Annotated in this window: 120 protein-coding genes, 1 tRNA gene and 7 pseudogenes (2 of these 128 cut by a window edge); 103 read left to right on the top strand and 25 right to left on the bottom strand. The window is 47.2% G+C overall.

Annotated features, from left to right (window positions below):
• The 7 genes from O3276_RS04670 to O3276_RS04640 all read left to right on the top strand — a co-directional run.
• Window positions 1–441, top strand: the 3' portion of a protein-coding gene (locus tag O3276_RS04670; protein ID WP_269674590.1) for a hypothetical protein. The gene continues 273 nt to the left of window position 1, outside the view; the window shows 441 of its 714 coding nt (coding positions 274–714); its start codon lies off the left edge, out of view; the stop codon is at window positions 439–441.
• Between the two features lie 250 nt (window positions 442–691).
• Window positions 692–1,195 (top strand): hypothetical protein, encoded by a 504-nt coding sequence (locus tag O3276_RS04665; RefSeq protein WP_269674589.1) that lies wholly within the window; start codon window positions 692–694, stop codon window positions 1,193–1,195.
• Between the two features lie 175 nt (window positions 1,196–1,370).
• Window positions 1,371–1,985, top strand: a complete 615-nt coding sequence (locus O3276_RS04660) for a hypothetical protein (protein WP_269674588.1) — start codon at window positions 1,371–1,373, stop codon at window positions 1,983–1,985.
• A gap of 275 nt (window positions 1,986–2,260) precedes the next feature.
• On the top strand, window positions 2,261–2,530 hold the full coding sequence (locus tag O3276_RS04655) for a hypothetical protein (RefSeq protein ID WP_269674587.1): 270 nt from the start codon (window positions 2,261–2,263) through the stop codon (window positions 2,528–2,530).
• Window positions 2,531–2,789: 259 nt separating this feature from the next.
• Window positions 2,790–4,151 (top strand): ISNCY family transposase, encoded by a 1,362-nt coding sequence (locus O3276_RS04650; protein ID WP_269673722.1) that lies wholly within the window; start codon window positions 2,790–2,792, stop codon window positions 4,149–4,151.
• 317 nt (window positions 4,152–4,468) lie between these two features.
• Complete coding sequence (locus O3276_RS04645; RefSeq protein WP_269674586.1) at window positions 4,469–5,032, top strand: hypothetical protein; 564 nt, start codon at window positions 4,469–4,471, stop codon at window positions 5,030–5,032.
• A gap of 131 nt (window positions 5,033–5,163) precedes the next feature.
• The gene (locus tag O3276_RS04640; RefSeq protein ID WP_269674585.1) at window positions 5,164–6,906 is read left to right on the top strand and encodes an IS66 family transposase; all 1,743 of its coding nucleotides are present in this window, start codon (window positions 5,164–5,166) and stop codon (window positions 6,904–6,906) included.
• A gap of 85 nt (window positions 6,907–6,991) precedes the next feature.
• Here the strand turns inward: O3276_RS04640 and O3276_RS04635 are convergent, their stop codons facing one another.
• Together O3276_RS04635 and O3276_RS04630 are read right to left on the bottom strand one after the other, a co-directional pair.
• Window positions 6,992–7,159 carry a hypothetical protein gene (locus O3276_RS04635; RefSeq protein ID WP_269674584.1) on the bottom strand — a complete coding sequence of 56 codons (168 nt, stop codon included), beginning with the start codon at window positions 7,157–7,159 and terminating at the stop codon, window positions 6,992–6,994.
• Window positions 7,160–7,299: 140 nt separating this feature from the next.
• The gene (locus O3276_RS04630; protein WP_269674583.1) at window positions 7,300–7,506 is read right to left on the bottom strand and encodes a hypothetical protein; all 207 of its coding nucleotides are present in this window, start codon (window positions 7,504–7,506) and stop codon (window positions 7,300–7,302) included.
• A gap of 751 nt (window positions 7,507–8,257) precedes the next feature.
• Here O3276_RS04630 and O3276_RS04625 point away from each other — a divergent pair.
• The 5 genes from O3276_RS04625 (at window position 8,258) to O3276_RS04605 (ending at window position 15,529) form a co-directional block, all read left to right on the top strand.
• Entirely contained in the window at window positions 8,258–9,097 is an 840-nt protein-coding gene (locus tag O3276_RS04625) for a hypothetical protein (protein ID WP_269674582.1), read from the top strand.
• A gap of 69 nt (window positions 9,098–9,166) precedes the next feature.
• Entirely contained in the window at window positions 9,167–10,261 is a 1,095-nt protein-coding gene (locus O3276_RS04620) for a hypothetical protein (protein ID WP_269674581.1), read from the top strand.
• A 227-nt stretch (window positions 10,262–10,488) separates the two neighbouring features.
• Window positions 10,489–12,123: an IS1634 family transposase gene (locus O3276_RS04615; protein WP_269674580.1), complete on the top strand. Its 1,635-nt coding sequence runs from the start codon at window positions 10,489–10,491 to the stop codon at window positions 12,121–12,123.
• A gap of 222 nt (window positions 12,124–12,345) precedes the next feature.
• Entirely contained in the window at window positions 12,346–13,374 is a 1,029-nt protein-coding gene (locus tag O3276_RS04610; protein WP_269674579.1) for a splicing factor U2AF large subunit, read from the top strand.
• Between the two features lie 1,804 nt (window positions 13,375–15,178).
• Window positions 15,179–15,529 carry a hypothetical protein gene (locus tag O3276_RS04605; protein ID WP_269674578.1) on the top strand — a complete coding sequence of 117 codons (351 nt, stop codon included), beginning with the start codon at window positions 15,179–15,181 and terminating at the stop codon, window positions 15,527–15,529.
• 560 nt (window positions 15,530–16,089) lie between these two features.
• Here the strand turns inward: O3276_RS04605 and O3276_RS04600 are convergent.
• Window positions 16,090–16,242: a hypothetical protein gene (locus tag O3276_RS04600; protein ID WP_269674577.1), complete on the bottom strand. Its 153-nt coding sequence runs from the start codon at window positions 16,240–16,242 to the stop codon at window positions 16,090–16,092.
• Window positions 16,243–16,425: 183 nt separating this feature from the next.
• Entirely contained in the window at window positions 16,426–17,739 is a 1,314-nt protein-coding gene (locus O3276_RS04595) for an IS701 family transposase (protein WP_442876587.1), read from the bottom strand.
• 159 nt (window positions 17,740–17,898) lie between these two features.
• Between O3276_RS04595 and O3276_RS04590 the strand changes: the two genes are divergently transcribed.
• Window positions 17,899–18,108 (top strand): hypothetical protein, encoded by a 210-nt coding sequence (locus O3276_RS04590; RefSeq protein ID WP_269674575.1) that lies wholly within the window; start codon window positions 17,899–17,901, stop codon window positions 18,106–18,108.
• 193 nt (window positions 18,109–18,301) lie between these two features.
• On the opposite strand, the gene O3276_RS04585 is transcribed toward O3276_RS04590, so the two are convergent.
• The 6 genes from O3276_RS04585 to O3276_RS04560 form a co-directional block, all read right to left on the bottom strand.
• The gene (locus tag O3276_RS04585) at window positions 18,302–19,705 is read right to left on the bottom strand and encodes a hypothetical protein (RefSeq protein WP_269672872.1); all 1,404 of its coding nucleotides are present in this window, start codon (window positions 19,703–19,705) and stop codon (window positions 18,302–18,304) included.
• Window positions 19,706–19,882: 177 nt separating this feature from the next.
• Entirely contained in the window at window positions 19,883–20,185 is a 303-nt protein-coding gene (locus tag O3276_RS04580) for a GIY-YIG nuclease family protein (protein WP_269674574.1), read from the bottom strand.
• A 311-nt stretch (window positions 20,186–20,496) separates the two neighbouring features.
• A complete protein-coding gene (locus O3276_RS04575; RefSeq protein WP_269674573.1) occupies window positions 20,497–20,937 on the bottom strand; it encodes a hypothetical protein in 441 nt (146 codons plus the stop codon).
• A gap of 261 nt (window positions 20,938–21,198) precedes the next feature.
• Window positions 21,199–21,780, bottom strand: a complete 582-nt coding sequence (locus O3276_RS04570) for a hypothetical protein (RefSeq protein ID WP_269674572.1) — start codon at window positions 21,778–21,780, stop codon at window positions 21,199–21,201.
• 123 nt (window positions 21,781–21,903) lie between these two features.
• Window positions 21,904–22,059 (bottom strand): hypothetical protein, encoded by a 156-nt coding sequence (locus tag O3276_RS04565; RefSeq protein ID WP_269674571.1) that lies wholly within the window; start codon window positions 22,057–22,059, stop codon window positions 21,904–21,906.
• Window positions 22,049–22,642 (bottom strand): hypothetical protein, encoded by a 594-nt coding sequence (locus O3276_RS04560; RefSeq protein WP_269674570.1) that lies wholly within the window; start codon window positions 22,640–22,642, stop codon window positions 22,049–22,051. The genes O3276_RS04565 and O3276_RS04560 overlap by 11 nt, the downstream gene beginning before the upstream one ends.
• A gap of 260 nt (window positions 22,643–22,902) precedes the next feature.
• On the opposite strand from O3276_RS04560, the pseudogene O3276_RS04555 reads away from it, so the two are divergent.
• Window positions 22,903–23,415 (top strand): annotated as a pseudogene (locus O3276_RS04555) (IS1634 family transposase); the annotation flags it as partial.
• A 48-nt stretch (window positions 23,416–23,463) separates the two neighbouring features.
• On the opposite strand, the gene tnpC reads toward O3276_RS04555, so the two are convergent.
• Complete coding sequence (gene tnpC / locus O3276_RS04550) at window positions 23,464–24,537, bottom strand: IS66 family transposase (RefSeq protein WP_269675935.1); 1,074 nt, start codon at window positions 24,535–24,537, stop codon at window positions 23,464–23,466.
• A gap of 87 nt (window positions 24,538–24,624) precedes the next feature.
• Window positions 24,625–24,978, bottom strand: coding sequence for an IS66 family insertion sequence element accessory protein TnpA (gene tnpA, locus O3276_RS04545; RefSeq protein WP_269674568.1), 354 nt, complete (start codon window positions 24,976–24,978; stop codon window positions 24,625–24,627).
• Window positions 24,979–25,144: 166 nt separating this feature from the next.
• On the opposite strand from tnpA (O3276_RS04545), the gene O3276_RS04540 reads away from it, so the two are divergent.
• Entirely contained in the window at window positions 25,145–25,423 is a 279-nt protein-coding gene (locus O3276_RS04540) for a helix-loop-helix domain-containing protein (protein ID WP_269674567.1), read from the top strand.
• Here O3276_RS04540 and O3276_RS04535 read toward each other — a convergent pair.
• Window positions 25,420–25,722 (bottom strand): DUF6506 family protein, encoded by a 303-nt coding sequence (locus O3276_RS04535; RefSeq protein ID WP_269674566.1) that lies wholly within the window; start codon window positions 25,720–25,722, stop codon window positions 25,420–25,422. The two genes, O3276_RS04540 and O3276_RS04535, sit on opposite strands and share 4 nt — an antisense overlap.
• 130 nt (window positions 25,723–25,852) lie before the next feature.
• On the opposite strand from O3276_RS04535, the gene O3276_RS04530 reads away from it, so the two are divergent.
• Both O3276_RS04530 and O3276_RS04525 read left to right on the top strand, forming a co-directional pair.
• Entirely contained in the window at window positions 25,853–26,437 is a 585-nt protein-coding gene (locus O3276_RS04530) for a hypothetical protein (protein ID WP_269674565.1), read from the top strand.
• A gap of 274 nt (window positions 26,438–26,711) precedes the next feature.
• Window positions 26,712–27,200: a hypothetical protein gene (locus tag O3276_RS04525; protein ID WP_269674564.1), complete on the top strand. Its 489-nt coding sequence runs from the start codon at window positions 26,712–26,714 to the stop codon at window positions 27,198–27,200.
• A gap of 104 nt (window positions 27,201–27,304) precedes the next feature.
• Here the strand turns inward: O3276_RS04525 and O3276_RS04520 are convergent, their stop codons facing one another.
• Window positions 27,305–28,795, bottom strand: a complete 1,491-nt coding sequence (locus O3276_RS04520) for a hypothetical protein (RefSeq protein WP_269674563.1) — start codon at window positions 28,793–28,795, stop codon at window positions 27,305–27,307.
• A 255-nt stretch (window positions 28,796–29,050) separates the two neighbouring features.
• Here O3276_RS04520 and O3276_RS04515 point away from each other — a divergent pair, with 255 nt between their 5' ends.
• Complete coding sequence (locus tag O3276_RS04515) at window positions 29,051–29,335, top strand: DUF406 family protein (protein ID WP_269674562.1); 285 nt, start codon at window positions 29,051–29,053, stop codon at window positions 29,333–29,335.
• A gap of 272 nt (window positions 29,336–29,607) precedes the next feature.
• On the top strand, window positions 29,608–30,900 hold the full coding sequence (gene eno / locus O3276_RS04510) for a phosphopyruvate hydratase (protein WP_209275708.1): 1,293 nt from the start codon (window positions 29,608–29,610) through the stop codon (window positions 30,898–30,900).
• Between the two features lie 134 nt (window positions 30,901–31,034).
• Here the strand turns inward: eno and O3276_RS04505 are convergent, their stop codons facing one another.
• Both O3276_RS04505 and O3276_RS04500 read right to left on the bottom strand, forming a co-directional pair.
• On the bottom strand, window positions 31,035–32,111 hold the full coding sequence (locus O3276_RS04505; protein WP_269674561.1) for a WD40 repeat domain-containing protein: 1,077 nt from the start codon (window positions 32,109–32,111) through the stop codon (window positions 31,035–31,037).
• A gap of 35 nt (window positions 32,112–32,146) precedes the next feature.
• Entirely contained in the window at window positions 32,147–33,001 is an 855-nt protein-coding gene (locus O3276_RS04500; protein WP_269674560.1) for an F-box protein, read from the bottom strand.
• A gap of 292 nt (window positions 33,002–33,293) precedes the next feature.
• Here O3276_RS04500 and O3276_RS04495 point away from each other — a divergent pair, with 292 nt between their 5' ends.
• The 10 genes from O3276_RS04495 (at window position 33,294) to rpoS (ending at window position 40,623) form a co-directional block, all read left to right on the top strand.
• Window positions 33,294–33,569 (top strand): septum formation initiator family protein, encoded by a 276-nt coding sequence (locus tag O3276_RS04495; protein ID WP_269674559.1) that lies wholly within the window; start codon window positions 33,294–33,296, stop codon window positions 33,567–33,569.
• A gap of 64 nt (window positions 33,570–33,633) precedes the next feature.
• Window positions 33,634–33,927: a 2-C-methyl-D-erythritol 4-phosphate cytidylyltransferase gene (locus O3276_RS04490; RefSeq protein ID WP_269674558.1), complete on the top strand. Its 294-nt coding sequence runs from the start codon at window positions 33,634–33,636 to the stop codon at window positions 33,925–33,927.
• Window positions 33,928–33,935: 8 nt separating this feature from the next.
• Complete coding sequence (locus tag O3276_RS04485) at window positions 33,936–34,370, top strand: IspD/TarI family cytidylyltransferase (RefSeq protein ID WP_269674557.1); 435 nt, start codon at window positions 33,936–33,938, stop codon at window positions 34,368–34,370.
• Entirely contained in the window at window positions 34,370–34,849 is a 480-nt protein-coding gene (gene ispF, locus O3276_RS04480; RefSeq protein ID WP_269674556.1) for a 2-C-methyl-D-erythritol 2,4-cyclodiphosphate synthase, read from the top strand. Before O3276_RS04485 ends, ispF begins: the two co-directional genes overlap by 1 nt.
• 122 nt (window positions 34,850–34,971) lie before the next feature.
• A complete protein-coding gene (gene truD / locus O3276_RS04475) occupies window positions 34,972–36,036 on the top strand; it encodes a tRNA pseudouridine(13) synthase TruD (RefSeq protein ID WP_269674555.1) in 1,065 nt (354 codons plus the stop codon).
• A gap of 79 nt (window positions 36,037–36,115) precedes the next feature.
• On the top strand, window positions 36,116–36,865 hold the full coding sequence (surE, locus tag O3276_RS04470; protein WP_269674554.1) for a 5'/3'-nucleotidase SurE: 750 nt from the start codon (window positions 36,116–36,118) through the stop codon (window positions 36,863–36,865).
• The gene (locus O3276_RS04465; RefSeq protein WP_269674553.1) at window positions 36,862–37,530 is read left to right on the top strand and encodes a protein-L-isoaspartate(D-aspartate) O-methyltransferase; all 669 of its coding nucleotides are present in this window, start codon (window positions 36,862–36,864) and stop codon (window positions 37,528–37,530) included. The genes surE and O3276_RS04465 overlap by 4 nt, the downstream gene beginning before the upstream one ends.
• 107 nt (window positions 37,531–37,637) lie before the next feature.
• On the top strand, window positions 37,638–38,567 hold the full coding sequence (locus O3276_RS04460; RefSeq protein ID WP_269674552.1) for a polyprenyl-phosphate transporter: 930 nt from the start codon (window positions 37,638–37,640) through the stop codon (window positions 38,565–38,567).
• Between the two features lie 445 nt (window positions 38,568–39,012).
• A complete protein-coding gene (locus O3276_RS04455) occupies window positions 39,013–39,486 on the top strand; it encodes a peptidoglycan DD-metalloendopeptidase family protein (RefSeq protein WP_269674551.1) in 474 nt (157 codons plus the stop codon).
• 105 nt (window positions 39,487–39,591) lie between these two features.
• Window positions 39,592–40,623: an RNA polymerase sigma factor RpoS gene (rpoS, locus tag O3276_RS04450; protein ID WP_101747077.1), complete on the top strand. Its 1,032-nt coding sequence runs from the start codon at window positions 39,592–39,594 to the stop codon at window positions 40,621–40,623.
• A 65-nt stretch (window positions 40,624–40,688) separates the two neighbouring features.
• Here the strand turns inward: rpoS and fdxA are convergent, their stop codons facing one another.
• Both fdxA and mutS read right to left on the bottom strand, forming a co-directional pair.
• The gene (fdxA, locus tag O3276_RS04445; protein ID WP_101747078.1) at window positions 40,689–41,012 is read right to left on the bottom strand and encodes a ferredoxin FdxA; all 324 of its coding nucleotides are present in this window, start codon (window positions 41,010–41,012) and stop codon (window positions 40,689–40,691) included.
• A gap of 215 nt (window positions 41,013–41,227) precedes the next feature.
• Complete coding sequence (gene mutS, locus O3276_RS04440; protein ID WP_269674550.1) at window positions 41,228–43,810, bottom strand: DNA mismatch repair protein MutS; 2,583 nt, start codon at window positions 43,808–43,810, stop codon at window positions 41,228–41,230.
• A 419-nt stretch (window positions 43,811–44,229) separates the two neighbouring features.
• Between mutS and O3276_RS04435 the strand changes: the two genes are divergently transcribed.
• On the top strand, window positions 44,230–44,598 hold the full coding sequence (locus O3276_RS04435) for a type II toxin-antitoxin system RelB family anti-toxin (protein ID WP_269674549.1): 369 nt from the start codon (window positions 44,230–44,232) through the stop codon (window positions 44,596–44,598).
• 252 nt (window positions 44,599–44,850) lie between these two features.
• Here the strand turns inward: O3276_RS04435 and O3276_RS04430 are convergent, their stop codons facing one another.
• Complete coding sequence (locus tag O3276_RS04430; protein WP_269674548.1) at window positions 44,851–45,195, bottom strand: hypothetical protein; 345 nt, start codon at window positions 45,193–45,195, stop codon at window positions 44,851–44,853.
• Window positions 45,196–45,416: 221 nt separating this feature from the next.
• On the opposite strand from O3276_RS04430, the gene O3276_RS04425 reads away from it, so the two are divergent.
• From O3276_RS04425 to O3276_RS04410, 4 genes are all read left to right on the top strand, one after another.
• Window positions 45,417–46,319, top strand: coding sequence for a hypothetical protein (locus tag O3276_RS04425; RefSeq protein ID WP_269674547.1), 903 nt, complete (start codon window positions 45,417–45,419; stop codon window positions 46,317–46,319).
• A gap of 332 nt (window positions 46,320–46,651) precedes the next feature.
• Window positions 46,652–46,849 (top strand): hypothetical protein, encoded by a 198-nt coding sequence (locus O3276_RS04420; protein WP_269674546.1) that lies wholly within the window; start codon window positions 46,652–46,654, stop codon window positions 46,847–46,849.
• A 404-nt stretch (window positions 46,850–47,253) separates the two neighbouring features.
• Window positions 47,254–47,634: a cystatin family protein gene (locus tag O3276_RS04415; protein WP_269674545.1), complete on the top strand. Its 381-nt coding sequence runs from the start codon at window positions 47,254–47,256 to the stop codon at window positions 47,632–47,634.
• A gap of 105 nt (window positions 47,635–47,739) precedes the next feature.
• Entirely contained in the window at window positions 47,740–48,552 is an 813-nt protein-coding gene (locus O3276_RS04410) for a crotonase/enoyl-CoA hydratase family protein (protein ID WP_269674544.1), read from the top strand.
• A 182-nt stretch (window positions 48,553–48,734) separates the two neighbouring features.
• Here the strand turns inward: O3276_RS04410 and O3276_RS04405 are convergent, their stop codons facing one another.
• On the bottom strand, window positions 48,735–50,081 hold the full coding sequence (locus O3276_RS04405; RefSeq protein ID WP_269674543.1) for a hypothetical protein: 1,347 nt from the start codon (window positions 50,079–50,081) through the stop codon (window positions 48,735–48,737).
• A gap of 380 nt (window positions 50,082–50,461) precedes the next feature.
• Between O3276_RS04405 and O3276_RS04400 the strand changes: the two genes are divergently transcribed.
• From O3276_RS04400 to csrA, 13 genes and pseudogenes are all read left to right on the top strand, one after another.
• Window positions 50,462–50,845: a hypothetical protein gene (locus O3276_RS04400; RefSeq protein ID WP_269674542.1), complete on the top strand. Its 384-nt coding sequence runs from the start codon at window positions 50,462–50,464 to the stop codon at window positions 50,843–50,845.
• Window positions 50,846–50,886: 41 nt separating this feature from the next.
• The gene (locus O3276_RS04395) at window positions 50,887–51,519 is read left to right on the top strand and encodes a ZrgA family zinc uptake protein (protein ID WP_269674541.1); all 633 of its coding nucleotides are present in this window, start codon (window positions 50,887–50,889) and stop codon (window positions 51,517–51,519) included.
• 1 nt (window position 51,520) lies between these two features.
• Complete coding sequence (locus O3276_RS04390; protein ID WP_269674540.1) at window positions 51,521–52,258, top strand: ATP-binding cassette domain-containing protein; 738 nt, start codon at window positions 51,521–51,523, stop codon at window positions 52,256–52,258.
• The gene (locus O3276_RS04385; RefSeq protein ID WP_269674539.1) at window positions 52,258–53,520 is read left to right on the top strand and encodes an ABC transporter permease; all 1,263 of its coding nucleotides are present in this window, start codon (window positions 52,258–52,260) and stop codon (window positions 53,518–53,520) included. The genes O3276_RS04390 and O3276_RS04385 overlap by 1 nt, the downstream gene beginning before the upstream one ends.
• A gap of 11 nt (window positions 53,521–53,531) precedes the next feature.
• Window positions 53,532–54,059 (top strand): DUF3299 domain-containing protein, encoded by a 528-nt coding sequence (locus O3276_RS04380; protein WP_269674538.1) that lies wholly within the window; start codon window positions 53,532–53,534, stop codon window positions 54,057–54,059.
• Between the two features lie 383 nt (window positions 54,060–54,442).
• The gene (locus O3276_RS04375; RefSeq protein ID WP_269674537.1) at window positions 54,443–54,865 is read left to right on the top strand and encodes a CinA family protein; all 423 of its coding nucleotides are present in this window, start codon (window positions 54,443–54,445) and stop codon (window positions 54,863–54,865) included.
• Window positions 54,801–54,938: a CinA family protein gene (locus O3276_RS04370; protein ID WP_269674536.1), complete on the top strand. Its 138-nt coding sequence runs from the start codon at window positions 54,801–54,803 to the stop codon at window positions 54,936–54,938. Before O3276_RS04375 ends, O3276_RS04370 begins: the two co-directional genes overlap by 65 nt.
• Window positions 54,939–55,078: 140 nt before the next feature.
• Window positions 55,079–56,179 (top strand): recombinase RecA, encoded by a 1,101-nt coding sequence (recA, locus tag O3276_RS04365; RefSeq protein WP_269674535.1) that lies wholly within the window; start codon window positions 55,079–55,081, stop codon window positions 56,177–56,179.
• 4 nt (window positions 56,180–56,183) lie between these two features.
• Window positions 56,184–56,639: a regulatory protein RecX gene (locus tag O3276_RS04360; protein WP_269674534.1), complete on the top strand. Its 456-nt coding sequence runs from the start codon at window positions 56,184–56,186 to the stop codon at window positions 56,637–56,639.
• A 33-nt stretch (window positions 56,640–56,672) separates the two neighbouring features.
• Window positions 56,673–57,338, top strand: a complete 666-nt coding sequence (locus O3276_RS04355; protein ID WP_269674533.1) for a tRNA-uridine aminocarboxypropyltransferase — start codon at window positions 56,673–56,675, stop codon at window positions 57,336–57,338.
• A 210-nt stretch (window positions 57,339–57,548) separates the two neighbouring features.
• Window positions 57,549–60,182 (top strand): alanine--tRNA ligase, encoded by a 2,634-nt coding sequence (gene alaS / locus O3276_RS04350; RefSeq protein ID WP_347710289.1) that lies wholly within the window; start codon window positions 57,549–57,551, stop codon window positions 60,180–60,182.
• A 330-nt stretch (window positions 60,183–60,512) separates the two neighbouring features.
• A complete protein-coding gene (locus O3276_RS04345) occupies window positions 60,513–61,754 on the top strand; it encodes an aspartate kinase (protein ID WP_269674532.1) in 1,242 nt (413 codons plus the stop codon).
• Between the two features lie 438 nt (window positions 61,755–62,192).
• A pseudogene (gene csrA / locus O3276_RS04340) lies at window positions 62,193–62,357 on the top strand (carbon storage regulator CsrA); the annotation flags it as partial.
• A 219-nt stretch (window positions 62,358–62,576) separates the two neighbouring features.
• Here the strand turns inward: csrA and O3276_RS25630 are convergent.
• Complete coding sequence (locus tag O3276_RS25630) at window positions 62,577–62,765, bottom strand: IS3 family transposase (RefSeq protein WP_442876559.1); 189 nt, start codon at window positions 62,763–62,765, stop codon at window positions 62,577–62,579.
• A 146-nt stretch (window positions 62,766–62,911) separates the two neighbouring features.
• Between O3276_RS25630 and O3276_RS04335 the strand changes: the two genes are divergently transcribed.
• The 4 genes from O3276_RS04335 (at window position 62,912) to O3276_RS04320 (ending at window position 65,485) form a co-directional block, all read left to right on the top strand.
• Window positions 62,912–63,109, top strand: a complete 198-nt coding sequence (locus tag O3276_RS04335; RefSeq protein WP_269674531.1) for a hypothetical protein — start codon at window positions 62,912–62,914, stop codon at window positions 63,107–63,109.
• Window positions 63,110–63,144: 35 nt separating this feature from the next.
• Complete coding sequence (locus tag O3276_RS04330; protein WP_269674530.1) at window positions 63,145–63,981, top strand: hypothetical protein; 837 nt, start codon at window positions 63,145–63,147, stop codon at window positions 63,979–63,981.
• Window positions 63,982–64,186: 205 nt separating this feature from the next.
• The gene (locus O3276_RS04325; RefSeq protein WP_269674529.1) at window positions 64,187–65,308 is read left to right on the top strand and encodes a WD40 repeat domain-containing protein; all 1,122 of its coding nucleotides are present in this window, start codon (window positions 64,187–64,189) and stop codon (window positions 65,306–65,308) included.
• Window positions 65,309–65,392: 84 nt separating this feature from the next.
• A tRNA-Ser gene (locus O3276_RS04320) sits at window positions 65,393–65,485 on the top strand.
• 31 nt (window positions 65,486–65,516) lie between these two features.
• Here O3276_RS04320 and O3276_RS04315 read toward each other — a convergent pair.
• Window positions 65,517–67,424, bottom strand: a complete 1,908-nt coding sequence (locus O3276_RS04315) for a hypothetical protein (protein ID WP_269674528.1) — start codon at window positions 67,422–67,424, stop codon at window positions 65,517–65,519.
• Between the two features lie 204 nt (window positions 67,425–67,628).
• Between O3276_RS04315 and O3276_RS04310 the strand changes: the two genes are divergently transcribed.
• On the top strand, window positions 67,629–68,870 hold the full coding sequence (locus O3276_RS04310) for a saccharopine dehydrogenase family protein (protein ID WP_269674527.1): 1,242 nt from the start codon (window positions 67,629–67,631) through the stop codon (window positions 68,868–68,870).
• 327 nt (window positions 68,871–69,197) lie between these two features.
• On the opposite strand, the gene O3276_RS04305 is transcribed toward O3276_RS04310, so the two are convergent.
• Entirely contained in the window at window positions 69,198–69,662 is a 465-nt protein-coding gene (locus tag O3276_RS04305; protein WP_269674526.1) for an AraC family transcriptional regulator ligand-binding domain-containing protein, read from the bottom strand.
• Between the two features lie 351 nt (window positions 69,663–70,013).
• Here O3276_RS04305 and O3276_RS04300 point away from each other — a divergent pair, with 351 nt between their 5' ends.
• The 20 genes and pseudogenes from O3276_RS04300 (at window position 70,014) to folC (ending at window position 88,457) form a co-directional block, all read left to right on the top strand.
• The gene (locus O3276_RS04300; protein ID WP_269674525.1) at window positions 70,014–71,054 is read left to right on the top strand and encodes a TonB-dependent receptor plug domain-containing protein; all 1,041 of its coding nucleotides are present in this window, start codon (window positions 70,014–70,016) and stop codon (window positions 71,052–71,054) included.
• Window positions 71,032–71,298 (top strand): hypothetical protein, encoded by a 267-nt coding sequence (locus tag O3276_RS04295; RefSeq protein WP_269674524.1) that lies wholly within the window; start codon window positions 71,032–71,034, stop codon window positions 71,296–71,298. The genes O3276_RS04300 and O3276_RS04295 overlap by 23 nt, the downstream gene beginning before the upstream one ends.
• A gap of 42 nt (window positions 71,299–71,340) precedes the next feature.
• The gene (locus tag O3276_RS04290) at window positions 71,341–72,663 is read left to right on the top strand and encodes a TonB-dependent receptor domain-containing protein (RefSeq protein WP_269675933.1); all 1,323 of its coding nucleotides are present in this window, start codon (window positions 71,341–71,343) and stop codon (window positions 72,661–72,663) included.
• Window positions 72,664–72,757: 94 nt separating this feature from the next.
• Window positions 72,758–73,753 (top strand): phytase, encoded by a 996-nt coding sequence (locus O3276_RS04285; protein ID WP_269674523.1) that lies wholly within the window; start codon window positions 72,758–72,760, stop codon window positions 73,751–73,753.
• Window positions 73,689–74,378 carry a phytase gene (locus O3276_RS04280; protein ID WP_269674522.1) on the top strand — a complete coding sequence of 230 codons (690 nt, stop codon included), beginning with the start codon at window positions 73,689–73,691 and terminating at the stop codon, window positions 74,376–74,378. Before O3276_RS04285 ends, O3276_RS04280 begins: the two co-directional genes overlap by 65 nt.
• A gap of 3 nt (window positions 74,379–74,381) precedes the next feature.
• On the top strand, window positions 74,382–75,164 hold the full coding sequence (locus O3276_RS04275; protein ID WP_269674521.1) for a DUF3450 domain-containing protein: 783 nt from the start codon (window positions 74,382–74,384) through the stop codon (window positions 75,162–75,164).
• A 17-nt stretch (window positions 75,165–75,181) separates the two neighbouring features.
• A pseudogene (locus O3276_RS04270) lies at window positions 75,182–75,628 on the top strand (MotA/TolQ/ExbB proton channel family protein).
• Entirely contained in the window at window positions 75,625–76,038 is a 414-nt protein-coding gene (locus O3276_RS04265) for an ExbD/TolR family protein (protein ID WP_101747106.1), read from the top strand. The pseudogene O3276_RS04270 and the gene O3276_RS04265 overlap by 4 nt, the downstream one beginning before the upstream one ends.
• On the top strand, window positions 76,013–76,702 hold the full coding sequence (locus O3276_RS04260) for an energy transducer TonB (protein ID WP_269674520.1): 690 nt from the start codon (window positions 76,013–76,015) through the stop codon (window positions 76,700–76,702). The genes O3276_RS04265 and O3276_RS04260 overlap by 26 nt, the downstream gene beginning before the upstream one ends.
• Before the next feature lie 10 nt (window positions 76,703–76,712).
• Entirely contained in the window at window positions 76,713–77,702 is a 990-nt protein-coding gene (locus tag O3276_RS04255) for a tetratricopeptide repeat protein (protein WP_269674519.1), read from the top strand.
• A gap of 130 nt (window positions 77,703–77,832) precedes the next feature.
• A complete protein-coding gene (locus O3276_RS04250) occupies window positions 77,833–78,189 on the top strand; it encodes a twin-arginine translocation signal domain-containing protein (RefSeq protein WP_269674518.1) in 357 nt (118 codons plus the stop codon).
• 35 nt (window positions 78,190–78,224) lie between these two features.
• Window positions 78,225–79,862: pseudogene (locus O3276_RS04245) on the top strand (PhoX family protein); the annotation flags it as partial.
• A 175-nt stretch (window positions 79,863–80,037) separates the two neighbouring features.
• Window positions 80,038–81,003, top strand: coding sequence for a hypothetical protein (locus O3276_RS04240; RefSeq protein ID WP_269674517.1), 966 nt, complete (start codon window positions 80,038–80,040; stop codon window positions 81,001–81,003).
• Between the two features lie 169 nt (window positions 81,004–81,172).
• On the top strand, window positions 81,173–81,802 hold the full coding sequence (locus O3276_RS04235; RefSeq protein ID WP_269674516.1) for a hypothetical protein: 630 nt from the start codon (window positions 81,173–81,175) through the stop codon (window positions 81,800–81,802).
• 293 nt (window positions 81,803–82,095) lie between these two features.
• Window positions 82,096–82,899, top strand: a complete 804-nt coding sequence (gene truA / locus O3276_RS04230; protein WP_269674515.1) for a tRNA pseudouridine(38-40) synthase TruA — start codon at window positions 82,096–82,098, stop codon at window positions 82,897–82,899.
• 329 nt (window positions 82,900–83,228) lie between these two features.
• The gene (locus O3276_RS04225) at window positions 83,229–83,939 is read left to right on the top strand and encodes a phosphoribosylanthranilate isomerase (protein WP_332328183.1); all 711 of its coding nucleotides are present in this window, start codon (window positions 83,229–83,231) and stop codon (window positions 83,937–83,939) included.
• A gap of 71 nt (window positions 83,940–84,010) precedes the next feature.
• The gene (trpB, locus tag O3276_RS04220) at window positions 84,011–85,183 is read left to right on the top strand and encodes a tryptophan synthase subunit beta (RefSeq protein WP_442876586.1); all 1,173 of its coding nucleotides are present in this window, start codon (window positions 84,011–84,013) and stop codon (window positions 85,181–85,183) included.
• A gap of 24 nt (window positions 85,184–85,207) precedes the next feature.
• A pseudogene (trpA, locus tag O3276_RS04215) lies at window positions 85,208–86,024 on the top strand (tryptophan synthase subunit alpha).
• A complete protein-coding gene (gene accD / locus O3276_RS04210) occupies window positions 86,021–86,923 on the top strand; it encodes an acetyl-CoA carboxylase, carboxyltransferase subunit beta (protein WP_269674513.1) in 903 nt (300 codons plus the stop codon). The pseudogene trpA and the gene accD overlap by 4 nt, the downstream one beginning before the upstream one ends.
• Before the next feature lie 256 nt (window positions 86,924–87,179).
• Window positions 87,180–88,457, top strand: coding sequence for a bifunctional tetrahydrofolate synthase/dihydrofolate synthase (folC, locus tag O3276_RS04205; protein ID WP_269674512.1), 1,278 nt, complete (start codon window positions 87,180–87,182; stop codon window positions 88,455–88,457).
• A 23-nt stretch (window positions 88,458–88,480) separates the two neighbouring features.
• On the opposite strand, the gene O3276_RS04200 is transcribed toward folC, so the two are convergent.
• Entirely contained in the window at window positions 88,481–88,918 is a 438-nt protein-coding gene (locus O3276_RS04200) for a DUF29 domain-containing protein (RefSeq protein WP_269674511.1), read from the bottom strand.
• 154 nt (window positions 88,919–89,072) lie between these two features.
• On the opposite strand from O3276_RS04200, the gene O3276_RS04195 reads away from it, so the two are divergent.
• The 30 genes and pseudogenes from O3276_RS04195 to O3276_RS04050 all read left to right on the top strand — a co-directional run bounded on the left by O3276_RS04195 (window position 89,073) and on the right by O3276_RS04050 (window position 113,253).
• Window positions 89,073–89,600 (top strand): SPOR domain-containing protein, encoded by a 528-nt coding sequence (locus O3276_RS04195; protein WP_269674510.1) that lies wholly within the window; start codon window positions 89,073–89,075, stop codon window positions 89,598–89,600.
• A gap of 65 nt (window positions 89,601–89,665) precedes the next feature.
• Window positions 89,666–90,100 (top strand): nucleotidyltransferase substrate binding protein, encoded by a 435-nt coding sequence (locus O3276_RS04190; protein WP_269674509.1) that lies wholly within the window; start codon window positions 89,666–89,668, stop codon window positions 90,098–90,100.
• On the top strand, window positions 90,093–90,410 hold the full coding sequence (locus tag O3276_RS04185; RefSeq protein WP_269674508.1) for a nucleotidyltransferase family protein: 318 nt from the start codon (window positions 90,093–90,095) through the stop codon (window positions 90,408–90,410). Before O3276_RS04190 ends, O3276_RS04185 begins: the two co-directional genes overlap by 8 nt.
• Window positions 90,411–91,081: 671 nt before the next feature.
• Complete coding sequence (locus O3276_RS04180; RefSeq protein WP_269674507.1) at window positions 91,082–91,339, top strand: Fic family protein; 258 nt, start codon at window positions 91,082–91,084, stop codon at window positions 91,337–91,339.
• Window positions 91,340–91,371: 32 nt separating this feature from the next.
• The gene (locus tag O3276_RS04175) at window positions 91,372–91,683 is read left to right on the top strand and encodes a hypothetical protein (RefSeq protein ID WP_269674506.1); all 312 of its coding nucleotides are present in this window, start codon (window positions 91,372–91,374) and stop codon (window positions 91,681–91,683) included.
• Window positions 91,684–91,753: 70 nt separating this feature from the next.
• Window positions 91,754–91,876 carry a hypothetical protein gene (locus O3276_RS04170; protein ID WP_269674505.1) on the top strand — a complete coding sequence of 41 codons (123 nt, stop codon included), beginning with the start codon at window positions 91,754–91,756 and terminating at the stop codon, window positions 91,874–91,876.
• On the top strand, window positions 91,863–92,159 hold the full coding sequence (locus tag O3276_RS04165; protein WP_269674504.1) for a nucleotidyltransferase family protein: 297 nt from the start codon (window positions 91,863–91,865) through the stop codon (window positions 92,157–92,159). Before O3276_RS04170 ends, O3276_RS04165 begins: the two co-directional genes overlap by 14 nt.
• An 87-nt stretch (window positions 92,160–92,246) precedes the next feature.
• Window positions 92,247–92,528 carry a nucleotidyltransferase family protein gene (locus O3276_RS04160; RefSeq protein ID WP_269674503.1) on the top strand — a complete coding sequence of 94 codons (282 nt, stop codon included), beginning with the start codon at window positions 92,247–92,249 and terminating at the stop codon, window positions 92,526–92,528.
• Entirely contained in the window at window positions 92,525–93,016 is a 492-nt protein-coding gene (locus O3276_RS04155) for a hypothetical protein (RefSeq protein ID WP_269674502.1), read from the top strand. Before O3276_RS04160 ends, O3276_RS04155 begins: the two co-directional genes overlap by 4 nt.
• Window positions 93,017–93,097: 81 nt before the next feature.
• Window positions 93,098–93,625: a hypothetical protein gene (locus O3276_RS04150; protein WP_269674501.1), complete on the top strand. Its 528-nt coding sequence runs from the start codon at window positions 93,098–93,100 to the stop codon at window positions 93,623–93,625.
• A 295-nt stretch (window positions 93,626–93,920) separates the two neighbouring features.
• The gene (locus O3276_RS04145; protein ID WP_269674500.1) at window positions 93,921–94,172 is read left to right on the top strand and encodes a nucleotidyltransferase substrate binding protein; all 252 of its coding nucleotides are present in this window, start codon (window positions 93,921–93,923) and stop codon (window positions 94,170–94,172) included.
• A gap of 114 nt (window positions 94,173–94,286) precedes the next feature.
• Window positions 94,287–95,690 (top strand): hypothetical protein, encoded by a 1,404-nt coding sequence (locus O3276_RS04140; RefSeq protein WP_269673235.1) that lies wholly within the window; start codon window positions 94,287–94,289, stop codon window positions 95,688–95,690.
• A gap of 139 nt (window positions 95,691–95,829) precedes the next feature.
• Entirely contained in the window at window positions 95,830–96,015 is a 186-nt protein-coding gene (locus tag O3276_RS04135; protein WP_269674499.1) for a hypothetical protein, read from the top strand.
• Entirely contained in the window at window positions 96,012–96,332 is a 321-nt protein-coding gene (locus tag O3276_RS04130; protein WP_269674498.1) for a nucleotidyltransferase family protein, read from the top strand. Before O3276_RS04135 ends, O3276_RS04130 begins: the two co-directional genes overlap by 4 nt.
• 134 nt (window positions 96,333–96,466) lie before the next feature.
• Window positions 96,467–97,600, top strand: a complete 1,134-nt coding sequence (locus O3276_RS04125; RefSeq protein ID WP_269674497.1) for an ISAs1 family transposase — start codon at window positions 96,467–96,469, stop codon at window positions 97,598–97,600.
• 21 nt (window positions 97,601–97,621) lie between these two features.
• Window positions 97,622–97,828 (top strand): annotated as a pseudogene (locus O3276_RS04120) (nucleotidyltransferase family protein); the annotation flags it as partial.
• A gap of 165 nt (window positions 97,829–97,993) precedes the next feature.
• Window positions 97,994–99,125 (top strand): annotated as a pseudogene (locus O3276_RS04115) (ISAs1 family transposase).
• Window positions 99,088–99,495 carry an IS200/IS605 family transposase gene (gene tnpA / locus O3276_RS04110; protein ID WP_332328243.1) on the top strand — a complete coding sequence of 136 codons (408 nt, stop codon included), beginning with the start codon at window positions 99,088–99,090 and terminating at the stop codon, window positions 99,493–99,495. The pseudogene O3276_RS04115 and the gene tnpA (O3276_RS04110) overlap by 38 nt, the downstream one beginning before the upstream one ends.
• Window positions 99,496–99,715: 220 nt before the next feature.
• Window positions 99,716–101,014: a flippase gene (locus tag O3276_RS04105; protein ID WP_269674496.1), complete on the top strand. Its 1,299-nt coding sequence runs from the start codon at window positions 99,716–99,718 to the stop codon at window positions 101,012–101,014.
• Window positions 101,004–102,020 carry a nitroreductase family protein gene (locus O3276_RS04100; protein ID WP_269674495.1) on the top strand — a complete coding sequence of 339 codons (1,017 nt, stop codon included), beginning with the start codon at window positions 101,004–101,006 and terminating at the stop codon, window positions 102,018–102,020. Before O3276_RS04105 ends, O3276_RS04100 begins: the two co-directional genes overlap by 11 nt.
• A gap of 104 nt (window positions 102,021–102,124) precedes the next feature.
• Window positions 102,125–103,348 carry a polysaccharide pyruvyl transferase family protein gene (locus O3276_RS04095; RefSeq protein WP_269674494.1) on the top strand — a complete coding sequence of 408 codons (1,224 nt, stop codon included), beginning with the start codon at window positions 102,125–102,127 and terminating at the stop codon, window positions 103,346–103,348.
• A gap of 151 nt (window positions 103,349–103,499) precedes the next feature.
• Window positions 103,500–103,652 (top strand): hypothetical protein, encoded by a 153-nt coding sequence (locus O3276_RS04090; RefSeq protein ID WP_269674493.1) that lies wholly within the window; start codon window positions 103,500–103,502, stop codon window positions 103,650–103,652.
• Window positions 103,653–104,120: 468 nt separating this feature from the next.
• Window positions 104,121–105,227, top strand: a complete 1,107-nt coding sequence (locus tag O3276_RS04085) for a glycosyltransferase (protein ID WP_269675930.1) — start codon at window positions 104,121–104,123, stop codon at window positions 105,225–105,227.
• A 10-nt stretch (window positions 105,228–105,237) separates the two neighbouring features.
• The gene (locus tag O3276_RS04080; RefSeq protein WP_269674492.1) at window positions 105,238–106,269 is read left to right on the top strand and encodes a polysaccharide biosynthesis protein; all 1,032 of its coding nucleotides are present in this window, start codon (window positions 105,238–105,240) and stop codon (window positions 106,267–106,269) included.
• Complete coding sequence (locus tag O3276_RS04075) at window positions 106,262–107,146, top strand: dTDP-4-dehydrorhamnose reductase family protein (protein ID WP_269674491.1); 885 nt, start codon at window positions 106,262–106,264, stop codon at window positions 107,144–107,146. Before O3276_RS04080 ends, O3276_RS04075 begins: the two co-directional genes overlap by 8 nt.
• Window positions 107,139–108,269 carry a non-hydrolyzing UDP-N-acetylglucosamine 2-epimerase gene (gene wecB, locus O3276_RS04070; RefSeq protein WP_269674490.1) on the top strand — a complete coding sequence of 377 codons (1,131 nt, stop codon included), beginning with the start codon at window positions 107,139–107,141 and terminating at the stop codon, window positions 108,267–108,269. The genes O3276_RS04075 and wecB overlap by 8 nt, the downstream gene beginning before the upstream one ends.
• Window positions 108,270–109,469: a glycosyltransferase family 4 protein gene (locus tag O3276_RS04065; RefSeq protein ID WP_269674489.1), complete on the top strand. Its 1,200-nt coding sequence runs from the start codon at window positions 108,270–108,272 to the stop codon at window positions 109,467–109,469.
• A gap of 61 nt (window positions 109,470–109,530) precedes the next feature.
• Window positions 109,531–110,481 carry a UDP-glucose 4-epimerase family protein gene (locus O3276_RS04060; RefSeq protein WP_269674488.1) on the top strand — a complete coding sequence of 317 codons (951 nt, stop codon included), beginning with the start codon at window positions 109,531–109,533 and terminating at the stop codon, window positions 110,479–110,481.
• Between the two features lies 1 nt (window position 110,482).
• Window positions 110,483–111,031 carry a sugar transferase gene (locus O3276_RS04055; RefSeq protein WP_269674487.1) on the top strand — a complete coding sequence of 183 codons (549 nt, stop codon included), beginning with the start codon at window positions 110,483–110,485 and terminating at the stop codon, window positions 111,029–111,031.
• 194 nt (window positions 111,032–111,225) lie between these two features.
• Entirely contained in the window at window positions 111,226–113,253 is a 2,028-nt protein-coding gene (locus O3276_RS04050) for a polysaccharide biosynthesis protein (protein WP_269674486.1), read from the top strand.
• 77 nt (window positions 113,254–113,330) lie between these two features.
• Here O3276_RS04050 and O3276_RS04045 read toward each other — a convergent pair whose 3' ends face one another.
• On the bottom strand, window positions 113,331–113,792 hold the full coding sequence (locus O3276_RS04045; protein WP_269674485.1) for a helix-turn-helix domain-containing protein: 462 nt from the start codon (window positions 113,790–113,792) through the stop codon (window positions 113,331–113,333).
• Between the two features lie 617 nt (window positions 113,793–114,409).
• Between O3276_RS04045 and O3276_RS04040 the strand changes: the two genes are divergently transcribed.
• Window positions 114,410–115,343, top strand: partial view of a glycosyltransferase family protein gene (locus O3276_RS04040; protein WP_269674484.1) — the 5' portion only. 557 nt of this gene lie beyond the right edge of the window; the window shows 934 of its 1,491 coding nt (coding positions 1–934); it begins with the start codon at window positions 114,410–114,412; the stop codon falls past the right edge of the window.

Raw genomic sequence — 115,343 nt, 5'->3', positions numbered from 1 at the left:
CTCTACCAGACAGATTCCGCTTACGCCGAGCGCCAAAGGGAGCGCCTAAGGGAGCTTCGCAAATATCCCGCTTACGCCAAGCGCGAAAGGGAGCGTTACCATACAGATCCCGCTTATGCCAAGCGAAAAAGTGAGCGCCAAAAGGAGCTTCGCAAAGATCCCGCTTACGTCGAGGGACAAAAGATCTATAAAAAGACTTTCCGAAGAATCAAAATGCAAACCTCTAACAAGAAAGAAGCTAAAAAGCAAGCTGTGATCGCAAGAGAGCGGTATCTTCAGTCAGTCAATTCAGCTAAAAACACAGGTGATTTACCATTGACTTCTAATTTAGCTAAAGCGACCCAGAGTTCCAGTAAAAATTCAAAAGGTTCTGCTCACCCGCTTTTCTGCCGTCAAGCTGAAGGAATATTTACCGTCCCGATCGATCCCTCTCAGCCTTAGTGAACGGACAGCAATCGAAGAAAGAGATTATTGATGTTTCCAATGACCTCGCTACCTGTAAACCGCCCGCCACTGTCTTGCACACCGGTGAGGCGCTGGCTTTCGAAGAGTTTTACGTCACTATTAGTAATCGCCGTAGCAAATTTTATACTTGGTTGATATAAATAAAAAAGGTAAATGAGTGGCGTTAGGGAGGAACTTTTATAAGAAAGCGTGGTCTTAAGCTGTAATTCAATAACTCGATAATTCAATGGATAGACTAACTTCTTCTCACTTAAGTCCAGCCCCTAATGGCCTTTTTAATATTCAAGACATATCTTTAGCTGAATCTGGTGCAACAGGTCAGGTTTTTTCCTGGACGGTTACTGAAGTTGGAAAACCTGTAACTAACCATGACATGTCTGATCAATCTACGCGTTCAGATAATCAAGGGTATTTAAATCATAAGAAAAAATTATTGAAAGATTTCACTGTACAAAATCAAAACAGCTATAACGATTCTCCTGCAATTTCAGTAGCTATACCACTGGAAAATTGTCAGATTGCAGAATATGACCCTGAAAATAAAACTTTTTCGATATACTCCTTAACAAAGGGTATTCAATCAATCTCGCAAACATCGACAGATGTTGATACCAAACTTAATCCACCTATTCAAATTCCTAAACAAGACGGCATTGGTAATTTCTCTAAATCTACAGCGCCGATTGCGGCTATGTTGTGCTTAAGGGTTGAAAGCGATTTATTGGGATAATCGTATGAATTAAATAGCTTACTGGAGTGCAAGAAGGGCATGAAAATGAGCATTTTAGACTCTTAACAGCCTAATAGTGTTGTTTTTAATGACCAGAACCAACAGCTAATTGGTACCATATTATCTTCAACCTTTAAGCACAACATAGCCGCCGATTGCGATTATTAACCGACGATTGAAAAGTGAACATCTTCAACAATATACATCTCCTACGATTCAAGCCAAAAAAGCTATTGATGAAAATTTTTCACATATTGAATACCAAGGAGAACTTCGTAAAGGTCCCGCTTACCCCGAGCGCCAAAGGGAGCGCACCAGGGAGTACCAAAGGGATCGCTACCAGACAGATCCCACTTATGCCGAGCGCCAAAGGGAGCGCCAAAGGGATCGGCAAAGGAAGCTTCGCAAAGATCCCGCTTACGCCGAGCGCGAAAGGGAGCGCCAAAGGAATCGCCAAAGGGAGCTTCGCAAAGATCCAGCTTACGCCGAGCGCCAGAGGGAGCGCCAAAGGGAGCGCTACCGGGTAGATCAAGCTTACGCCGTGGGACAAAAAATCTATATAAAGACCTACACAAGAATCAAAATACAAACCTCCAACAAGAAAGAAGCTAAAGAGCAGGCTGTGATCGCAAGAGAGCGGTATCTTCAGTCAGTCAATTCAACTAAAAAATCAGGTGATTTACCACTGACTTCTAATTTAACTGAAACGACCCAGAGTTCCAGTAAAAATTCAGAAGGTACTGCCCCCCGCTTTTCAGTCGTCAAGCTAAAGGAATATTTACAGTCCTGATCGATCCCTCTCAACTTTAGTGAACGGTCAGCAATCGAAGCAAGAGATTATTGATGTTTCTATCATGAGCTCTCTACCTGTAAACCGCCCGCTACCGTCTTGCTAATCTGTGAGGCGCTGGCTTTTGAGGAGTTTTACGCGACTATTAGTAATACACACAGCAATTCTTTATGCTTTATTGACATAAATAAAGAATGAGTGGTGAAAGATAGGAACTTTTATAAGAAGGCGTGGTCTTAAGCTGTAATTCAATAATTCAATAATTCAATATTTCAATGTATCAAATCAATCAATTTCCTTCATACGATGCCTATTTTTATCATCTTTGTTCCAGTGCATCAGGTTTAGCATACCAAGAACAGCAGCCGATTTATCAAGGCATGCCAGTGCGAGTGCTGAACTCTATTTCTATTTACAATAGCGCACCAGATATATATCAACACGAAGCTGATCATTCTAATTCATTAATTAAATATAACATTGAATCTCTAACAAACTTCGATTCAGAAAATGCTTCTGGAACAGGTATTCAAGAGATACCATAATCCATTCTTGATGAGTATATTCCTTACCAGGATGATTATGAAACTGTTAATAATCCATTATTACTGACACCAAGTACTCCCTTTCAGCAGCTAATACCGTGGGACGAGCTTGAAATTAGAGAGTTCTCGTCCAAAAACACAACCAATTGAAAACTGTAGATTTTATTCTGAAAAATTAAGTGGAGCCCTACTGCTATCTGGCGACTAAACTTCCCAAGACCAAGAAACATAAGGGATTGCCAAAAACAGAGGGCTCCAAATGCGCAAAAAACGCAATTTGCAGTGTAGTATGGAACTCCATTACGTACCTCATGAAATCTGCTCCCAGCTTTCCGGTATCTCGCAATGGCTTGATGCCCATCCACAGTTCAATGACTGGATTTATGAGGACTTAAGTTCTGGTGATAAACAGAACACTGGGCGGAACGGACTATCAGCAGAATCCGTTCTTCGTGCGGCACTTCTGAAACAGTATTTGAATTGTGATTATGACTACTTGTCGTTTGTTTTGATGGACTCCATGCTCTTTCGAGACTTTTGTCGCCTCGAACCAAACCAGCGCCCCAGTCGCTCCAGTTTGCATGGGCTCATCAGCCTTCTTACTGCATCTACATGGGAGCGGATTAATAACTGTCAGCTAATGACCGCTAAAGATCAGGGTATTGAAAAAGGGCGTACTGTGGCTATTGACAGCACAGTCACCGAATCGGATATCAAACCTCCCTGCGACAGTGATCTTTTAGCCAGTTCCGTTAAAGAAATTTGTCGTCTGCTGGAACGGGGACAAACACTGACAGCGACACCGCTTTATGAATATACCCATCACAACCGAGCCGTAAAAGATGCGGCCAGAAAATGCATCTACTCTGGTAAAGAAGAGCGGCAACAGCATTATAAAAAACTGCTGCAGTTGACCCGAAAATCCCGGAAGGTGCTTATCGAAGCCACTGTCAAGCTTGCAGACGCCCGTCAGCAGGGGCAGTGTCTCCTGGCTGATGATGCCGACAAGTGGCAGGCCGATGTGGATCACCTGTTACCCCTGGTGGATGTAATAGTCTCCCAGACAGAGCGCAGGGTCTTTAAGGGTGAAAAGGTGCCAGCCCAGGAGAAAGTGGTTAGCCTGTATGAACCCCATACGGATATCATCGTAAAAGACAGGCGACAAGTGCAGTACGGCCATAAACTGAACCTGGTTCAGGGAAAAAGTCGATTGATCCTGGACCTGGTTATTGAGGAAGGTAACCCAGCGGATTCGGACCGATTCATTCCGATGATGGAAAGACAAAAAGAAATTTATGGTCGTGTACCTCGCCAGACAAGCGGTGACGGTGGATACGCGTGTCGAGTAAATTTGGAAAAAGCCAAGGCTATGGGAATCAGCGATGTGGCTTTTAATAAGAAGCGCGGACTTGAAGTCGAAGAGATGACTAAAAGTCAGTATGTGTATAAAACGCTCTTTCGCTTCCGGGCAGGTATTGAAGCGGGAATTTCGTGGCTAAAGAGATGTTTTGGGCTATCACGTTGCCACTGCAAGGGTTCTGAGCGTTTTGACTCTCATTGTTGGTTATCGGTGGTCTGTTACAACCTGGTGATTCTGGCCAGGCACCCGGCACCATCCTGATAGCCACCTCCACGCTACATCAAAGTACCTTTCCAGCATGGTGGGAGGATGTTTTCTGCCTGCTTTTTGCGTTTTTCTCCAATATCCGTCCCAGATTAGAGAAAAAAAAGGAGGTTTTTTTCTGGATCGCTGGAATTTCAGGAAATATTAAAACGTACGTATAGTCCGATTATGATTGGCTGATGCGTTTTTGGACGAGAACTAGAGAGCAAACAACAGTGAATCATACAAGCTCAGGTTTACAGTTAACTAATCTTCTTGCCGGAATTCATAGTTCACAAGATTTACGGCCAGTTGCTGTCGTTAATCCGTTATACATGCACCAAACTACAAGTGATAATCAAACAACCCGGGCAGAAGTTTATGTTGATGGCAATTTTTCACTTGCCGAGCGCAAAAGAGAGCGCCGAAGGGAGCACAAAAGGAAGCGCTACCAGACAGATCCCGCTTACGCCGAGCGCGAAAAGGAGTTCCAAAGAAGGCTTCGCAAAGATCCCACTTACGCCAAGCGCAAAAGGGAGCGCGAAAGAGTGCGCCAAAGGGTGCGCTACCAGACAGACCCCGCTTACGCCGAGCGCGAAAGGGTGCGCAAAAGGGAGCACCAAAGGGAGCTTCGCAAAGATCCCGCTTACGCCGAGCGCAAAAGAGAGCGCCAGAGGAAGCGCCAAAGGGAGCTTCGCAAAGATCCCGCTTACGTCGAGGGGCAAAAGATCTATACAAATACCTACAAAAGAATCAAAATACAAACCTCCAACAAGAAAGAAGCTAAAGAGCAAGCCGTGATCGCAAGAGAGCGGTATCTTCAGTCAGTCAATTCAACTAAAAACCCAAGTGATTTACCACTGACTTTTAATTTAGCTGAAACGACCCAAGAGTTTTAGTAAAAATTCAGGTATGTTCTCAGAAAGTGCTGACATAAAGCAAAATACACGTCTCTAGCCTATCCTTTTACACCATGAATTTTCCTTTTCCTGCAACCAATGTCCAGCATGACCATCCAGGCCAAAAAGTCTTGGATTATCTTGCTCAGCTCCAGCAGCACAACACATTGCTCAAGGAGTCGCTGGCTTTGTCCCAGAAAGCATTGGCTCTGTCCCAGAAAGAGAACGTTCTCCAGAAGGAGTTGATTGCCAGGCTGCAGGCACAAGGCGTTCAGCAGCAAGAGCAGATCACTCAGCTACAGGAGAAAGTTGAAGCCCTTGAGGCTGAAATCCGCCGTCTTAAAAAGCTGCCTCCCAAGCCTGACATCAAACCAAATACCAAGCCCCCTGATGACTCAGACGGCCCTCCCGGTACTCCACCGGCAACCGGTCAAGGTGATGAAGCTGACCCGGATGATGTCCCAAAACATAAGGTCAGCAAACCGGATGAAAGTACTCGTAATCAGCGCAAGCAACCCACAAAGCCACCGCCTGAAAAGAGCATACGTGTCCCGGCCTGTGGTGTTCCTCCGGGATCTACCTGGAACGGCACTACCCCATTCTATGTACAAGATCTGGTGATCAAGCCAACCAGTGTCGAATATTTGCTTGATCAATGGATAACACCGGACGGGAAAACAGTCACTGCCAAGCCTCCAGCGAATTTGCACGGGCACCATTATGGCCCGACATTGCAAGCCTACATTCTTCACCAGTATTTCGGTTGTGGTGTTACCCAACCGCAGCTGCTGGAATGGCTCTGGGATATTGGCCTCTCCATCTCGCCGGGGGAACTGAGCAACCTGATCACTAAAGGGAATGAGCAGTTTCAAAGTGAGAAGGATGAGATCCTGGTCGCAGGCCTTCGTTGCTCAAGCTACATTCAGACAGACGACACAGGGGCAAGGCATCAAGGACAAAATGGTTACTGCACCATCATCTGTAATGAGTCGTTTGCCTGGTATGCCACCACAGGTAGCAAAAGCCGGGAGAATTTTCTAAGCCTTCTGCACCGGCCTTTTCGGACGTACGCGATGACAGGGAATGCCCTGGACTACCTGAGGACACTCAAATATCCCCAAAAGTGGCTGCGTGTACTCCAGCCATACGTTGGAGTGACTTTCCTGAGTTATGAAGCCTGGAAGGCCTGCATGAAAGAGCATGGCCTGACAGGCAAAAAACGCCTGCAACAAGCCAGTGAAGCCTTGATCTATGCCAGTTTGATAGAACATGGCTTAGGGCATCTGACAACCTTCAGCGATGGCGCACAACAGTTCAATGTGTTCAAACACGCCCAGTGCTGGGTACATGCAGAGCGGTTGCTGTACAAGGTTCATCCTGTCAATGAGCAACAAGCCAGTGCCCAGAAATGGTGCCGGACATGGCTCTGGGCGATTTATGATGATCTGAAAGCCTTCAAGGCTGAGCCTTCCAAAGAGAACGCCATGAAGGGACGACTAGGCTTTTTAGCCCTAATCCAGACACGCACAAATTGCAGGGCTCTCCAGCAAGCGCTCTCAGGCCTTGCTGTCATAGAAAAAGAGCTGTTGCTGGTACTGGAAGACCCAAGCCTTCCGTTACATAACAACCTGAGTGAAAGCCTGATACGAGAATACGTCAAGCGCCGTAAGATTAGCGGCGGCACGCGGAGCGAAGCAGGACGGCAAAGTCGCGGACACCTTGCCAGTCTGAAGAAAACGTGTCGCCTGTATGGTCTTTCATTCTGGGACTATCTGACAGACAGGTTAAATGGAGCAGCGCTGTTCCCGAGGCTGGAGAGTTTGATTGAAAAAGCTTCCCAGATTCTATCCTGTGGGCTTTGCAGCAGTTTTTGAGAAATTACGAAGGAGTATTATTGCCCATAACTACAGCGCTATGAGCGATACAGCACAATAAAGTCTGTGCTTTGCTCAGCCCCTTTTACAATTCCCTGCTGTCGGCGAGGATAAAGCACTCATTTCTGGCCCAATAATTCTCTTCCATTGCCTTACAAACAGCCCAGTAATCCGGTGGATTCCGATAGTGGTAAGGTACTTTTGCCCTTGGGTTGTTGTAACCCTCCAGAAACTCCTTGTAAAGCAGATACACCTGATGCTCTGTTAGGCGCGTATCGTCTTGCCCTCCAGCTTAAGCATCGAAAGTTCTTTCATCAGAGCATCGGTGATAAACCGTCTGAAATACAGGCCAACCCGTTTTTGAAAATCCAAAGCACGACGCAACACATATACTTAAAGATGATTGATGGCAGGCGTTACTTTTTCTAATCGTTCATCCAGAAGATCAATCAACATATCTCCGGTAATTTCTTGGGTGCTTTTCGCAGTTAACCAGCATTTTTGCCAGAGTTTGATAGCCTGCATATTTTTGTAACTGATTCGACTCTCTTCCGGAAGCGACTCCATTTTCCGGCAATACGCTTCCAGATACTGATTCATGCTTCCATGGAGGGCTGCCTATCGCAGATAATTCTTTTGTCACATGAAAATCATAGCTGCGTTTAGTCGTCTTTATTGTTCGGGTATTTTTGCTCCGGGGCTTAAATACTATTCTCTTGAGTTTGTAGTTTTGTTCAGTATGAGACTTTCACCCGATGAATTGTCAAAGAGAGGAACTTTATATAAGAAGGCTTGGTCCTAAGCTGTAATTCAACAATTCGATAATTCGATGTATCAAAGCAATCAATTTCCTCCATACGATGCCTATTTTTACTATTTTTGTTCCAGCGCATCAGGTTTAATGGATCAAGAACAGCAATTCGGCACCAACGAACGGCAGCCTATTTATCAAGGCATACCAGTTCAAGCGCTGAACCCTATTCCAATTTACAATAACGTACCTGACACATATCAAAATGAAACTAATCATTCTTATTCATTAGATAAATATACTATTACATCCCTAACAAATCTCGATTCCGAAAACGCTTCTGAAACAGATATTCAAGAGATACCACAATCAATTCTTGATGAATATGTTCCTTACCAGCATGATTATCAACACGTTAAAAATCCATTATTACTAACACCAAGTACTCCATTTCAGCAGCTAATATCGTGGGACGAGCTTGAAATTAGAGAGCAAACAACAGCGAATCATACAAGCTCAGGTTTACAGTTAACTAATCTTCCTGCCGGAATTCATTGTTCACAAGATTTACGGCCAGTTGCTGTCATTAATCCGTTATACATGCACCAAGCTACACGTGATAACCAAACAACCCAGGCAGAAGTTAATGTTGATGGCAGTTCTGCGCTTACCGAGGGCAAAAGAGAGCGCCAAAGGGAGCGTTGCCAGACAGATCCTGTTTACGCCGAGCGCAAAAGGGAGCGCCAGAGGGAGCGCTACAAGACATATCTCGTTTATGCAAAGCGCCAAAGGGAGCTAAAAAGGGAGCGCCAAAGGGAGCGCTACCAGACAGATCCCGCTTACGCCGAGCGTGAAAGAGAGCGCAAAAGGAAGCATAAAAGGGAGCTTCGCAAAGATCCCGCTTACGTCGAGCGCGAAAGGAAGCATAAAAGGGAGCGCTACCAGAAAGATCCCGCTTACGCCGAGCGTCAAAAGGAACGCCAAAGGGAGCGCCAAAGGGAGCGCTACCAGGCAGACCCCGCTTACGCCGAGCGTCAAAGGGAGTGCAAAAGGGCGCGTTACCAGACAGATCCCGCTTACGTCAAGCGTCAAAGGGAGCGAGAAAGAGTTCGCTACCAGACAGATCCCGCTTACGCTGAACACAAAAAGGAGCGCAAAAGAGAGTACCAAAGGAAGCTCCGCAAAGATCCCGTTTACGTCGAGGCACAAAAGATCTATATGAAGACCTACAAAAGAATCAAAAGACAAACCTCCAACAAGGAAGAAGCTAAAGAGCAAGCTGTGATCGCAAGAGCGCGGTATCTTCAGTCAGTTAATTCAGATAAAAACTCAGGTGATCTACCACTGACTTCTAATTTAGCTAAAACAACCCAGAATACCGATAAAAATTTAGATGGTACTGCTCCCCCGCTTTTGATCAGCAAAATAAATGGAGAATGAGTGGCGAAAGGGAAGAACTTTTATAAGAAAGCGTGATCTTAAGCTGCAATCCAATAATTCGATAATTCAATGGATAAACCAACTTCTTCTCAATCAAGTCCAGCCCCTAATGGCCCTTCTAATATTCAAGGCACACCTTTAGCTGAACCTGGTACAACAGGTCAGGCTTTTTCCCGAATGGTTACTGAAGTTGGACAACCTGTAACTAACCATGACAGGACTGACCAACCTATAAGTTCAGATAATCAAGGATATTTAAATCCTAAAAAAAAATGGTTAAAAGATTTCGCTGTAAAAAATCAAACCAGCTATAAAGGTTCTCCTGAAACTCCAGTAGTTATACCCATAAATCCAATTGAACCACTGAAAAATCATCAGCCTGCAAAATATGACCCTGAAAATAATTCTTTTTCGATATACTCCTTAACAAAGGATATTCAATCCACCTCGCAAAGCTTGACAGATATTGATACCAAACTTAATTTACCTATTCAAATTACTGATCAAGACGACATTTGCAATTTCTCTAAATCTACTGCGTCGATTGTGACTATTACCCCACGATTACAAAGTAAACATCTTCAACAAGATACATCTCCTGCAATTCAAGCCGAAGAAGCTATTGATGAAAATTCTTCACATATTGAATGCCAAAGGGAGCTTCGCAAAGATCCCGCTTACGCCCAACGTGAAAAAGAGCGCCAAAGGGAGCGCAGAAGGAAGCGCCAAAGGGAGCGTTACCAGACAGATCCCGCTTATGCCCAGCGCCAAAGGGAGCGTCAAAGAGAACTTCGCAAAGACCCCGCTTACGTCGAGCGCGAAAGGAAACAACAGAGGGAGCGTTACCAGACAGATCCCGCTTATGCCCAGCGCCAAAGGGAGCGTCAAAGAGAACTTCGCAAAGACCCCGCTTACGTCGAGCGCGAAAGGAAACAACAGAGGGAGCGATACAAGACAGATCCCGCTTATGCCCAGCGCCAAAGGGAGCTTCGCAAAAATCCGGCTTACGCCCAGCGCGAAAGGGAGCGCCAAAGGGAGCGCAAAAAGCAGTATCATCAGTCTGCCAATTCAGCTAAAAAGTCAGTTAATTTACCACTGTTTTCTAAATCAGCTGAAACGACCCCGAGTTCCAGTAAAAATATTTTCCTTTCGAGCAAGCCATGAACAAGTGTATTGCAAAATGAATCAACGATTGACTGAAGCATCCATAAGAAGCTTGCTGTGAACATCAGGCAATAGCCTTGATCATGCTTCATCTGAATCATGGCTTTGCATCAATGTCGTGTTTTGCTTGCTGACGGTTCAACATAACAGCTGCCTTTCACCACCCCGATTGATATTTTCCTGAAATCTGTTGTCAAAGGATTGATCAGATATTCAGGAACGTCGACATGTTGCCAGTTCAATACCAGTTTAAGAATCTGAACCACCTTGGCTTGGTTGCCGCTATGTGTCGGGAGCTAAAGATAGCCGAATACATCGATGCGCGTATAACTAATGACTCCGATGCGCGTAATGTCACTATAGGACAAGCGGTGGTCGCAATGATCATCAATGGGTTGGGGTTTACAGGGCAAACTCTGTATATGTTCCCTGAGTTTTTTGAGGACAAGCCAATTGATCGCCTCATCGGGGAAGGCATACAGCCCGAACACTTGAACGACAAGGTACTTGGTCGGGCCCTTGATAGCCTGTACGACGCTGGCGTCAGTGACTTGTACCTGAACCTTGCCGTTAAGGTTGTCAATCATCTGAAGCTGCCCTGCAAGGCATTGAATCTGGATGGCACCAGCTTTCATGTGGATGGAATCTATAACAGTCATGAAAATCCTGATGACTTGAATTGTATCCATATCTGCCGCGGTTACAGCCGTGACCACCGACCTGACCTGAACCAAGTGGTCTTGCAGTTAATGACCGAAAATGAGGCAGGTATTCCAGTGTTTATGGCACCTGCTAGCGGTAATGTAAACGACAAGACTTGTTTTCAGGAAATTATCAAAAATCATCTGTCGTGTTTCAAGGAGACTTTGAATAGCCGCTATCTGGTCGCTGATGCCGCCATGTACGTTGCTGGAACCCTTCAGTTGCTTGACGAGCAAAAGCAGCTGTTTATCTCCCGTGTGCCCCTGAATATCAAGGGTGCAAAGGAGCTGGTCGGCAAAGCGCCAGCCATGTCATTGGAGCCGGTTGAAGGCTATGAAGATTATTACTCTGCTGAAGTGCCTTCCTGCTATGGAGATGTTAAACAACGATGGTTCTTGTTTCTCAACAAAAAGCGCAGGCTGGTTGAACAGAAAACACTGACCCGAAAGATGCAGAAGCAGTCACTGAAAGAAGCCCGTGATCTGGAAAAGCTGGGAAAAAAGGCCTTTCTGTGTCGGGACGATGCATTGAAGGCTTTTGCCTTATGGCAGAAACAATCGAAACTCTGCCAGAATGCAACGGAGCCTGAGGTTACCGGTAAACCCTGTTATTCGGGTAGGGGACGGCCATCGCCGGATAGCAAGCCCGATCACTTCGAGTACTTTGTGCAGGCTGAATGCTTTGTTCCCTGTCAGAAAAGGGAGAATGCACAGGCCTCACTGGGTTGCTTTATCCTGGGCACCAATGAATTGGATCAGAATTGCATGAATGCCACGGAGCTGTTGTCTACCTACAAGTCACAACAACAGGTTGAGGGCGGCTTTCGATTCCTGAAAAGCCCGGACTTTCTGGTCTCTTCACTCTATCTGAAGAAAGCTGAGCGTATTGAAGCTCTGTTAATGGTGATGACACTGTGCCTGATGGTCTATGCTGCTATCCAGCACAAAATAAGGCACGAGCTGAAAAAACAGAGCCGAGTATTTCCAAACCAGAAAAAGAAGCCCTGCCAGAATCCAACGGCGAGATGGGTGTTTTTCTGTTTCCAGGGAATAAATGTCTTAACGGTCAATAATCAGGAGGAACATGTGGTCGGTTTGAAGGAAAGACAATGGACGATCATGCAGATTTTGGGCAATTTTTATGAGTCGGTGTATTCCTGATAGGGGTGGTGAAAGGCAGTAACAGGTAAAATCTCAACGGAGTAATCGACGGCAGTAATACCGATGAACTGGCTGATTCTGTCATGGTCAGCTTATAGACCTAGCCAATTTCCAGTGCCCTGATCGTCACCGTCTTCCTCATCTTTGAGGTGCTGATTTTCGGGGAGGAACTTTTATAAGAAAACACGGTCTTAAGCCATAATTCAATGATTCAATAATTCAATGGACAGACTAAATTTTTCGCAATTAAATCCAGTCCCTAATTGCTTTTCCAATATTCAAGGCACGACTTTAGCTGAATCAGGTGCAACAGGTCAGGCTTTCTCCCGAATGGTTACTGAAGTTGAACAATCTGTAACTAACCATGATATCACTGAGCAATCCACAAGTTCAGACCATCAAGGAGATTTAGGTCCTAAAAAAAAATGGTTGAAAGCTTTCGCTGTACAAAATCAAACCAACTATAAAGATTCTCCTGCAATTCCAGTAGCTATACCCATAAATCCAACTGAACCACCGAAAAATGATCAGCCTGTAAAATATGACCCTGAAAATAATCCTTTTTCAATATACTCCTTAACAAAGGGTTTTCAATCTACCTCGCAAAGCTCGAGAGATGTTAATACCAAACTTAATCCACCTATTCAAATTCCTAACCAAGATGGTATTGGTAATTTATCTAAATCTAAAGCACCGATTGCGATTATTATCCCACGATTGCAAAGTGAACATCATCAACAAGATACATCTCCTGCGATTCAGACAGAAGAAGCTATTGATGAAAATCCTTCACATATTGAATGCCAAAGGGAGCTTCACAAAGATCCCGCTTACGCCGAGCGCAATAGGGAGCACCAAAAGAAGCTCCAAAGGGAACGCCAAAGGAAGCGCTACCAGACAGATCCCGCTTATGCCCAGCGCGAAAGGGAGCGTAAAAGGAAGTACCAAAGGGAGCGCTACCAGACAGATCCCGCTTTCGTCCAGCGCAAAAAGGAGCGCCAAAGAGAGCTTCGCAAAGATCCTGCTTACGTCCAACACCATAGGGAACGCCAAAGGGAGCTTCGCAAAGATCCCGCTTACGTCCAGCGCGAAAGGCAGCGCGCAAGGCAGCTTCGCAAAGATCCCGCTTACAACGAGCGCAAAAGGGAGCTTTGCAAAGATCCCGCTTACGCCGAGAGCCAAAGGGATAACAAAAAGCAGTGTCGTCAGTCAATTCAGCTAAAACCCGGGTGGTTTACCACTGACTTCTAATTGAGTTGAAACGCCCCGGGCAGAGCAAACAGGCTCTTGACTGTTAACTGGGAAACTCAATCGGCCTCCAGAAGGAACAATAGGACGGCCATGAACTAATTGGTATTTTTGTACCAATAAAGCCTCGGTCAGGCTGCGCCCGGTGGTATGCCCTACCAGATTCCACTCATATTCATTGATCCAGAGCAGATCATCTGGAAGAGAAATAGTATCCAGTTTTATCAGACCGTTCTTACACCTGCATTTTTCAGGACATCCAGCCGTTTGGTTTCATCCTTTGAATCAATCCCCACATTGACCTCACCGCCGGGAGTTTCCAGACGAATGAGTCGCCTGGAATTTTTTTGTTATACATTCTTACTGGGTTATTATGAACTTATGCAAATTGTCACTGTCCAATGGACATTGAGATGAGTTAGGTAACGAGGTTATTCTCCCGACTTCCCAGCCCCTATCATCACTCCAATCAAGTTTCAAATGATTGGGATTTTTAGCCAATAATCGACAGGGCCTGGAACAATCCAGAAATTATGCGGTATTTGCTTGAAACTTACAGTCAGTTTGTACATTGTTTTTGTTATGAAACAGAAGCTGCAAATATAATTAGCCGATTATTTGAATTCTTGTTGATAATTGATATAGAAATGGCTTCTTGTAAAAAAACAGACCCATTTGAAATTTTAGAAAAATACCCTAAGCCTGATAACAATGAGGAATTAATCAAGACCTGCGGATTATGTGTCAGAAATAGCAAAGACCGGTTTTGTGAAAAAATATTATATTTTTTCTTGGATTACTTCCTTTGCTCATTGAACTTAAAAATCACATAGATCTACCAGACTCTATATTTCGCTTCCCGGATCATTTTCTTGCAGATTTTTTGCTCTCAATGACTTCTGGTGGGGGAAGAGACTTTTTTTAAATAAAAAAACAATTGGCAACTACTTAAAAACTTATAATGAAAAAACAGAGCTATTCCATTTCCTACCTGAAGAAAGAACTCATCTAAATTTATCTCCACTTTTTTAATATTAAATAATTTTTATTGGAGTAAACTATATTCAAAAGATGCACTGGATACAAAAGATACACTGAATACAAAATCGGTAGAAACTTCTAAAAAAAGTGAGTTATGGTCTTTCTTCTGTAACTCTGGCGCACCACAGCATTTATTCAAAACTCTTTTTGATGGATTTTCAGATCGTGATCATTTTTGTTATGATGAACCTGCATTTAAAACTCAGAATTCTTTATTAAACAATAGTTTTTTAAAAACAGCAGAATTTAACCCCGACCTTGTAAGATTTGGAGAAGAGTTTGAATTCAGCCTTGAAATTTCACCAGGTAAAAAGCTTTCACCAGATCTCCTTATAAAAAAGTGGTCTGAACATATATCTTTCTTAATGTCGTCCATGAATATACCAGAATCAGAATTCTCCATAATCATTGAAAATAGCAACCGGGTTAAAGAGCTTGATTTCACTTTCGGTGACTGGAATTGTAAGTTTTATCCTGATTTTGGTGTCTTTGAGGTGAATTGCAGCCCTTATACAATAGATCAGGTTTTCACCTGCAATGGAGCTACTTATACTGCTTATGAGCTTTTTGATATATTTATTCTTGCCCCGGCAGACCTGTTTTTATTGAAAGGCATATCTGGGCATAAACATATAGATATCCGAAACTCTATCTCAAATAACCCGGAATTGTTATTCAGATTTTACTTTCGATAGAAAATAAACGCTTTTTAGTCAAAGCCCTTGACAGAGAGCGTGAGTGTGAAGAATTTTTTCCATATCTGTCTATGTGTAATGGCGCTCCTCAGTGGAAATCCCTCCTGGATCACACCATCCAACTCATCAATAAAGAGCTTGCTGCCGGAAAAACAACGCAACCTACGGGTTTTTATACTTATGCGTACACCTTTCAACAACTATGGCAATTAAAACATGTATATTGTCCTGCTAAAATCAGACTTGCGCCGCATAATGCAAACAATAATTCAGAAAAAAGAGTCTGTAAACCAGATGGAACTCTTGAATTACGTTTTTGGCATGGTGCCCGAACAAGTCAGGAAGCAAGAAAAATTAACGAGATAATACTGGCATGGATGAATACGCTATCGCAAAAAAAAATAAAATTCTATTATTTTTAAAATTGGATGACGTTGAAGATAGTGACTCAAATAGAATAGAAATGCTCTTTGATGACTTTTGTAACAGCATAGGGTTACAGCCAGAAAACTATCGAGGTCTGATACGTTTTACCACTGTAAACGACAACTCGATTTATTGATTCTTTACCAATTCCCGGTATTTGATCCAAGCTGACTGGCTCATCAACAGCATGCCCCTCAGGAAACTAACTAAATTCCCGGCCTTATTGGTAACAGCCCTTCTATTACAGATATTTCGCTATTCAAAGTTGGTGAAACCTGTTACATGACTGCTCATTGCAAGCATGTTTGCTCAATCCACTTTGCTGATGGAACCATCTGTAAAGTTCAGCTATATACCGCTCTATACTTTACTTACACGACAACATTTGGGAGTCGAAAGTACAGAATCCTTGGGACAAAACCCATTTTGCTGAGCAAATGCCATATTTGGTAGAATCAACCAAACAGTGGCACATGGAGAGATTGAAAAATCATGTTCGAATTTAAAATGCCTAATATGAATATTTTTGAATGAGACAGTAATTGAACTCATTTATCTACCAAAATGGTGAACCGTCTAAGTCAACATTAATTCTATGCAGGTATTTGGCATCAACCTTAGTCATGATTTGATGATCTATAAGAATATCGGCAATTTCTTTGGAGTTTTTTTCTTTAAGTAAACCCTTGTCAAATCCAGCTTTATCCATTCTTTCATTTAAAAAATTGTAGTAGGACTTATCAATTCTCGCATTCCTTAAATTCCTGTGCTCAACTTTAGACTTTGCATAACACGAAAGACTGGCCAGGTTTCAATAAAATAACAAGCCGACATCAGCGAACAATTTTTTCAGGTTCGCTTTTATTGCCGGTTTTTCTCTAAATGGCTGTATTTATGCAGCCTCTGCTTTATCTATCTTCAACTGGCCGGACAGTTCATCGAAATTGAACTCATATTTTTGATGATATCTATCCCAGCCCTTACGAATGGGGAACCTTGGAATAATTCGTGACAGGGCAATTCTCATCATGCCTGCGGTTGTTGTATCCGGAGATCTCCAGGGTATCCGGGAAATCTTCAGGCATGACTGATTTTTGCAGACGGTCAACAACTGTAATAATGCATAACCTGCCATTTTCAAATGCATCCAGCGCAGAAGTGTTCTCAATTTTTGCTGCCACAGATGACAGCAGCCAAATGCATGTTTGAGCTGGTGAAACATAGGCTCAACTGGCCACCGCTTTGCATAACCACGAAGTACATCAAGCCCTTCGTGTTCTGTATTGGTTGAGATGAAAATTCTTTTTTCAGTCAGCCCCTTATCATTCTCAAAACAGCTCCAGACAACCCGAATTTCTCGCCCTTTGAGGAATTTTGCCCGACAAATCAGAGTACGATATCGCACGGTGCGAAACTTGCTATACATCCATACTATGGCTTTGTGCTCAGGGAGTTTTTCTACCTTCTCAGCTGTCATCCTGGTGCCGTATTTTCTGGGACGTCCCGGTTTTTTGACTGCGGGTAATGTCGGTAATGCATAAAGGGCCCGGTTTGATGGTATTTGACCAATGACTTCAATACCCATTTCCAGTGTTGGCTGCATCAGCGTCCGATTCATGTACCAGCAGTCCGCCACCAGCCGTAATGCGCGGTCCCGTACTTCCTTGCGTACAACCTTGAGCATGGCAACAGCGATTTTGAGTTTGCTGGCGTTACCTGAAGCAGGGGCCGGAAATGAAATAATAGGGATGCCGGTGAAAACCTCGTCTGCTACCCGTTCGAATATAACGGCCAGTGACACCCAGCATTGCCCCCAAATGTACTGAGGTCGATTAGTCTTCTTGCTGTGTTGATGGTGGGTACGACAAGCAGGGGCATTGTCAGAAAACCGTTCTATCACCCAGTCATCAAGAGCAAGAGTAATCGGTTCATCTGGCGGTGCCTTTGAACAGACCAGTCGGATCAAGCGACACGCCAGGTGCTTCCATCGCCATTTACCCTGTGAGATCCAGTGGTGGTAACTGCTCCATACACAATGAAAATCAATGGATAAAAGTGCCTGTGTAACGAAACCATCGGTTGAAAGCATACAGCCGAAAAGTAGCTCGCAGAACGTTGGTACCGCAACTGGTGATAGCGCTCTGGCAAGAAAGGTTGTATATAAAGCGAGCTCCTGAAGGATTACTCGGTGATCTGATGTGAGCATGGCAACCATCTCGGATTTCATCGTTGGGGATGGTTGCTATTAGCAGTTTATTCACTTTTTGCTGAACTATTGTGCTTTGGGAACTCTCAAGTCGAGATTCGTATTACTGCCGTTGATTATTCCGTTGAGACTTTTACTTTTAACGACGGGCAAAAGTATGTGGATTTTGATCGGCGTAAAGTGGAAATGGAGATTAGCGCTCCTTTGGTGACAACCTTTGTCGGAGCGCCACCAGTGCCGGGGGAGCCAGAGGAAGAAACCAGCCGTATTCAGGAAACACAGATAGCCGATACCTCCCGTTACTATGGCATTCAGCCGATGAGCGCCAACATTACCGCAGGCGACCTGACGGTAAAGGCTAAAAGCTAAAAGCTAAAAGCGTTTATGCCCCTTTGGTGGCGAGTGCCAAGGTAGAAACAGCAATTCCCGCAAAAAGGGAAAAAATAAAGATTTTCCCTTAATTGTCTCATTACTTTTTTGGACACAAACAAAAAACTCAGCACAAAATCTGATCCATAGGTTAACTTAAATTCACTGAAGAAAATGGGTTATTATTTGGTAACTATGCCGTATCAGGGAATAAACTCCGGATGCTGATCATTTTCCGTTTTGGCTGTTCACTTGGTTTCACTCGCTTGCCTTTCGGTTTTGGTTCAGGTGTACCCTGCAAGATCAGCCCCTTCATGAATAACACCCAGGAACTAACCACAAAAATCTCAAAAAAATTCCTCTGCTTTTCCCAAAAAATCTTTTTCCGCTTGTTAGCCTTCAGCGCTTCATTAAATAATGGGCAGGAAAGCTCAACAATTTGATCAATCAGAAAGGCAAGAAACATCAGACAGGCAAAGTTGCTTGCCAGATTCTCTTCACCATGACCATAGTTATGCTCAAGACTGTAACCCAAATTCTTCAGTGTATTGAACGTTTCATTTTCAATTAACCACCGTGCGCGTCCTCCTCGCATGATTTTCATGCAACACATATGGTTGTGAATGGGCAGGCTGGTTACCCAGCTATTGCAGTACTTTATTTTTCCATCCGAATCCGTTTCCACATAGTCGACATAATTGACCATAAAATCAGGATGTGACTTATTGAGTGGAACATCGTTTACGTAGCGAGACGAATGCCGGTGACCCCGTTTGTCGGTATAAGTGAACCGACGGACTTTGCCTTCCCGGTCCAGATCATCAACGGCTTCCAGCAAAGCCTCATGATCACTGTCCTTGGCAACAGTGATAAAATTGTGACCATAAGACCGGATGAGTTTAAGGGTTGGCCCCTTGGAATAGAGACCATCTAAACCCAGTACCAATTTCAGGTGGTAGTGTTCCCTGGAGAGATCTTCCAGAATGCGTTCAAGGGCACGCACTTCACAGTCATTTTTGGAAGCATCTTTTTGTTGAGTAATAGGTTCTGGCATTAACGGCAGAACTGTTTTCAATCCTGGCTTTACAAGACAGATCGCGGATAACTGATGATAGAAAACAGTTGTTTTTTTAGGATTGTCGGCGTTTTTTGTGCAACAGTTTTTACAATTGATACTCTTTGACGTAAAAGTTTGTGTGCCATCAATGGGAGCCAGGTAGCCCTCTTTAAAATATTGAAAATGTTTCAATTTCCCACGACGCTGACAATAAGCAAAAAGGGCGAGAAACAGTGGTCGAATATGCTTTGTCTTAACGTGATCAATTATTGATCTCAGATAGGTATCACAGGGTATATTTTGAACATGATATAAACTCTTGGCGTTTTCCTTGATAGTGGGCTGTTCACGTTTGTCATCGCAGGCCAGTAACGATGGATTTTTGTTATGAAAAACAGCAAGGGCATACATAAACAAATCGGAAATGGAAAAATTTGATGAGCGCCCTTTTTGTGAGCGAGGATCGGGAATCTCTTGAACTTGTTCAAAGACAAGATCAATGAGGTCAGTAGTAACCGAATGATTATGAGAGGTAGGCATAGGATACTGTGTTGCTATTTTGCCAAAAGCATCATCTATTTTAGACTGCGTAGCTGAAATTGTCCTGTAAGCTTCCAGACCTTGGGAACAGCGGGCTTTCAGTCGTTGTGGGAATTACTGAGGTAGAAAGCCCCTTGCTGGATCAATATGGCGGTTATACCGGCAAGACGATGGTGGCTACCTCAAACAGCAAACAATCAGTTTTCCCTCTATATAGCGTATATGGGCTTTCGTCAGGTTATCGTCTTTGCTGACAAAGGCAGAGGTGTGAATCCAGTAGTCTTTTTCCTCATTTTTGGCATGCTGTTTCAGCCGCTTGGAAACGTCCTCTGCTTCGCCTATATAAAAAACCGGATCTCCAGACTCAGAATCAGTGCCCCTTAGCAGATAAACCCCTGGGCTGCTCAACTCTGGCCGAGTCAGAAAATCATCAAGATCACTTCGAGGTCCGGCAATGGCCTTGCCTGTCCAATTGGACATTTCGGCGGTACGCAGTCCGGTTGGGCTGCCTTTGACAAGGAACAGTTTGATAGTGGCTGGCTGGATATACGAGAATCACGTTCAATAAATATACAAGCCATATCGACCCCATCAACTTGATCATTATTGATTGGCAAGGGTTTTGGAGAATCTGTCAACTACATGAATATCCTGCAGCAGTTCAAGGCATTGATACCTGGAGGAGTGGAAGTTTTGGCTACCATCACCGCAATAACGGTAATGGCACCAGTCAGGCAGAGCTCCAGGATGGTTCGATTATTACCGTGAAAGGCGAGTCAGTGGGAGTTGGTCTAAAGGCTTTTGTTCAGGGAGGGAAATAAAAGGAGTTGCGCCGAATCTGGCGCAGTACCTTCTGAATTTTTAATGGAACTCTGGGGCGTTTCCATTAAATTAGACGTCAGTAGTTGATTATTGGGGTTTTTATCTGAACTGACTGACTGAAGATACTGCTCTCTTGCGATCACAGCTTGCTCTTTAGCTTCATCCTTGTTGGTGGTTTGTAGTTTGATTCTCTGGCAGGTCTTTTTATAGATCTTTTGTCTCTCGGCGTAAGCGGGATCTTTGCGAAGCTCCTTTTGGCGCTCCCTTTCGCGCTTGGCGTAAGCGGGATCTTTGCGACGTTCCCTTTGGCGCTCCCTTTTGCGCTCGGCGTAAGCGGGATCTTTGCTAAGCGCCCTTTGGCGCTCCCTTTCGCGCTCGGCGTAAGCGGGATCTTTGCGACGCTCCCTCACGCTCTCCCTTTGGCGCTCGACGTAAGCGGGATCAGTCTGGGAACGCTCCCTGTGGCGCTTCCTTTTGCGCTCCCTTTCGCGTTCGGCATAAGCGGGATCTGTCCGGTAGCGCTTCCTTCTGCGCTCCCTTTCTCGCTCGGCGTAAGCGGGATCTTTGCGAAGCTCCTTTTGGCGCTCCCTTTGGTGCTCGACGTGAGTGAGATATGTCTGGTGGCGCTCCCTTTGGTGCTCTTTTTACGCCCGGCAAGTGAAGAACTGACATCAACATTGACTTCTGCCTGTGGGGGGGGGATCATTTGTTGTTTGGTTAACACTTGTAGCATGGTGCATGGATAACGGATTAACGACAGCAACTGGCCGTAAATCTGGTAAACTATGAATTGCGGCAGGAAGATGAGTTAACTGTAAACCTGAACTTGTATGATTCGCTGTTGTTTGCTCTCTAATGTTAAGCTCGTCCCACGAAATTGGCTCCTGAAAGGGAGTGCCTGGTGTTAGTAATAATGGATTAATAACGGTTTCATAACCCTGCTGGTAAGGAACATATTGATCAAGAATGGATTGTGGTATGTTTGGAATACCTGTTTTAGAAGCGTTTTCTGAATTGAGGTTTGTTATATTATATTGATTCAATGAATAAAAATGATCAGCTTCATTCTGATATGTATCTGGTCCGATATTGTAAATAGGAATAGAGTTCTGCGCTTGAACGGGTATGCCTTGATAAACAGGCTGGTGTTCGGTGGCACCTGATGGCTGTTCTTGATTTGCAAAACCTAATGCGCTGGAACAAAGACAATTAAAATAAGCATCAAATGTAGGAAATTGATTAATCTGATCCATTGAGTTATCGATTTAATGAGTTACAGCTTACGACCATGCATTTTTATAAAAGTTCCTCTCTTTCACAAATTATTCTTGATTTAAGTCAGCGAGGTATAAATATTTGTTATTACAAATAGCGATTTAAAACCCTTCGAAAGTCAGTGGTAAATCACCTGAGTTTTTAGCTAAATTGACTGACTGAAGATACCGTTCTCTTGCGATCACAGCTTGCTTTTTCGCTTCTTCCTTGTTGGAGGTTTGTATTTTGATTCTTTTGTAGGTCTGTCTATAGATCATTTGTCCCTCCGCGTGAGTGGGATCTGCCTGGCAGCGCCCCCTTCTTCGCTCCTTTTGACGCTTGACGTAAGCGGCGGGGTCTGCGTGGTAGCGCTCCCTTTTTGTACTCCCTTTGGCGCTCCCTTTGGTGCTCGGCGTAAGCGGGATCTGTCTGGTAGCGCTGCCTTCCGCGTACTCTTCGGCGCTCCCTTTTGCGCTCGGCAAGTGAAGAGCTGCCATCAACATTACCTTCTGTCTGGTTTGTTTGGTTATCAATGGTAGGCTGGTGCATGTATAATGGATTAACGACAGCAACTGGCCGTAAATCTTGTGAACTGTGAATTCCGGCAGTAAGGTTGGTTAACTGTAAACCTGAGCTGGTTTGGTTCGCTGCTGTTGGCTCGTTAATTTCAATCTCGTCCCACGATATTAGCTGCGGAAAGGGAGCATTTGGTGTTAGTAATAATCTATGCTTACCGGGTTTATAATTAGGCTGGTAAGGAATATATTCATCAAGAATGGCTTGTGGTATTTCTGGAATACCTGTTTCAGAAGCGTTTTCTGAATCGAATTTTGTTAGAGATTTAATGTGATATTTAATCATTGTATTAGAATGATTAGCTTTAATTTGATATATATCTGGTCGGCAATTGTAGATAGAAATGGGGTTCAGAACTTGAACGGGTATGCCTTGATAAATAGGCTGCTGTTCGGTGGCATCAAATTGCTGTTCTTGACCTACTGAACCTAATGCTCCGGAACAAAGATAAGAAAAAGAAGCATCGAACTGCCTTTCACCACCCCGATTGATATTTTTCTGAAATCTGTTGTCAAAGGATTGATCAGATATTCAGGAACGTCGACATGTTGCCAGTTCAATACCAGTTTAAGAACCTGAACCACCTTGGCTTGGTTGCCGCTATGTGTCGGGAGCTAAAGATAGCCGAATACATCGATGCGCGTATAACTAATGACTCCGATGCGCGTAATGTCACTATAGGACAAGCGGTGGTCGCAATGATAATCAATGGGTTGGGGTTTACAGGGCAAACTCTGTATATGTTCCCTGAGTTTTTTGAGGACAAGCCGATTGATCGCCTCATCGGGGAAGGCATACAACCCGAACACTTGAACGACAAGGTACTTGGTCGGGCCCTTGATAGCCTGTACGACGCTGGCGTCAGTGACTTGTACCTGAACCTTGCCGTTAAGGTTGTCAATCATCTGAAGCTGCCCTGCAAGGCATTAAATCTGGATGGCACCAGCTTTCATGTGGATGGAATCTATAACAGTCATGAAAATCCTGATGACTTGAATTGTATCCATATCTGCCGCGGTTACAGCCGTGACCACCGACCTGACCTGAATCAGGTGGTCTGTAAGCGCCAATAAAACCACCGTCATAGCCAGCCCAAACTTTACGACTTATCCTTTAGATGCTTTCACTGCCCAGGGCAGGAGCTGCTCCAGTTTCTCAACCGTGTCGGCATAAGGCAGTTCTTTCAAAATGTGACTCAGGTATTCGAACGGTTCCAGCCCATTGGCCTTCGCGCTTTCGATCAGGCTGTAGTAGGTTGCACTCGCTTTGGCATCTTTCGGGGTATCAGCAAAGAGCCAGTTACGCCTACCCACAGTGAAGGGGCGGATAGCGTTCTCAGCTGCCGCGTTGCTAATGTTGAGGTGTCCGTCTTCACAGTAAACCACCAGTTTTGACCACTGGTTCAGGGCATAGCTCATGGCTCTATGGGTAAGACTATCCGGTATCAGCCGGGTGACGTTTTTCTGTAGCCACTGGTGCAGGTCATCAAGCAGTGGCTTACTGTCTTCCTGTCGGCGGACTTTTTTCTCTGCTGCGGTGAGTCCTTTGATCTCTTCTTCAATGGCATACAGCTTGCGGATTTTGCCCAGGGCTACATCTGCCTTGCTGACTTTATTGCCCTTTACCTTCTTACCTGGTTTGGTCTCACCTTTTTGGGCATCGGTGAATTTACGTCTCACATGGTCAAAACAGCCAAGCTGCGTTATGCCTTCCTGACGGCAGACTGCATCGTAGCTTTTGTAACCATCCGTTTGCAGGTAACCACTGAACCCTTCAAACAGGCGCAGGGGAACCTCCTTGCTTCGGGAAGGATCATATTCAAACAACACGGCGGTTTGTCCCGGTGGCCCACCCAGTGTGACCCACATGTATTTGTCCGATGTTATTGCCTTGCTGGGTTCTTTAAGTGCCTGTATCCGGGTTTCGTCAGCATTAATCACTCGTCCTGTCCGCTGATGGTCGTACATCAGGTTGATCAGTCCCTGTAGTTGCCGGGACAGACGCATCAACCAGTTAGCCATAGTCGTGCGGGTGACCGAACCACCGTAACGGGCGAGGATTTTTTCCTGCCGGTACAGAGGCAGGGCATCACAGAACTTGGCAACAATGATGTAGGCCAGCATGCAGGTTGTCACTGCTGACTTGGGAATAGGATGCCTGGGCAACTCAGCGGCTTTGATGATTCTTGAAAGATTTCCGGAAATCGACCGGGTCTCGATGCAGGTAGACTCTGGGAAGGGTCACTGGAGGACGCATAACCGGCAGACTCATTGGAGCAGCCCTATCAGTTGTTGTGCTAACTTCAGATTGGTCTGGTCAAAGCCTGTGACCGTTAACCCACTGGGCAGTGTGACGCTGAGCGATGAAAGAGCGGTGCCTGCGACTTCAGCCTGGGAGACAGGAATGACTTGTACAAAGGCAGAAGGCTTATCCTCTTTATGTGTTGTAGTGGCAACGGGCAAAGAAGCTTCATCAAACTTTTTTCTCCAGTACCAAAACTGGTTTGGTCTGAGGTTGTGTTGCTTACACCAGGAGCTCTGGCTTAATCCGGAATCACGCCAGGATTGAACGCGTTGTTGCCACTTCTCTCTGAGGGAGTGTGTAGAAATGTTTGCCTCCATGTAGACTGGAGGCTTATGATTTCGTAATGGAGATTAAAGTGGTAGAGCGTGGGTTTTGAATGCGCTTACGTTGTTTTTTAGGGTTGTCAGCGTTTTTTGTGCAACAGTTTTTACAGCTGATGGACTTTGACGTAAAGGTTCATCATCCAGGAATAGAGGGTGCAAGGTGGCACACCAGACAGGAGTCAGTGAGAAACGACTCGAGCATAATGTCCGAGAACGGAAACGTACGGCAATAATGAGGGTTGCAATGGGTGATTTAAAAGAACGGCTCTGTGGAACTTATTTCTCCGAAGGGATTCGTAAGAAGAAAATAAAGAATGTTGATGTGTTGCGTGGAGCCATTGGTTATATCAGAATGCTGAAAGATATTCTGGTAAAGGGTTCGACGGAGCAATCTCATTTCATTCCGCGTAGCGGAGATAAAGGCTTTTCAAATGGCTAAATGCCCATCAGTTCAATCAGGGACTTTCTACTTTCAGGTCCATAAAATACTGCCCCAACAGGTACCCTGTTTTCGGTTTCTTCCTTTACCAGTGCAATAATTTCAGCGCTGGCTAACCCACCACAAAGTTCAATCATCTGTACACCGTTTTTTTCAACCAGTTCTCTGGCGATATCTGCGGCGGTTTCCCTGTGGTTCATATCAACGGATACACAATAAAAGTGGGCTTTTTCAGTAACATTCTCCTGAATGGATGAGGACTGTAGGCCGGGCATGGCATAGATAAATGCAAACTTCATGTGGACTCCTTTTAATTGTGTCAGGTAATTGTGTCAGGTAATTGTGTCAGGTAATTGTGTCAGGTAATTGTGTCAGGCAGGCTGGATTTGTTGAAAAGTAAAAACTCAATTGTGGCAGAGGTTGAAGGAAGTGCAAGAAATAATCTCAATAAAAAAAATGAACGAAATACTTTCTGATAGTGTCCAAAAAAAGACAAACGAGGACATCAACATGACGCTATGCTTTTCAACTAATAATACTGCCCCTGTGCTGCAAGGTAATCATGATGCAACCACTCAATCACCTGATAATTCAACCCGGCGAAATGGCAAAGATCTTTTAAAATCCACGCTCACGCATGCAGCTTATGCAATAGCTTTTGGATCGTATACTACCCTGGTAAACCAATTCGTTGTTTCAGCACTGAATCAACCTCGCGATGATTTTTTGGCCTATCATTGTTTCAATAATTTGACCTCTGATGAGAGAAAAGAGTACGCACATCTAACTCCGTATGCTCCGGTTCATTTCGCGCAGGTGGCCGTTGCCTCAACAGCTTTTTTCTTGCCACCGGTGGCTTTTGCACTTTGTATGAGGGATGCAAATCTATTTATGACCGGGCATGCACCTGTTTTTCCGGGCATGATGTCGCAACAAATCAACCCGCAGGAGACTATCCAGAAGTCTATGATGAAGTCTCAGTCTCTTCCCCTGTCTGAATTCCTGACCAGATAGCAGCCATAATGCTATACAGGTGTTATGGTTTTCGGATGACTCTGGTCATCTCTTATCCGGGATGACCGTTCGCCATTCCAGCGCTTTCCCATTCCATTTGCCCGTGGCAGGAAAAAAGCCCGCAGCTAACCTGAAAAGCCAAACCGGGAAAATTTCCACCGACATCAAAATATGAATCATTGATAGTAAAAATAATTAGAAAAAAGTTGATTAGAATTGAACGAAATACCTTCTGATATTGTCTGAGAAATGACAACCAGTATGGATATTAAGAATGACTTTAACAATTTGTACTTCCGGTATTAACGCTGGATCATCGATGCCTGGCAATCCCGAACTCCAGGCTGTGACTAATCCGCCTGATAATTCAACCCAGCAAAAAAGCAATGATTTTTTTTCATCAGCGATCTTTCACGCCTTATATTCAACTGCTGTTGGGGTGTGTACTACCTTTGTAAAAAATCGGGTCGTTTCACCACTGAATGATCCTGGTAAAGTCTTTTTGAGGGAGCATTGTTTTAATAATATGTCCCGTGATGAATCTGATGAGTACGGAAAACTAACTCCGTTTACCCCGCTCTATTTGACAGAGATAGCAGTAACGTCGACAGCCTTTTTTGTTGCCAGCGGTGGCTTGTGCAAGGTGTATAAAGGATGTAAATCAATCTATGACCGGCTATGCCATACTCCGGCATATGAACGGCTATGTAATATTCCGGCACATGATGCCATCGCAATGCGACCTGAACCTGAAGAAGTCTAGGATTTTTCATTTGTGAGGTGAAGCGGTTCTATTTACGGAGCTGCTTCCCAAATCACCATGGCGCAGTCTTTTTTGGTTTAATCGCTATTTATCAACAGATTTGATCAATTTTTGGGGGAATCGCTGGGCAGTAAGTAATGTGGAAATTCAGTTGGGGTATCCTTAGGGGCTCCGAAATCAATCCCTTCCTTTTTATGCTTAAGCCTCCTTTGATTTAGCATATTGACTGTTTCTGCTTGTCTTTGGGACAAGGTAACCTTCTCTGGCTTGTCAAAGTGTATTTTCAGATTTTTAGCATCACGCTGACTGGCCGCCATCGCGATTTTTTGTTGCTTGACGTGTTCTAGTGCTGAATCTATATCCGGGTGTTCCAACCGTGGCCCTCTGAGGCTAACTAATTTCTCCTCCTGCTGGTACATTCTCCTCTTGACCGCTTCAATGACGTCAGTTCCTTCTTTATTAGTGACGGAGCTGATACCCTGATTGCAACAAAAATATTTTTCCTGTTCTATGGTTTTCGGATGCATATACGTTGGTATCGTGATTCTTAATGATTTCATTCTCAATTTATTTTCTTTGATTTTATTTTCTTCAATTTTATTTTCTTTAGATTTGTTTTCTTCAGCTTTATTTTCTTCAATTTTATTGTCTTCACCGTCTTTATCGTCTTTTATTTTGTTCGTTCCCATGACCTTTGGGCTAAGACACTTTTTTAATTCCTCCTTGAAAAATTTATAGTGAGGAGCATACTTATTTTTTGTCTCTGTGAGATACGAATTCAGCTGATATTGGGTGACCGGAAGCTTGATGTTGGTTTCTACATTGATATAAAAAAGAGTCAATAACTGTTCCAGACCATTGATCGTTACCTGGGCGATAATAGCACCGGTTCCTGCCTGATAAAACACTTTGTCAACGGTGACTTTACCCGAAATGCCAAGCTGATTGGCAAGCTCACTGTCCTTAATGATGTCAACAGTATGAATATCCAGTTGATCTGAATCGTTAGCAATGCGAATCATACTGTCAGTTTCAAAGCAGTGCAGACTCATGGGAGCGATTATGCTGTCAGGGCCATTAACAGGCGTCGTTTCTTCGCAAAATTGATCATCTGCATCGCTATCATCCGTAATAGCTACACATAATGAATCCTTGACATTTAGTGATGCGGACGCCTGATCAGTGGATTTGCCCGGGGAGGCATTCTCATTAAACCAGAATGAAAAGTATCGCCGCGGATCATCTTCATCATCATCGGGAATACGCCAATCTAGTTGGTCAGAATCTTCTGTTGATGGGGGATTCGCTGTCGTGGTTTTATCGGGATGAGTATCCTTTTCAGAAGGGAGAGATACCAGAAGATAATCGCCAACTTTACGAACTGATATATTGTATGAAGAAATTTTTTTTGATTGAAGGCTGCTTTCTTGAGAAGACCAAGCTTGAGAAGACCAAGCTTGAGAAGGCAAAGTTAAGTATGGAAATAAAGCCTTGGCGACAGTAACCGGGCTTTTCAGAAGACTGGCAAGAATACAGTTATCTTGAAGATAGCCAGTGTATTTTGAACCCACTAAATTTGATGCTGTATTAGACATTGGTTGCTCTATAATAACTTTCGTTTATAAATAATAATTTTTAATTTGATTCGGTTATTCCTGTTTTTCGTCCAGCCCTTTTCACAGGATCTGGTTCTTACCATTATTTGACCAGTAATTTGGAATATGGTTCCATTTTATTTCCGATTTTTCTTATTCACTCATTTTTCAAGGCCATTGTGCTATCTTATTGTTGATTTTTTCAGAAAATGATTCCTTGCATATCATCATCTGGCATTCAACAGGAGGCCTGATATGGACAATACCACCGCTGAACTGGAAGTTGATGCCGATCACTGTTTGGAGATTGGCCAGGTGATTGCACCCGGGGATACTCACCTCGAAATGACCATAAAGGGGGATACTGAGCAACAGGCAAACGATCAGATGGCAACGATGGAAGCCCTGGCTAACCGTATTTCTGACCACTGTCAGGTAAAGAAAACGGTGACTCTCCATCAGGGCAGTGCCACCATTGATGCCATGTTTGATTTTGACTGCACAGCAGAAAAACTGATTTTTGAATTGTATCTCAGGTAGTAATTTTACTTATCATTGTTATAGCTGTTTGATGATTATTTGATCATTGATGCCTGGTTTAAACGATGGTTAACAGGCGATTAACAGTCGTTAACAGTAACGATCAGAAATCCACGAAGCTCAATGTTGGCGCGGTGTCCAGCGAAATTGTAAGGCTTTGACACAGGATTTTCCGGTGGTATAGTTGCCGCTCCCGTAACAATGCCACCGCTCTTTTACGGTATTGCTTACCTCTCACTTGAAATTTCCGAATTCTTCACCCGGAGTATCTCATGACCGCTATCAAGGAAATCAAGGCTCGCGAAGTCCTCGATTCTCGTGGTAATCCCACTGTTGAAGCTGACGTCATTCTTGAGTCTGGTGCCTTTGGTACTGCCTGTGCTCCCAGCGGCGCTTCCACGGGTTCCCGCGAAGCTCTGGAGCTGCGTGATGGTGACAAGTCCCGCTACCTGGGCAAGGGCGTTCTGCAAGCCGTTGCCAATGTTAACGGTCCTATCCGTGAAGCACTGCTTGGTTTTGATGCCAATGACCAGCGTGGCCTGGATCAGAAGATGATTGATCTGGACGGCACTGACAACAAAGCCAAGCTGGGCGCTAACGCCATTCTGGCGGTGTCTCTGGCCGCTGCCAAAGCCGCTGCCGTTGATAAAGGCATGCCTCTGTACGCGCACATTGCTGAGCTGAACGGTACTGCTGGCCAGTTCACCATGCCAGTGCCAATGATGAACATCCTGAACGGCGGTGAGCACGCTGACAACAACGTTGATATTCAGGAATTCATGATCCAGCCGGTTGGTGCCAAAAACTTTGCTGAAGCGCTGCGCATGGGTGCTGAAGTATTCCACGCTCTGAAGAAAGTTCTCTCCGACAAGGGCCTGAACACTGCCGTGGGTGACGAAGGTGGTTTTGCACCAAACCTGGCTTCCAATGCAGACGCTCTGGCGGTCATCAAAGAAGCCGTTGCTGCGGCCGGTTACACTCTGGGCACCGACATCACTCTGGCTATGGACTGTGCAGCTTCCGAGTTCTACGAAGATGGCAAGTACAACCTGAAAGGCGAAGGCAAAGTCTTCACTTCCAATGAGTTCTCTGACTACCTGAAAGGTCTGACCGAAGAATACCCGATTATCTCCATTGAAGATGGTCTGGATGAATCTGACTGGGACGGCTTCAAGTACCAGACTGAACTGCTGGGCGACAAGATCCAGATCGTTGGTGACGACCTGTTTGTAACCAATACCAGGATCCTGAAAGAAGGTATCGATAAGGGCATTGCCAACTCTATCCTGATCAAGTTCAACCAGATCGGCTCTCTGAGCGAAACTCTGGATGCGATCAAGATGGCCAAGGACGCTGGCTACACTGCCGTTATCTCTCACCGTTCCGGTGAAACTGAAGACGCTACCATCGCTGACCTGGCGGTAGGTACCTGTGCTGGCCAGATCAAGACCGGTTCCCTGTGCCGTTCTGACCGTGTAGCCAAGTACAACCAGCTGATCCGTATCGAAGAGCAGCTGGAAGGCAAAGCGCCTTACCGTGGTATTGCTGAATTCAAGCGTGCCTGATTAGCAGTCGCTGCTGATGGCGAGGGGAGGCTCTAAGTCTCCCTTTTTTTTGCCTGGCGAAGCGGGCAAACCCGACAGGCTGAAAGAAGGCTGAGCCACCCCGACCTGGGGAAAATCAATCCGTCGATCGCCCTTTACCTGTGAACTTTTGGAGCAGACTTTCGGGTCTTTTTTCTAGGGGGAGGCGACAGTTCATTTAATGAGCACTGGGGATGTGGTGTTAAATCCTCCTTACAAAGGTGCCAGACCTGCACCAGTTGACCGTCGTTACTGATAGTCATTAAATGCCCCCCGTTAGTACTGAATGTTACCAGGTCAAGCTTGTAATGTTGGTGCAGCGTCGATTTGTGTAACCAGTGGCCATCTGCCGTAAGGCCATAGATGATGATGGCGTCATCATTTCTGGCTTCGATGACAATATGGGAGCCATCGTGGTTAAATTTGGCTGAGTAAACCCCGCCTGCTGTCGTAAAATTGAGGCTGGTTATCCAGTTGCCACCGGCCGTACAAGTGTGGATTCTGGCGTTGCATACAGGCAGGGATATGGGTGAGTAATTGCGGGAAAATGTCAGGATATGGCGGCCGTCAGCGCTGAACGTGGCTGAGGTAATATACATATCATCATGGACGATAATCTGTTGTTTTGACCAGCGCCTGGCGTTTGCGTCATACCGGTAGATTTTTGCTGTATGATCGCTACTGGCCGTGACTAAATAGTGGCTATCGGGGCTAAATCTAGTAGAAGAAATCCGTCGTTTATGTTTGATCGTGGTTTTATGTTGCCAGTTGTCGTGGGTATCAAAGCTCAGGATTCTGGCAGTATAATCGAAGCTCTCCGTTACTGCATGACGACTGTCAGGACTGAATGAAGTGTCGGTAATTTCCAGGGAGTGGTTAATACAGGTTTTTTTTACCCAACTGTTATTGGTGTTGCTGAAAATTGTTGCGGTGCGATCAGGTTGGTTATTCTTGTCGCTAATGGTGATGATATGTTTGCCATCAGGGCTGAATTCAGCGGCAGTGACCTTACCATTATGGTTCAGGGTGGTCAGCTCCAGCCAGTTGCCGTTGCTGTCACGGGCATGGATTTTCGCCGTGTGATCGACACTGGTGGTGACGACCAAGCGGCTGTCAGGACTGAATGTTGTTGAAAGAATCCTCCCTTTGTGCCCCATTGTTGTTGTTACTGCCCAGCGGCCAGCCTGGTTCATTGTGCATATTATGGCCCTGCGACCACTCCTGGCCATCACTGCATGGCGGCTGTCGGGGCTGAAAGTCGCCGAGCTGATAAATCGATCAGAAATGATGATGAGTTTTCTGTCCAGCTGCCGTCGGCATTACAGCTGGTGATTTTTGCGGTTGAAGCCGTGTAGCTCAATATATGCCGGTTATCACTGCTGAAGGTGATCCGCCGTACTCTGTCTTCATGGGCAATGGCTATCTCTGCGGGCCTTGCGGTGATTTCCGTTCTGCCATAATCCGAACCACAGCGCGCGTAACTGTTGGTCGCCAGAAAGCGTCCATCGCTGCTGAGTTTGGCTGATGCCGCCGTAAAGGGGATGCAGTCAATGGATATTGCCAATTCCGGTCGGAAAGTACGACAGTTAACCATCAACTGGTGCACTGTGTAAAACAGGATTTGCGGGAAATATTTCCCTTTTTGAGGTTCCCGTGGCGGTATGTCGTTGTCTGTCACTTCCCCGGCTGAATGGCCGCAAATAGTGCTGATCAGCGTTTCATTGCCGGTGAATTGCCTCAGCCAGGCTTCCAGTTCATGGTTGCTGATATTTTTGGCAATCTGGATGAATTGCTGCTGCTGTCGTGGCTCGAGCTGTTTAAACCAGATCCTGGCGGGCAGATGATCTGCACGGACGATAGCCAGCAAAGACGAACAGGTCTGTGCCATGGCCTTGATATCACGGTCCCCTAAAAAAACCAGTATGTGTCTTATGGGTTGCTCTGGAAGATCCAGCAATAGCAACGGCCTTGGGTTGATAACGACAGTGATTCGGTGACTGGTTCTGTGTTCTACGGGCGGGAAGGTGGTATTAGCCGGAGGGGTATGGCTGGTGGTTCTGCCAATGGGATTACCAGTCGGCATATTCCGAACTCCCGGGTCTTTGGCCTACGGGTGATGGGTAGCCAGTACCCGATTGAACTCAACAGCAACCCGGGTGTAGAACGCTGTCTTCCGTTCATAAATACCCGGGATAGTAAGAGCGATCATTTGAGTTGCTTATTTTGATGTCTGGCTTTTTCTAATGACCTTCATTAATGTGAAACAGTTCAAAGATCCGGTTGTATGTTAAACCACGGGTACTCCTGTTAAACTTCAGCGTTAAGTCTCTATTACTGCCCCTGCTGCTGGATAGTGACGGTTTAAAGCGGAACTGATGATGAAAAAACTGGCAATAACCCTGTTGACACTGCTGCTGGTTTACCTGCAAACCAGGCTCTGGATTGGTGAAGGCAGTGTGGCTGAAATGTTGACACAACAAGATAACCTTGAGCGTTTCAGGCTGGAAAATGAACGTTTGTACCAGCGTAATCGTCTGCTGGCCAAAGAGGTTGTGGAGCTGCAGCAGGGGATGGAAACGGTTGAAGAGAGAGCGCGCCAGGAGCTGGGTATGATCCGCAGTGATGAAACGTTCTTTTTGACTTACGATTAAATCCTGTATTGGTCAGGAGCCGTTTCTGAGCGGGCTTCTGGATGTTCAAGTTAAGGGTGTCAGAGTGAGTAGCGTAGAAACCATGAATGCGGTTCGTTACTGGGCGGTTGTTCCGGCAGCGGGCGTTGGCCGCCGAATGAATATCGATATTCCCAAACAGTACCTTGAAATCAAGGGCAAGCCCCTGATGGTGCATACTCTGGAGCGGTTGCTGGATTTTCCCAGGCTGGAAAAGATCGTGGTGGTGCTTGATCATAATGATGAGTATCACCAATCCATTGAATTACTTCGCAACCCGGGAATTCTCCTGGCCCAGGGGGGGGGGATGAGCGTTACCACTCGGTACTTAATGGTTTGAAAGTGCTATTGGATATTGGTTCCCCTGATGACTGGGTACTGGTTCATGATGTGGCCCGCCCCTGCATTCGCCGTTCGGATATGGAGTGGCTGGTGAACCAGCTCCATGACCACCCTGTAGGCGGTCTGCTGGGTTGCCCGGTTACCGATACCATCAAGCGGGCCGGGGACAATGATGGTGTGTCTGAAACGGTAGACCGTCAGGGGCTCTGGCATGCCATGACACCGCAGATGTTCCGTCTGGGCATGCTGCATGACGCCATGGCAAAAGCGATAGCGGATAAGATGCCGGTAACGGATGAGGCCAGTGCCATTGAGTACGCTGGCAAACAGCCCGTGATGGTGGAAGGACATGCCGATAATATTAAGGTGACCCGGGGAACTGATCTGGCTCTGGCCACTCTATATATAGAACAGCAGTCGAAACTTATTGAGGTCACTTGATGCGTATTGGTCATGGTTTTGATGTTCACCGCTTTGATGAAGGTGATTATATTGTTCTGGGTGGGGTAAAAATTCCTCACACCCATGGGCTGGTGGCGCACTCTGATGGCGATGTGCTGCTTCATGCCCTGTGCGACGCACTCCTGGGAGCGGCAGGTCTGGGTGATATTGGCAGGCATTTTCCGGACACTGATGAACGCTATGCTGGCATTGATAGCCGCAAGTTACTGCGTCATGTTATTGCTCTGCTTGAGCAGCACAACCTGGTTCCCGTCAATATGGACAGTACCATCATTGCCCAGTCGCCTAAAATGGCACCGCACATTGATCAGATGCGGCAGAATATCAGCGAAGACATGGGGATTGACCCATCGCTGGTGAATGTCAAAGCGACCACCACTGAAAAGCTGGGCTATACCGGTAGAAAAGAGGGTATTGCAGTTCACGCCGTTGTTCTGTTGACAGATTTGGGATCGTGATCCAAAGGGTGGAGCCTCCCAGGAGGCCCACCACCCATGGTTATTTTTCAGTATTTCCTTTCAAAAACTGCGTCAAACGCGGTATTGTTTATTGTTAATTTTTGCCTTGTTGAGTGCGCATCATGGATGCAGATGTACCGATGCCTGCCGATTACTCCGTTGATTGGTATTATGCCTTTGGTGGTCCTTTAGGCAGCTGTCTTTTCAAATCCTGTCATGAAGATTTTCTGGTTGATGAGCTACTGCCCTTTGAGCCCGAAGGTGAAGGTGAACACCTTTTTCTGCTGATTGAAAAAAAAGGGGAGAATACCGACTGGGTCGCAGGGCTTCTGGCGAGACATGCAGGAGTCAGAAGACAGTCGGTAAGTTATGCCGGGAGAAAGGATCGCCATGGAATTACACGTCAATGGTTTTGTGTTTCCCTGCCTGGTATGGCTGATCCCGACTGGAGTGGACTGGAGAGTGACACCATACGGATCCTTCGACAGGCCCGCCACCGGAAAAAACTGAAAACCGGAGCCCTGAAGGCAAATGATTTCTGCATCACATTGCACAATGTAGATGCTGATCCTGCGCTGGTTAATGCCCGGTTAGAGCAGATATCCCGTGCAGGGGTGCCCAATTACTTCGGTGAACAGCGCTTTGGTCATGAGGGGCGTAATATTGACAAGGCCGTCGATATGCTGGCTGGAAAATTCAGGGTTCAGCGTAATAAACGATCGGTCTATCTGTCTGCAGCCCGATCCTGGCTGTTTAACCGGGTTCTGTCGCAAAAGGTTACTGCCGGGGTCTGGAACCAGTATCTTGGTGGCGATGCATTAGGATTTCCAGATAGCAATAGCCTGATTTTTGTGGCGCCGGACGAAGCCATGATGACTCGCCTGGGGAATGGTGAACTGAGTCCGACTTCGCCGCTGTGGGGCAGGGGAGCATCGAAAGTGACTGACCAGGTGCTGACTTTTGAACAGTCGGTCACTGCCGGATATCCTCAGTTGTGTGATGGACTTGAGAGGGCCGGTTTGCTGCAGGAGCGCAGAGTTAACCGCCTGATACCTCAGCAGTTCACCTGGGTGTGGGAAAACAGTCCGGAAGGACGTTCACTGGTATTGCGCTTCCGACTGCCAAAGGGCTGTTTTGCGACGTCTGTACTCAGGGAGTTGTTTGATTGTTATCAACAAGAGCCATGAAACTGGGGCGTGAAATGAGTCATGCAGTTCACGACAGTGGGCTTAAGAAAAATTTGGATTAATTCAGGATTGAGGGACTATGACCATATTGCTATCCAATGATGATGGCGTAACCGCCAGGGGATTGGCCCTTTCGTTTGCCACCATGAAATCGCACGGTCCGTGCTGGGTAGTGGCTCCGGATAATGACTGTTCTGGCAAGGGCCATTCCCTCACCCTGGACCGGCCACTGCGCATGAAAGAACACGACAATGGGTTCTTCAGTGTGAACGGAACACCGGCAGATTGTGTCAATCTCGCTGCCAGTGGGCTGTTTGGCCGCCTTCCGGAACGCGTAGTTTCCGGTATTAACAGTTGCGCCAACCTGGGCGATGATGTGCTCTACTCGGGGACTGTGGCTGCGGCCATGGAAGGACGCTTGCTGGCAAAAACCGCAATCGCTATTTCATCCTGCGGTCAAGAGGATCGCCACCTGGAAGTGAGTGCCAGAGTGTTGCACGATTTGATGTTGCGCCTTGATGATCAGGTTCTGCCAGAAGGCACGATACTCAATGTCAATGTCCCGGCCTGTGACTATGAAAAGATCCGTGGGATGAAAATTACCCGGCTCGGCCATCGTCACCCGTCAAAGCCTCCGGTAAAAATAACCGATCCCCGTGGCAATACGGTGTGGTGGATCGGTGGTGTTGGTAAGCCCCTGGTTGCTGAGGAAGGGACTGATTTTCATGCAGTGGCTTCTGGCTATGTATCCATTACCCCATTGCAATACGATAAGACCGGCCATGCAACGTTATCACTGATGGAGGATTGGCTTGGAGCCTGTGTATGAGGGATCTTGAAATTGATGGTATCGGTATGACATCCCGCCGGACCAGAGAGCGGCTGATCCAGCGTCTGATGGATCAGGGTATTCAGTCCGGCAAGGTTCTGGATGCCATTCGCACCATTCCCCGTCATCTTTTTCTTGATGAGGCGCTGGCACATCGTGCTTATGAAGACACAGCTCTGCCGATTGGTCATAATCAGACGCTGTCCCAGCCGTACATTGTTGCAAAAATGACGGAAGTGCTGTTGGCCCGGGGTGAACTGAATAAGGTGCTGGAAATTGGCACCGGATCCGGTTATCAGACGGCTGTGCTTGCTTCGCTGGTGGCCAGGGTCTGCTCCGTGGAGCGCATCAGGCCATTGCAGGAGAAGGCACAGCAGAGACTTTCCAGGCTTTCTCTGAAAAATGTTCGTCTTCGTCATACCGATGGTGGTATGGGGTGGCCGGAAGAAAGTCCATTTGATGGGATTATTGTCACGGCGGCACCGGGAGAAATTCCTGCAGCGTTGTTGAGCCAGCTGTCTCCGGAAGGTGGCAGGCTGGTCATTCCGGTGGGAGGAAACAACCTTCAGGATCTTGTGTTAGTGACCAGAAACGGTGATGAGTATCAGCGCAAGGTGTTGGAAGCTGTCCGGTTTGTACCGTTGCTGGCGGGTGTTATACGCTGATACGTCATAAAAAAGACGTTACTTTCTTGAACGTACCCACACAAAAAAGCAGTCAGTCAGGGATGACTGATGGCATTTTACTTAACTTCTGTTCCAAAGGTCAGAACATGTCGAATCATTCTTCTTACTTTGCCCTCATCGCCAGGGGAATGGCTATGGGGGCCGCTGATGTTGTGCCGGGCGTATCCGGTGGAACCATCGCATTTATTACTGGTATTTATGACCGGCTGCTGAATGCCTTGAAAAGTGTTAACCCATCGTTAATGAAGGTCCTTGGTGAGGAAGGGTTTGCCGGTGTGTGGCAGAGAATAGACGGCACATTTCTGGTGTGTGTGTTTGGTGGTGTGCTGACCAGTATTCTGTCCTTTGCCCATGTGATTACCTGGTTCCTGGCGACGTATCCGGAGATGCTCTGGGCCTTCTTTTTTGGTCTGATTCTGGTGTCCGGATTGCATATGATTCGTCAGGTTGATCAGTGGAATGTGGCGACTGTCATCACCCTGATCGCTGGTATTGTGATTGCTTATGCTGTGGGTGTATTAACCCCGACCAGTCTTGAACCAGAGCCGCTGACGCTGTTTTTTGCCGGTAGCATTGCTATCTGCGCGATGATTCTGCCCGGTATTTCCGGTAGCTTTATGCTGCTGATGATGGGGCTGTATGGTCCGGTCATTGATGCCGTGAAGAGTTTGAATTTCAGTGTACTGACCGTTTTTGGCCTGGGTTGTATCGGCGGTTTGCTCAGCTTTTCCCATGTGTTGTCATGGCTGCTAAAAAAGCACCGCGATCTGGCGATTTCACTACTGACCGGCCTGATGCTTGGAGCTCTGGGCAAAGTCTGGCCATGGAAGGAGACACTGGCAACACGGGTTAACAGTTCCGGGGAGCTGGTCCCGCTGATTCAGGCGAACGTGTCGCCGATGAATTATCAGGGAATTACCGGGCAGCCTGCTTATCTGGTTGAATCTATTGGGCTGATGATTTTTGCCATTGCTTTGGTGGCGATGATTGAGTGGGTGGGTAGTAAAAATCACTAAGCAATCGTGCCAATATAGGTGAAAATACTGATATTGGTATAATATTTTAAACCATAAGTTACTGTTTATATTCTTTTATTGAATAAATGATTTTTGTGGGCATGCAGGGTAATGGAGTTGATAAAGTGTTGGATTTCATGAAAATCACTCTGATTAATTTGAGTGATTGCTCAAAAAAAATACTTTTCCTAACAGCCTGCCTGCTCACCGCAAGTTGCAGCCATGATCCGGCCAGGGTGACGGTCACTGACCTGAGATCACCACCGAAGGTGACTTCAGGTCAGCATATTGTCCAAAGCGGAGAAACCCTTTATTCAATAGCCTGGCTCTATAGCAGAGACTTCAGAGAGTTGGCCCGAAAGAATAGCATTCGAAGTCCTTATACTATCTATCCGGGGCAGAAAATAAACTTATCTATCCGCCGGTCCGGGTTGCTGCTCCGTCGGTGACTCCAGTCAGGCAGCCAAAGAAAACCGTTGCCAAAAGCAGCGCTCCGGTCAAAAAATATACAGCAAAGGGTTCGACGCCAAAAAGTACCGCTTCCGGCAGCAGTGGCTGGCAATGGCCTGCGAACGGAAAAATTATTTCCGCCTATTCGCTCAAAATGCCCGTTAACAAGGGGATTGATATTGGCGGCAAATTAGGAGAGCCTGTAAAGGCAGCTGCCAGTGGTGAGGTAGTGTACGCAGGAAGCGACCTGTCCGGCTATGGCAGGCTGATCATTTTGAAACATAATAGTAGCTATCTGAGCGCGTATGCGCACAACAGGGATCTATTGGTGAATGAGGGAGACTCAGTTAAAGCGGGCCAGAAGATAGCCGAAATAGGTTCTACAGGAACGACGGAGCCTAAGCTGCACTTCGAAATTCGGCGTGATGGTAAACCGGTCGACCCGATGGGGTACCTTCCAGGGCGCTGATAGCGAAGGTCAGTGGCTGTTGTAGTAGAGGGATCTCACGGGTGTCGGCGCAACTTTTTTGGGTTGCCCGGCATAGAGTGGGACTTTCGGATAGGACTAACTCTTATGGCATCGAAGAGGGATGACGCAGAGCTAAGCAGTTATGCTGACGATGTAATCCAGGGACAGGATGAATTGAGCCCGGACGAAAATGCCGGTGACCTCATTGAAGTGGTTGACGAGAACGATGATATCGATAAGCCGCGGCCTGCGGCTGTGTCTCCGGTGAGTACCGGTCGTCGAAAAGAAGACGATGGGTTTTACAAATCCATCGATGCAACCCAGCTGTACCTGAATGAGATTGGCTTTTCACCTCTCCTCACCCCCGAGGAGGAGGTTCACTACGCCCGCCTTGCCCGAAAAGGGGTGGAAGCGGGCAGACGCCGGATGATTGAAAGTAATCTCCGGCTGGTTGTTAAAATCTCCAGGCGCTATGTCAACCGCGGACTGACACTGCTTGATCTGATTGAAGAGGGTAACCTCGGACTGATTCGTGCGGTTGAGAAATTTGATCCGGAACGTGGATTCCGTTTTTCAACCTACGCGACCTGGTGGATACGACAGACGATTGAGCGGGCGATCATGAATCAGACCCGCACCATACGTCTGCCAATTCATGTGGTTAAAGAACTGAACGTCTATCTCAGGGCTGCCAGGGAATTAACCCAGAAGCTGGATCATGATCCCAGCCCGGAAGAAATTGCCGAGTTGCTGGATAAGCCGGTGGCTGATGTAAAACGGATGCTCGGTCTTAATGAACGAGTGACATCGGTTGATACACCACTGGGACCTGACTCTGATAAATCCATTCTGGATACGATCTCTGATGAAAAAGGTGCCGACCCGGCCGAATTGCTACAGGATCTGGATCTCAATGACAGTCTTGACCGCTGGTTAGGTGAGTTATCAGAAAAACAGCGAGAGGTGGTTGCCCGCCGGTTTGGTCTCAGGGGGTATGAAACCAGTACGCTTGAGGAAGTCGGTAAAGAGATTGGCCTGACCCGTGAACGGGTAAGACAGATTCAGGTAGAGGCTTTAAAACGGCTTCGATCTATTCTTGAAAAGCAGGGGTTGTCAGGAGAGTCCCTGTTTAACTGATGGCCTGACATTCTCTGTTAATAAAAAAGCCATGGGTAACCCCCATGGCTTTTTTGCGATTGATCTCAGCGTTCCAGCTGGTCCAGCTTGCCCTTCACGCCATCCCACTCTGCTGCATCAGGGAGAGGGTCTTTCTTCTCGGTAATGTTATCCCAGACATCCGCGAGCACGGCGTTCAGTTCGATGAACTCCTGCTGATCATCGGGAACCTCATCTTCGGAGAAAATAGCGTTTGCCGGACACTCTGGCTCACAAAGAGCGCAGTCAATACATTCATCCGGGTGAATAACCAGGAAGTTTGGTCCTTCATAGAAGCAGTCCACAGGACAGACTTCCACGCAATCGGTGTATTTGCACTTGATGCAGTTTTCACCCACTACGAAAGCCATGGTGGTTAAACTCCATTTGATCTGACTAAAAAAAAGTACTGCCCGGTTTTGCTGTTATATTCGTGATTCACGAAAGCATGTCATAGTGTGACAGGTTCTCGTAACAGAACCTGAGGCAATACAAAAATATCGGGCAAGTCTACCAGAGTTGTAAACCCGCTGGATAGCCGTGATAAACATAAACTTATACCGGTCAGGGTATAAGCACCATTAAATCATTTTCCCAGTCCCTTGAGCGTATAAAGAAGCTCAAGAGCCTGGCGGGGTGTCAGGTTATCCACGTCTGTTTTATCCAGGGCTTCAACCGCCGGGTGTGGCTCAGGGCTGGTAAACAGATCAGCCTGAGGTGTGAAAGTAGCCTTTCCCAATGGTTTTACAACAGGTTGTTGAGCGGGTTCCTGCTGCTCCAGCATGGCCAGTTTCTGCCGTGCCTGGTTAATGACATGCCTGGGTACACCGGCCAGTTGTGCCACCTGCAGGCCATAGCTCTGGCTGGCAGGACCTTCCTGGACCGCATGAAGAAAGACAATGCGATCGTCGTGTTCGGTCGCATTGAGATGCACGTTCACCACCGTATTGCACTCTTCGGGCAGCTGGGTCAACTCAAAGTAGTGGGTGGCAAACAGGGTGAATGCCCGTACTGAATCTGCCAGATATTGAGCGCAGGCCCAGGCCAGGGATAGTCCATCGAAGGTGCTGGTGCCACGGCCGATTTCATCCATCAACACCAGGCTCTGCTCGGTGGCGTTATGCAGAATATTGGCGGTTTCCGTCATTTCCACCATAAAGGTTGAACGACCACCGGCCAGGTCATCCGAAGAGCCAATGCGGGTGAAAATCCGATCCACCAGACCAATGCGCGCACGGGATGCCGGTACAAAGCTACCAATATGAGCCAGCAGCACAATCAACGCCGTCTGTCGCATATAGGTGGATTTACCGCCCATATTGGGACCGGTGATAATCAGCATACGACGCTGAACATTGAAGGTGACATTGTTTGCCACAAACGGTTCGTCCAAAACCTGCTCAACAACCGGATGGCGGCCTTCAACAATGTCAATACCGGGGCTCTGCAGGATTTCAGGACGGCAGAGGTTCAGTGTCTCAGCCCGTTCAGCCAGGTTGCTGAGCACATCCAGCTCTGACAGGGCCATGGAGCACTCCTGGAGCAGCCCCAGCTGTGCCACCAGTTTGTCCAGAAGTTCATCGTACAGTGCTTTTTCCCGGGCCAGGGCACGGCTTTTGCTGGACAGCGCCTTGTCTTCAAACTCTTTCAGCTCCGGGGTAATAAAGCGTTCCGTATTTTTCAGGGTCTGACGGCGAATGTAGTCTACCGGGACGTTTTCGGATTCACGGCGACTCAACTCGATATAGTAACCATGTACCCGGTTGTAACCGACTTTCAGGCTGGGCAGACCCGTACGCTCCCGCTCCCGTAATTCCATTTGAACCAGGTAGTCACCCGCATTCTCACTGATGGAACGAAGCTCATCCAGCTCGGCGTCATAACCTTCGCCGATCACCCCGCCATCACGGATCACCACCGGTGGGTTCTCAATGATGGCCCGGGTCAATAATGCTTCGAGTGCAGGGTGTTCGCTGATGCTTTTTGCCAGTTGATGTACTGTCTGGCTATCAATCGTCGCCAGCTGTTGCTGCAGTTCTGGCAGTTGTTGCAGGGCATCCCTTAACCGTGCCAGATCCCGTGGTCGGGCAGATTTCAGGGCAACCCTGGCAAGAATACGTTCAATGTCGCCAATATGTTTGAGAATGGGGTAAAGGGACTCAAAATGGCAGCCATCTTTCAGGGCGGTGATTGCTGACTGACGGGCCTGCAGTTTGACAATATTGCGCAGTGGCCGGTTGATCCATCGTCCGAGCAGGCGGCTGCCCATGGCCGTGGCTGTGCGATCCAGCACGGCCGCCACGGTGTGCTCCCGGCCGCCATTCATATTGGTGGTCAGTTCCAGGTTTCTCCGGCTGGCGGCATCCAGCACCACGCTCTCTTCACGGTTTTCCTGGGCCAGGGCGCGAATGTGGGGCAGGGCGGTGCGCTGTGTTTCCCGGGCGTATTGCAGCAGACAGCCAGCCGCTTCAATAGCCAGTGTTAAGTGGCTGCAGCCAAAGCCATCAAGGCTTTGCGTCTGGAACTGTCGGGTTAATTGCTCAACCGCACTCTCATGGTCAAAGTCCCATGGGGGGCGTTTGCTGGAACCGGGGCGACGCAGTAATATCTCAGGCCAGTTGCGGTCATCATTCAGCAATACTTCGGCCGGGCTCAGGCGCTCAACTTCAGAAAGCAGTGCCTCTTCACTGGTCACCTCAAGCACATTGAACCGGCCACTGCTGATATCGAGAAATGCCAGTCCATAGCGGTTTTCCCGCTGGTTGACCGCCATCAGCAGATTATCCTGACGCTCATCCAGCAAGGCCTCATCACTGACGGTACCAGGGGTCAGAATACGAACCACCTTACGCTCCACCGGCCCTTTGCTGGTGGCCGGATCACCAATCTGCTCGGCAATGGCAACGGACTGACGCAACCGGATCAACCTGGCCAGATAGCCCTCCACCGCATGGTATGGAATACCCGCCATGGGGATGGGTTCGCCACCGGATTGCCCTCGCTTGGTCAGGGTAATGTCCAGCAGGTGGGCAGCCTTTTTGGCGTCGTCATAAAACAGCTCGTAGAAATCCCCCATCCGGTAAAACACCAGGTGATCCCTGTGCTGCTGTTTGATGCGCAAATACTGCTGCATCATCGGAGTGTGTTTGGATAGGTCTGTATTTTCCATTTAATTCAATGACTTAAGTGGTTTTGTCTGATTCTTGGGGCATCATTGGGGCATTTTGATTTAAAAAGTGTCCCTTGGACTCCAGTGCAGTCCAGATCCGGTTAACCTCATTCTGGCTCTCGGTTTTCATCCAGCGGCCATGGCGTTTAACCGGCATCGAGTAATCCGCGTGCCCCATCTGATCGGCAATAAATGCAATGTTAACATGCGGATAGTTTGCCAGCAGGCAAAAGTATCACTGGTTTGACAAATTGTTTTGTATGACCGAACCAGAAATACAATGCTGTTTCGCGCCAGTTTATTCCTTGCCAAAATCGGCAGCATATCAAATGTGCAAGATTTTTTGTTGATTAACTTAAAGTAAATTCTATATTTACTTTAAGTTAAAGATGGGGGCAATGTCCCCAAAGGTTTTGGTGATGGTCGATATACTGAAGCATGAAGGGAAACCGGCTTTTGTGGTTATGCCTTATGACGAATATCAGGCAATGCTTGAGAAGCTGGAGGACCTGGAGGATTCTGATGCTGTTCATGAATTTCGGGCTGCGTTACGGCGGGGTGAGGAAGAGTTGATACCTGCCGAAGTAGTGAACCGGTTGTTGACTGAAAATACTGTGAAGGTGTGGCGAGAGTATAGAGGCATGAGTCAAAAGTCCCTCGCTGAAAACACCGGTATTTCCGAAGCCATGATCAGCCAGATTGAGAGTGGCAAGAAGCAGGGTTCCCTGAAAACAATTACTAAAATTGCACAAGCCCTGAATCTTACCGTTGATGACATTATTAATTAACCCATTTTACGCGCCACAAGTCACCGGCCAGAGCGCTGGTTTTTTATTGCCTGAATTTGCTTCACCGAACACCCATCGTCAATATATTCCTGCTTAATCCGTCGAAGAATCATCAATGGCTGTGCAGAGGGGACATTAAGTTAAAACGGTAAGTGTACTTTTTCTCCTCTATCTCACTGTGTTGCGTCGTATAAAATCCATAGCGGCCAGCAAGGTGTGCCACTGTATCATCATGGTTTCTATGAATGCTGATCAGAAAGCTGGCTTGAAAATCGCCTGTTTCTGCAAGAATTCCATCAATAATTTTGTTGGCGGTTCCCAGATGATGTTGAAATCAGCAGCCAGCTGGACCAGTCTGTTCAAACGACGGGACAGTTTGGGGATGGTAAGTGCTGGCTCCGGGGCGAGGATGGAATACTCAGCGAAAGGTTTAGTGTGCTTTTCTTCTGGCCCGGAGCTGTCAGTAATATACCCGTTGCTTTTGTTATGGATTGCAAGGGGTTGCAAGAGCTGTGAGGAGCCAGTTGCACAATGCTCACTATCATCGGGTATGCTCTGAGAGGCGTTTCCTGCCTGGTGTGTTGTTGCCTCTAACATAGTGTTTGTGACGTTATCGCAGCATCGACATTTAACAGATTGTTCTGGAGGCAAAAAGTTCAATTTTCCGTCTGCTTGTATTCACTCCCATGATTTTCGTTTGGAACTTAGTACGAGAATGGAGGTCAAACTTACTAAATTGAAACGGCTATCCAGTCAGCGATTTATGCGGCAGCAAATGGTGAGCTACTTAACTCATTTCAACATACAGGAGTTTGGTTATGTTCGATAGTGCGATGAATTCAGGTCGGTTGATACACCCTGTACTCCCACCAGACACTGTTTCCAAGGGTGGTTTTTTTAGATATGTCAAAGAGGCTTATCTTGATTATGACCCAGTGAAGGGAACTACAACAAAAAGTCTCCCTATCGCATTCGGCATTGGGGTTTCTGCTGCTGGCGGAGCTGTTGCCTTTGCCAAGTTGGCTGAACGTCTGGATAGAGTTCCTGACACAGTCAGACCAGGTACAGGTCTGTCTGATCGTGTGATTGAAGTGATAGAATCAGCAATTAAAGAAAACCCATTAGCTTGCGGTGCAGTTGCTGGAGCAGCAGTTGCTGTTGTGGGGTTTTATTCTATGTACAGCAGTCTGAAGCCTATAACGAAGGCATCCATAGAGGCTGCTCGTGACGAGGTGAGGCATGAGCTACAGAGGGCCATTCAAAAAACTGAGGTTCATCAGGATCAGATAGCTAAATATAATAAAAGTTTATCGGAGCTCAAGGCTCTCCTGCCGGCGGAGGCCGCAGCATACAAGCAGCAATCACAGGAGCAATATAATAAGCGCATGGCCCGCTACTGGGATAAGGCTAATTTTTTGGCAGGAAAGTTGAAAGGTTTTGTGGATGGCATTATGTCGTCTCGCCTCGACAATCCGGGTGATGCCCCCCGTGAATATGATGAGCGTGATTTTTACAGGGTTGGTGTGGAGTTAACAAGTTTTGTCCGCAACCTTGATATGGATCAGGGATATTTAATGCTTTCCCAGGTACGACTGCTGAAGGCAGTCAAACCGGTGTTAAGTGATAAAGAATATGACGAATTTAACCGCATTCTCTGGAGCTTTCCTGTAAGGCCCTGTCTTTACGTCGAGCAGGGCCCATTAGCCAGAAGAGTATTCTGAAACTTTGAAATATAGTGCGTCAGAACAAAAACAGTTAGGCGTATTGTGGGCCAGGATCAATCAAGTACTGAGCCAATACCCGGACTTAAAGCCTGATGCTGAGGGTAATATTCCCAAGCCACCGTTTGAGGTGTTCCTGAAAAATATGCCATTTTGATTCGGATGATGTCTTGTTAATGAAAAAAGGCCAGGTTCTGTTGATGTTTTGTTTCTGCCATAGTTGAAGAATTATTTCAACAATAACAAAGACAATACAGAAAAACAGCAAAGTTGAAGTTAAGAAAGTGATAGAAGAGCTGGCCATAAATTATGAAGCCAAGATCACGAGTTACATGCAAAGACAGGCATCAAAACTGCTGAAATCACAGGCTGGTCAGGACGCTTCACCATCTCTGCCTGCTCATGGTCGCAGGAAAATCAAAAGGCCAGCTGAAGACCTCATATCTTCTCATAAGCGAAGAGTTGAGATGGTCGTGGCCTTTGAAAAAGCCCATTATCGGTTGAAAGAGGGTGACTCTGGCTACAAGTAGTTCATGTCGCTCAAACAAATAGTTGATAAAGTGCTTAAAATGAGCAGCTAAAAGAGTGTGTCACACAGCTGTGTGACATAACAAAAATTAGAGAGGCAGCAAACCTTTAGATTTTTACGCAGGCAAAAATAGCGTTGCCTGCGTTTGCTGACAGCGGGATTATTTTTTCATAGTCATGCTCAAACGTGTAAACCTCAAAGAAAGGGCTCAATAAACTTTCAATCAAGCGCTGTTACCCGGAAAAAACTGGTGGCGCATACTACAACAAATCATTTTCCGATTACCACTCCTCCATCGGCTTCTGTTTCATCGGTAATCCGGTTTCCAGCGGTGATAAAGGACAACACATTACCGCTATTTGTGCAGTAAACTGTTTCAGTCATGGTCAAGATGGGGTGTTGCCAATGAAAGTAAAAATGATCTGTGCGCTGTATGCAGCAATCATGCTTATGGGATGTGAAGCACCGTATGACAAGCCGGTGGTCGATAATAAAACTGCTGAAGCCATCTGTCAGGCCAAAGACAATCTGCCCGGTGGCTGGACAAAATCTGAAGTTACTCCAGAGGTTCTGAAGGCGGTAAAGCTGGTGGTCAAGGGAGTGGAGAAGTCGGCCAAACTGAAAAAAATGCTGGCGGTGCACTCTCAGATTGTTAATGGGGTTAATTACGCCCTGGAGTTCCAGTTGGAAAATGGCACGATCTGGAGTGCCATTGTCTATCGTGATCTTGAAGGAAAATACAACATTACCCAGGCACCCATTCCCGGACTATTCTGTGACCACTGACCAGTTTCATGTCTGATCGGCGGATCATGTACTTTTGCGACAGCAGCCGTTTTATGGAATGATTCACTCCGATAATAATAATTACCGGCTGCTGTTGAGGTTCCCATGTCTGATCAACCCCGTGTGCTCTATGCAGTGAAAGATCACATTGCCTACGTCACCATGAACCGTCCTGAGAAACATAACGGCCTGGATATGGTCATGTTTCGTGACATGATTGCTACCGCAAAAAAAATCCGGAAGGATCGCTCGATCCGCTGTGTGATTCTCTCTGGGAATGGTTCCTCTTTTTGCTCAGGACTGGATTTTCAGGCCGTCAACAAAGACCCGGGCATAGTGGCAAAAGTCTTTCTTAAATTGCCGTGGACCAAACAGAATATTGCCCAGGAGATAGCCCATTGCTGGCGAGACCTGCCGGTCCCGGTTATCTCCGTTATTCGTGGTAACTGCTTTGGTGGTGGGATGCAGATTATCCTGGCCACGGATTATCGCATTGCCAGGGCGGATGCCAGCCTTGCCATTATGGAGATGAAGTGGGGCTTGATTCCCGATATGAGTGGTATGGTTACGCTCTCCCGGCTGACCCGTATTGATATTGCCCAGGAGCTGACCATGACCGGGCGTAAATTCACTGCCCGGGAGGGGCACGAGTTCGGTTTGATCAGCCGGTTGGCTGATGACCCGATGGCGGCCGCAGAACAGCTTGCCCAAACCATTTGCAGGCAATCGCCGGATGCCGTTGCCGCAGCCAAATACCTGTTCAGAAAAACCTGGAAAGCCGACACCTGGAAAGCTCTGCGCTGGGAGCGCTGGGTTCAGGCACGCCTGCTGGGGCGTAAAAACCAGCGCATTGCCATGAAAAATGGTCTGAGTAAATCAGACGATCCTCTGCCGTTTATTGACCGGCGCTCATTTTGACAGGCAACCGGTTTACATAGGAATTGTCCCGGAATCACTTCATCATTTTATTGAGTCCGGGAAAATGCCGCTGCCCGCAAAAGCACAAGTGGTTCCAGCTTTTCGGGAAGCGGGCGGCAGGTAGCGGGTAGCGTCTGTAGAAATGTCGAAGTTATTTCAGGATAGCTCCATAGTTTTAATCGCTAAAGCCTGCATCTGATAAAGAGGTCGTCGTCTACCAGGCATTCGTCCATCATCTTTTTCTGGCTTATAGAAATACAATTGACATAAGTCTCTGGATTATCTTCCGGGTTCGGAAGCTTGGTTACGTTTTCAACAATAAGAATGACATCACTGTGTATCACCACACCACTTCTGCCAAGGATTTCAAATACAATAGATCCGGCGAATTGCTGAGGCTGAATCGGATCATAAAGCGATGGCATAAGCCCTATGGACAGACCGATATCCCGATCCTGATCTGCGCTATTACCAGTAAGATAAATTCGTGCATACAATGCATGTCCTTTAATTGAATGAAACAAGGGACTGATGAGTTGTTGACTGACACCACTCCTGATCTTATCCAGCTCATTGTTGAAACCGGGTATCTTCCAGAGTAAAACGCCGTTGCCGGTGGTTGCTTTGTGGATTTGCAGTTCCAGCTCAAGCTTTTGTATTTGTGATTGCTGGCTAACAATGGCTCTGCACAGTTCATCGACGCTATCGGTCTGGTTTTGATAGGCACGCCTTAGCCCGGCAAAGCCATTGAGTACCTCCCCAAACTGTTTAACCATGGCTTCGTACTGGGCATAGGCTATTGTCGGGGTTGCCAGTGCCGCTGCTGCTCCTTCAGTCTCCCTGATTGCAGTGGTTGGCTCAGGTAGTATCAGCGGGTTGACCCCGGGCTTATTGACAACAGATGCCAGCGTCCGGGCGGGATGTTCATCATCATTATGGTAATGGGCAGGCAGTTCATGCAGAGACAGCCACTGGCCGCATTCAATGCCCGGAGGAGAATCTTCAGCGCCCTTCAAATTATTCAGCATTACGCCTCTGGCACAGGCAACCTCCAGGCTTTTCGACAACTCAGTCAACACCTGGCACTGTGCAAACTGATTAATCTCAGGACAAAATTTTCTGGCACATCGAATGTCAGCGGGCAGGGGCATGGCATCACTGTCGTCTTGGTGAGATAGTGTAGGTAGCGACTGCCTTGCCAGGTCTATGACCCCGCAGTGCAGATCACCCTGAGCGCTCTCCGGCGGGTAGGGTGCGCTTTCAATAACATGGGAAGGATCATAAATTTTACTTGAGTCGCGCGACTTGAGTGGCTTACTGGTTAAATTTGAACACGGGAAGCAATACAGCTGTGGCAACAGATCAGCGTCAGCTGGCCTGCACCTGAAGCAGGCACCACTGGTGGTTCGGAATAATATTGAAGTTTTTTCTTCGGATGACCGGTGAGCAGGGGCTTTATCTTTATTGAGCGGCGGTGGCTCAACCTTGCCAGAGTCAACGGGAGTGGAATGGGCAGGATTAAAAAACATATACACCAACTCCTCTGGTCAGGCATTAAAAACCTTGAAAAGAATAATTCTTTAAAATGACCATCAGGGCTCACCCCCTAAGTCGTTGGGACTTATTGACAACAAATCAGATGTTTGGTTCACCAGGTAAAATAACCGGATACCGCTGCGGTCCTGATACCTGATCATATACACTACTTTGGCATTATATTTTGGTGATTTGATGTGCGTTATGTTATAACGATTTTCATTTTTAAACCAATTTGCTGCCACCGCACGACTGCATGGATGCAGGAGCTAGAGCAACGCAGGAGCAGTTGCCGGTAGGGCAGTCTATTTTCGGACAGCCCCCTGGTCCCTCCGGAACAGAGTGAGGGCAAAACCGAAAGGAATCGCAGAAGATGACCATCAGCCTTTGCCGGACAGACCGTGGAAAAGACAGCAAACAATTGCTGTCTTTTCTCATGGTGGCTGTGTATCTGCTGGTGGTGCACTACACACTGAGCCACGTTCATACGACTTTGGAGGAAAATCAGCAATCTGAAATATTCTGGCAGCATCCAGTTATTTCGATGGTCGATGATGCCAGTGATCACCAGCACAATGAGCACCCACATTCATCAGCCTGTATGCTGGTGTCTCAAGCCGCTTCACCGGTTCATTGGTGCAAAGTAAAGGTTCGCTTTGCTGCGGTACTTAATGACCGTCCCTATCGTTTATCAATCCATTCTTCCACGCCGACCAAAAGACACACCCGCGCACCCCCTGCTAGCTCTGAAGTTTGATGGTTCATCACTTGTTTTTTTCTTTCTTTCAGGAATTGTGTATGCGTTGTGTTGCAAAAGTGGCCGCTGTTGCCTGTGCCTTGATAACAGCAGGTGTTTCCGCTGATGGGCATCGTCATGCCGGAGCCCATGTACATGGAGCCGGTCATTTGAATTTTGCCATTGAAGGTCGTCAGGTTCATATTGAGCTGGAAACGCCGGGGTTTGATATTCTTGGTTTTGAATCCATCCGTTCGGACGCTCAACGCAGGCAACTTAAAGATGCCTTGCAGGAACTGGAAAAAGACGATTTATGGTCTTTTACGCCAGCGGCGTCCTGCAGGTTGAAAGCGGCATCGGCATCGGCCAGCGGTGAGCATGGAGAAGATCATCACGGTGATGCAGATGGACACCACCATGACCATGACGACCATCATACAGATGGTCACCAGGATTCCCTCCATCACAGTCATGGGCACGATGACCACCATGGTGATGGTCACCATGAGTCAGCGCACATGGATATTGCCGCTACTTATGTTTATGAGTGTGCCAATATTGCCGGGCTCAACAGCATCTCTACCCGACTGTTTCAGCGGTTTGCAAACAGTGAACAGTTGCAGGTTCAGGGCTTTACCGATTCTGGCCAGATAGCGGGTCAGATGAACCGTGAGCGACCAGAGGTGCGCTTCTGATATGAGTAGTCTCGGTCAACCGGTGATTCATCTAAAGGATGTCCAGTTTGGCTGGCAGCCAGGAACTGTGGTTCTGGATATACCGGAGCTGTTGATCAATCAGGGGGAGAAGGTGTTTATCCGGGGGGCTTCAGGGTCGGGTAAAACGACGCTGTTGGGGCTGCTGGGCGGCGTGCTCACACCGGTTGCCGGTGCTGTCTCTGTGCTGAGAAACGACATTGGTCGTTTCTCTCCGGCACGCCGGGATCATTTCCGGGCCAATCATATCGGTTTTATTTTTCAGATGTTTAACCTGATCCCTTACCTTTCAGTAGTTGACAATGTCACACTGCCACTGGGATTTGCCAGCAAGCGCCGTGAAAACGTGCAATCCATGGGCGTTGATGCCAGACAGGAAGCGATTCGACTGCTGAACCATCTGGAGCTGACCGATCCGCAGTTGCTGCAAAGGCCAGTGACGGAGCTCAGTATCGGCCAGCAGCAGCGAGTGGCGGCAGCCAGAGCATTGATTGGCCGCCCTGATCTGGTGATCGCAGATGAGCCCACCTCGGCGTTGGACAGCGATACCCGTGAGGCATTTATTCGTCTGCTGTTTGCTGAGTGTGAGGCTGCTGGCAGTACACTGGTTTTTGTCAGCCATGACTCTGCTCTGGAAGCCTTGTTTGATCGCTCTGTGGCCTTGAATGAAATTAACCGGGCCAGTCAACATCGGCCTTTAGGCCAGCCGGAGGTGGTGTAATGTCAATACTTCATCTGGCGGTGAAAAGTCTGAGTAATCGCAAAACCACGGCATTGCTGACCATTTTCTCCATTGCCATCAGCGTGGCTTTGTTGCTGGGCGTGGAAAGGGTGCGGGTTGAGGCCCGGAACAGTTTTACCAGTACCGTGTCCGGTACCGACCTTGTGGTCGGTGCCCGCAGCAGTTCGCTTAATCTGCTGCTTTATTCGGTGTTTCATCTGGGTAATGCGACCAATAACATTACCTGGGAAACCTACCAGGAATTGTCTTCCAATAAGGCAGTCGCCTGGACTATCCCTATTGCCCTGGGGGACTCCCATCAAGGTTATCGCGTGGTGGGTACCGCTCAAACCCTGTTTGAATACTTCCGTTTTGGTGATGATCAGCCCATCAGTTTCAAAAATGGTAAGCCATTTGATGATCTCTATGATGCGGTGATTGGTTCTGAAGTGGCTGCGGCTCTTGGCTATCAGGCTGGTCAGGAAATAGTGCTCAGTCACGGTGTTGAAAACCGGAGCCTGCAGACGCATCAGGATAAACCCTTCAGGATTTCTGGTGTGTTAAAGCCCACCGGCACCCCGATGGACCGAGTGGTAATGATCTCTCTGGAGGGGATTGAGGCGTTGCACATTGACTGGGTCAATGGGGCGGCACCTAATGCCCTGTTCTCGGTTTCTGCCGACAGGGCACGGGCCATGGATTTGCAACCATCCAGCATCACCGCCTATTTTGTTGGTTTGAAGTCCCGGGTGGCGGCTTTTCGGTATCAGCGGGCAGTGAATGAGTATCGTCAGGAAGCACTGACGGCTATTTTACCGGGTGTTGCCCTGGGAGAACTCTGGCAGTTGGTGGGTTCAGCGGAAAAGGCATTGCTGGCGGTTTCCGTGATGGTGGTGATTGCTGGGTTGGTGGGCATGCTGACCACCATTCTGACGTCGCTTAATGAGCGGCGCAGAGAGATGGCCATTCTCCGTTCAGTAGGGGCCCGGCCCTGGCATATCTTTACCCTGATGATGACCGAGTCCCTGATCTATGCCATCACTGGTACACTGTTGGGCTTCCTGCTGATGTATGGAATGCTGTTCGCTATTCAACCGGTATTGCAAATGCAGCTGGGTTTGCACATTACCATTGCGTTACCGGGGATGTTTGAGTGGATTCTGGCGGTTGCTATTGTTATCTCGGCGACCATGCTGGGTGCAGTGCCTGCCTGGCGGGCCTATAAAAATTCATTGGCGGATGGTCTGACGGTCAGGCTGTAGGAGAGCAAATAATGATAGCAGGAAGACCACACCCTGGCTGGCTGGCCGTGGTGCTTATGCTGGCTTTTATGCCGGTGAACTTTGCCATGGCTGCAAGCCCTGAAAAGCTTGCGATCAAAGAGATCAACTGGGATGATCTGATGCCGCCGGTGGATGAGGAAATTGTCCGTAAATATGAGGCAGGGGAAATCAGTCAGGAAGAGGCTATCGAGTATATTGATGAGCTGGGCAAGATTCCGGTAGCAAGTATGAATCAGCAACGGGTCAAAATTCCCGGTTACCTGGTGCCGCTGAATATTGGCAAGGATCAATCAGCCACAGAGTTGTTGCTGGTGCCAACCCTGGGAGCCTGTATTCATGTACCGCCACCGCCACCCAACCAGACCATTTTTGTCCGCTATGACCAGGGCATAAAAGTCACGGAAGCGGGCTATACCCCTTACTGGCTGGAAGGAGTGATCAGGGTTGAAAACAATACCTCCGAGTACACAGACGTTGTTTATGCCATAACGGTAGAGAGTTTGAAGGAGTTTGAATAGAGAGAATGCTTTGCCCTTAGGAGGCTGACCGAGAATAGCGCCCGTCTAGGCGACCCCGTAGCGAGGATGGCAGAAAATTGAGAATAAAAATTTCGTTTTGTGAGGTGAATAGCGGGGCTATTTGCCGAACAAAACGGAATTTTTAGACCAATTTGCTGCCACCGCACGACTGCATGGATGCAGGAACTAGAGCAACGCAGGAGCAGTTGCCGTGTAGGGCAGTCTATTCTCGGACAGCCTCCTGGGCTCCGGGGCAAAGCATGTTCCCCGGCAACAGTGCTGTGAAATGGGGCATTCGATGATAACTTGTGAAGACTTCCCCTAATCGTGTTATAACATCCTATCCCGATTGGCTCCTCTGATAACCGTACTGGCGAGTGACCATGGAACCCACACTGCATTCTGCTACGTCTCCCATTGTCAGTGAAATTGCTGAACTCCTGATGTCCAGGGGCTGGACCCTGTCTACCGCTGAATCCTGTACCGGTGGTGGTATTGGTCATGCCCTGACCGTGTTGCCGGGAAGCTCGGCCTGGTTTGAAGGTGGTGTCATCTGCTATGCCAATGGCGTAAAGGCCAATCTCCTGCATGTGCCGACTGTGTTGCTGAATAAATACGGTGCGGTCAGTGAGCAGGTGGCTATCGCCATGGCCCGGGGTGTCCGCAAGCTGTTGGCAACAGACATATCTATAGCCGTGACCGGTGTTGCCGGACCGGGGGGGGGCGACACCGGAAAAACCTGTGGGAACCGTCTGGATTGCCTGGGGTACCGGCCAGGAAACCGCTGCAAGGTACTTCCATTTTGAGGGTGATCGTGATCAGATCAGGGCGCAAACGGTTGTTCAGGCGTTACTGGGGGTTCTGACCCTGTTGACCTGAGAAACGTTAACCTGAAAAAAGATTCCTTCCTGTCGAAGCGATAAATATACTGGACAAATATCCAGTATCTGTTTAAATATACAGTATAACTTATTGAGCTGTTCCTGATGAAATCAGAATCGAACTGAGGGCGTGAAAAAATGGATGATAACAGAAAAAAAGCGTTGGCAGCAGCACTTGGCCAGATTGACCGACAGTTTGGTAAAGGTGCCATCATGCGGATGGGGGATCAGAAGCAGGAAGCAATTCCCGCAATTTCTACCGGTTCTCTGCAACTGGATATTGCCCTGGGCATTGGTGGCCTGCCGAAAGGCCGTGTTATTGAAATTTTCGGCCCTGAATCTTCCGGTAAAACCACGCTGACCCTGAGCGTTATTGCCCAGGCCCAGAAGCACGGTGCCACCTGTGCCTTTGTTGATGCTGAGCATGCCCTGGACCCACAGTACGCCGGTAAGCTGGGTGTAAATGTGGATGACCTGTACGTCTCCCAGCCGGATACCGGTGAACAGGCGCTGGAAATCACCGATATGCTGGTTCGTTCCGGTGCCGTGGATGTTATCGTGGTTGACTCTGTCGCAGCCCTGGTGCCCAAGGCTGAAATTGAAGGTGACATGGGGGATTCCCATGTTGGTCTGCAGGCCCGTCTGATGTCTCAGGCACTGCGTAAGCTGACCGGTTCCATCAAACAGACCAACTGCATGGTCATCTTCATTAACCAGATCCGTATGAAGATCGGTGTGATGTTCGGCAACCCGGAAACCACTACCGGCGGTAACGCACTGAAATTCTACTCTTCTGTACGTCTTGATATTCGTCGTACCGGTTCGGTGAAGCAGGGCGATGAGGTGATCGGTAACGAAACCCGCGTTAAAGTGGTGAAGAACAAGGTATCGCCACCATTCCGTCAGGCTGAATTCCAGATTCTGTACGGTCAGGGCATCTACCATATGGGCGAAGTGATTGATCTGGGTGTCAAGCTGAAGCTGGTGGACAAATCCGGTGCCTGGTATGCCTATAAGGGAACCAAGATTGGTCAGGGTAAAGCCAATGCTGCCCAGTATCTTTCTGATAACCCGGAAGTGGCGGCTGAAATCGAAGCCCATATCCGTGCTGAGTTAATGAGCACCCCAGAGAAGGACGCTGCAAAAAAAGCCGAAGCTGACGCCGGAAAAAGTGCTGGCAAAAAAGGTGACGACGATGCAGCGGCAAGTGTTCAGCAGGACGAGCTGCTGGCTGAGTAATTGAATGTCTGCTGATGTCATTCAATCGGTAAACGATGTCCGCCGGGCTGCCATGGATCTACTGGCCCGGCGGGAACATGGTTTTACCGAACTGGCCCGAAAACTCTCGGGCCGTTTTCCCCGGGAACTGGTATTAGACGCGCTTACCCGCTTGCGGGAAGAGCGGCTGCAAAGTGATGACCGCTTTGTTGAAAGTTTTGTCTACAGTCGTCAACAGCGGGGCTACGGTCCGGTTCGTATTAAAGCGGAACTGTTTCAGAAAGGAGTTGATAGCGAGTTGATCGGTCAATACCTGCTGGAGCAGGACGATCACTGGGATGAACTGGCAAAAGCGGTAAAAGAGCGAAAATTTGGTGCCTCTGTACCCCGGGACCATAAAGAGAGAGCCCGACAGACCCGCTTTCTGGCCCAGCGCGGCTTCTCCATGAGCCAGATATACTCCGCTTTCTCCTCTTCATAACCACCAATCTCACAAAAAAGGTGTCCTAACCTAATGCCTGCTGCGAAGGGTGATTGTCATCAGTGCCGATTGCCAGAGTATGCCTGTATCTGCCGGTTAATCCCAAAGGCAGAGTCTGCTGCCTGCTTTTGGCTGATTACCCACGATAAAGAGTTTGATAAGCCAACCAATACGGGCAAATTGATTCAGGCGGCGATACCCGGAACCCGCATATTCAACTGGAGCCGGACCTCACCGGATAAGGCGTTGTTGGAACTGCTGGACGATCCGGACTGGTTGCCAGTGCTGATGTTTCCGAAGGAATATGCGGTAGAAGTCCAGGGTAATAACAGGCAATGGCACTATAATTCCGGGTGTGAACGTAAGGTTGTCTTCATTATCATTGATGCAACCTGGCAACAGGCCAGGAAAATGTATCGTCAAAGCCCCTGGTTGCATGGTTTGAATTTGCTGAGCTTGCAGCCTGAAGCGCCATCCATCTACCGTCTCCGACGCAATCGTCAGGAGCAGCACTTGTGTACCGCTGAAGTGGCAGCAAGAGCGCTGGGCGAGCTGGGTGAAAACACCAATCGTCAGCTGATGGAGGCCCTGATTCAAATCTATTGTGACCGCTATTTATGGGCACGCAAAGGCCAGCGAAGGGATGAAGATTCGCGCTCTCTGCGCATACTTGAGCAGTACCGCTTTGGTGCTCATTAGGCCGTCAGTGAAAAAAGCCCGGTAAAAAGCCTGTTAATGATGGGGTGAAGTGATCATTTTTCCCCGCCATTCCTATATAATCCCCGGTTCGCGTAAATTTACTGTGAAAAGGCGGCTCATTGTGATTAAGCTGCCATTTTTGTGTTTGGGAGTGAGCGGCTTTTTCCGCTCATGGCTGTCAAGAGATAACTCCCCCAGTGGGAACTGTATATGAAGACTAACGAAATACGTTCTGCTTTTCTGGAATACTTCAGGGAAAACGGCCATGAAGTGGTTGCCAGTAGCTCTCTGGTACCCCATGACGACCCAACCCTGCTGTTTACCAATGCCGGGATGAACCAGTTCAAAGACACTTTCCTGGGTCGTGAGCAGCGTGACTACAAACGTGCTACCACGTCCCAGAAGTGTGTACGTGCCGGGGGCAAGCACAATGACCTGGATAACGTCGGTTATACCGCCCGTCACCACACCTTCTTTGAAATGCTGGGTAATTTCAGCTTTGGCGATTACTTCAAGAAAGAAGCGATCCACTTTGCCTGGAACTTTCTGACCGGCACGCTGAAACTGCCTAAAGAACGTCTTTGCGTCACCATCTATGCCTCTGACGATGAAGCCTACAATATCTGGTTAAACGACATTGGTATCGCAGCGGAGGATATTATCCGCATTGGCGACAATAAGGGAGCGCCTTACGCTTCCGATAACTTCTGGCAGATGGGCGATACCGGCCCCTGTGGCCCCTGTACCGAAATTTTCTATGATCACGGTGACCATATCTGGGGTGGTCGTCCGGGCACGCCAGAAGAAGACGGTGATCGCTTTATTGAAATCTGGAATATCGTATTTATGCAGTACAACCGTCAGGCCGACGGTGATATGCAACCACTGCCCAGACCATCGGTTGATACCGGCATGGGCCTGGAGCGAATTGCCGCAGTGATGCAGCATGTCAACAGCAACTACGAGATTGATCTGTTCCAGTCTCTGCTGAACGATGCTTCTGAGATTATCGGTGGCGTTGCCACCACGGAAGCGTCCCTGCGGGTTATTGCTGACCATATCCGTTCCTGCTGTTTCCTGATCAGTGATGGCGTTGTGCCCTCCAATGAAGGCCGGGGCTACACGCTGCGCCGGATTATCCGCCGTGCCTGCCGTCATGGCCACAAGCTGGGGGCTAAAGAATCCTTCTTTTATAAGCTGGTGGGTTCACTGGTGCTGGTGATGGGTGACGCTTATCCGGATCTGGCGAAGAACCAGGCGCACATCGAGCGGGTTCTGCTGCAGGAAGAGGAACAGTTTACCCGTACCCTGGATAAAGGGATGAAACTGCTGGAAGAGAGCATTGCTGCTCTGAAGGCCAGTGGGCGGGGAGATGTGATCTCCGGTGAAACCCTGTTCACGCTGTATGATACCTACGGCTTCCCGGTGGATCTGACGGAAGACATTGCCCGTGAGCGTGAGCTGACAGTGGATATTGAGGGTTTTGAACAGGCACTGGAGGCTCAGCGTGAGCGTGCCCGTGCATCCAGCAAGTTTGGTGTTGATTACAATGATCAGCTGGTGATCGAAGGCTCAACCGCTTTTACCGGCTACGATAACACGGCAGGTCAGGCTCGCGTTCACTCCCTGTTTGTGGGTGGTGAGCAGGTAGGACAGATCAATGAAGGCCTGCAGGCAACGGTTATTCTGGAACAGACGCCATTCTATGCAGAGTCCGGTGGCCAGGTGGGTGATACCGGCCTGCTGAATTTTGCCACCGGTTCTGTACGTGTTGTGGATACCCGGAAGCAGGGTGATCACCACCTCCATATTGTCGAAGTGGTATCCGGTGAACTGAAGTCTGGCGATGAAGTATCCGCCGATGTTGATGCTGACAAGCGTCATGCTACCTCACTGAATCACTCGGCAACGCATCTGCTGCATGCAGCCCTGAGACAGGTGCTGGGTGATCATGTAACCCAGAAAGGTTCTCTGGTTGATCCGGAGCGTCTGCGCTTTGACTTCTCTCACCTTGAAGCGGTGAAGCCGGAAGAATTAAATGCCATTGAAGCGCTGGTGAATGAACAGATCCGTACCAATACTCCAGTACAGACTGAACTGATGGATATGGACGCAGCCAGGGCAAAAGGAGCCATGGCATTGTTTGGTGAAAAGTACGCTGACGAAGTGCGAGTACTGACCATGGGCACCGACAACTTCTCGATCGAACTGTGTGGCGGTATCCACGCCCGTCGCACCGGAGATATTGGTGCGTTCCGAATTGTTGCGGAAAGTGGCATTGCCGCCGGTGTGCGTCGTATCGAAGCGGTGACCGGTGCGGGTGCTGAAGCTTTTGTGCAGACGCGCTTTGCCGAGCTGAACAACGCTTGTCGTGTGCTGAAAGCCAAACCGGAAAGTCTCGACGCCAAATTGCAGGCGCTGGTTACCCAGACCAAGAGCCTGGAAAAAGAGTTGCAGCAGCTGAAGCAGAAGCTGGCCAGCGCTGGCAGTTCTGACCTGGTGTCTCAGGCGGTTGAGGTAAATGGCGTTAAGCTGCTGGCGACGGAGCTTGAGGGTGTTGACCCCAAATCATTGCGCGACATGGTTGACCAGCTGAAGAACAAACTGGGCTCTGGTATCGTTTTCCTGGCCACCAAAGCGGATGGCAAGGTGCCTCTGGCTGCCGGTGTGACCAAAGATCTGACCGGACGTGTCAAGGCGGGTGATCTGCTGAAGATGGTGGCTGAGCAGCTGGGTGGCAAAGGCGGTGGTCGTCCTGATTTTGCCCAGGGTGGTGGTTCTCAGCCAGAGAATCTTGAAAAAGCGTTGTCGTCTATTAAAGGGTGGTTGGAAGCGCAGTTGTAAGCGGTTTTGCCAGGATGGTTAGCTATTCTGACAAGTCAGCGTAAAAACGGGCTGTTCCCTATGGGGCAGCCCGTTTTTTATTTCTTTGAGGCATACACCCCGGAGGGGATTCATGGTACATTCTGTCATCCACTGAATGATAGAGATGGCAGCTTTTGCTGTCCGGCTTCTGAATGTCTGTATTCTGTAAATTATGTTGGGCTGTTGCAGCAGGAAGCTGGTACAGGGAAGCTTGATCATCAGGAGGCTGTGCGGGAATAGTGTTCGCAGTAAGGCGCTCTATTCCCGGTCAGCCTCCGGGTCATGGCTGATTGAAGTAGAACGAATAAAATGGCGCTAATAGTACAGAAATTTGGCGGCACCTCAGTAGGCACCACTGAACGCATTCAGGGGGTTGCTGATAAGGTCAAAGGGTTCCGCGAACAGGGGCACGACGTGGTCGTTGTGGTTTCCGCCATGAGTGGTGAAACCAACCGACTGGTGGAGCTTGCCCGATCCATGCAGTCACAGCCGACGCCTCGGGAGATGGATGTTATCCTCTCGACGGGCGAGCAGGTGACCATCGGTCTTTTGAGTATGGCCCTGAATGAGCGGGGCTGCCCTGCGACGTCCTATACCGGTAGTCAGGTAGCTATTGTTACTGACAGTGTCCACACCAAGGCCCGCATCCAGCGCATAGACACCGAGCATATCGTCAGGGACCTGGAGCTGGGGCGCGTGGTTGTGGTGGCCGGTTTCCAGGGGCGTGACGAAGAAAATAATATCACCACCCTGGGGCGGGGAGGTTCGGATACCACGGCAGTAGCGCTGGCAGCGGCCCTGAAGGCTGATGAATGCCAGATATACACGGATGTCGATGGTGTTTACACCACCGACCCGCGAGTGGTTGAGGGAGCCCGTCGGCTCGACAAGATCACCTTTGAAGAAATGCTGGAAATGGCCAGTCTGGGCTCCAAGGTCCTGCAGATCCGGGCTGTCGAGTTTGCTGGCAAATACAATGTTAACCTGAGAGTTCTGCACACCTTCCAGGATGGCCCTGGAACACTGATTACACTGGATGAGGGTATCGCCATGGAATCACCGGTAGTTTCCGGCATCGCATTCAACCGAGATGAAGCCAAGCTGACCATTAAGGGCGTGCCCGATATTCCCGGTGTGGCATCCCGGATTCTGGGGCCGGTCAGCCGGGCCAATATTGAAGTGGATATGATTGTCCAGAATACGGCCGAGGACAAAACCACCGATTTCACCTTTACCGTTCATCGTAATGATTATGAGCGGGCTAAAGTGGTGGTTGAGCAGATTGTTAAAGAGCTCGAAGCCCGTGAATACCACGGTGATATGAAAATCGCCAAGGTTTCCATTGTCGGCGTTGGCATGCGCTCCCATGCGGGGGTAGCCACCAAGATGTTTGAAGCGCTGGCGGCTGAAGGGATTAATATTCAGATCATCTCAACGTCCGAAATCAAGGTTTCCGTTATCATTGCAGAGAAATACCTGGAGCTCGCTGTTCGGGCGCTCCACTCAGCTTTTCAGCTGGACAGGGAACCAATGGAAGATAATGGGGTCTAAAACGTCAATATAAATAAAATCGTGAGCCTCGTAAGGGGGCTCTTCTGCTCCAAACCCACCTGAAATAGCAAGGGTGGAAAGAGCAACAGGTATTCAAAAGCAGTCAAAAGTAAAGCGCGTAGAGTTATCAAGCCCAAAAACCATTTCCGGCAGGTAGAAATACGAATGGAAATCTTGAACTTGGTGACTAGACTGGGTTTGCTGAATAATTCTTAAGCATGAACGGTTGAGCTGGCATATACTTCATTACTTTGAACTGAGTACTAAAGCAGTTTAAAGGTCAGGCAATTTTAAGGTGAAATAATGTCTGTACTGGGGTTGGTGTCGTGTAATTTCACGCGATCATTATGGGTGATATCATCAGCTTCTAACCAATGCACCAGCGTGCTCAGAATTGACGGTTGTTGACTTAACAGAGATGTAAATAAGGAGATTGAAATGCTGATTCTGACTCGCCGCGTAGGAGAGACACTGATGGTAGGGGACGAGGTCACTGTCACTGTTCTGGGTGTTAAAGGTAACCAGGTTCGCATCGGTGTTAACGCACCAAAAGAGGTTGCAGTTCACCGGGAAGAAATTTACCAGAGAATTCAAAAAGAAAAAGAGCACAAGAAAGGTGGAACTGGTCGCTCTTATGAAGAAGATGAAGGTTACGAGTCCGGATACGAGTCTGAATCTTACGAGTCTTACTGATAATTATTAGACTTTCGTTTATATCTCTGACTTGATTAAGGGGTCTTTGTTAATACCCGCAGACAGTTTCAAAATGCCTGGCAGGTTGTCAGGCTTTTTTGTAGTGGTCAAGTACAAATGGACACCTGATTAAGCCGCTTTCCTGAATTCCTGTTGTTCAAAGTCCACAGGGCTCACGTAATCAAGATAGGAGTGAAGTCTGTGGTTGTTGTAGAACAAAATACAAGCAATAACCGCTGCTTCAACATCTGCTCTTGTTTCGAAAATATAATGATCAGTCCTTTCCCTTTTCAGACTTCCAAAGAAGCGTTCGGTCATCCCTCGCGAGTCCACAAGTAAGTAATATCTGTCGTATAGATCTTTTTCGCCTCCGTGACTGCAAACTCCCTGTTCAGGAGGTTTTCTGCAACTGGAAACTTGAGCCTGAAACCTGTTTTGGCGATTGTCGCCATGGCTTACAGGCTATGATTGTTCTCAGCGCCTTGTCTTTAGGGGCCATTCTGCTCATCACGGGAGTTAAACAACACGATTGGTATTATGATCCTGAACTAAAAAATCTCTTAAGGCAGGAACTTTTGTCAAATGCGCTGATCTACAGCTTAGAAGCTGAATGGTCAGACAATCAATTAAGGGTGTCTCTGACTCATCGCATCATTGATTAACCCTCTTTTTGTCAATATGACCGGAGATATTTATCATGCAATCAACATCGGCAATCAGTGTGCCAGCAAACAGAGTAGAAGACAGTGGTCAGAAGGAATCTGAGAGTCTGAAAAAACCGCATGGGCCAGCGGCGGCCTTTAATAAATGCATCGCGACAGTCCCTGAATCGGATCAGAATCTAACGCTGAAACAGTGGACGCAAGATCTACCACCTGAACCGGGCATCACCGCTACTACCGATCAACGCAAGATTGCCGAGCTGCCTGTTTCCATGATGCAGCAGTCATCAAAAGATGGTTTGTCCGGTGCAATGCAACAGCATGGACAGTTACCGGATGTTGCGGTCAATAACAGGCAGCCTGACACAATTGACCCAATGGTGGAAGATATCTTCCACTGCCAGACAGATTATCTGCGATTAGAAGCTAAGTTAATCTTTAGTAATTACAGTGTTTTTGATGCCAGTTTCAGCCCGGCAAGTGAGTCCCTGGTTATCCATTGCTGCTCCAGGGACGGTTATCGCCTTGGCATCTGGCGACCGGGTACGGATGGCAAATGGCTGGATGAACACAAATGGCATTCCCTGGCTCCTGACGCTGTCATGCTCTACCAGCTCAACAAGTCGGGACTCACAATCCTGAGTGACAACCACGATGGCAGTGTCCTGGTGAGTAAGAGTAAAGATATTGATCCTGGTCAGGAGGAGGTGGCGCTTGATCACACCCCCGGGAATGAAGAAAGCCCTAAAGAGATGCCAGACTTCAGCCCTTTGCAGGACAAGATCATAACCAGGGATGTTCAAACCGGTAAAATCAGCGTATGGGGGGGGGGGGGATTTCAATGGCCGTTGGACCCCTCTGACCCAGAATAAAGAGATCCGTCACTGGCCGATGAAGGATTCTGTTCAAATATGCTTCGGGGCCAGGACCGATTGTATACTGACGTGCGAGGGCAGAACAGCGACCTTTTGGAGCTGTAATGATCAGAACAAGTGTCTGGAGGAAATAAAGACCATTGATTGTAACAGCAAGATTTTAAGCGTCCAGTTCAGCGATGATGAGCGACATGCCCTGATCTTGACCGAGGGTAATGAGGAAGTCTTTGTGGGATGCGATGCTGATGGCAATTGGTTGCAGATTGGGGAAATCAGTCATCCTGAAGGTAGGTTAAATCACCTCAACGAGCATGAGGGAAGCGTAGATTACGCGTCCATTAATGCCTCCGGCCAACACACGCTGACTGTTGATAAAGATCGTAACGCCTTGATTTCCGGCTACAATGATGACGGTGCCTGGGTAGTACAAACTGAAATGCATAATTGTGCCTATGCTCGATTCAGTCCCTCCGGGCGTATGTTACGGGCAAGTCTTTATAAACCAGAGGGCAGCGGCAGCGAAACCATCTACAGACCGACCAATGTCATCTATAAAGTCCTCGACTGCCGCAGGCCGGGTAAAGCTCAAACCCTTGAGCACCCGGGCAGTAGCGACATCATCTTCAGCCCCTCAGAGAAACTGCTTTTGAGCTATGGCTTCGGTTCGAAATTTGCCTGCATTTGGGGTGATGATGGGGCAGGTAATCTTGTTGAGAAAGCAAGGGCAGGTAATTATCAGATGGGGATTTCCCATGCTGCCTTCAACGCTCAGGAGGACAGTGTACTGACCCTTGATCTTAAAGGGAACCTCAAAATTCAGGGCCTGGACAGTCAGGGAAATCTGCATAAACAACTGGTGGTTAAACATTCAGATCATATTCTTGATGCTCAGTTTTCCCATTCAGGGAACCTTGCCTATAGCACTAGTTTGGGCACCGCCAGTATTCTCGGGCGTGAAACGAATGGTGAGTGGATTGAGCTGGCGCAGACGAACCCGACCTTTGGTGTCTACGGGATCGAAGGAGTGCGTTTTAATGGTCCGGAAAATCATTTTCTGACCTACGGCAACAAACTAGACGATAAGGACCAACACCAGCCAGGCCTTGTGCAACTTTGGGGTATTGATGCTGACGGCCAATGGGTAGAAAAAGACAAGATAGTACTGGATCATCCCGTTGGAATGGTCAAGTTTAGCCCCGACGGTGATCATTTATTTATCTACTGCTTCAATGAACAAAAAGATCCTGACGCTGATTCAAATTTCAGTACTGTTTTAGTCTGTAAGATTCCTGCAACTTCGGGGCAGGAAGCAGCACATACCTGAGGCTTTGGAAGATGGCTAAAAAATTCCCTGGTTAAAAAAAGACTTGCTTTTCAAGGTGCTCAGGGTAACATAGCCATCGTTCCCGGTGAGGTGGCCGAGAGGCTGAAGGCGCTCCCCTGCTAAGGGAGTATACGGTTTGTAGCCGTATCGAGGGTTCGAATCCCTCCCTCACCGCCATACTTCCTTCCTTTGTTTTCAAAAACTTTTTTTACTCCTTATCACCTTGAATGTATTTTAAGGCAGTTTGGATGTATTCAGTCAGGAAGGCTCTGTCACGCTTTGGTGGTAAAGAATCACTACTCATTGCGTTCCTTTCAGACTGTAATATTTCATTAGCTATTTCAAGAACGCTGCTACAAGAAGTGCTTTCCTGCAATGTTGGTTCACCTTTCGTTCGTCTATATCTATTAATGGAATTCAGCAATTCAAAGTATTCAGATTCTATTTTGTCTTCTTCGCTTTGCTCATACCAGTCGTTGACTAGCTTGGCCATCTCCGGGCTGACATCCTCAAATGGATTGTCTGGCTCATTTGGCTGTTCCATTAAAAGTCCTAATCGCAATATATGCATCGTGGCTTCGGTTATGTTGCCGTCAATGGCATCTGCGGCAATGATTAATGCCTGTGCGGTGGTAATCCAGGGTAAATCCAGTTTTTGTATACCCAATAGATTTTCGGTCCCGTGGATTAATGACACAATCTCGTCAGAATCCCTCTGAAACTCAGGAGCTTGCCAATTAAAATCAACCTCATTGCCACTGTCATCAGATGCTTTGCTTTCCGGTGACGGGGTGTGTGTTTCTTTACTGGTATTTTTGGTCTGGGTATCAGGGCAATCCGTGCTTTGTTGCAAGGTATTGGAATCTTGTGGTGCTGATTTGTTCGCGGGAGCAATCAGGGATGATGAGCCTGGTTGATCAGCTGAAGGTGACGAAACCGGAACCGAAGCCGGAACCGAAGCCGGAACCGAAACAGGATAACTGTTTGCCGAGTGCTCAGGCCTTGTTGACTGCCCTGGAGGTAAAGGTTTGGCGGCACGATTTTGTACATGTGGTGTTGGGAGGTTTTGCGTCATATAGCTTTTGTAGGCTGCGGTCTGAGCCATTTGCTGCTGGTAATAATCACTACTGGCGGCTGAGTAAGCAAGCTGGGTATTCGCAAAACGTTGCAGTTCGTTTGAGTACATCCAATGGTTCATTTGGTTCGCAGTAAATGGGTTTTGGTAATTGGCACCATTTGAGTTTGTGGTTGAATTGCTGTTGTAAGCCATGGTGTCGAGATAAGGTTTTGTGGGAGTAAATGCACCAAATTTTGCCTGATGACTCAAGTCCTGATTTTGCAGACGCTTTCTTGGGGATGAAAGGAGAGGGCTTGGTATAAAGTTTTCTGGTTGTGCGATTGTGGGTGTGAGGGGCTGCTGTCCGTAGCCTATGATACTGGCATTTGCGCCTGCTCTGAATCCAGGATACGAAGGATGAAAGGCTTGATTGCCTTGCGAAAAGTGCCAGAAGGCTGACTCTTTCGTGTCTGAAAACCGCATGCCCGGACAAATAGAATGACTGGCATAAATGTGCGCAGGCTGGTAATTCGTAAAGGATGAGCCAGCCTTTCCCATTAGATTTTGTGGTGGAACGGTTGGTTTGTCACAAATCTCACTCAGGAGGTCAGTAATTTCGTTTTGTGTTTGTAGATCTGTTGTGGGTTCTGCCGACACCTGGTTATATTGAACCTTGTCCAGATGGCTGTCAGGGCGAGTAATGTGATGGGCTGGTATGGGCTGGCAGGACTGGCTGGCTGAGGTCAGGAAGGTGTTACTGTATTGGTTGGTTGGCGGGTAGTTCAGGGGCTGCTGATTAAAATATGGCTGGTGTGCATAGTCAGCTCTAACTCTACCGGGCTGTAACGGGTTGCTTGGAGGTTGTTCTGAATGACAGCAATGCAGATCGGGCTTCAGGCCTTCTGTTCGAATGGTTCTGGTGATTTTAATCCGTTCATGTTGAACGGCTCCGTTGGGATCTGGGCCATTGGTAGCAGATTGACCATGGGCTGTTTGCTTAGGTGCGGAGCTTGTCGGGTAATAAATACTGCTTGGCTGGTGAGGAAAACCTGGATTCATAAAGTTAACCAACTTTTTTAATTTGATTTACATAGTCATAAAGAGACCCATTCATGGCTCATAAGTTCAAAAGGATAATCTGCCCGGCGTTATTGAGTGGATGCTCCTTGACTATATCTCTTTTATCTTTTCCATTTTCATACTCAATTCTGTAGGCTGTATGTCTCTTATAAAAACGACAAAGTAAAGAGATCTCCTGAATTTATGAATAATCAATTTGATGTAATTGTATTCGGAGCGACCAGCTTCGTTGGACAACTACTTTGCCAGTACCTGGTTGACAGGTTTAACGACAATGACCAGGAGCGTCTTAACTGGGCGATAGCAGGGCGCTCTCAAGCCAAACTGGCTCAGTTAAAGCAGAAATTGCAACAGCCTGAACTACCTGTGCTGCTGGCTGACGCTGCTGATGAGACTTCATTGAAAGCATTGTGCCAGCAAGCCCGGGTCATTGTTTCGACAGTGGGACCTTACGCACTTTACGGTGAATCACTGGTCAAGGCTTGTGCGGAAGGTGGTACTGATTATTGCGACCTGACCGGAGAGGTGCAATGGATCCGACAGATGCTGGACCGGTATGAGGAAACGGCACGCAACAGCGGTGCACGCATTGTTCATTGCAGTGGCTTTGACTCAATACCTTCTGATATGGGCGTGTACTTTACCCAGAAAAAAGCCAGGGAAGTTTTGGGTTCATTCTGTTCAGATATCAGCATGCGGGTGAAAGCCGCCAGGGGTGGGATATCCGGTGGCACGCTGGCCAGTATGACTAACCTTACTCGTGAGGCAGCAAATAACCCGGCATTACGTCGGCAGTTGGCCAACCCTTATCTGCTCTGCCCTGACAATGAAAGCTTGAAGGCCAGACAGGAAGTTGTTAAAACACCGACGTATGATTCCGGCTTTGGGGCGTGGCTGGCACCCTTCATTATGGCTGGCATTAATTCCCGGGTGGTCCTTCGTTCCAATGCATTGGCTGAATTTCCTTATGGCAGGGATTTCAGGTACAGCGAAGCCATGCTGATGGGGGCTGGTTTCAAAGGTCGTTTACAGTCTTCCGCTCTGGTAGGCGGGCTGGGCCTGTTTATGCTGTCCATGGTGATTAAGCCAACCCGCTGGTTTATGGAGCGATTCGTGTTGCCAAAACCGGGCGAGGGCCCTTCTCCCGAAGCCCAGAAAACCGGGTTTTATGATATTCGCTTTCTGGGCAAAACAGCAGATGGCCAGGAAATTCGCACCCGTGTTGTTGGCCAGGGCGATCCGGGGTATGGCTCTACCGCCAGAATGCTGGGACAGGTGGCGGCAGGATTGGCCCTGGACTTGCACGATAACCAGCAGAAGAGCGTTAAAGCGGGCGGTTTCTGGACAACATCCACCTTGTTTGGTGACCGGCTTATTGAGCGTCTGGAAAAAGATGCAGAGGTCAAGTTTGAAGTAGTTGGTTAGAATCAGGAGGTTTTTAGCAACGTTGGGGTGATGCCTGTCCATCGGATGAAGGCTCTGCGGAAGTTACTGGTGTCACTGAAATTTAACCGTTCAGCTACCTGGGCATTAAAGGTTATGTGTTCGCCAAGATGAACATGGTACTGCTCGATATATTCAGGTGGTGCTTGACTGATGGTGTATTTCCAGACCGGGTTGTTACCTGACAGCCAGCGGCTTAGCCCGGATATTTCATAAACGTGCTCCCGCTCTCGCTTGTCCTTTGCCGCTCTAAGGGAGTTTTGTTCGGTCGACCGTACTCCCCGGTACCGCGCTCCCTCACAAAATCCCTTAGAGCGACAAAGTCCTGTGCGAGATTCGGGGCAGTTTATGAAATATCCGGGTTCGCTGGCTGATGGCTGCCATCATGGTGTCCAGTACAAACCGTTCGTTTTCCTGAATACCACAGGTGTCAAAGAAACGAATGTGGCAAAACTGGTCATCCATGTCCATGTGCATGGCCAATAATGGTGAGGTGGTCAGGTAATTGCTACAGAACATCTTCAGCGCTTGATAGAGGTTGCCTGAGCAGAGCAGGGCTTCGGTCAAGTTGCCGCAGTTTCCGGGAAACAGCCGGTGTCCAAATAGAAAACTGACATCATCACCTTTGAGCAGCTTTCTGGTATTGCTGATAAGCTGAAGAAACTGCTCAGGACTGATTATCACATTGCCCGTAATAATATCCTCGTAAAATAGCCCGGTATGCCGCAGTAACCGATGCTTTTCAACCCCCCGACTGCTTGCCAGGTCGATCAATACTGCCGGTTGCCAGTGCGCTTTTATAAATCGACTGTCGTTTTCCAGCCACTGCTTCTATTGTTGTATATCCATAATATTCCCGGACAGCCTCTTGGTTAACTACTTATTACAAAGGACATTTATTAATCATTTGTGACGGATTGATGCAAATTTGATTGCCGAGGCTTGATATGGATAACCAGTCATATCAGCTCAAAAAGGGCATCAAGCCGGTATCGGAATAGCCTTTATCGAGGGTGTGAAAGACCTTTGTAACAAAACTGTCAATTGATAGTCCTAGAGTAAGACTGCATAAGACTTACAAAAAACAAATGGAATTTACTGGGGCGATTCATGAAATCATGTTCAATGAATAACAATCTGTTCAGGCCTGCTGTGCTGGCTCTGGCTATCAGTTCTTCGATATACCCAATGGTTGCTCAAGCGGCTGGCAAGGTTGCAGGGCGGTTAGTGACTGAAGGGCGTCAGGTGGCATTGCAGGGAGCTTCAGTCCGTCTGGAAGAATTAAACCTGGAGACATCAACCAATCGTGAAGGAACGTTTTCGTTCCCTGCCGTCAACGCGGGTCAGTACACCTTAACGGTTCAATACCTGGGCGCAGAAACCCTGGCTCGGACAGTGACTGTCAATGATGGTCAGACGTCAACTGAGATCTTTAAGCTGGTCATGGCCGGTGCAACCGAGGAAGTACTGGTTGTAGGTCATGCCGCTAACCTGAACCGGGCCCTGAACCAGCAGAGAGTTGCCGATGGGATTATCAGTGCCGTTAATGCCGATGCTATCGGACAGCTTCCCGATGCCAACGTGGCAGAAGCCTTGCGTCGGGTGTCCGGTGTCTCGGTTGAAATGGATCAGGGTGAAGGGCGTAAGGTCAGTATTCGAGGATTGTCACCGGACCTTAACTCGGTTTCTATCAATGGGATGATGGTACCCTCACCTGACAGCGGTGACCGTGCCGTTAATCTCGATGTTGTGTCGTCGGAGTTGCTTGAGTCTCTTCAGGTCATCAAAACCCTGACTCCGGATATGGACGCTGACGCCATTGGTGGCACTGTGAATATCAAAAGCCTGTCAGCTTTTGACCGGGATGGCTTTTTTTACAAAGTCAGTGGCGATGGATCCCACCATGGGGATACCGGGCAGAATAGCCCGGGCCTGGCGGCCACCGTCAGTGATATTTTCAGCGTGGGAGAGGGTCAGGATAATTTTGGCGTGGCAGGAGCTTTCAGCTGGAATAAGCGTCAATTCGGTTCTGAAAATATAGAGACCGGTGGTGCATGGAATTTTGATAACACGCCACCGTTACTCGATGAAGTTGAACTGAGGAACTACGACATTGAACGTGAACGGCTGGGAGCCACGCTGAATGTTGATTACCGGCAACGATAATGACCTCTACCTGAGAACCCTGTACAGCGAGTTTAAAGACACTGAACTGAGGGACCGGGTAACAATGGCATTTGCTGGTGGTCTGGCAGAAGGGGTTACCGGCGCTCTTGATGGTGGTGAAGCGCAACGGGAGCTGAAAGACCGGGAAGAGATCCAGCAGATTGTCTCTGCTGTGGTCGGGGGCAGTTCCCGTCACCGGGAGTGGACCATGGAATACAGTGCCAGCTTCAGCCATGCCGAATAGAAAAAGCCAGACAGTGTTGAGTCTGTTTTTGAAGGAACAGGCATTACCGGCAACTTCAGCTACACCGATGGAAGTCAACCGGTTGTCAGCGGACCCGATGACTTTTACCAGGCATCCAGTTACACACTTACGGAAGCTGAAAAATCCACTGCCGAGACCGATGACCAGATTATCAGCGTGAAGCTGGATCTTTCCAAAGACTTCGACTGGCAGAATCGCCCGACTGTGGTGAAGTTTGGTGGCAAGGTCAGTCGTCGTGACAAAAAAGCTTCGGAAGATGTCTGGCTGGTGGAAAATATTAATCAGCCGATGACCGGTTTCGTCAATGGTGGTGTGGATTATTCATTGAGTAACTTTGGTCCGTCGGTTAATCCCGATGCTGTTCGGGATGCCATCAGTGGTCTTCCTGCAACACTGGATGATGAAAAATCCACCATCGGAGACTACCGGATTACGGAAGACATTGATGCCGCGTATATCATGGGGAAAGTGGCTATTGACCGGTGGCGTTTCCTGACCGGCATCCGCTATGAAGGAACAGAGTTTACCTCCCGTGGTTTTGGCTATGACAAAGACAATAGTCTGGCCATAGCCAAAACCAGCGATAAAAGCTATCGACATTGGCTGCCTGCCTTCCACGCCCGTTATCGTATAAACGACCATCAGCTGATAAGAGCAGCCTGGACCAACTCGGTAGTCCGGCCAACCTTTGAACAGGCCAGGCCAGGGTATGTGGTGGAGCTGGGAGATAAAGCTGAGTTTGGTAACCCGGCACTCAATCCCACGGAGTCCAGTAATCTGGATCTCGGCATAGAGACTTACCTGGGACGGGCCGGAGTATTTTCAGCGTTTGTGTTCTATAAGAATCTCAGAAATTTCATCTATACCACGGATCTGGGCGGGACGGGTGAATACGCGGCCTATTCCGAGGCCAGGGTCGCGGTCAACGGTGATTCGGGTAAGGTGTATGGACTTGAGCTGGCATACTCTAAACAGTTTTCCGAATTGCCTCCGCCCTGGAATGGATTGCTGCTGAATACCAACGCCACGTTTACTGATTCCAGTGCCGACGTCACAGGCGTCGATGGTGGCAACCTGGTTACCCGCAATGTGAAATTGCCTGGTCAGTCAGATACTACGGCCAATGTTGAGCTGGGTTATGACATGGACCGCTTCAGTTTGCGTCTGGCAGCCAATTACAAGTCCCACTACCTGGATGAAATAACCCGGGTGGCTGATGAACGCTATGACCTTTATGTGGATGACCATACCCAGATTGATTTAACCAGCCGTTACCAGGTAGACGATCAGGTACAGGTTTTTTTCCAGGTGACTAACCTGAATGACGCCGCCTTTTATAAATAGACCGGCAGCTCCGCCTATAACGCCCAGTATGAAGCGTATGGTCGCACCTACAAACTGGGTCTGACCCTGAGCAATTTTTGATAGTGGTATAACAATGAAAAAAAACTTTATCGTTATCAACGGTGTTATCAGAGCCGTTGGTGGGGCTGTCATGATCAGCCTGCTTGCTGGTTGTGCGGCTTGGACCGGGTCGGATGATGTCATTCTTGCCAGAGCCATGAGTAATACGTCAAACCTGTCGGGGGAAACCATTATCCCCTTAAAGGTTGGCGACAAGGGGCCTGAAATGTGGCTGGCGACCAGCGAGCGACAGGGAACGCTGTTGCTGGATCGTCAGGGCGTCCCTCTGGATGACCTCCCGGGTGAGACGGAGCATCTTGCTGTCCGGCATGGCGTAAAACTGGCAGGAGTCTCAACATCTCTTGCCGCCACGGTAGACACGGCGGCCAATCGACCAATGATAGTGTCGGTGGATGGCCAGCTAGCCCGCCTGAAAAGGGAAGCGTTACTGCCCGCTCCAGACTTTGAAATAGAAGATATCTGTCTGTTTCGGGATCGACAGCAATTAATCCATCTGTTTCTGGTGGATGGCGCGGGGCGTGGCGAGCAGTGGCTGGTGCTGGATAGTGCCAGCCAGACAGTGATGCCGCGAAAAATCAGGGAGTTCAGTCTGCCACCTGGCAGCTCATCCTGCGCGGTGGATGATGCCAATTCCCGATTATTTGTGCTGGAAGAAGAGCGCGGCATATGGATTTATCCAGCGGATCCAGAGGCCGGGGCAACCAGGAAGCCGCTATCACTGTCGCATACTATGATCACGGGGCTTGCTGGCATCCCGAATGGATTGCTGGCCATAGATCAGGAACAAAAAACAGTTTACCGCTTTTTGTTGGATGCTGATGCCAATGTGGTGGAAAACTCCCGCCGCTCCCTGTCTGGTATTGCAACACCGGAGCAGCTGTCGGTTTATCAACCCGCAAGCGATCCACAAACTGCGTCGGTTTTTTATCTTGGTTTATACGACGATGAAACGGATCAGTATTCACCCGGACAGTGGCGAAGTGTCCGAGGCCGGTCTTGTAGCAACTGACTTATCTGAAATCTATGGACTTTGCATGTATCAGCCAGAGCCCGGTGCGATGCATGTTTTTGTCAATGATAAGGACGGTCGTTATCAGCAATACGAACTCTATCAGCAGGGACAGAAAATTAATGGACGGAAGGTTCGCAGCTTCCGCGTCGCCTCTCAACCGGAAGGCTGTGTGGCGTTTGACCGACAGAGGGTGTTGTTTGTTGGTGAGGAGAGTGAGGGGGTCTGGACTATCGGGGCTGATGCCTCGGCAGGAACAGTTCTCTCTCCGGTGGTTAAGACAGGAAGTCTGCTGCAAGACGACGTGGAGGGCATTGCCGTCTATGAGCAACCGGGAAACGCCTATCTGATTGTCTCCAGTCAGGGAAACGACAGTTATCTGGTCCTCGATGCCAACGCACCCTATCAGGTCAGAGGAGCATTCCGCGTTGGGATTAACGCCCGGGCAGGCATTGATGGTGCTTCAGAGACCGATGGACTGGACGTCACCAGTGCCGGGCTGGGTACGCATTTTTCCCGGGGGATGCTGGTGGTTCAGGATGGCCGTAACCGAATGCCAGAGGCGACACAGAACTTCAAATATATCCCGTGGCAGTCCATTCAAACCGCATTAAACCTGGAGTAAGCCGTGAGAGACCTTCTTGCAGAAAAGCGCAGAAAAAGGAATTCCGCTGTTGCTGGCATCAGCTGGGTACAGCCAACCCGTTACCTGCCCGTCATGCTGTTGGCCCTGGGCGTCTGGGGCAACACGCTGGCCAGTTCATCAGTGAATGATCTGACCGCATTGGGGCAGCAACGGATTGCAGCCAATCAACAGGCACAGAAAACCATTGAGGCTATCGATGATGAGACGGACAGAATGGAAACCCGGTGGTTGCAACAGATGAAACAGCTGGAGGGACTTAAGGTTTATAACCGGATTCTGTTGAATCAGCTGGATGAACAACAGCGGGAAATTGCCGAAATCAATGCGTCGATTGAACGGGCCGTGGATATTGAGCGACAGGTCATCCCCCTGATTGATCGTATGATCACAGGTTTGGAGCAGTTTATCCGACTGGATGTCCCTTTTCTGCCGTTAGAAAGGCGACAGCGACTGGATAACCTGAAATCCATGTTGAATGACCCGGATGTCGCTACCGCTGACAAACTGGCGAATGTCTTTGCAGCCTACCAGGAAGAGAATAAATACGGCAGGACCATCGAGGCCTATCGGGGGGAAATGGTGGTGGATAATCAAACACTCCCGGTGGAGTTTCTGAGAATCGGGCGAGTTGCGCTGCTTTATCAGACGCCCGCTAAGGACCGGATGGGAGCCTGGAATCCCGGGCTGCGCCAATGGGTTTCCCTGAACCCTTCTGAATACCGTCGACAGATGCACAAGGGGTTACAGATTGCCCGCAAACTCTGAAAAAATATCACCGTGCCATGGTACAGCAGGTGCTTGCTGGCTGGCATGAGCACACAGGGGGTTTGCCGAAAAGCGAGCAGCTGCTTCGCAATCGCCTGACCCGGTGCACCATGGGCCGGGTTGACAGAAATGTCCCATTGATAAAAACGATTATTGCCGTTTGCCCCCTGCTGGGTTTGCTGGGGACAGTGACCGGTATGGTGGCAGTGTTTGACGTCATGTGAGTAGCAGGTACCGGCAATGCAAGAGCGATGGCTGCCGGTGTTTCCAGGGCCACCATTCCCACCATGGCCGGTATGGTGGTGGCGCTATCGGGGCTGCTGGCGATGCTCTGGTTAAAGCAGCGTTGCAATAATGAGCGGGACTACCTTAACCGGCAGCTGAGTCTGTCGCGGAACCAGGGCTCTGAACCAGCGATGGGCACAGGCTTGAGTGTGACTGAGCAAGGGAGAGAAACGAGATGAGAAAGTTTGCCTGGCAGCAGGAGGAGGATCAGGAACTGAATATCGACATGACCCCCATGCTGGATGTTGTGTTTATCCTGCTGATATTTTTTATAGTGACAGCCAGTTTTATCAAGGAAACCGGTATCGAGGTGAATCGCCCCCAGGCCTCAACCGGGAAGCAACAGGAAAGTGCCGCCATACTGGTGGCACTTGGGGCAGACGACACTTTCTGGATTGATGGGCGTCAGGTCCAGAGCCATAGCATCCGGGCCAATATCGAGCGATTGCACAGTGAGAATCCCCAGGGCACCCTGGTGATTCAAGCCGACAGAATGTCCCGTAATGAGGCATTGATTACGGTTATGGATGCGGCACGTGCTGCCGGGGTGGAGAACCTGGCCATTGCTACGCGGGAGGCCGGTTCCTGATGTTTCACCAGCAGGTTACCCTGCCAGGCAATGGGTTGCTGAATCCATCGCCCCGTTTTTTGCCCGGATTCTGGCAGCTCTTATTGCTTCATTTATTGCCCTGTTAATGTTCCTGGGGATGAAGGCACTGATCTCCCCTTCGGAAAGTCATCTTAATCGACCGTCGGCCAGGGATATGCTGGATTTTGTGCGCGTTAAAACCGTTGAAAAAACAGTGGCAAAAAAACAGCAGGCAGCACCACCCGAAGCGCCGGTCATCCCTCCATCACCACCCATGCCTGCCTTTACCAGTGAGTTGCCAGCGCTTGAGCACATACCCCTGCCGTCACCCACAGTAGCGCCCGGTATCGCCATGAATGATCTTGGGTTTAACCTGGGTGCTATGGAAGAAGCGGACTACCTGCCCATTGTTAAAGTGGCACCGGTCTACCCCGAACGTGCCCTGAACCGTGGTATCGAAGGGCAGTGTACCGTTGAATATACCGTGAACCGGGATGGCTCGGTGCGTGATGTCGTCGTGATTGAGTCTCTGTGTGACAGCTGGTTGTTTCACAGGCCTTCTGTTCAGGCTGCCATTCGTTTTCGCTATCAACCCAGAATGGTTGATGGTCAGGCGGTGGAGGTCTTTGGCCTTCGTAATCAGTTTACCTACCGGATACAGTGATGACCGTGAAATGGAATTTACCACCGCACGTAAAACACACAACAGGCAGATATTCCTGAAGTCTTTGCTGATCAGCACCCATCGGACACTGGCACAACTCTGGTTTATGGCAGCCGGATATCGTAAGGCACTGTCGTATGCTGAGCAAATCCGGTCTGCCGATGCTGCAGCGGATAGCCGTCATGTAGATAACAGTCTTCAGGTCCTGATGGCTCACTGTCATTATCAGTTGTCTGATTATCGCAGCTCTACTGCCTTGATTTCATCAGTTATTGAGCAAGCCGATCAACCCGAAGAAAGCTGGCTGCAACTATTAAGAGCCAGCTATCAGGCTCAGAATGATTATGAAAAAACCGCCCGGGTGCTTGAGACTATGGTGGAACTTTTTGGCAAACCGGACTATTTCCTGGCACTGTCGGCAATCTACGGCCAGCTTGGGCAACAGGCCAGGCAGATCAGTCTGCTGGAAAGTCTTCATGAAAAACGACAGTTGACCAGTGCTTCTCATCTGAAAGCCCTGGGCATTCTCTATGTTCAGCAGGGTATGCCAGCAAAAGCTGCTGCGGTGCTGGGTTACGGCATCGACAGCAACCATCTTGAAGCGTCCGCAGAGAATCTGCGTCTTCTGGCACAGGCCTGGCTCCGGGCCCGGAACAATGACAGCGCCATCAAGGTTCTGGTCAGGGCATCGTCGCTCCATAACGATAAAAAAGTCGATCTTTTGCTGGCCAGGACCTTTCTGACCATGCGTGATTGGGAGAGTGCGGCAACCGGTTTACAACGGGTGCTTGATAACCAGGGCAACAAAGACTCCGAAGTATGGCTACTGCTGGGCATGGCAAGGTTCCACCAGGGGGACTATGCCAGCGCTGAGTCGGCCTTTATCAATGCCCGTGACCGGGGAAAGGCATGGGTGCATAAGTCAGCCCGGCAATGGCTGAACCATGTGCAGGCTGAGCAGAAAAAGTCGATGACTGCAACGCCAGGGCTGGCAATGTAATTGACCACTTAACCGGATATTGAGCTGATTTAACCGGATTGCGCAATAAAACTGTAACAGCGATCACTTAATCTCTGTTTGCCAATAACGTTTTAATAACAATGCGTTTACCTGACGATGAGGGATAATCATGGAAGCCGGATCTTCAAAGTTACAGAACCATCGTGATTTTCATGAACAGCTGGAGTCGCTGGATGATCAGCCAGATAACTTCTCTGGCAACAGCACCCTGGATGACGTGGTAGAAAAAAGTCGGCGGAACTTTATGAAAGGCGGCCTGGGTCTGGCCATGGCAGGCTTTCTGGCTGGCTGTATGGGCACGACCGGGCAGAGTCATAATGGTCTGGGTGGCAGTGCTGCTGGAAACCTGCGGCGGGCGGACATTGGATTCAAGCCCATTCCCATTGAGCAGGACCCCATGTTTGATGCCATCAATGTGCCTGAAGGCTATACGGCCAGCGTCTTTTTTCATGGGGTGACCCGGTAGAGAAAGGTGCCAGACCCTGGCGGCCAGATGGCAGCAACAGCTGGCGGGAGCAGATGAAGCAGGCAGGCCAGAATCACGATGGGATCTGGTTCTTCCCATTTGCGGACCAGCCGGACGACCATGGCCTGCTGGTCATGAATCATGAGTACATTAATCCTACGCTGCACCCCAATGGTCTGACCATCACTGAAAGCCCGCAGGGATTTAAACAGCGCCCGGCGCATGAAGTGAAAAAGGAGATGGCGGCCCACGGTGTCAGTATTATCGAAGTTCGCAAGCAGTCCGATGGTCACTGGCAGCAAGTCAAGGATTCCCGCTATAACCGCAGGATCACCGGCTTTACCCCCATGGATCTGACCGGTGAAGTGGCCGGTACTGATTTTCTGAAAACCGTGGCAGACCCTGCTGGCCTTGAGGTGCTGGGCACTTTGAATAACTGCGCCATGGGCGTAACACCCTGGGGGACTTATCTCACCTGTGAAGAGAACTGGAAGAACTACTTTGTTAACCGTGATGCTGAAGATTATCAGCAACGCCCAGCCCACCAGCGGTATGGTGTGGCCCAGGACAAGAACAGTAAATACTATGCCTGGGAGTCAGTAGAACCCCGTTTTAATGCGACACCTGACCACCATGCCCCTCATGGCGGTTATGTTAACGAACCCAACCGTTTCGGCTGGGTAGTGGAAATTGACCCTTTTTCACCGGACAGTACTCCAAAGAAGCGCACCTCCATGGGGCGACTGGTCAGAGAGTGTTCAACACTTTCGCTGGGTGATGATGGTCGTATGGCATTCTATTTTGGCGATGATACCCGCGGCGAATACGTGTATAAGTTTGTGCCGGATCAGGCCTATAAACCCGGTAATCCAGCGGCCAACCGGGATATTCTGGATCATGGCACTCTTTATGTGGCGGTGTTCCATGATGATGGTCGTGGTGAGTGGCGGCCACTGGTGTTTGGCCACAACGGCCTGACCCGTCGCAATGGCTTTACCAGTCAGGCCGATGTGCTGGTACACGCCCGTCGGGCCGCGGATATTCTGGGGGCCACAACCATGGACCGCCCGGAATGGGTTGCCGTGCATCCGCAGACCCGGGAAGTCTATGTCACGCTGACCAATAATAAGCACCGGGGCCAAAAAGAGGATCAGCAAACCAATGCCGCCAATCCCCGGGAAGATAACCGCCATGGTCAGATTGTTCGTTTTACCGAGGCAAACGCTGATCCCACGGCCACCCATTTCAACTGGGAGATGTTCCTGCTGGCCGGTGACCGCCCTGGCGCGACACTGGCGGATGGCAGCCCGGTACCTGAACACTTCGTGGGAGATATCAAGGGTGATATTTTCTCTTCGCCGGATGGCATCTGGTTTGACTATCAGGGCCGCCTTTGGATTCAGACCGACTACGGTGACGATGAGGAACGCAACAGCAATATGGGCACCAATCAGATGCTCTGCTGCGATCCGGTCACCGCAGAAGTGAAACGCTTTCTGACTGGCCCGAGAGGGTGTGAAATCACTGGTGTGACCACCACGCCCGATGGCAGAGCCATGTGGGTTAATATCCAGCATCCGGCCATTAGCTTTCCGGCCAGTGATGGAATTACACGGCCACGGTCGAGTACTGTGCTGATTACCAGGGATGATGGTGGGGTGATTGGAACTTAATTGAATCGCGTTTCGTAATAAACAGGGCGAATCCACTGATTCGCCTCCTTGTCTTCGACCGGCGGTGCTGAAAAAGGGCTTTATTACCTGCCAGCAGGAACTTTTTGCTGGCTTGGGCATCTACAGGGTTACCTCACGTTAAACGTCAGATTCTTCCATCGATAGCGGCTTAACTATGAATATCAACTCAGGTGCAGGTTCGACGACCAATGTTGTTATTTCTTCCTCTGTAGCGAAGGATGCCCTGACCTTGGCAGGTACCCTGTCAGGGCTTGCTTTCGGCTTTCTTATAACCCGCCTCCCGGACGACGGCAGTTTTCTGAGTCGCGCCTTATATATCGGCGCTTGTAGCGTTGTGGGGCATCTCACCGCCAAAACTGCCAATCACAGTGGTGCCGCCTTCTGGCAACGAGCTGTGGAAATTCCTGATACAGTATCCATACATATCAATAACCCTGATATTACCCCCACCAGTCAGGATTCTCATATTGTCCGGGATAGCGGCTCAACTATGAATACCAATCCAGGTGCAGGTTCGACGACCGACTTTGTTCTTTCTACCTCGGTAATCAAGGATACCTGGTCTTTGGCAGGTGCCCTGTCAGGAGTTGCTCTTGGCTCTTTTGTATCTTTGTTCTCGGACAACGACAATTTGCTGACTCATAGCTTATTTTTGGGCGCTTGTGGCACTGCTGGATACCTCATCACACAAAGTGCCTATCACGGTTGTGCCGCCTTCTGGAAAGGCTCTGAGGTTATTCGTGCTACCGTATCCACGTATATGAATAACCTTGGTATTACCCCCTTCAGTCAGGATTCTCATATTGTCCAGGCATTTACCTACGCCGGAGCGTGGTATGGCCTGTTTTACAGTAGTGCCCTCGAAGATCCATTACTGATTCGATCAGAAGAGGCAATAGAAATGGAAAGACGTGCGCACTGGGGCCGAAATTATGAGCCTCCTCCTTGTCTGGTTCCTCCGGATGCTATGCAGCGAATCAAGTCTGGCTCAGGCTCGGCCATGCTCGGTGCCGGTGTCGGATATCTGGTAGGAAAAACGCTGGACTATACGGCAAAAGCCGCCTTTTCCGGTGCCAGAATGGCGGCTGAATGCCTTAGATCGATAGCCACTGGTCGCTGAATAGGTAGACAGCCACCTGTTTGTGCACAAACTCAGTGGCACGGGTGTAGCTGTGCACGCGCTGAAAATACTTTCATTACCTGCCAGCAGGAACTTTTTCCTGGCTTAAGCATCTACATGGTCGCCTTACGTAAAACGTCACGTTCTTATATCTGAGAGGGACTTAACAATGGATATCAACTCTGGTAAAGGCTCAACGAACAACATTATTGTTCCTGCCTCAGTAATGAAGGATTCTATGGCGATGGCTGGTGCCATGACAGGGCTGGCTTTCGGCCTTCATACAGCCCGCTTCTCGGTTGATGACAATTTTCTGAATCGCGCCTTATATACGGGCGCTTATGGCGTTGCGGGAAACCTTATCGGGAAAGGGGTCTATCACGGTTGTACCGCCTTCTGGCACGCTTCTGTGAAAATTCGTGATACCGTATCCACGTATATGGATCACCTCGGTATCACTCCCTTCATTCAGCAGGATTCTCATATTGTCCAGGCGTGTACCTACGCAGGAGCACTCTGTAGCCTGGGTTGCAGTAGGGCCATGGCAGTTCCAATGCGGGTGCTGGGTCGACCAGAAGAAGCGTCCATACGTGCGAATTATTCTGATGCTTCGATTCGAATCCTGGCTGGCACATGCTCGGTCATGATCGGTGGAGGTGTCGGGTACCTGATGGGAAAAGCGCTGGACTATACAGCAAAAGCAGCCTTTTACGGTGCCGGAATGGCTGCAGAACGTCTTGGTTTGACAACCACTGTGGGCGGGAGTCCTGGGGAACAGACCAAGAATAATCTCGACTGAGTCAATTGGTGCAACTGAAAGGATTATACAGCAGAGATCACCAGACAGAAGCAAAGGATAAGAGTACTTCAGCAGCGGGCAATGAATCTGTTACGATTCCATCCTGTAGAACCGGTGTTGCGACAGCCTCGGGACCATGGGAATGAGTCCGGAGAGGTTGTGGCAACGAGGTGTCTATTTATGTATTACAGAGCTTGGCTGCACTAACCCGGAAACATCTCCTGGTGGTAATCTACCCGCGCACTCCTGCTTAAATTCTGCCTTTGGCTATTTTCTATAGGTGTTTTTCTTTCATGCCCCGTTATGCTGCCAGTGTTCAATACGATGGCTCCCGTTTTTTTGGTTGGCAGGTTCTCAAGACCGGTTTGCCCACGGTGCAGGCTGCGGTAGAAGCTGCGCTGTCAAAAGTGGCTAACCATCCTGTTGCCGTTGTCTGTGCAGGAAGAACCGATGCCCGGGTTCATGGCTGTAACCAGATTATTCATTTTGATACGGATGCCGTTCGTACCGAGCGGGGCTGGGCTTATGGCGCTAATGCCAATTTGCCGGATGACGTGGCCGTAAACTGGGTGAAGCCGGTTTCTGATGATTTTCATGCCCGCTTTTCTGCCCTGTGGCGACGTTATCGTTACGTGATTTATAACCATCCCATTCGGCCCGCACATCTCTCCAAAGGGGTGACCTGGAACTATCGGCCGCTGGATGTTGAGCGCATGAAGGCGGCGGCAGAGTGCCTGGTGGGCGAACATGATTTTACCTCTTATCGTGCGATTCAGTGTCAGGCAAAGAACCCGGTCAGGCATGTGACCCGGCTGGATATTTCCCGCCACGGACCACTGATTGTTATTGATGTGCAGGCCAATGCGTTTTTGCATCATATGATTCGTAATTTTGCCGGGGTGTTGATGGCGGTGGGTTGCGGCAAACGTGAGCCTGGCTGGGCAAAAGAGGTGCTGGATGCTCGGGATCGTGCCCAGGGTGGGGTAACCGCTTCGCCCTGTGGGCTTTATTTTGTCGATGCGGGGTACGATAAGGTGTTTGGACTGCCGGCCAGTGAATCGAACCCACACTTTATTGCGCCATTAATTCCGCTTTAAATCGGCGGTTTTTCCAGAGCTGGCATACGTTTTCCGTGCAATGGATGGGTTCCTCTCTATTGACCTGAAAACTCTGTTCGTTCTGTAGCGGAGATCTTACTGAGCTGCAGAACCACGTTCATTCTGAGGCTGTCGAAGGGTGTGGACTGTGAACCAACCGTAAAGACCGTGCCAATCACCCTTCGACTCCGCTCAGGGTGAACGGAGATTGTACACATGAAACTCATTGAAATGATGTGCCAGATGCAGTAATTCCCGAAATGTTCTGATAAGATCAACGATCGCTCAGGGGTTGCCTATTCTTTCGCATTGATCTTCGGCAGTACAGTGTGAAAGCACCTTCAAACCCTTACCCTGTGGTTGGCTCTGTGTCCCGGGTAATCTCCCGACACAGGGCGTGGGAAAGAGAACACCGGGAAATGGAAGTATCTCCTCGTATAAAAATCTGCGGAATTACCCGTGTTGATGATGGTTTGATCGCTGCTGACAGCGGGGCGGATGCCATCGGTCTGGTGTTTTACCGGAAAAGCCGTCGTTGTGTCACGGTTGAGCAGGCCGTGGAGATTGTTCGGGCTCTGCCGCCGTTTGTCTCGGTGGTTGGGCTGTTTGTCGATGCCTCCGATGAGCTGATTCAATCGGTTCTGGACGCGGTTCCTCTTTCACTACTGCAATTTCATGGCAATGAACCGGAAATCGAGTGCGCCCGCTGGGGGGTACGTTATATGAAGGCCTTCCGTGTTCGTCCGGATATTGCCGTGGCCGACATGGTGGCTCCCTATACCAGTGCCTGTGGCTACCTGCTGGACAGTTATAAGCCCGGGGAGGTGGGTGGCACCGGTGAGTCTTTTGACTGGGATTTGATACCCCATGAGCTGAATAAACCGATGGTGCTGGCCGGAGGTCTGAGTCCTGATAATATCGCTCAGGCAGTGAACAGGGTTCGACCCTATGGAGTTGATGTCAGCAGTGGCGTAGAGAGTCAGCCTGGCATTAAGGATCACGATAAAATCAAAGCCTTTATCAAGGCGGCAGGAAGATGATGGTCGATCAGGAAATTTTTGAGTCCCCCGTTCTTTCTTCTGAAGAACACAAGTACGATCAACCGGATTTAATGGGGCATTTTGGCCGTTACGGTGGACGTTTCGTGGCTGAAACCCTGATGGGTGCGCTGGAAGACCTTGATCGCACCTGGCGTGAGCTCTGGCAGGACAAGACCTTTCAGGAAGATTTTGATCGTGACCTGGCTGACTTTGTCGGCCGTCCTTCACCGCTCTATTTTGCTGAGCGATGGACTCGGGCGCTGGGTGGCGCAAAAATCTACCTGAAGCGTGAAGATCTCAATCATACCGGTGCCCACAAAATCAACCACGCGGTTGGTCAGGCGCTGCTGGCCAAACATATGGGGAAAACCCGGATTATTGCCGAAACCGGTGCCGGTCAGCACGGTGTTGCCTCGGCGACGGTGGCCGCCCGTCTTGGGTTGGAGTGTGTGGTTTATATGGGGGCCAAGGACGTAAAACGTCAGGCATTGAACGTCTATCGCATGAAACTTTTGGGGGCCACCGTGGTACCGGTAGAAACCGGTTCCCAGACGCTGAAAGACGCGATTAATGAAGCACTCAGGGATTGGGTAGCACGCCCTGAAGATACCTTCTATCTGCTGGGCACAGTTTGTGGCCCTTCACCCTATCCTGAAATGGTGCGTAATCTGCAGAGTATTATTGGCCGGGAAGCCCGTCGGCAGATTCTGGAAAAAGAAGGCCGCCTGCCGGATGCCCTGGTTGCCTGTGTGGGTGGTGGTTCCAATGCCATGGGGCTGTTCCACGAATTTATTCAGGATAAAGCCGTTAAGCTGTATGGTGTTGAAGCGGCAGGACACGGTGTTGATACCGATAAGCATGCGGCCCGGATGAGTTCCGGCCGCCCGGGCGTTTTGCAGGGCGCAAGAACCTATCTGATGACCAACGAACATGGCCAGATTATTGAGAGCCACTCTGTGTCGGCCGGATTGGACTATCCGGGGGTTGGGCCAGAACACAGTTACCTGAAAGATATCGGCCGTGCACAATACCCGGCGGCAACGGATGAAGAAGCCCTTGCGGCCTTTCGCAAGCTGACCCGCCTGGAAGGCATTATGCCAGCGCTGGAAAGCGCCCATGCCCTGGCCTGGGTTGATAAACTGGCACCCACGATGAGCCAGGACCAGATCATTATCTGTAACCTGTCTGGTCGTGGTGATAAGGATATTCATACCGTTGCCACTATTGATGGCCTCGAAGTATAAGGTGGGCACCGCATGAGTCGTGAAATAAACAGAATCAAAGCCCGCTTTGAAACCTTGCAGGGGCGTGAACGTAAAGCTCTGATACCCTACATTCTTGCCGGTGACCCTCCGGGCAAGACTGTTCGAGGTTATGCACCACCTGGTGGACCATGGTGCGGATATGATTGAGCTGGGCTTTCCGTTCTCGGACCCGGTTGCGGATGGTCCGGTGATTGCCCAGGCCCATGAGCGGGCGGTATCACACGGTGTTACATTGCATGACGTTTTTGCAATGGTTTCTGAGTTCCGGGAAAGGGATAATGACACACCGGTTGTCCTGATGGGCTATCTCAATCCGGTAGAGATCATGGGCTACCAGCGGTTTGTTGAGTTGGCCAGTCAGGCGGGTGTTGATGGTGTGCTGATGGTGGATCTGCCACCGGAAGCCGCAGGTGATTTACTGGATATGCTGCATAACCGTGGTATTGACATGATCAGCCTGATTACCCCGACCACATCCGATGAACGAATTGCCAAGATCTGCCGGGTTGCCAGTGGTTATCTCTATTATGTATCCCTGAAAGGGGTAACCGGTGCGGCAACCCTGAATACGGCAGAAGTTGAAGAGCGGGTCAACCACATCCGGCGTTTTGCTGACGTTCCGGTGTGTGTTGGCTTTGGTATCCGCGATGGAGCCTCGGCTGCCGCCATTGGGCGAATGGCAGACGGCGTTATTGCGGGCAGTGTGCTGGTATCTGAGCTGGCTCAGTATGGCAATGAGGGACAGGCCTCCATTGACCGCGTTGCCAGCCGAATTGCCGAAATGCGCTCAGCTATGGACGATGACAGGACGAATGAATGAGCAACTGGTTAGTCGATAAACTGATTCCATCGTTATCACGCGCTGCTATTGCGCAGAAAAGCAGCAGTGTGCCAGAAGGGCTTTGGCGCAAGTGTGTGAAGTGTGAGGCCTTTCTCTATCGCCCCGAGCTGGATAGAAACCTGGGTGTTTGTCCCAAGTGCCAGCATCATATGCGAATCAGTGCCCGCACGCGACTGGATTACTTTCTTGACAAGGAAGGAAAGGCTGAGCTGTTTGCTGACCTTGAGCCCAATGACCGGCTGAAGTTTCGCGACACAAAAAAGTACCGTGATCGACTGGCAGCGGCGCAAAAGCAGACCGGCGAAAAAGATGCTCTGGTGGCCATGCGTGGTACCGTCGAGGACATTCCGGTCGCGGCCGTTGCCTTTGAGTTTTCTTTTATGGGTGGCTCCATGGGGTCGGTGGTCGGGGAAAAGTTTGCCCGTGCTGCCGAGTTATGCCTGGCAGAGAAGATGCCGTTGATCTGTTTTTCAGCCAGTGGCGGTGCCCGAATGCAGGAAGCCCTGTTTTCCCTGATGCAGATGGCGAAAACCAGTGCGGCCCTGGAAAGAATGCGTCAGGCGGGTATTCCTTATATCTCAGTGATGACTGACCCGGTGTACGGCGGTGTTTCTGCCAGTCTGGCCATGCTCGGTGATATCAATATGGCTGAGCCCGGTGCCCTGATTGGTTTTGCCGGTCCCAGGGTGATTGAACAGACCGTCCGGGAAAAGCTGCCGGAAGGCTTTCAGCGCAGTGAATTCCTGCTGGATCACGGTGCTATTGATATGATCGTTTCCCGTTCTGAGTTGCGATCCACTATCGCCAGGCTTTGCCGGAAAATGCAGGGCAGGCCGGATGCTGATGTGGCGCTTGCTGATACAGTAGAAGTTGCCTAATCCAACCTAAGGCTGGTTTTTTCTCCGGCCTTTTCTCTATATTTTGTTCCCGCGCTCTGGGGGTGTTGCAAAAGTTATAAAAGCCTTGAACCACAAAGGCACAAAGACACAAAGTTTTTTCTGGGCTTGCCTGAGCTACGCTCAGCAAACAAAATGGCTTTCTTTGTGCCTCCGTGTCTTTGTGGTTCACTTCTTTTTAAGGCCTTTCGCAACACCGTCGCTCTGCGTGGGAATGCATACGTCTGGAGATGTGACGTTGTCCTCGTTTGAAAAGAAAGAAAAAAGCCTTGCACAGTGGTTAACCTGGATGGAAGAAACTCGTCCGGAGCATGACATCGACTTTGGGCTGGACCGGATTCGGCTGGTGGGTGACAGGCTGGATTTGCTCAAGCCTGCGCCGTTCATTATCACCGTGGGGGGCACCAATGGCAAAGGCTCGACGCTGGCCGTTCTTGAAGCTGTTTTGCTGGCTGCTGGTTACAAGGTAGGTCTATTTACATCACCTCATTTTCTCAAGTTTAACGAAAGAATTCGCATTAATGGCGAACAGGTCAGTGATGACTGGCTATGTGATGCTTTTGAGAAGATCAATGAAGGTCGAAAAACGACATGGCTAACCTATTTTGAATTTACCACCCTGGCTGCCGTGGACTGCTTTAAAAGGGCGGAGGTGGATGTGGCACTGATGGAAGTCGGCCTGGGTGGACGACTGGATGCTACCAATGTGATTGACCCCGATGTGTCGGTAATTACCACGGTGGCGCTCGACCATCAGGAATACCTTGGCTTTAGCATTGAAGCGATTGCCAAAGAGAAGTCAGGAATATTTCGTGCCTGTAAACCTGCGATCTTTGGTGATCAGCCAGTGCCGCAGGCAATCACCGACATGGCTGAGCGTCTTGGCAGTGCCCTGTATTGCAGAGGAGAGGCGTTTACCCTGGCAAGGTCGGGTAATACGTGGCATTGGTCAGGTAGTGAAAATCAACAGCTGGACAACCTCCCTGTTCCCAATGTGGTGATTGATAATGCCGCGACGGCATTGCAAGCGCTGCAATTTTTACCAGAGCCTATCGCTATTGAAGCTGTTCGAAAAGGCTTGTCACAGGTATCGGTTCCCGGACGATTCCAGCAGCTGATGATGGAAAATGCGTCAGGTGAGTCCATTGATGTGGTGCTGGATGTTGCCCACAATCCTCAGGCAGCAGAAATGCTCAAGCAGCGTCTGGATGAATCTCTGGCAGAAGGTAAGACACGAGCAGTGATTGCCATGTGTAAAGATAAGGATTATATGGCGGTTGTTGATTGCTTGAGTGGCAATATTGATGAGTGGTACGTTGCCCGGTTTGAGTCTCCAAGGGCGCTGACTGAGCAGGAGCTGGCGCAGAAGCTGGTTGATCGAGGTTATTCAGTTAATTGTTATCAGCAGGTTGCTGAAGCATTGCATCATGCCCTGGCAAACTCAACTTCTGGGGATAGAGTATTGGTTACGGGATCGTTTATGACGGTATCTGTTGCTTTGACCAACAGCCACTGAGTACACGGTTTCAGTGTAATTGCTCAAATATCAGGCCAGAATTGTTCATTCATAATTTGTTCGTAGGTCCATGGGCATGAGTCTGGAAAATGTTCCTTGCTGATGCCGGTTTCCTTGAAGGCAGAAATCCGTGCCGCTGGATAGGCATCGACCATGGCTTCATTAATCTTGGGCTTTAGCCCAGGGTTTTCTTTGATCACCTTCTGAATACGAAATCGCTGCTCTTCGATAGACCCCTGCCAGCTACTGCCCCTGTGATCAGGTTGATAAGCCCACTTCAGCAAATGCATGAGCAGAATATCCAGCCGGTGACTCAACAGCCGGTATTCGCTTCTGCCCATGCTTTCAATTTCCTCAAGGATATTGTCCAAATCCAGTTCTTCCAGCCTGCCCTGGCGAATGAGTTCTGCCTGTTGCTGTGTCCAGCTGTAAAAATCAGTTTCGTATAATGGTTCAGTCATGCTGATAAGTCCCTTCGGTATCGTGCGCTTAATTGTTGTAGGTTTAGTTGGAATTCGCTTAAGATGCAATGAGTTTCAGGCATTGACCTTTAATTGACTTCCCGCCATCTGTGCAGGGATGTACACTGTTTTATCTATCATTATGGAGCGTATCTTGGGCGAGGGACTTAAGCAAAGACTAATAGGTGCTGTGGTATTGCTGGCCTTATTGATCATTCTCGCGCCCGCACTGTTCAGGGGAGGGGAGACTCATCCTCTGGTCACCTCCAGGCCTTCCCCGGCAGCCCCTAAGCTTGAATCCCCCCCAGTGCCTGCATTTGTCGACCAGCTGGATATTCCACCGGATGTTGTTGAAGTAGTGCCTTCTTCCACTGAAACTGTGCTCGAGCCAGAAAATGATCGTACTGAAAAAGCCACAGGTGTGGACGAATCAGGGCATCTGAAAGCCTGGTCTCTCCAGTTGGCAACCTTTGCGGATAAAAACAATGCCCGCAACCTGGAAAAACAGCTGAAGACTAAAGGGTATAGTGCTTTTCAGAAGAAAATTTCTACAGAGGCAGGCAAGGTTTTTTATCGGGTCTACATAGGGCCGGAAGTAAGGCCGGATGAACTTCAGCAGCTAAAGGTTACCATCAAGAAAGAGTTAGGGCTTGAGGGTATACTGGTTCGTTATGTTCCATAATAGGCTTTAAACTCGGGCTTCTTGTGACGCTTGAGGCTTTCTGTGGAACAAATTCAGGAAAACTTATGACAATAGATACAACGTTCTTCAGCCGCTGTATTAAGACTCTTGATATGGCCTATGAAAAAGTTGTCCAGGCTGAAGATGGCAGTATCGATTATGAGATGTACCGATCTGCCTGTGTGAAAGAGTTTGAGATTATTTTGGAGCAGGCTGGCAAGTTGCTGCGCAAGTGTTTGAAGGATTTTATGCATAGCCCCAAGGCGGTTGACCGAATGGTGTTCAAAGAGGTCTTCCGGCAAGCTGCCCAGCATGATTTGCTGTCACTGGAACAGGCAGAGCGCTGGTTGTCTTACCGCGATAATCGCAACAATACCGCCCATGACTATGGGAAAAAGTTTGCAGAATACACCTTGAAATTATTGCCGGACTTCATGGCGGATGCACAGGCCCTGGAAAAATCCATAAAACAGCATTCAGAGCAAGTGGATAATGATTGACCTCAGGGATAAGGATCGCAAGGCAATCTGCGCTATTGCTGAACAGATATTTGCCCCGGGCACTGAAATCTGGGCTTACGGTAGCCGGGTCAAGGGAACCAATCATGACACCAGTGACCTGGATTTGGTTGTGCACTTTCCCTCGGATCAGGACAAGATGACAGGCTATGAGCAGTTGAGCCTGTTTCTCGAAACCCTGCGGGACTCCAATATACCCATTATTGTCCAGGCACTTGCCTGGCACAGTATTCCTGATAGTTTTCGTGAGGAGATAGATAAAAAACACCAGGTGCTCTGGCGCTGCCAGTGAAGGAGCCGTCACCGGGAGTTTTGCCTGAAGGTGGGCAATCCACAGATATTCGGTGCCTTTGATCATGTCCCTCATAAAAAAATCACGAATAAGTGCTTTTCCGGTCGTGATTACTTAGTGGCTGTCGTGTAGAATCCCCGTTCTTGTAAAGCTACTAAAACAATAAGGCCTTAAACAGGCCTTATTACGTTAGGGAGCCGCATAAAAAATTTTTACGCTGATGCAACTTTTGCTCGAGTAGATTGGTTGTTTTCCGCGCAGCTGTTTCGGCATATGCTTAAGTCGATGGGCGGTAGCGTACTTTTCGGTTGGTTTATATGATTGAGCAGCTTATAAAAAGGCTGCTAATCTTTCTTTCTACTGCCCTTCTTATAATATTCCACAATATAGTTGGAAAGGTAGAGCGATTTCTCCACCAGATTTTCAAGCCTGAAGCATTGAGCGTTGTAACCAGCAAAAGCTAGGAGCCTGTCCGAGAATAGCGCCCGTAGCGAGGATGGCAGAAAATTGAGGATAAAAATTTCGTTTTGTGAGGTGAATAGCGGGGCTATTTGCCGAACAAAACGGAATTTTTAGACCAATTTGCTGCCACCGCAGTAGGGCAGTCTATTCTCGGACAGGCTCCTAGACTAGTCCTGAAAGGTGATTTAACCGGCAGGCCTTGAGGTCAAATGAAAAACACAAACAGCTTTGACCAGATTGATGCACTTAAGCACCAGCTTGATACCTTAAGGCCTCTGCCGAAGGAAACGGTCCGGTCGCTCCATGAGGCCCTGGTATTAGAATGGACCTACCACTCAAATGCCATTGAGGGTAATACCCTGACCCTGAAAGAAACGAAGGTTGTGCTTGAGGGTATTACTGTTGGCGGTAAATCCCTTCGGGAGCATTTTGAGGCCTTGAATCGTTATATCCGTATTATTGAATAATAATAGTTATAACCGCATCAATGGATTCCGAGATGACCCTGAATACTTCATACCTGAAATTGCTGACGCAGAACTGGTTTCAGGCCTGTCGCACGGCTACCCGGTTGTCTGTTTCTGTCGTCAGGCTGAAGGCAGATTTACCGTTGACAGCGGACGATTTGCAAAACGCAGATGAAGACCTGATGGAAAAGCTGGACGCCTTTCGTGTTCGCTATGGTGATCTTCAGGACTTTCTTGGTGGTAAAGTGTTCCGTAGTTTGCTGATGGCTGAGGATGAAGAGCCGGTCAGTATGGCAGATATTCTTAACCGGATAGAAAAACGGGGGGATTCTGGACTCTGCTGATCAATGGCGTCAGTGGCGTGAGATCCGAAATGCGTTTGCCCATGATTATCCGGAAGCAGAGGCAGAAAGAGTGAATGCGTTAAACATGGCATGGCAGAATACGCCGTTACTGCTTCAGGTTGCCGAGAATGTTTACCGTTACTGCGAACAGCAAGGAATAGAGCTAACGGAGATAGAGCGTGCGGATATCTGAGGCGATGGCACAGAGTATCGTCGAACTCGCAAGAAAACATGTAGCAGAAAATGCCCGCGTCTGGCTGTTTGGCTCCCGGGCTGATGATACAAAAAAGGGGGGGGATATTGATCTTTATATCGAGGCAGACAATATCGGTAATACCCTGGAACGAAAAATTAACTTCCGGATGGCATTTGAAGACCGCTGGGGTGAGTTGAAAGTGGATATCCTCATTCATGATACCCGGCATGAAACGCTGGCCATTCATGAGATTGCCAGGCAAGGGGTCAGGCTTGGTTAGTGATTAAAGATTAAACGACATTGACAACAGACCTGGATTGTCTTTTTACAGCGCTTTTCACAGCCTTTCTAAATAGGTTAAGCAATATTGAGACTCACGAACGAAGAGCAAAACGCCATTAGAAAGGTGATTCATCAGGCAGACCCTCAGGCGCAAATATGGTTGTTTGGCTCAAGGGCGAATGACCAGGCAAAAGGTGGAGATATTGACCTGCTCATCCTGTCAAAAACATTGGGTTTGAAAGACAGGGCAGGCATACGGTTGGCTCTGTACGACCTTATCGGAGAGCAGAAAATTGACCTGGTGATTGCCGCAGACGATACTGACCCATTCACCCGTATCGCGCTGGCAGAGGGAATCCGGCTATGACTAACGAGTCAGGCAAAAAGCAACAGGCAGGGGAAAAAAATACCGACCGAATCCTGTTATTAGAACAGCAGCTGTTGGCCATGGCCCAGATGGAAGCCCTGCTAAAATGGTCGCTGGATCGCTGTCAGGCCATACTACTGACTAATGACCAGATGCCGGAACAGGAAGACCTGGAAAAGTTCGAATCACTCACCGCACGATTTGCCCGCTTTAACGATATTCTGTTACAAAAAATATTTCGCCTGATCGACACCATTGACTTGGAAGATGTCGGCACCGTCAGGGACAGAATCAACCGTGCAGAGAAAAAAGGGCTGATTGAGGATGCCCAGCGGTTTATTGAAATCCGGGAATTGCGTAACAGCATTGCCCACGAATACCAGCCGGAAGCGCTGAGGGTTATTTTTCCTGAAACGTTGCAGGCTACACCCATTCTGCTGGATATTGCGGAACGAGTGCGAAAGTACTGCCAGCGGTATAATTCCTGAAAATTGATCTGGTCATCTACCGACAAGGAAAACCCCGGGAAGCGATTCACCATGAAGCCAGAAATACCGGGATTCAATTGAATGGCAACCGAGCAGGGCAAAGGAATGGGTAGTGGACGACAAATTACAGATGTTATCGGGCGCACCCTCTGGATTTGTGACCGTCATGCCTTGCGCCTTGAATGGGTGATGGCCGAAGTGAAAAGCCTGTTGCCATTGAGTGCCAAAGCGTTTGAAAACCTTGCCCCGGCTGAAGTGGCGTACATGGATCAATTTGCCACCCGGTTCAGTAAATTACAGGATGCCATGGGCGCAAAACTCTTTCCTCAAGTGCTGGATTTGGTGGGAGAGCAGGGGGCGTTGAACACCTTTATCGACAAGCTCAACCGGCTGGAAAAAATAGGGGCGATTGATAATGCAGCCCAATGGCCTCTATTTCGTGAGTTACACAATGCTTTTGCCCATGACTACCCGGAAGACAGTGAACTGAATGCCGAGACGTTGAACCGGGCCTTGCCGCTGGTCAGCGAGTTGTTAACGGTCTATCGTAATATTCGGGATTTTGCCTTGCGCTATGGGGCTGCTTTGCCTAGTACATGGTTTCAATGAGTTTGCCAGGTTGTTGTTATCATATGCCTCTGCACTCCGTTCGTCCTGAGCCTGTCGAAGGGCGCAACTCCGGCCCATGATAGATCGTGCCAAACACCCTTCGTCCGTGCATCCTGAGCCGAGCCAAAGGGCACTCAGGATGAACGGAGAGGGTACACGTCAATCTCATTGAAATGATGTACCAGGGCGAGCAGTAATGGCTGTCAATAAAGGTGAACTCCGCTGAAAGCCCGAGCGAAGCGGTGGCGTTGTCCCGGCAGCGAACTCAAAATAGAAGAGGCAAGGCCAATTAAAAATGATCGACTACGGCAAGTTTAAACAGTCACTCACTCTGCTGGAATCCCAATATCACCATCTGCAAACACTTGATGACACATTACCCGACTGGCTGCAAGAGGCAGTATCGGAATCCGTTATCCAGCGATTTGAAACCTGTTATGACTGCATGTGGAAAGTGCTAAAGCGCTATTTGAAAAACAGCCTGGGGTTACCCGACGTCCCCAACAGCCCGAAACCGTTGTTCCGTATTGCCAATGAAAACCAGTAATTCCCACAACGACTGAAAGCCCGCTGTTCCCAAGGTCTGGAAGCTTACAGGACAATTTCAGCTACGCAGTCTAAAATAGATGATGCTTTTGGCAAAATAGCAACACAGTATCCTATGCCTACCTCTCATAATCATTCGGTTACTACTGACCTCATTGATCTTGTCTTTGAACAAGTTCAAGAGATTCCCGATCCTCGCTCACAAAAAGGGCGCTCATCAAATTTTTCCATTTCCGATTTGTTTATGTATGCCCTTGCTGTTTTTCATAACAAAAATCCATCGTTACTGGCCTGCGATGACAAACGTGAACAGCCCACTATCAAGGAAAACGCCAAGAGTTTATATCATGTTCAAAATATACCCTGTGATACCTATCTGAGATCAATAATTGATCACGTTAAGACAAAGCATATTCGACCACTGTTTCTCGCCCTTTTTGCTTATTGTCAGCGTCGTGGGAAATTGAAACATTTTCAATATTTTAAAGAGGGCTACCTGGCTCCCATTGATGGCACACAAACTTTTACGTCAAAGAGTATCAATTGTAAAAACTGTTGCACAAAAAACGCCGACAATCCTAAAAAAACAACTGTTTTCTATCATCAGTTATCCGCGATCTGTCTTGTAAAGCCAGGATTGAAAACAGTTCTGCCGTTAATGCCAGAACCTATTACTCAACAAAAAGATGCTTCCAAAAATGACTGTGAAGTGCGTGCCCTTGAACGCATTCTGGAAGATCTCTCCAGGGAACACTACCACCTGAAATTGGTACTGGGTTTAGATGGTCTCTATTCCAAGGGGCCAACCCTTAAACTCATCCGGTCTTATGGTCACAATTTTATCACTGTTGCCAAGGACAGTGATCATGAGGCTTTGCTGGAAGCCGTTGATGATCTGGACCGGGAAGGCAAAGTCCGTCGGTTCACTTATACCGACAAACGGGGTCACCGGCATTCGTTTCGCTACGTAAACGATGTTCCACTCAATAAGTCACATCCTGATTTTATGGTCAATTATGTCGACTATGTGGAAACGGATTCGGATGGAAAAATAAAGTACTGCAATAGCTGGGTAACCAGCCTGCCCATTCACAACCATATGTGTTGCATGAAAATCATGCGAGGAGGACGCGCACGGTGGTTAATTGAAAATGAAACGTTCAATACACTGAAGAATTTGGGTTACAGTCTTGAGCATAACTATGGTCATGGTGAAGAGAATCTGGCAAGCAACTTTGCCTGTCTGATGTTTCTTGCCTTTCTGATTGATCAAATTGTTGAGCTTTCCTGCCCATTATTTAATGAAGCGCTGAAGGCTAACAAGCGGAAAAAGATTTTTTGGGAAAAGCAGAGGAATTTTTTTGAGATTTTTGTGGTTAGTTCCTGGGTGTTATTCATGAAGGGGCTGATCTTGCAGGGTACACCTGAACCAAAACCGAAAGGCAAGCGAGTGAAACCAAGTGAACAGCCAAAACGGAAAATGATCAGCATCCGGAGTTTATTCCCTGATACGGCATAGTTACCAAATAATAACCCATTTTCTTCAGTGAATTTAAGTTAACCTATGGATCAGATTTTGTGCTGAGTTTTTTGTTTGTGTCCAAAAAAGTAATGAGACAATTAAGGGAAAATCTTTATTTTTTCCCTTTTTGCGGGAATTGCTGAATGAAAACCGACTGCTGCCGTCGGATGTTACCCAATGGCTGATCTATGCGGATAGCCGCATTGGTACATCCCATGATTATGATGGTGAAAAAGCAAAGGCTGCACTCGATTTAATGGGTGTATTTATAAAGGATGCGGTTGCCTTATACGAAACCATGAGCGGGGAACCCTGGTTATGAATTGCTCTACCGATCATCCCCCGGAACACCTTGACCTCAGACATGATGAACTGTTACTGCTACAGGCATTGCTGAAAAAACATTTGCCAGATATCGAAGTCTGGGCTTATGGCTCAAGAGTTAAAGGCAAGGCTCACCTCGCATCAGATCTTGATATGGTTGCCTTTTCCGGCCCGGATCAGGCAATTGCGATAGCTGAACTCAGGGAGGCGCTGGAAGAGAGTAACCTGCCATTTCGGGTCGATCTTTTTGTTTGGGATCAGGTGCCTGAGAAGTTCCGGAAAGTGATTCGGGAAAAGTATGTTGTTGTTCAGTAGTCGTTTGGTTTCAAGCTAGGGAAAAATCATGAAAGCCCCCGAAGTCATTGGGATCAATGGCTATAAGGACATCCCCTTATAGAGCAAAATATACATCCAGTGTCTTATACAAAAAAGATTTGGATGTTCTGGAAATGAATGCATTTGATTTAATGAATAGGCTATCTGTCATTTATGACGCACGTCAACAATGGAAAGTAGACCATAAACTTGCAGATATTCTGCTCTTAGTCATTTGTGCAGTCATTGCGGGTTGTGAAGGCTGGGAAGAAATTGAAGACTTCGGCAATGAGCGACTGGATTGGTTAAAAAAATATGGTGAATTTGAATACGGCATTCCTTCCCATCATACAATTTCCAGGGTAGTTGCTGCTATTAACCCAAAACAATTCCAGAAATGCTTTATTGAGTGGATGCAAGCCTGCCACCGGGCAACCAATGGTGAGATCATTGCAATTGATGGAAAAACAGTAAGAGGATCTTACGACAAGGGTAAGGATAAAGGAGCAATTCACATGGTGAGTGCGTTTGCTACTGCTAACGAATTGGTTCTTGGTCAAATTAAAATTAATGATAAAAGTAACGAGATTACCGCCATACCTGAATTACTTGAACTCCTTGAAATTCGTGGATGCCTCGTAACCATAGACGCCATGGGGTGTCAGAGGGATATTGCTAAGAAAATCGTCGATAAAGGCGCTGATTATTTGCTAGCGGTAAAAGGTAACCAGGGCAAGCTTCATGAGGCGTTTGAGAATCATTTTTCTGTTGAAAAAGTGAATCAATGGAAGGGTGACACTTTCAGAACTGAAGAAAAAAGCCATGGTAGAATGGAAACACGTCTTCACATAGTTAGTGATATTTTTGATGAGTTTGTTAATCTTTCTTTTGATTGGCAAGGAATGAAAACTCTCGGAATTATTTTGTCTGCAAGAATGGAAGACGGTGTATTTAATGCTGACGACATCAGTGTGCGTTATTACATTTCCTCTGCGGAATTAACTGCAGAAAAGTTTGCACATGCTGCAAGAGAGCATTGGGCAATCGAAAATAAACTCCATTGGAAAATAGATGTTGCAATGAGAGAAGATGATTGTCGAATCAGAAGAGGCAATGCAGCTGAAATGCTCGCTGGTTTTCGACATATGGCAGTTAATATGTTGAACAATACCAAAACCTTTAAAGCTGGTCTGAAGCGGAAGCAGAAAAAGGCCGCCATGAGCACTCGATATCTGTCTGAAGTCCTCGCAGGGTGCGGGGTTTCATGATTTTTCCCTGTCTGGGCTTATGGCTCAAGAGTTAATGGCAAGGCCCATTTCGCATCGGATCTTGATATGGTTGCCTTTTCCGGCCCAGAACAGGCAATTGCCATAGCTGAACTCAGGGAAGCGCTGGAAGAGAGTAACCTGCCATTTCGGGTCGATCTTTTTGTCTGGGAGCAGGTACCTGAGAATTTCCGGAAAGTGATTCGGGAAAAGTATGTTGTTGTTCAGTAGTCGTTTGGTTTCAGGCTGGGGATTAACAGCAAAAAGCGAACCAATCCGTAGGGAAAAATCATGAAAGCCCCGAAGCCATTGGGTTCAATGGCTATAAAGATATCCCCTTATGGAACAAAATATACATACATTGTCTTATACAAAAAAGATTTGGATGTTCTTGAAATGAATGCATTTGATTTAATGAATAGGCTATCTGCCATTTATGACGCACGTCAATAATGGAAAGTAGATCATAAACTTGCTGATATTCTGCTCTTGGTCATTTGTGCAGTCATTGCGGGTTGCGAAGGCTGGGAAGAAATTGAAGACTTCGGCAATGAGGGACTGGATTGGTTAAAAAATATGGTGAATTTGAATACGGCATACCTTCCCATCATACAATTTCCAGGGTAGTTGCTGCCATTAACCCAAAGCAATTCCAGAAATGCTTTATTGAGTGGATGCAAGCCTGCCACCGGGCAACCAATGGTGAGATAATTGCAATTGATGGAAAAACAGCAAGAGGATCTTACGACAAGGGTAAGGATAAAGGAGCAATTCACATGGTGAGTGCGTTTGCTACTGCAAACGAATTGGTTCTTGGTCAAATTAAAATTAATGATAAAAGTAACGAGATTACCGCCATACCTGAATTACTTGAACTCCTTGAAATTCGTGAATGCCTCGTAACCATAGACGCCATGGGGTGTCAGAGGGATATTGCTAAGAAAATCGTCGATAAAGGCGCTGATTATTTGCTAGCGGTAAAAGGTAACCAGGGCAAGCTTCATGAGGCGTTTGAGAATCATTTTTCTGTTGAAAAGTGAATCAATGGAAGGGTGATACTTTCAGAACTGAAGAAAAAAGCCATGGTAGAATGGAAACACGTCTTCACATAGTTAGTGATATTTTTGATGAGTTTGTTAATCTATCTTTTGATTGGCAAGGAATGAAAACTCTCGGAATTATTTTGTCTGCAAGAATGGAAGACGGTGTATTTAATGCTGACGACATCAATGTGCGTTATTACATTTCCTCTGCGCAATTAACTGCAGAAAAGTTTGCACATGCTGCAAGAGAGCATTGGGCAATCGAGAATAAACTCCATTGGAAAATGGATGTTGCGATGAGAGAAGATGATTGTCGAATCAGAAGAGGCAATGCAGCTGAAATGCTCACTGGTTTTCGACATATGGCAGTTAATATGTTGAACAATACCAAAACCTTTAAAGCGGGTCTGAAGCGGAAGCAGAAAAATGCAGCGATGAGCACTCAATATCTGTCTGAAGTCCTGGCAGGGTGCGGGGTTTCATGATTTTTCCCTGTTTCGAGTTCTTACTGGTGTAGTAAAGGCGGAGGTGCATAACTGTATCCAGGTCTTTTGCAGCCAGCTTCAATGCAGGGTTGTAGAACTGAATATTCAGAATGATCATGTGCATTTACTGGTGAAAGTGCCCCCAAAAGTTTCGATCTCGCAACTTGTCGGAACGGTGAAAGGGCGGACGGCTCTGAGGTTGTTCACAAAATTCCCTTATCTTAAGAAGAAGCCTTATTGGGGTAATCACTTCTGGGCAAAAGGGTATTGTGTTGACACTGTTGGAGTTGATGCAGAAATGATTCGCAAGTATGTAAAGTATCAAGAGAAGAAAGAACGTCTCCAGCAGGAGATAGACTTTAGGAAATAACCTTCAATTTTGGGGCAACTCGCACCAGCCTTCTCAGAAGGCTGGCGGTTTCAGCCCCCTTTTAGGGGGCCCAAAGCAAAACCACGTTCTAAGAACGTGGATCATTTACTTCATGATGGAAAACTTTTCCTTGCAAAGCGGGGCGGACCACATATGACTCCGGTTTTTGCCAGTTTTACTAATCGGGGCTAACAACCTGGCATAGAGTTTTAGTTTTAATATGAGAAAAGCTGTACTATCAATCATGATGCTCTGCTTCGGGACTTTATTTTCTTCAGGACTCGCTTTTTTAACACAAGTTATTATTGCAAGAAATTTAGGGCCTGAGCAGTATGGTGACTTCTCTTCTGCATTAACACTGGTTTCTCTTTTAGTACCTCTAGCTGGATTTGGTGTTTCTCAATGGTGGTTGAAACAGTTTGGGAAGGAGGGAAATTTTGCTCAACGTTTTATCCCAGTTTCAATGAGGTTTGCTTGTTTTACTACAGTCCTTGCAACGATGTTTGTTGTAATCTGGGCATTAGTTGGACCTCATAGCAATACATATAGGAATATTCTTTATATCATATCATTATATATTGCAGGTCAATCTGTTGTTGAGCTTGTTTCAAGTCGACTACAGTTAGAAGAAGCCTATTTTAAACTTACCTTTTGGCAGGCTCTACCTCATTTTTCTAGATTAGCATTAGTATTTCTTTATTTTTATTTATTCGCAGGTACTGTTGAGGCAAGTACTGTTGCCATGGCTTTTTCTGCAGTGGCATTAGTGTTAATAGTTTCTAGCTTTTATCCTTTATGTCAACTCTACCTTGGAAAAGTCAGTTTTCATAAATATGAGATAGTAAATATATTAGATCACACAAGTAAAAAGGTGGGCATGAGAGAGGTTTTTCTTGATGTATATCCATTCGGTTTGGCAGGAATATTTCATTTATTATATTTCCAGAGTGACATCGTATTAATAAAATATTTAATTGGTTCAGAAGCCGCTGGGATTTACAACGTTGCATTTATGATAATTACGGTAGTCATGATTCTTCCAAGTATCATTTATCAGAGATATCTTTTGCCTAAAATGCATAGGTGGGCTAATCATGATCAAAAAGCATTTAATAAAGTATATAAATCTGGTAATTATTTGATGCTAGGTTTAGGTGTTTTTATCATGATTATAGTTTTGTTTAGCTCGCCTTTTTTTGTACCTTTAATTTTTGGTTCTAGCTACGAACAATCAGTTTTATTAATTTCAGTTCTTTCTTTTTCCATTCCAGTCTTATTTCTGGCTAGTAGTGTTGGCGCAACATTAGTAACACAGGAAAATATGAAAATTAAAGTTAAAGTTATGGGTTCGGTGGCAATCATTAATGTAATCCTTAATATTGTATTTCTTCCCCTGTATGGAGTTGTTTCAGCAGCAGTTGTTACCACATTTTGCAATTGTGTACTTTTATTTTCATATTTTTGCGTAAGATTTTACTCAAAAACTTTTCCAAAGAAGGATACAATTAATGAGGTTTAAAAAATATCTGCAGGCCACTTTGCCTGATTCAATGATTAATCTTCTAAGATTTGTTAAGGAAGCTTTAATATTTCCGTTAAATGTTCTGTATGACTCATTTCGTTATGCTGTATATTCTTCAAGCTTTGTGGGTGAAAGTAACAAGGAAAGAAAGTTAGCAATGTTACTTAAGCATGCTCATATTATTGAAAAAGGTTTATCACTTCCACAAACTAGGCCCGGTTATGGAGAAAAGATTGTAGAAAAAGTGCTTTTACAAATTGAAAGTTATATCAGTGCTTATGGCATGGATGAAATTGTATTATTTGCATTTAAGGCACTTAAAAAATATCAGCTGTTTAATCTGGAAAATGGTATTTCCTTAGAGAAAGTAGACGGGAAAATAAAAAAATTAGAAAAGGTTTTAAATTCGAGTCTAGTTGGTAGCGCTGAAGGTGGTGTAAAATATATTCAAAGGGATGAAATAATTCAGGGAGCTGGTATTGACTTCAAACTCTTTTTAGATACTCGTTACAGCATTCGTGATTTTGGTGAAGACTCAGTCTCAATAGATATAATTAAGTCGGCTGCAGATATGTCTAGAAAAACACCATCAGTTTGTAACCGACAGACATCTCGTATCTTTATTTATAGTTTGGACGAAGATAAGAAAAAGTTATTGACCTTACAAGGTGGGAATCGAGGCTTTGGCCATTTAGCTAGCCATATTGCTGTGGTAACTTCTGATCTCCATTCTTTCGTTGGTGTTTCAGAACGAAATCAATCATATATTGATGGTGGGTTAATGGCTATGACTTTTGTTTATGCATTACATTCAAAATGTGTCGGCACCTGCTTTTTGAACTGGTCGGTTACTGCCGGAAAAGATATGGAGTTGAAACGTCAGTTTAATATACCAAAGTCGCATGTGGTTATTTCGATGATAGCAATTGGTAGTTTACCAAAAGATCTTGAAGTGGCTTATTCTCCAAGAATCAGTTTAGAGAAAGTTTTGACAGTAGTATAATCGTTAGTTTTCACTTATTTCAAAGATTTGAGTTCTTTTCTCTGGTTATACCTTTGTTCCTTGCAGGACATTAACTCAGCTATTTTAGCTGTTTGTGGTTGTGTATGAAAAAATTAACTTTTTATTTAACAGGGCAAAAAAACTTTGGTAATCGAGGTTGTGAAGCGCTTGTAAGAAGTGTAGTTTCACTTCTGAAGTATAAATTTAATGACGTAACTGTTCTGGTTCCATCGGATAATATTATTCTCGATCAGAGGCAGTGGCCTAATTCAAAAGAATGGGGTGTTGAGTTTGTTCCTTTTTATTACCCAGATTTAACTCGTTGGTTTGTTCAGTTTCAGCGATTACCATTAAGATTTGTTAAGACACTCAACTGGCCTTTTCCACCAGATAAGAACTTGCTTGACGCATTTTCCAGGGTTGATGCTGTGATCTCCATTGGTGGTGATATGTATACTTATGAAGGTCGGTTGCCATCGTGGATAATGGGTATTAACGATATTGCTATGAATATGGGGAAGCCGGTAACGCTTTGGGGCGCATCGGTCAGTGATTTTAAAGAAGAACCAGAATTTGCAGAAAAACTCAAGACTCATTTTAATCGTATGAGTTGCCGAATAGTTCGTGAGACGGTCAGTGAAACTATTTTTAAAAAAAGTTTTCTAATATCCGATGTTAATCTGATTCCTGATCCAGCTTTTATTTTAGAGCAAGAAGAAATTCCCCTTGATTTATTCTGGCCAGAATCACCCAATAATGGTGTGGTTGGCCTCAATGTTAGCCCTTTGATTGAGAAGCTTAATAAAAACGGTGTCGATATTATTAATGAGATATCAAGGTTTGCCAAGTATATTATTGAGAAATACGATCTAGCTATTCTCCTTATTCCACATGTATCGCCATTAGATGGAGCACAAGTAAACAGTGATTATCACTACTTACTTAAAGTTATGGATAAGTTAAAAGACAAAAGTGGTAAAATCTCGATCACGAAAAATGACTTAAACGTGAGTCAGATTAAATATGTGATTGGAAAGTGTCGTTATTTTATTGGTGCAAGAATGCACTCTACAGTTGCTGCGTTTTCAAATTTAATTCCAACTTTATCAATTGCATATAGTAATAAGGCTAAAGGTTTGAGCCGCGATTTGTTTGAAGATAGACCAGTTGTCATCGACTTATCAGATTTAAGTTGTGAAAGATTAGTATCTGCATTTGACTATTTAGTTGTTCATGAAAAAGAAATTACTGAGCAGTTGTCGGTAAGAGTTCCTCTTATTAAAAATGAGATTTTGTCTAAGGTAAAATCTGTATCATTGTGCGTGTGATCACATAGCACTAACTCCAAGGCTTACACATCAACGATTAAAATTCTGTAAACTTTAGTATCATAACCGGCCATTTAAGGACGTCTACAAAAACTGATGTTCTCCACTCATGATTACTCCCGAATTCATTTCGAGGAGACTACCATAACCAATGGCTTACCGACAATTGAAGAGCAGAGCACGTTATTACATTTCCTCTGCGCAATTAATTACAGAAAAGTTTGCACATGCTGCAAGAGAGCATTGGGTAATCGAAAATAAACTCCATTGGAAAATAGATGCTGCAATGAGAGAAGATGATTGACGAATCAGAAAAGGTAGTACAGCTGAAATGCTCACTGGTTTTGCACATATGGCAGTTAATATGTTGAACAATACCAAAACCTTTAAAGCTGGACTGAAGCGGAAGCAGAAAAAGGCCGTCATGAGCACTCGATACCTGTCTGAAGTCCTCGCAGGGTGCGGATTTTCCCTAAGGGTGAATACGATTTGACTACGTCTGGTATATTCTCTGAAATGGTTTCTCGAAATAAATAATTTATCTCATTAGGTAATTCATATTTCGAACATATTCACAGTATGTGTCCGGGAGGAGGAGTTATTATTGATGAATTGAAGGAGTTTGCTAATCTTGCTGTCAATTTGAAAGGTTGTTTTGAAAAGCTGATACTGACATACTGAAAAAATACAACTCTTTGGAGATTTTTTCAAAAAACTTCAAGATCTGTTTTGATCGAAAAATATTTTTTTAATATAATGTGTGCTTGATGTGATGCCTTTAGAAGAATTATCGAGTATTGAGTATATTGTTGTTAATGCTACTGCATTAGATCAAAGTGGCGCATTGACGATATTGAAACAATTTATATCCCATGCAGGGAGTGATCACAATAATTATCTCTGCTTTGTGCCAGAAAATTTATCATTAAAATGCCCTGATAATATAAAGTTAGTCTTTGTTAAAAAAAAAGGCTGGCTTTCTCGCGTATTGTGGGATGCATATGCGTTAAAAAAATGGCTTAAAGATAACAGAGTTAACTACAAAAAATTAATTTCTTTGCAGAATACTACTGTAAATGTAGATGTCCAACAGATAGTATACTTACATCAGTCATTGCCATTTTCAGATGTTCGTTGGAATATTTTAAAAAAAAATGAAATCATTCTTTTTTTATACAAATATTTCTATTCCTTTTTTATATTCTTGTTTGCAACTAAAAATACAGTGTATGTAGTTCAGAGCCATTGGTTAAAAAAAATTCTTATTGATAAGCACAAGCTTGAAGATCACAATGTCTGCGTGGTTTTGCCAGAAGTCAGACTTCCTGTAGTCAACGAGCCTAATTCTTTAAACTTACATAAAGAAAAATTCAGTATACTGTATCCTGCAACACCATTGGTATACAAAAATCATTTGCTTCTGTTAAAGTCTCTGTATTTAATAAAAAAACGAAAAGAAAATAGTCAAATAATATTGAACGTCACTTTTAAACCACCCGATTATGTCATGTTCCACAAGTTGGTTCTTGATCTGGGTCTTGCAGACAGTGTTAATTACTTAGGTGTTATATCATACGATTGTTTGATCGAGAAATATAAGTCTGCTGATTTAGTTGTCTTCCCCAGTTATATTGAGACATTCGGATTGCCGCTACTTGAAGCCGCCTGCCTTGGGAAAAAAATACTGGCGAGTGATACCGAGTTTTCACGTGAGGTTCTTGATGGATATTCAGGAGTTGAATACCTGAATTACAAAAAACCTGAATTATGGGCAGATGCTATTGAGCTTCAGTTAGCAAATAAAGGTTTAAATAGGGAGGATTATTATTTTTCCTATAAGCCCACTTCAAGTTGGAATGATTTTTTTAAATTAATATAGTGAGATTTTTGTGTTTCCAGATAAGGTGCTTCTCATTACCGGAGGGACTGGCTCTTTTGGTAATGCTGTTTTAAAACGTTTTTTAGATAGTGATATTGGTGAAATACGCATATTTTCAAGGGATGAAAAAAAGCAAGACGATATGCGTAAAAGATATGGAAGTCAAAAGTTAAAGTTTTATATTGGTGATGTCCGGGATTATCAGAGTATCCACAGTGCTTTGCGTGGTGTTGATTATGTTTATCATGCTGCTGCGTTAAAACAAGTTCCCTCCTGTGAGTTCTATCCATTGGAAGCCGTTAAGACCAATGTCTTAGGTACAGAGAATGTTCTTGAGGCAGCTATTGCCAATAGCGTTTCCCGTGTTGTTTGCTTGAGTACAGATAAAGCCGTCTATCCCATTAATGCCATGGGTATATCCAAAGCTATGATGGAGAAAGTAGTTGTTGCCAAATCACGAAATGTTCCTGATGGTACCATGATCTGCACGACTCGTTATGGCAATGTCATGGCTTCACGAGGTTCTGTTATTCCTCTGTTTGTAGATCAGATCAATAATGATCAACCGATTTCTATTACAGACCCTTCGATGACGCGATTTATGATGACACTGGATGATGCAGTAGATCTGGTGATTCATGCCTTTTTGTATGGCAGGAATGGTGATATTTTTGTACAAAAAGCTCCTGCAGCCACCATCAATGTTCTTGCCCGAGCTATTTTGCAGTTGATGGAAATCCCACAGCATCCAATCAGGATTATAGGGACTCGACATGGTGAGAAACTGTATGAAGCTCTGTGCAGCCGTGAAGAGATGTTGGCAGCAGAAGATCAGGGAGAGTACTACCGCATACCTGCAGATAATCGTGACCTGAATTATGAAAAGTATTTTGATGAAGGGTCACGGGAATTATCAGGTGTTGAAGACTATAACTCCCATAACACTGAGCAGCTGGATGTTAAGGGAATGAAAAAATTATTACTAAAACTGGATTTTATGCAGAAAATTGCTGCCGGTGAACAAGCACAGCCTGATGAGTAAAAAACTACTGATACTAGGTGCCAACGGTATGTTGGGCGGAAGTTTGCATCGGTATTTTACCAAATATACCAATGCCGAAGTTTTGGGCACTGTTCGGTCCGAGCACGTTAGAACCCAGCTTGCTAAAATGGGGTTTAATAATATTGTCTCTGGCGTAGATGTTTTGGATGAGCAAATCCTGACCAGGGTGTTGTCCGAAGAATCTCCTGATTATGTATTCAATTGCATCGGGTTAATCAAACAGCTTTCAGAGTCAAAATTACCAATACCTGCTATAGAGATTAATAGTCTCCTCCCACACAAGCTGGCTCAGTTGTGCAGTTTATCTGGTAGTAAGCTTGTACATTTTTCTACCGATTGTGTATTTAGTGGTGAGTTGGGTGGCTACAGAGAGCAGGATGTACCAGATGCTGTTGATATTTATGGGCGCTCAAAACTATTGGGAGAAGTTGGCTATGACGGCCATTTAACCCTGAGAACTTCCATTATTGGGCATGAGTTAAACTCAAACAACAGTCTCGTAGATTGGTTTCTACGTCAGCAAATATGTGTTAAGGGCTTTTCTCGAGCTTGCTTTTCAGGTATGCCCACATGCTTTATTGCCGAGTTCGTTGAAAAGTACATTTTTACGAACCCTGATTTTTCCGGTGTATATCATCTGAGTGTCAACCCGATTGACAAGTATTCCTTATTGTTACTTGTAAAAGATAAATATGGTTTGTCGACAGATGTTCAAGAGTGTTCCGAATTAATAATTGACCGAAGTCTTAATTCGGATGCTTTACGTTCAGTGTTAGGTTTTGTCCCACCGTCATGGCCTGAGCTGATTGAAAAAATGCATAGTGAATATATCGAGTATTTCTGTAGGTATGAATAGACTTAAAGTAATGACAATTGTGGGAACACGGCCTGAAATTATTAGGCTGTCCCGAACCATTGCCAAGTTGGATCTCTACTGTGAACATTTGTTAGTTCATACTGGCCAGAATTATGATTACGAGCTAAATCAGATTTTTTTTGATGATCTTGGAGTGCGAGCTCCTGATGTATTTCTTGAGTGTGCTGGTAGTAGTGCAGCTGAAACTATTGCACAAGTAATTGCGAAATCTGATGAAGTATTTCAACAGTATCATCCTGATGCTTTACTGATTTTAGGGGATACAAATAGTGCCATGTCAGCAATTCCAGCCAAACGCCGCAAAATACCGATTTTTCATATGGAGGCAGGTAATCGCTGTTTTGATTTGCGAGTGCCAGAAGAAATAAATCGAAAAATTGTCGATCACATCTCTGATGTGAACCTACCGTATAGTGACATTGCCCGTGAATATCTTCTTCGAGAAGGGGTGCGTCCGGATCTGATTATCAAAACCGGTAGTCCCATGGATGAGGTATTGCATTACTATAAAAACAAGATCGAATGCTCTGATGTTTTGAAAAGACTGGATATAGCTACTGATCAGTACTTTCTGGTCAGTGTGCATCGTGAAGAAAATATAGATTCAGATCGTAATTTACACGATTATGTGAATGCTCTTTCTGCAATCGCAGATCAATTTAGCTTGCCAATTATTGTTTCAACCCATCCAAGAACACGCAAAAAGATAGAATCATTGGATTTAACATTTCATCCACTGGTCAGACTTATGAAACCATTAGGATTCAGTGATTACATTAAACTCCAGATGAATGCAAAGGTTGTTTTAAGTGACAGTGGTACAATTACGGAAGAATCCTCAATCTTGAACTTTCCTGCCATAAATATCCGTGATGCTCAAGAAAGGCCAGAAGGATTTGAGGAAGGGGCGGTGATGTTTACAGGTATGAATATTGATCGTATTTTTAATGCGATTGATATACTTGCAGATCAGGGGCGTGGTGATAATCGTATAATTTCTGTCGTGGATGACTATATCGCTCCAAACGTTTCTGAAAAAGTTGTACGTACCATTATGAGCTATACGGACTATGTCAATAAAGTCATCTGGAGAAAGCAATAATTGCGAATAGCACTACTACCTGATGATTATCTGCCTGAAAGTACAAGAAGTCACGCCAAAATGCTACATGATCTGGCGGTTGAGTTTGTCAACCGTGGCCATAAGGTAGTCGTTATAACTCCTGGAGTATGGCATCAACCAAAGCCAGTGATGATGGATCATATTGATGGTGTCGAGGTCTGGCGATTTCGCAGTAAACCAACTCGTGGCCTGGGAAATGTTCAAAGAGCTATTAATGAGACTCTACTATCTTTCCGGGCATACCAAGCAATTAAACATTTGGTAAGGCTTGAACCGTTTGATTTATGTGTTAATTACTCTCCAACTATTTTTTTTGGTCCATTAGCCTATTTTTTGAAAGCTCATGGGGCATATATCTATCTTGTACTTCGTGATTTTTTCCCTCAATGGATCATTGATGAAGGAATGATTTCTGAGCACTCGTTGGCTTCTCGCTATTTGCGTTTTTTTGAACACTTTAATTATCGGGTTTCTGATTGCATTGCTGTGCAATCACCGGCAAATGTTAATGTTTTTACAAAGATGTATCCAAAGCCAGTGAATTTGACTGTGCTGATGAACTGGACTGTGGCGAAACCAGTGACGTACTCTGAATCTGCAAGGTTATTTCTTACAGAGTTAGGTATAGATGAAAAAGTTATCTTTTTCTATGGTGGTAATATTGGTCATGCTCAGGATATGGCCAATCTTATGCGGCTTGCTAAAGGCCTTTGGAATCATCAACATGTTCATTTTCTATTAGTTGGTCAGGGAGATGAGTACGAACTAGTGACTCAACTGAAGATTGACTGGAATCTGGAAAATGTGACTTTAATTCCTTCTGTTTCACAGGATGAGTATCAACAGATTCTGTCTGCTGTTGATGTGGGGTTATTCTCACTATCAAATAAACACTCCGCTCATAATTTTCCTGGTAAACTGCTTGGCTACATGGTTCAGTCATTACCTATTTTGGGAAGTATCAATGCTGGTAATGATGTTATTGACTTTATACATGACTCTGGTTCTGGGTTTGTTACTGTTAATGGAGATGATAAAGCATTTTTAGAAAATGCATTGTTGCTTGCCAATGATCCGGCTTTGCGGGAAAGAGCAGGTATAAATGCCTGCAAACTATTAATGGATTCTTTTTCTGTAACCAGTGCAGCTGACAAAATTATTGAACAGTTGTCAGCTTGAAGCAGTACTCAATTTTCATTTACAAGAGATTGTCTTTCTACCCATTATTTGAGTATTTCAATTGACTCTTCTAGTTACTGGTGCCAGTGGTTTTGTTGGTCATGCTCTTCTTGCTCAGCTGCAAGATTGCTCTCTCAATTACAGGTCTGCCTTTCGCCATCTCCCTAAGTCTTGCGACCAACATGCTGTCGCAGTTGGCGTAATTAACGATACTACCAATTGGTCAGTGGCTCTACAGGGAATTGATATCATCATTCACCTTGCTGCCCGGGCGCATATTATGGGCGATGAGGCCGCTGATCCGTTACCAGAATACCGTTTGGTAAATGTAGCGGGTACACTAAATCTTGCCCGGCAGGCAGCCGCCGCAGGGGTAAAACGTTTTATTTTTGTCAGCTCGATAAAGGTTAACGGAGAGACAACGTCCGGTCTGCAACCGTTTACTGAGTCTCTCACCTGCGAAGTTCACGACCCGTACGGCATCTCCAAAAAAGAGGCAGAAGACGGGTTACGGATTATTGCCGCTGAAACAGGCATGGAAGTTGTTATTATCCGGCCACCCCTGGTTTATGGTGCTGGTGTAAGGGCAAACTTTCTCAATCTGATGAAGCTTGCCGACACAGCAATACCATTACCTTTTGGTGTGATAAACAACAAACGCAGTATGATTTATGTGGGAAATCTGGTTGACTTCATCATTCAATGCATTGATCACCCCAGTGCCGCTAATCAAACATTCCTGGTGTGTGACGGTGAAGACCTTTCACTGCGGACATTGCTGGACATGATGAGAGCCTCACTGGGTCGGCCACCTCGTTTAGTGCCTATACCTGCCTTTTTGCTTCAGGTTGTCGGCAGTATCGCTGGTAAGGGGGAGGTGGTTGACCGTTTAGTGGGGAATTTGCAAATTGACTCTAGTAAGGCTAGAAATTTGCTGAATTGGGTGCCGGCGTTCACGGTGCAGCAGGGAATCGATACCACTATAGCCAGCTATCTTAAAAGTAAGGAATAACGTGATACGTTTATTTGATTTTGTTTTTGCTTTTCTGGGCCTCGTTTTTGGGTTGCCTGCTCTACTGACCATCTATATTTTTGGCCTGTTCGACACAGGTTCTCCACTTTTTTGCCAAGAACGGGTAGGTAAAAACAAACAGCCTTTTACCTTAGTGAAGTTTCGCACTATGCAGGTCAATACGGTTTCTGTTGCCAGCCACCTGGCTTCATCATCCTCTATCACGCCATTGGGGCGTTTTTTGCGAAAGACAAAACTGGATGAACTCCCTCAACTCTGGAATGTGCTAAAAGGCGACATGAGCCTGGTGGGCCCACGCCCCAATCTTTTCAATCAGGAAGAGTTGATTGCCGCCAGAGATACACTGGGTGTTTATGATGTACTGCCTGGTATTACAGGTTTAGCCCAGGTTAACCAGATTGATATGTCTACCCCTGTGCTGCTTGCTGAAACTGATGGCCAGATGATTAAAACCTTAACTGTTCGGAATTATTTTAAATATATTTTCATGACGGTAACAGGAAGTGGACAGGGTGATCGGGTGCGTTGAGCGTCGATTCCTGTTACCCGACCCCGCAGCCCATAAAAGCGTTACTCATATCTTGCGGATAACGTGCAGTAGCTCAGCCAAAGATTGATTTATTCCCCATCTGTAACTTAGACAAACTTTCACATCCTGCTTCCTGAAGCTTGTCTTTTTCGGACAACAGGCACGGACAACGGAAACACAGCCAAAGGCTGAACATGAGAGAAAAACTACTCAAATTATCCAGAAAACAGAAAACCCTCACCATGCTGGTGGTAGACCTGCTAATAGTCTGGCTAGCCCTGTTCGGTGCCTTCTATTTGCGCCTGGGCTATGAGGATTTTATGCCCAGCTATCTCAATTCCTTTTATATCTCCGGGCTGTTGGCTTCGGTCATTTCTTTGCCGGTCTTCTACTGCCTCGGCTTGTATCGTGCACTGCTGCGCTATATGGGGCAGCATGTGTCGTTTATTATCCTGAGGGCCAGTTTCCTTTCTTTTCTGATGCTGACTGTGGCCATTACCTTGTTTGGGGTTCCTGTACCTCGCAGTGTACCGGTGTTGTACTGGCTGTTGTCGGCTCTGTTTTTGGGGGTAAGTCGATACGGGGTTCGCTTCTGGCTGCGGGGCTTCCGGTTGCGGGATATTCTTTTTGCCTCCATTAAGTTGCCCCAAGCCAAGAGTCATGAGCTGCGGGGTCAGCCGGTGGCGGTTTATGGTGCCGGTGAGGCCGGTAACCAGCTGGTTGAGGCACTGGAGCATTCCAGGGAGTTTCGTCCGGTGGCTTTTATCGACGACGATATTCGCCTACGGGGGCGAACCATCGCGGGTTGTCGTGTATTTGCCCCGGATGCACTGGACCGTCTTATTTTGCAAACCGGTGCCCAAGAGGTGCTGCTGGCCGTTCCATCGGCCAGTCGTCAGCGGCGTCGGGAGATTGTCCGGCATCTGGAAACCTATGGCCTGCCCATTAAAACCATGCCCGGTATTCAGGACTTGGCCAGTGGCCGGGCGCGGGTGCAGGAGATTATGGAAGTGGATATTGGCGATGTGCTGAGCCGGGATGAAGTAGCCCCCATTGCCGAACTGGTGGAACAGGATATTGTTGACCAGGTGGTGATGGTCACCGGTGCCGGTGGTTCCATCGGCTCCGAGATGGCTCGACAGGCACTTGTCAGAAAGCCGAAAATGCTGGTGCTGTTGGAGCACTCGGAGTTTAACCTTTACACCATTGATCAGGAACTGCAGGGTACCATCCGCACGCTGGGGTTGGATATTAAGGTGATTTCGGTGTTAGGGTCGATTAATGACCCGGTGCGTTTGCTGGATGTCATGAACTCCTACCAGGTCGAGACCCTTTACCATGCTGCCGCCTACAAGCATGTGCCACTGGTTCAGTATAACGTCTCCCAGGGGTTGCGGAATAATGTGATGGGTACGCTTTATACTGCACAGGCGGCCATTTTGGCGGGAGTGAAGCAGTTTGTGCTGATCTCCACCGATAAGGCGGTGCGGCCCACCAATGTGATGGGTGCCTCCAAGCGCCTGGCGGAAATGGTGTTGCAGGCCTTGAGTAATGAGCAACAGATCCGGCTGTTTCAGCCGGAGCTGTTCGGGTCCACGCCGGGCACGGTGATTCCCAATAATACCCGTTTTACCATGGTTCGGTTTGGTAATGTGCTGGGTTCCAGCGGTTCGGTAATTCCCCTGTTCCGGGAGCAGATCCGTACCGGCGGGCCGGTTACGGTGACTCATCCGGAAATTAACCGCTATTTTATGACCATTCCGGAAGCCGCCCAGCTGGTGATTCAGGCCGGTGCCATGGGGCAGGGGGGCGATGTGTTTGTACTGGATATGGGGGAGCCGGTGAAAATTGTCGATCTGGCAAAACGGATGATCTCCCTTTCTGGCTTGTCTTTAAAGGATGAATTACACCCGGACGGGGATATTGAAATCCGTTTTTCCGGCCTTCGCCCTGGCGAGAAGTTGTATGAAGAGCTGTTGATCGGCGATAACATCGAGGGCACCATTCACCCCCGTATCAGCCGGGCCTTTGAGGAGTTGCTGGACTGGGAGCAGCTGAAGGTTGTTCTGTCTGAGATGATCGAGAGCTTGAAAGAGCACCGCTATAGTATTACCCGGGAGTTGTTGTTGCGCTATGTGAATGGTTATGCGCCCAGCAGTAAGGTGGTGGATTGGCTTTATCGGCATCCGGGGCATTGGGCGGTCAAGGATGAAGTTTCTTGAAAGATCGTACCCTTTGCCCGTAAAAGATCGTACCCGTTACCCGTAGAAGCTTTAGTCTTTTCTTTTACGGGAAACGGCTAACGGCAATCACCCCCCTCATGCTCCATAAAAAGAGTCACCGGCAAATCAAACCGTTCAGCTAGGCTTTGTATCTGCCGCAGGTTCAGCGGTCGCTTGCTGTTTAATACTTCCGAAACAACACCCTGACTGCCGATCTCAGGTAGTTCGGCCTGAGTCAGGCCATGCTGGCGCATTAATACTTTGATCAGGGCAATTGCACCATCCTGTTGGTCCCACTGGGAAAGCACCGGGTCTGTCTGGTATTCATAGCGTTCTATTTTCTGGGCGATCATGTCCAGAAGGAGATTTCTGGGATCATTCGGGTTATCGCCGATGGTTCTGTACAAAAGTTCCGTAACATCAAGGGCCTGTTGATATTCGTTTTCGTTATTGATGCCTTCCAGAAAGGGGGCAACTTTCAGTAAATGGTGAAAACGCCGGATTAATTCGGCCATACCTTTTGAATTGTTCAGGTTCACCGACTTCCTCCTTTCCGGTAGTGTTTGATGATTTTATCGTGCCCCCTTGTGGTCAACAATGTGCTTTACAAAAAGCCCGCTGTGTCAGGAAAGGTGATTTGGGAGATGTTCAACCGGCTCAAACAGGTCATGCCGTTACTGAGGCCAAGGATAAGTATTCCCTTCTGGAGAATGCAATCCATGCTGGTGCTGTAAGTCAAATATCGAAGAGCCCGGTGCGGGAAATCCGCACACCGGGATCTGAAAGAGTTGGAGCTACAATTGGTGGCTCCTTCGACACAGTGCTGTGGGGGAAGTTCCCACGGTCTACTCAAATGCAATGAATGAAGATGATTGCAAAATCTGAAGAGATAAAGCTGCATAGATTCTGGTGCGATTCAGGCATATCGCAGTTAATTTTCTAAACAACTGTAAAACGTTTAAGACTGGCCTTATGCGCAATCAGAAAAAAGCGGCTTTGAACTAAGATTATCTATCGCAAGTGCTTGCGGAATTCGAGGCTAAGTAATTTTCCCCTGAGCTGGTTACTTTGACCTATAGTTGATCATGAAGTTAATAGCTGATCTCTATAACAAAAAATCCTCTTTCTATAATATATTTTTAAAAAGATACAGATTATGAAGAAACCGTCGAGTCTTATTATTGGTCGTAATGGATATGAAGAAAAACATATTTATATGTTTTCGGTAATTGCTTCCTGTCTATTGAGTGTTTATTTAATATATCAGGATGATTTAATTAACCCTGATGGTTATTTGTATCTCGAATTGGCTCAGGAGTATTTAAAAAGTGGTGCGTCTTCTGCATTTTCGATTTATAGCTGGCCTTTTTATTCAATTATTGCAGCCTCATTTCATTGGTTGACTCGCATTCCGCTTGAAATCTCTTTCTATTTTTTCTCTGCGGTGTTTGATGCAGTTGTTATCTTTTATTTTCTTAGAATAGTATCACTGATTTCAAATGATAAGAGAGCTATTTTTTGTGGTGCAGTAATAATTCTTTGTGCAGCTGTTTTTAACAACTATCGAGATATGATAATACGCGATCATGGCTTTTGGGCTTTCATGATGGCAGGTTTTTACTATTTGTTGGTATCAATCAGGAATAAAAGCCCAAAGTTTTTTCTCATTGCTATATTATGCTCAATATTTGCAACTTTTTTTCGGGTCGAAGGGGTTGTTTTTGTTGCCTCGTATTTTTTATTTTTTATTGCAGCCCAGCTGAAAGGTATCAGTTTACGGAACCTGGTTATATGGTTTTTAATTCCATGCTCACTACTGGTTACGGCATTTATTATAGGGTTTTTATTTTTTTCTTCTTCAAAGCTCGTTCAGGATGTATATCTCTACTTGGATATTTCTTCTCTAATAACCGGCTTGTTGTCAGGAGCAGGTCTGATTAAAGAGCAGTTTCTATCAGAATACGGAGATGATTACTCAGTACTTTTTGTTGTTGCTGGGTTGTTGAGCATTCTGTTTGTAGAAGTGTTAGGTGCCATTGGTAAATTCTATTTGCTGTTATTACTGCTGCATGTTAAACCAATCATAGAGT

It is taken from the genome of Endozoicomonas sp. GU-1 (assembly GCF_027366395.1).
Lineage (GTDB): Bacteria > Pseudomonadota > Gammaproteobacteria > Pseudomonadales > Endozoicomonadaceae > Endozoicomonas.
The sequence above is the reverse complement of the archived record's forward strand: the minus strand, read 5'-3'. Positions and strand labels throughout refer to the sequence as shown.

Coding starts and splice junctions, on each gene's coding strand:
- recA (WP_269674535.1), top strand. CDS start 55,079: ATGGATGATAACAGAAAAAAAGCGTTGGCAGCAGCACTTGGCCAGATT.
- O3276_RS04580 (WP_269674574.1), bottom strand. CDS start 20,185: ATGTCCAATTGGACAGGCAAGGCCATTGCCGGACCTCGAAGTGATCTT.
- O3276_RS04235 (WP_269674516.1), top strand. CDS start 81,173: ATGGATATCAACTCTGGTAAAGGCTCAACGAACAACATTATTGTTCCT.
- alaS (WP_347710289.1), top strand. CDS start 57,549: ATGAAGACTAACGAAATACGTTCTGCTTTTCTGGAATACTTCAGGGAA.
- O3276_RS04280 (WP_269674522.1), top strand. CDS start 73,689: ATGAAACGGATCAGTATTCACCCGGACAGTGGCGAAGTGTCCGAGGCC.
- O3276_RS04265 (WP_101747106.1), top strand. CDS start 75,625: ATGAGAAAGTTTGCCTGGCAGCAGGAGGAGGATCAGGAACTGAATATC.
- O3276_RS04300 (WP_269674525.1), top strand. CDS start 70,014: ATGAATAACAATCTGTTCAGGCCTGCTGTGCTGGCTCTGGCTATCAGT.
- O3276_RS04145 (WP_269674500.1), top strand. CDS start 93,921: ATGATCGACTACGGCAAGTTTAAACAGTCACTCACTCTGCTGGAATCC.
- O3276_RS04600 (WP_269674577.1), bottom strand. CDS start 16,242: ATGGATAAAGCTGGATTTGACAAGGGTTTACTTAAAGAAAAAAACTCC.
- O3276_RS04090 (WP_269674493.1), top strand. CDS start 103,500: ATGGCTTACCGACAATTGAAGAGCAGAGCACGTTATTACATTTCCTCT.
- O3276_RS04500 (WP_269674560.1), bottom strand. CDS start 33,001: ATGCCGACTGGTAATCCCATTGGCAGAACCACCAGCCATACCCCTCCG.
- truD (WP_269674555.1), top strand. CDS start 34,972: ATGGATGCAGATGTACCGATGCCTGCCGATTACTCCGTTGATTGGTAT.
- O3276_RS04495 (WP_269674559.1), top strand. CDS start 33,294: ATGATGAAAAAACTGGCAATAACCCTGTTGACACTGCTGCTGGTTTAC.
- O3276_RS04375 (WP_269674537.1), top strand. CDS start 54,443: ATGGAACCCACACTGCATTCTGCTACGTCTCCCATTGTCAGTGAAATT.
- O3276_RS04615 (WP_269674580.1), top strand. CDS start 10,489: ATGTTGCCAGTTCAATACCAGTTTAAGAATCTGAACCACCTTGGCTTG.
- O3276_RS04395 (WP_269674541.1), top strand. CDS start 50,887: ATGCGTTGTGTTGCAAAAGTGGCCGCTGTTGCCTGTGCCTTGATAACA.
- O3276_RS04345 (WP_269674532.1), top strand. CDS start 60,513: ATGGCGCTAATAGTACAGAAATTTGGCGGCACCTCAGTAGGCACCACT.
- O3276_RS04240 (WP_269674517.1), top strand. CDS start 80,038: ATGAATATCAACTCAGGTGCAGGTTCGACGACCAATGTTGTTATTTCT.
- O3276_RS04360 (WP_269674534.1), top strand. CDS start 56,184: ATGTCTGCTGATGTCATTCAATCGGTAAACGATGTCCGCCGGGCTGCC.
- rpoS (WP_101747077.1), top strand. CDS start 39,592: ATGGCATCGAAGAGGGATGACGCAGAGCTAAGCAGTTATGCTGACGAT.
- O3276_RS04400 (WP_269674542.1), top strand. CDS start 50,462: ATGACCATCAGCCTTTGCCGGACAGACCGTGGAAAAGACAGCAAACAA.
- O3276_RS04650 (WP_269673722.1), top strand. CDS start 2,790: ATGCGCAAAAAACGCAATTTGCAGTGTAGTATGGAACTCCATTACGTA.
- O3276_RS04285 (WP_269674523.1), top strand. CDS start 72,758: ATGAAAAAAAACTTTATCGTTATCAACGGTGTTATCAGAGCCGTTGGT.
- wecB (WP_269674490.1), top strand. CDS start 107,139: ATGAATAGACTTAAAGTAATGACAATTGTGGGAACACGGCCTGAAATT.
- accD (WP_269674513.1), top strand. CDS start 86,021: ATGAGCAACTGGTTAGTCGATAAACTGATTCCATCGTTATCACGCGCT.
- O3276_RS04075 (WP_269674491.1), top strand. CDS start 106,262: ATGAGTAAAAAACTACTGATACTAGGTGCCAACGGTATGTTGGGCGGA.
- O3276_RS04655 (WP_269674587.1), top strand. CDS start 2,261: ATGTATCAAATCAATCAATTTCCTTCATACGATGCCTATTTTTATCAT.
- mutS (WP_269674550.1), bottom strand. CDS start 43,810: ATGGAAAATACAGACCTATCCAAACACACTCCGATGATGCAGCAGTAT.
- O3276_RS04435 (WP_269674549.1), top strand. CDS start 44,230: ATGGTCGATATACTGAAGCATGAAGGGAAACCGGCTTTTGTGGTTATG.
- tnpA (WP_269674568.1), bottom strand. CDS start 24,978: ATGGAGGCAAACATTTCTACACACTCCCTCAGAGAGAAGTGGCAACAA.
- O3276_RS04585 (WP_269672872.1), bottom strand. CDS start 19,705: ATGCCTACCTCTCATAATCATTCGGTTACTACTGACCTCATTGATCTT.
- O3276_RS04085 (WP_269675930.1), top strand. CDS start 104,121: ATGCCTTTAGAAGAATTATCGAGTATTGAGTATATTGTTGTTAATGCT.
- ispF (WP_269674556.1), top strand. CDS start 34,370: ATGCGTATTGGTCATGGTTTTGATGTTCACCGCTTTGATGAAGGTGAT.
- O3276_RS04155 (WP_269674502.1), top strand. CDS start 92,525: ATGACTAACGAGTCAGGCAAAAAGCAACAGGCAGGGGAAAAAAATACC.
- O3276_RS04430 (WP_269674548.1), bottom strand. CDS start 45,195: ATGTTAGAGGCAACAACACACCAGGCAGGAAACGCCTCTCAGAGCATA.
- O3276_RS25630 (WP_442876559.1), bottom strand. CDS start 62,765: ATGACCGAACGCTTCTTTGGAAGTCTGAAAAGGGAAAGGACTGATCAT.
- O3276_RS04150 (WP_269674501.1), top strand. CDS start 93,098: ATGGCAACCGAGCAGGGCAAAGGAATGGGTAGTGGACGACAAATTACA.
- O3276_RS04595 (WP_442876587.1), bottom strand. CDS start 17,739: ATGCTCACATCAGATCACCGAGTAATCCTTCAGGAGCTCGCTTTATAT.
- O3276_RS04355 (WP_269674533.1), top strand. CDS start 56,673: ATGCCTGCTGCGAAGGGTGATTGTCATCAGTGCCGATTGCCAGAGTAT.
- O3276_RS04185 (WP_269674508.1), top strand. CDS start 90,093: ATGATTGACCTCAGGGATAAGGATCGCAAGGCAATCTGCGCTATTGCT.
- O3276_RS04295 (WP_269674524.1), top strand. CDS start 71,032: ATGTTGATTACCGGCAACGATAATGACCTCTACCTGAGAACCCTGTAC.
- O3276_RS04250 (WP_269674518.1), top strand. CDS start 77,833: ATGGAAGCCGGATCTTCAAAGTTACAGAACCATCGTGATTTTCATGAA.
- trpB (WP_442876586.1), top strand. CDS start 84,011: ATGGGGCATTTTGGCCGTTACGGTGGACGTTTCGTGGCTGAAACCCTG.
- O3276_RS04425 (WP_269674547.1), top strand. CDS start 45,417: ATGTTCGATAGTGCGATGAATTCAGGTCGGTTGATACACCCTGTACTC.
- O3276_RS04050 (WP_269674486.1), top strand. CDS start 111,226: ATGAGAGAAAAACTACTCAAATTATCCAGAAAACAGAAAACCCTCACC.
- O3276_RS04315 (WP_269674528.1), bottom strand. CDS start 67,424: ATGAATCCAGGTTTTCCTCACCAGCCAAGCAGTATTTATTACCCGACA.
- O3276_RS04385 (WP_269674539.1), top strand. CDS start 52,258: ATGTCAATACTTCATCTGGCGGTGAAAAGTCTGAGTAATCGCAAAACC.
- O3276_RS04460 (WP_269674552.1), top strand. CDS start 37,638: ATGTCGAATCATTCTTCTTACTTTGCCCTCATCGCCAGGGGAATGGCT.
- O3276_RS04175 (WP_269674506.1), top strand. CDS start 91,372: ATGACCCTGAATACTTCATACCTGAAATTGCTGACGCAGAACTGGTTT.
- O3276_RS04565 (WP_269674571.1), bottom strand. CDS start 22,059: ATGATCTATAGACAGACCTACAAAAGAATCAAAATACAAACCTCCAAC.
- O3276_RS04105 (WP_269674496.1), top strand. CDS start 99,716: ATGAGAAAAGCTGTACTATCAATCATGATGCTCTGCTTCGGGACTTTA.
- O3276_RS04505 (WP_269674561.1), bottom strand. CDS start 32,111: ATGAACCAGGCTGGCCGCTGGGCAGTAACAACAACAATGGGGCACAAA.
- O3276_RS04100 (WP_269674495.1), top strand. CDS start 101,004: ATGAGGTTTAAAAAATATCTGCAGGCCACTTTGCCTGATTCAATGATT.
- O3276_RS04525 (WP_269674564.1), top strand. CDS start 26,712: ATGACTTTAACAATTTGTACTTCCGGTATTAACGCTGGATCATCGATG.
- O3276_RS04140 (WP_269673235.1), top strand. CDS start 94,287: ATGCCTACCTCTCATAATCATTCGGTTACTACTGACCTCATTGATCTT.
- O3276_RS04515 (WP_269674562.1), top strand. CDS start 29,051: ATGGACAATACCACCGCTGAACTGGAAGTTGATGCCGATCACTGTTTG.
- O3276_RS04125 (WP_269674497.1), top strand. CDS start 96,467: ATGAATGCATTTGATTTAATGAATAGGCTATCTGTCATTTATGACGCA.
- O3276_RS04255 (WP_269674519.1), top strand. CDS start 76,713: ATGGAATTTACCACCGCACGTAAAACACACAACAGGCAGATATTCCTG.
- O3276_RS04560 (WP_269674570.1), bottom strand. CDS start 22,642: ATGATTAAATATCACATTAAATCTCTAACAAAATTCGATTCAGAAAAC.
- O3276_RS04405 (WP_269674543.1), bottom strand. CDS start 50,081: ATGTTTTTTAATCCTGCCCATTCCACTCCCGTTGACTCTGGCAAGGTT.
- O3276_RS04535 (WP_269674566.1), bottom strand. CDS start 25,722: ATGAAGTTTGCATTTATCTATGCCATGCCCGGCCTACAGTCCTCATCC.
- O3276_RS04665 (WP_269674589.1), top strand. CDS start 692: ATGGATAGACTAACTTCTTCTCACTTAAGTCCAGCCCCTAATGGCCTT.
- O3276_RS04380 (WP_269674538.1), top strand. CDS start 53,532: ATGATAGCAGGAAGACCACACCCTGGCTGGCTGGCCGTGGTGCTTATG.
- O3276_RS04310 (WP_269674527.1), top strand. CDS start 67,629: ATGAATAATCAATTTGATGTAATTGTATTCGGAGCGACCAGCTTCGTT.
- O3276_RS04420 (WP_269674546.1), top strand. CDS start 46,652: ATGCAAAGACAGGCATCAAAACTGCTGAAATCACAGGCTGGTCAGGAC.
- O3276_RS04625 (WP_269674582.1), top strand. CDS start 8,258: ATGCACCAAGCTACACGTGATAACCAAACAACCCAGGCAGAAGTTAAT.
- O3276_RS04095 (WP_269674494.1), top strand. CDS start 102,125: ATGAAAAAATTAACTTTTTATTTAACAGGGCAAAAAAACTTTGGTAAT.
- O3276_RS04415 (WP_269674545.1), top strand. CDS start 47,254: ATGAAAGTAAAAATGATCTGTGCGCTGTATGCAGCAATCATGCTTATG.
- O3276_RS04390 (WP_269674540.1), top strand. CDS start 51,521: ATGAGTAGTCTCGGTCAACCGGTGATTCATCTAAAGGATGTCCAGTTT.
- O3276_RS04645 (WP_269674586.1), top strand. CDS start 4,469: ATGCACCAAACTACAAGTGATAATCAAACAACCCGGGCAGAAGTTTAT.
- surE (WP_269674554.1), top strand. CDS start 36,116: ATGACCATATTGCTATCCAATGATGATGGCGTAACCGCCAGGGGATTG.
- fdxA (WP_101747078.1), bottom strand. CDS start 41,012: ATGGCTTTCGTAGTGGGTGAAAACTGCATCAAGTGCAAATACACCGAT.
- O3276_RS04180 (WP_269674507.1), top strand. CDS start 91,082: ATGAAAAACACAAACAGCTTTGACCAGATTGATGCACTTAAGCACCAG.
- O3276_RS04190 (WP_269674509.1), top strand. CDS start 89,666: ATGACAATAGATACAACGTTCTTCAGCCGCTGTATTAAGACTCTTGAT.
- O3276_RS04330 (WP_269674530.1), top strand. CDS start 63,145: ATGCAATCAACATCGGCAATCAGTGTGCCAGCAAACAGAGTAGAAGAC.
- O3276_RS04465 (WP_269674553.1), top strand. CDS start 36,862: ATGAGGGATCTTGAAATTGATGGTATCGGTATGACATCCCGCCGGACC.
- O3276_RS04570 (WP_269674572.1), bottom strand. CDS start 21,780: ATGGATCAGATTAATCAATTTCCTACATTTGATGCTTATTTTAATTGT.
- O3276_RS04200 (WP_269674511.1), bottom strand. CDS start 88,918: ATGACTGAACCATTATACGAAACTGATTTTTACAGCTGGACACAGCAA.
- eno (WP_209275708.1), top strand. CDS start 29,608: ATGACCGCTATCAAGGAAATCAAGGCTCGCGAAGTCCTCGATTCTCGT.
- truA (WP_269674515.1), top strand. CDS start 82,096: ATGCCCCGTTATGCTGCCAGTGTTCAATACGATGGCTCCCGTTTTTTT.
- O3276_RS04610 (WP_269674579.1), top strand. CDS start 12,346: ATGGACAGACTAAATTTTTCGCAATTAAATCCAGTCCCTAATTGCTTT.
- O3276_RS04620 (WP_269674581.1), top strand. CDS start 9,167: ATGGATAAACCAACTTCTTCTCAATCAAGTCCAGCCCCTAATGGCCCT.
- O3276_RS04630 (WP_269674583.1), bottom strand. CDS start 7,506: ATGAATCAGTATCTGGAAGCGTATTGCCGGAAAATGGAGTCGCTTCCG.
- O3276_RS04130 (WP_269674498.1), top strand. CDS start 96,012: ATGAATTGCTCTACCGATCATCCCCCGGAACACCTTGACCTCAGACAT.
- O3276_RS04335 (WP_269674531.1), top strand. CDS start 62,912: ATGATTGTTCTCAGCGCCTTGTCTTTAGGGGCCATTCTGCTCATCACG.
- O3276_RS04520 (WP_269674563.1), bottom strand. CDS start 28,795: ATGTCTAATACAGCATCAAATTTAGTGGGTTCAAAATACACTGGCTAT.
- O3276_RS04605 (WP_269674578.1), top strand. CDS start 15,179: ATGTGTAATGGCGCTCCTCAGTGGAAATCCCTCCTGGATCACACCATC.
- O3276_RS04410 (WP_269674544.1), top strand. CDS start 47,740: ATGTCTGATCAACCCCGTGTGCTCTATGCAGTGAAAGATCACATTGCC.